Origin of the sequence: Verrucomicrobium spinosum DSM 4136 = JCM 18804 (genome assembly GCF_000172155.1) — a bacterium.
Taxonomy (GTDB): Bacteria; Verrucomicrobiota; Verrucomicrobiia; order Verrucomicrobiales; family Verrucomicrobiaceae; genus Verrucomicrobium; species Verrucomicrobium spinosum.
Map to the genome: position 1 here is coordinate 5,644,693 of NZ_ABIZ01000001.1, position 115,343 is coordinate 5,760,035.

Here is a 115,343-nt window from a genome sequence, read left to right on the forward strand (position 1 = left end):
CCGGCGGCTCCCAAGTCCGCCACGATACCGTCTGGCAGCACCTCCCACTCGTGAATCTGACGCCACCCGCCGGCCACGGTGTACTCCAGCACCGTGAAGGCGCGCCCGTCCACCTCGGTCCCGAGGGACTTCACCAGCACCACCGCGTTCAGGGTATTTTTGGTGATCGCCTGTTGCCGGGCCATCTCCATGAGCCAGATGACCTTGTTCCCTGCGTTGGTCAGCGTCATGGCACGCAAAGTCCGGCCCACGCCCAATCCTCCAATCACCAGGAAGGAAGCCATGACGGCAATCACCATGAGCATCTCCACCAAAGTGAAGCCCTCACAACACCTTGATTGATGCATACTGCATTCTGTACGTTTCCCTGCCGTCATGACACCACGCCTTATACAGGAGATGTCCGGCGAGCCCGGTTGGTTATGCTGAAAGAGAACGTCAGGACTGTTCCCGGCGGAGAGTCAGGAAGCATAGAGATCCACAAGACTCTCCATAAACTCCTCCAGTTCCTCGCCCGGGTCCAGCACCAGGGCTTCGACGCTGCTTCGAGTCAGCGCCACACCGGCTTTACCAAGCAACGAATGCAACTGGCAGGGATCCACCATGCGCACCCGCTCCTCAGCCTGATCATAGAGATAAATATCCCCCCCGGAGAGGGTGGCCAGCGTCCAAAATCCCAGACCGGACACGCGACTGCCCGGATCCTGCAACGTATTGGCATCGAGAAAGGCTTCGCTGCCGAGGATCATCATCTCTCCCAGATCAAGACTCGAAGAAGGAATGACTCGCTCTACATAGTCCCGCAACTGACCTCTTAGCTGTCGTCCCAGGCCATCGAGGCGTTTCACGAGATGAGGATCCCCGAGTACCACCTCGGAGAAACCCATCCGCCGGATCAGACGCCGCAGGGATCGTTTCATGGTTTTTTCCCGAATTTCTGGCCGGAAGCACGGAACCACCTCCTTCTGCGCGTCCCCAGCGCACCGAGGGCGAGAAGAAGGAGCACCGCCCTGGAGGGCTCTGGCACTGCTGACAAGGTGATGGCACCGGTCGTATAAAGATTGCTGTAGTCCCAGGACAACCCGGTCCCTGAGAGAGCTGAATCGAGCTCCGTGGTGACGAACGTTCCCGTCCGTGAGGTGAGCCCCGTCCAGTCGATGAGCTGCCAGGTGTCTCCTATCGCCCAGGTGGTCATGTTGTTCGTCTCGACCTGGAGAGACACATCCGCCCCAATCACCAACACGCCAGAGATGACCAGCAAATCAGACTCCCCGCCTCCGGTGCCCGCGCCATTCACCAGATCCAATGTGATCACACTGCCCGTCTGGAAGGTCAGTGTTCCCGAGCCGCTTGCCAGCGTCAGCGTGCTGGCCACGGCAGAGCTGAGCGACTCATCCCCTACCGCAAGAGTCCCGCCAATCGTCATGCCGGCAACACTCGTCACGGTTCCGCTGCCCTCCAACCGCGCGCCCGCAGCCAGGGTCAGCGAGTTCACGGTCGTGGTACCGCCAAAGTAAGTCGTACCCGCATTCAGCAGCACACTGCCGGAGAAGGACTGAGTGCCAGATACCGCCAGGCGGCCAGATCCCGTCTTCGTGAGCCCGTTACCCGTGACGGTGCCCTGCAGGTTCAGCACCCCGGCGGCATTGGCCACATTCACCGTCGCCTGGGAGTTGGCCAGGACCAGGTTCGTGTTCAGAGTCACGGCCCCGGTGCTGGTCACCGACACCGCACTGGCACCGTTTACAGTCAGTTTGTTGTCCAGGTCGTTCAGAGCTGCGACCGCGGTGTTGTTAAACTCCAGACTGCCCACCGCCATATCCGCCCCCAGCGTCATGTCGGTCTGGTTGCTCGCGCCAGTGGCGGAGAAGATCACCTTGGTGTTCGCCCCCGCCACCTGTCCCGTCGCGCTCGTGCCCGCGCTGTCAGTGGTCCAGTTGCTGGTTGAACTGCCATCGGAAATGGCCCAGACATTGGCCCCACCGCTGTAGCCGCCCTTCCAGTAGGCCTCCGTGAGCGCGGTGGCCGTGGCCACATTGAGCCAGACCTCCGTGCTGCTCGATCCCACACCGGTCACGGTGTAGCCAGACAGGTTGTAGTAGTTCCCCAGCACATAGCTGGCCCCACTGAGCCCGCTCGTGGCTGAGATCACCGTGTATTGCCCGGCCGCGTACGTCGCGCCCGCGACGCCAAAGACATCGAGCGTGACGGAACCGGTCGTGCTGGCCGCACTCTGGACGATGATGCGGTTGCCCAACTCCACACCGACAGTGGAGCCACTTTCCAGAGTCAAAGTCGCACCGGAATTCAGCGTGAGATTGTTTCCAATAACACCCGAGGTGTACCGGAAGGATGCTCCGGATTTGACCGTGAGCGAGGCCGTCCCCTGGAGGGCTGTTTGGCTGCGAGCCCAGAGCGTTCCCGCACTGGCCACCGTCGCCCCTGAGTAGCTGTTGGTTCCGGCCAGGTAGAGGGTGCCGGCACCAGTCTTGGTCAGGGCGGTGGCTCCGCCATTGATCTGGGCCACGTTCTTGAGCGTGCCCGCCAGCAGGTTCACCGCATCAATGTTGTTGGTCGCATCGCCAATGTTGTGCCCGGTCATGTCCAGAGTGCCACCGTTGAGGTTGATGGTGGAGGTGGCCGCACCGCCGCCGTCTTTGATGTCCACATTGGACACCAGCTTGCCACCGGTGATGTTCAGCGTGCCGCTCGCAGTTCCGGATCCCGACTGGGAGGCCAGGGTGAATGATCCTCCTGAGTTCACAGTGAAGACACCGTTGCTGATGTTCAGCGTGGCCGTCGCCGCCCCCGTTCCCGCATTGGTCTTGGCCGCCATCACCACAGAGTTCGCCGTGAACGTACCGCCGTCAAAGTACACCGTGCCCGTCGCACCGCCGGCATCCGTGCCATCGCGTTTTCCAATGGTCAGGACACCTGCGGTGACCGTGGCCGTCATGCCCCGCAGATCGAGGATGCCGGTCGGGGTGGCGGCAGTGCCTGTGCCCGCAGTGCTGCCTACGGTGATGGCGGTGGTGCCGCCCGTCTTCCCGCCAATGGTGACGCGACCGCCGCTGGCGGAAGCGACCACGGTGCCCAGCGCCTTCGACACGCCAATGTTGAGCGTGTCCGTCTTCAGGATGTTGGTTCCTGTGCCGAAGTAGAGGGTGCTCACCGTGCCCGCGTTGGATCCCGCACTGTTGCCCACATGGGTGGTGGTGACCGTGATGGCGTTGTACGTGTTGGACAGCGTCAGAGTCCCAGTCGTAAGTGACCCGTAGCCCAGCCGCAGTTCGTTCACATTCGCCACAAACGATCCCAGTGCCGCGAGATTGAGCGCGGCCGCATGGGTGGAGCCGGAGTTGATTGTGGCATAGGCAATGCCCAGCTCCAGATTGGCGCTCGTGTTGCTGACGACCAGGGCACCACCGCCGGAGAAGGTGGCATTGGTCGTCATGGCTGCATTGGACGCGCCCGTGCCGAGGTCCAGCCCCGTGGTGCCGGTGATGGAGAGTTTTTGCCCTTTGCCAATCACGACCTCATTGGCCGTGGCGGTGTTGCTGGTGAAGACGAGGCTGTCCACTGTCTGGCTGTAGCTGTTGAGCTCCAGGCGGCCCACGGTGGTCCCTGATCCGATCGTCACGGCCCCAGTGGTAGGGAGGGCGTTCGTGGTGCCGATGATCACCGTTCCCTGGTTGATGGCAGTGGTGCCAGTGTAGGTATTGTTCCCCGAAAGCGTCTGCGTCCCGGTTCCCGTCTTCACCAGTGAGAGGACAGATCCGGACGTTCCATTTTTCAACACCCCGCTGAAAACCGCACTGGCATCATTGCCGGAGCCCAACGTCAGGGTGGCCGCGGCGCTGTTGCTGGTCACCACCCCGGAGCCGTAGAGGCCGTCAATCGTTTCATTGAACCCGTAGAGATCCAGCGTTCCCCCGCTGTTCACCGTGACGTCGGAGGTATTGGCGATTTGCTCCGAGGCGGAGAGCTGCACCAGGGCCGTGGAGCCCGAGGTATCCCCCACCTCCAAGTTGCCCGACACAGCGGCCAGACCCGCCGTCTTGGCCAGGTACACCGTGCCGCCATACACCTTGAGCGTACCAGTGAAGTCATTGGCCAGGTTCCCGGAGAGGGTCAGCGTGCCGCTCCCGGTCTTGGTGAAGGCGTTGCCCCGCACACGCGTCAGGTAGAGCTGACCGCCAGAGGCCACACTCACAACGGCCGCCGCGTTGTTGAAGATCACACTCGTATCGAGAGTGACCTGCCCTGCCCCCGCATTGACGGTGATGGCGTCCGCCCGGTTCAGCGTCAGGGAGTCATTCAGATCCTGGAGCCACACCGCATCACTGGTGTTGAAGGTCAGCGAGCCGACCTTCATGCTGAACCCGAGCGTCATTGGAGCCGCCTGCTGCACCGCGCCAGTGGCCGAGAAGATAAGCTGCGTATCCGCCCCAGGGGTCAGCGAGGTGTCGGTGCCAGCGGCATCCGAGGCCCAGTTGCTCTTGGTGCTGCCATCCGTGATAGCCCAGACCGCTCCATCGGAGGCGCTGAAGCCCCCCTTCCAATACGCCACGGAAAGCTCTGCCGCAGCCGTCACATCCAGATAGACGGCCGTACTGGTGACCCCAAGGCTGTTGATCTTGAAGTTGGTGATGTTGTAGAGCTTGCCAAGCGTGTAAGTCGCATTATTCAACCCGCTGGCCGCCGTGATCACGTTGTACTGCTGCGTCAGGTAGGTGAAGCCAGACACCCCGTTCACGTCCAGGGTGATCGAACCAGTCGTCGCCGCCGCCCCTGTGGAGGCGATCGCGCTGCCCAACTCAACTCCCAGCTTGCTTCCGGTGGCGAGACTCAAAGTTCCGACCGTGAGGGTGTTGCCCGTCGCCCCCGTCTGATACTGGAAGGTGGCTCCGTTCGCCACACTCAGTGACGAGGTACTGCCCAGTGCATTCTTGTTGGTTGCCCGCAGTATGCCCGCATTCACCGCAGTGGTACCGGTGTAGCTGTTCACTCCAGAAAGCGTCCAGGTCCCGGCACCAGACTTCACCACATTCACAGAGGCACCACCGGTGCCATTGATGATGGAACCGCTGATGATGCCCTCGCTGGCACCGAAGAGCTGCAAATACCTGCCAGTGCCCGTGGTGGCGCCGCCGGAGATCTGCCCGGTGATGGTGAGTGTGCCAGACTCTGAAGCGAGGTTGTAGTAGCTGCCGCCCGTGGTGAACGTGATGGTGCCTGCCCAGACGTTGTTGCCGCTGTAGTTGCTGATGGCGGCTGCGGCAATCCCGTCACTCTGCCGGGCCTCCAAGGTGACGTTCTCATTCACCACAATGTCACCGGCCAGTTCCAGCCGGGAGAGCTGTCCCGTGTTGCCGGAGATCGTGGTCGTGCCCGCAGTGCTGCCCAGCGCCGTACCGTTGGTGATACGCAGGATGCTGTTCACCCCGCCGCTTACCACCGTGGCCCCGGTGTAGGTGTTGCTTCCAGATAGAATGACCAGGCCGTCGGTGGACTTGGTAAGGCCAGCGGTGCCAGCCAGCACCACGCTGACCGTTCCGCTCTGCATGAGATAGGTGGAGGTGCTGGTGATGGAGGACCCACTGCCAATGATCTGCCCCCCACCCGCAACGGTCACCTGCCCCACCGTGTCCGAATATCCGTTCAGATCCCAGACAGCCGTGGAGCCATTCACAGTGACCGCCCCGGTGTTGATGACGTTGCTCGCACCGTAGAGCAGTGTTCCCTGCAGGATGCTGGTGAGACCGGTGAAAGTGTTCGTTCCGCTCAATGTCAGCGTACCTGCTCCAGTCTTGGTCAATGCAGTGATCATCGTCCCGGTGGTGGTGCCGTTCGAGATCACACCGCTGAAGGTGAAACTCTCCCCCCCAGATCCCACCGTCAGAGTCCCAGTGCCCACCGCATTGCTGGTGACCGAGCCCGCGCCAGCGAGAGCCCCGATGGTTTCGTTGCGCCCATTGAGGTCCAGCTTGCTGCCAGTGTAGATGGTGACATCCACTCCATCCGCAATCTGCTGATCCGCATTCAGCACGACCGAGGCGTACAGCCCCGTTGCGGAGAGCGTGGATTCACCAATGAACAAATCCGATCCCGACACCGCTGTGAGTCCAGCGGTTTTGCCCAAGATCAAGGTCCCTTGCTCGATCTTGGTGGTGCCGACAAATGTGTTCGCCGTGGTGCCGGAAAGAGTCAGCGTGCCCGCGCCGCGTTTGGTGAATGCGTTGCCGCTCAATTCGCCAGAGATGGTCAAGGTGCCGAGCCCCAGCTGGGTGCCATCGGTCATCCCCACCGTTAGAAGCGGGAGCGCTGACTCCAGGATGACATCGTTATTGAGCGTGAGGCCGCCTGTGAGATAGCTCACGTAGATCGTGGGCGTGGAGGTGCTCGAGTCCCCACCCGTGAGCGTCAGGGAATAGACCGAGTCATTCACCACGACGGCGCTGGTCCCCGCGCTACCACTGGCCTGCCCGTCCACCGACAGCGTCTTGATGCGCATGTCATAGCCCAGCGTGGTACTTTGCATGTAGGTGGTGTTCGCCCCATTGGCCGCAAAGATCACGTCCGTGGTCTCCCCCGGCACGATACCATAGACGTACTGCCCCCCACGGTCGAAGGACCAGTTGCTCTGCCCGCCGGTTAGCAGACCGTTCGATACCGCCCACACGGCCTCTTCACCCGACATGCCCCCCACCCAGTACATGGTCGTGAGGTTCTCCGCCCCCACGCTCATGAAGGTGCCCGTGATGGAAGTGCTGGTGGTCGTCACCGAGGTGAGAAGCGCATTGGAGAGGCCGTAAAACTTGAGATCATAGGTCGCATTGGTAATCCCACCCGAACTGGAGGTGAGGAAGGTGTAGGTGCCATCCGGCGACAAGCCCGTCTTCGCAAACACGTTCAGACGGACCAACCCGGAGGCAGTGAGCGCGCTGGTTGCCAAGGTATCACCGATCCCCACCCCAATCTTGCTTCCAGACACGAGGGTGAGGCTGGCGGCAGTGTTCAGCGTGGCTCCCGTGGTGCCGGGAGTGATGAAATAGAGCCCGGCTCCCGAGGCCACGCTGATGGCGGGACTGGTGCCGAGGCCGGCCGCATTGGTGACCACCAGAGTACCCTCACTGACCTCTACAGTCGTGCCGCTGAGAGTATTGGTCCCGGTGATAAAAGTCCTCCCGGAGCCAGACTTCTTCACATTGCCTGAGCCCTCGAGCAGATTGGCCACGGTGTAGTCGTCACTTCGGTTGAAAGTGAGGGTCCCGGAGGCACCGATCGTCACCTTCCCGGCACCCAGTGTCCCTGTCGTCCCGCCAGTCCCCACCTGAAGCACCCCGGCAGAAATCAACGTCGCCGCCGAGAACGTGTTGGAGCCATCCAGAATGAGTGTGCCCGTGCCTGACTTCGTCCAGGCACCCACGGTGAGCGCGCCGTTGTAGATCTCCAGCACGTTTTTCAAGGTGCCGCTCTGGGCGGTGAAAGTGTCCACATTGATGTAGCCAGCGGTCAGGTCGAGCGTTCCGCCATTAAGGACCAGCGTGCTGACGTTATTTCCTGTAGCACCTTCCGTCAGATTGCCTCCCACGGTGAGGGACCCGCCGGTGATATTGAGAGTCGCGTCCGCATAGCCTGAGCCCGGTGTGGCGGAGGTGTGGGTCCCCAGCACGACGTCACCCGTGACAGTCGCCGCCCCACCAGAGAGGTTGAAGACCCCTTTGCTGTTGGGATTGCGGGTGTAGGTGCCGCTGGTGCTGGTGTTGTTGGCGCTGCTGTCCTGGTTCTCAGCGATCACAATCGTCCCCGCCAACAACGTCCCCCCCTGCATATTGAGCGTGGCATGGGTGGCCGTCGCATTGGTCCCAGCAGTGTTGGAAGTTGCGGAAGTGGAGCTTATGTCCATGATCCTCCCGAGCACCACGTTGGTCGCATCGATCGTTCCTGAATTGAACGTCATCGTCCCCAGGCCATAGCCAACCCCGTTGCCGATGTCGGCTGTCTGGGCAAGGCCCAACACCAGATCGTTGAGCAGGAAGTCCACCGTGCCGCCCGTGAGATCCAACACTCCCGACGGAGACGATGAGCCGCCCTGGACGGAGGCATACACGGTGGTGGCAGCATTGCTCCCAATGATCAGGTTGGCCCGGCCCGTGCCCGCCTGGTCACGAATTTTCAATGTGGGTGACGTGAGTCCGGTTTGGAACTTCATGGTCGCGCTCGTACGACCAGTCGCCAGCATGATGGTGCCGGCATTGATGACCGTGGTCTGTCCCAGCAACAAATTGCTCCCCGTGGTCGTGCCCGTTCCAGCAGCACCCCCGATGCGCAGGGTGGCGGCCGTAATGGTGCTGGACTTGGCCAGCGAAACCTGGAAAGGCCCCTGATCGTTGCCGGTGCCCAAGTTGAACTGGCTCACCGTCGCGGAGAAGGTGGACAGGCCCGACATGTCCAATGTCAGCGTATTGGTCGTCGAGCCAACCGAGCTGCTGGTATTGGCCACGGTGAAGTTGCTGCTCGCCGCATTGATCACCCACGAGCCCGCTCCGGTCACTGTGAGCTTGGTCGTCCCCGTGCCTGCGTAACCCAAGGTAAAGGTGCCCGTCTCGGTCAATGTCACGCCAGAATTGATCTGGAGGGTGTGTTGCGTCGTGGTGCTGATGTAGTTGAACGTGAGCGAGGTGATGCTCAGGCTCGTGTCCACAATGCTCGACGTCGTGCCCGCCGCCAACAGGCCTGCGGAACCAAAGGTCACCGCCACGCCTGAGACGCTGGCATCCGTGCTCCAGTTTAGCAGCGTGCTCCAGTTCAAGTTCGTGGCCGATCCCCCGGCGTCCCAGGTGGCCTGGGCGCGCAGCGCACTCACGCCGCAACTGAGAAGGCAGGCTGTGACAACAGGACACAGCAGTCGATGGATGAGGGGGCGCAACTTCATGTGAACAGGGGGGAGTCGATGAAACTAGCTGGATCGGCGGATGGATGTACGGGCTGGCGCGCAGGCTATCGGGTAAAGCGACGCACATGCCGGATGCGCCAGGTGTAGAGGGAGTCCAGGGACTTGGCGGTGCTCAGGCTGCCCGCCACCGCCTTGCCGATGTAGTCGTATTCGGTCTTCTTAAGCGCGGCATCGTTGGGGTCGATAGCCCGTTCGACCAGCGCATCCCCCTGTTTCTCCCCAGTGACCAGATCCTTGTCGGGATCGAAGGTGTCCGCCTCACTGGAGCGCGCCTTCGTGATGGTCTGAACGAGGAAGTGCACCCGGTAGGTGTTGGAGCGGGTGGTGACCCGTGGGTAGATGTTGGCATACGGCCGCTCCATCGTGTTGTCCCCCGTGAGCTGACGCGTGCCCCAGTAGCTCGACATGGCCGAGCGGATGGCGCTGCCGGTGCTGCCGCCCACCCCATCATCCTTGGGCACCAGGAACTGCTCGCAGACTTCCCCTGCGTTCATGAAGTACTGACCGGCATCAAACTGGCTCTCCCACTGGAGGAGCGTCTTGTCGGCATCGATGTAGTGCCGCCAGTTGCTGTTCAGCGAGATCTTGGTGTAGTCCTTGTAAGTCTTGCCCGCACTCGTGGGGATGGCCAGCATCTCCTCGGACTTGAACACTGCGTGCAACCCGGTGGCCCGCTTGATGTTGGTGAAGGGAACAATGCGGTAGTTGAGGTTCACCTTGCCCGCGGTCGAGAACGGTTCGCTGATCGGATAGGGCTGCACCACTGGCATCCAGAACCAGTCCAGCAGCGCATGATCTGGCGGAGCACCGGCCATCGCTCCCTTGGTGCTGTGATCCTTCGCTCCCAGGTGCCCGCCAGAGGTGATGTCGGGCCGGAAGAGATAGGTGGTCCACTGGATGCCGGTGGACGGTGCCGATGGCAGAGAGCCAAACATCACCGCTGACGGGAGGAGCTGGTTGGGGGCCGTGGTCTGGTTGGCCGGACGGCTGTTGACGTTGACCCCATCCCATGGATTCTGGCTGAAGTACGGAGGAATCGTGCCGTCATACACGCGGGCCCCGTCATCCGGCTTGTTCCAGTAGGCGCCATCCGGGGCGATGCCTGTGCCATTGTCCCAGTCACGGGTCTCCCAAGGTTTGACGGTGTAGGGGTAGTTCGAGGGAATATTCGCCCGGAACACGGTCGAGTTTCCGTTCACCGGGAAATCCGGACGGTAGTCGCTCGTGGTGGCGGTGAGGTTGTTGTAGTCCGCATCCGGCACCAGCTTGGCTTCTGTGGTACCGTCTCCCCACGTGGGAGAGTACTCCACGCCCGGGAGGAAAAGGGTTCCGGCCTTGCCCGTCTTGTGAGGTTTGCCACCTGCTTTCACAAACGAATGAATCTGCCCCTTCAGCTGAGACGCGGCGAGCTGGGAGGAGCCGATGTTGACTGGATCCCACGCTGGGTGCGGCACAAAAAGCCGCTTGCTGGCATCCACCCCATTCGCCCCCGCCCCTTCACGCAACCGCTGGTAGGCCAGGCGATAGTCTCCATGCCGCACCACCCAGGTGCGGACCACGTCGCTTGCGTCGATGAGTTCCGGCTTGGCAAAGCGGTTGCCACTGTACTCCCGCGCATTCTTGTACCGCTTGCTGAAGGTGTACGCCAGCTCCAGCGGTTTTGTGGGCACTGGCACCACCATGTTGGCAGGCACCTCAGCCAGCAGCCGCCGGCTGGAGTAGTCTCCGTTCCGCTGGTTGCCCACCCTGATCTCCAGACACCGCTCCGCCAGGGACGTGGTGCGCACGCTGGACACCGTCATGGAGGTGGCCGCAGAGGGCACGAGGAAATAGCCCCGGCTGTACATGGCCGGGGAGGTCAGACTGTCAGAGGCCACGTCCAGATCTGCCACCGCAGTCGCATCGGATCCGCCATTGGCGTTGCTGTCCGCGTACATCCAGTAGCCACCCGACCCGCCCCAGCCCGCCCACCAGTCCCCTGTGGTGTTCCGGCCCGCAAGCGGCGTTTCCACGGGTTTGATTTTGCTGAGATACTGCAGGTGGGACACATTGTGCAGCAGCGTGCCCCACAGGCTGCGATAGCCGGTGGACACGTCCCCGTCCCCGTCCTTCTGCACGAGCGGCGGCGTGATGACAGCTCCACCGGGACCACGGGTGCCGAAGCCCGTGGTCGTGATGCGGAGGTTCTCCAGGGAGGAGACATTGAACGAGGTGCTGGGAGCAATCATTGTATAGCCCTGCCCGGCGCAGAAGCCTTCAGCCACAATGCCCACCTGGATGGCCTTCTGCCCCGGCTGCAGGTTCAAGAGCGTCACAAGATCCGGGTTGGTCTTGGCAGCCGTCGAACTGGAGGGATTCTCCGCAGCGAGAATGAAAACCAGACCGAACTCCGACACCGTGAACTCGCGACCGATTCCGGTCGTCCAGACGCGGTCATTGCCATCGTCATTGGTGTTGCGTTTGAGGATTTTGTTGTCGGTATTGAGCGGTGCGCTGTAGTAGGTCATGTCCACCGCGGCCACCTGCCCCAGCGTATCGGTGCCGATCCAGTTGGCCGAGGCCTGGGAATAGGCGTCCACCGGCACCCGTGGTGTCACACTCTTGGTGGAGTGGGTGGAATCATTGGCGTTGGTCCCGCGGATGTACTCCAGCATGGAGACGATCCCGGACCCCACATTGTAGGGGCTGCTGGAGGGGGAACCAGTCCGGTCGTCGTACTTCTGGGCGAATGACTTTGAATACCCCTGATTGGGGAGCTTGGCCAGTTCGATGAGATACTGTGCCAGCGAGTTGTTGTGAATCATGCCATAGCCAAAGGAGTCCGTGCTCTCAGCATTGTAGTAGTTCGAGAAGTCATCCATGTTCGACGCCGCACTGCTGCGGCGGAAGTGGTAGGGATGGTTGCCCAACGTGCTGGCAAATGCTGAGACGTTGTCGAAAGAGGTCCGTTTGTTGTTGGCCGGTTCCGGCCGATAACTCACCGGCCAGATCGACACCCTGGGGAACCCGGCGGCAGTGGTCTCCGGAGCGCGGCTTTCAGCCGTCAGCAGGAAGCGCAGCTTCTTGAGCCTGTCCGCATTGCCTCCCAGCACCCCCTGCATCATCCGGGTGCTGAAGCTCTGCGCCGTGCTCGTCGTATCCGAGGGGTCATCCAGCAGGAACTCATCCACCGAGGCATAGAGGCGGTCCGTGTCAAAATCCACCGGGCTGGTGCTGGAGGTCAGCAGACCCGCATTGGCATTCACCCGGGGCGTCACCGCATAAAGGTTCTGAAGCTTGGCCGCAGAAGCGGAGTTGGACGGCAGCAGCCGCTCGCCCGGGTAGAAGATGGTGCTCAAACACGTGGTGGCCGGGTGCCCGCCAAAACGCTGCACCTCATTGCGCACCGGCGGACTCTTGGCGAACTCCAGCTCCCGGCTCGTCACGCACCGTGGGGTGTCCCAGAACATGCCTTCTGAGGCGGTGTTGATGTTCACCTTCCCCGATTCATCATCCGTCCAAAAGGCCAGGCGCCCCACGATGGGATTGGAGGTGCTCACGGCCTTCTGCCCGCTGAAGGGGACAAACTTCGGGCTCGCGGACTGGCTCATCACCCCGAGGCTGCCGTCTTGCAGCACATAGACCCAGCGCACCGGCATGGGCAGACGCTGGGAGGACGCGGTGCCGCCAGGAGCACGGACTCCGTTGATGGTACTCTTGCTCACCGCCAGCTTCGAGTCATAGGAAAAACCCTCCGGTGTCGTGCTTCCAGGATAGGACGGGGTGGCCATGTCCATCGCCCGGGGATCCACGATGGGAAACATCAGGTTGCCAGCGACATCCGGCGCCGGCTCATTGAGATCGGCATAGACGCCCGGCAGAGTGTCCCAGGTGGAGGGCACATCGGATTCCAGGTTCAACGCCGAGCCATCGGTGAGACCAGCCGCAGACACCACCATCTCCTGGGCGCTGTAGAGCTTGTAGATGCGGGAGGCCGTGCCTGTGCTTTTGCCATAGGTGCGGATGGCCCCTGGTTGGGAAATCCAGAGCGCATTGGTTTCCGTGGTCCCCTGTCGCATCTGGCCGATGGCGGCATTCACCGCCATGTCCTGAAGCGTGTTCAGATCATGCACCGCCGCGTGGCTGGAGGATGACCGCAGCTGCACCGTGGACATGTTAAAGAACAGCACCACCACCAGCGTGACCATGCCGACGATGAGCAGCGCAGGCAGCAACGCGGTGCCACTGGCACCACGGCGGGCGAAATGCAGGGAAGAGGAAACTTTCATGACGATGATCTTGCGAGGTCGGGAAGGTGGTGTCAGGGCCTGAAGAAACGCACCCGGGCGGTGGCAGGCTCCAGCTGCATGGTGGCAAAGTTGGCAGGCAAACCGCCCCCGCTGACTTCAGCTTCTTTCACGAGGGTGAGCGTCCATTTCTGGGAGGCACCCAGGCTGCAACGGCCATCCGGCAGGAACCGGAAGCTCACGTAGCTCCGCGTCGCGCCACTGGTGGCCGTCTCCGTCCCCTTCACGAGATCCGCCTGGTTCTCGGAAAGCAACGTGGAATACGTTGCCGAGGGGTGGAAGACCAGGCCCTCCGGCAACGTCTCCGGGGCCCCGCTCGGGTTGAACGGCGGCTCATAGTCGGCCGCAGTGGGATCTTTGTAACCAGCATCATCCGGATTGATCACCACATCCACCGTCCCGTACTCCACAGTACGCCAGGACTCCTCGCCCATGTCATTGCTTACTTTGTAGATACGAAACACCACCTCACGATTCGAGGTCATGGCCACCTGACGTGCGTGATCCATGGCATTTCCAACGGTCTGCACCGCCTCCTTCATCCGCAGCGTGGTCATGAGACTGCCGGCCCCCGTACCCGCCATGGCCAGCATGAGCCCCATCACGGAAACGACGATGAGCAGTTCCACCAGTGTGAAGGCACGCAACTGGCGGTCGCGGAAACAACTGAGCATGGCAGCTTGACGGGAGTTCACAGTGAAGAGGAGTGAAGGCACAAGGTTACCCGGGGTCCGGTCAGTAGGTGCCGTTCCAGCGGGCATTACGGAGGCGCACCGTGGTGGAGAAGACCCGGTAGTTCAGCTTCTGCCCCACCAGCGTGTCCTCCAGCGCGCGGATGTCGGCGTCGTACTTGGAGGCATCTAGGAACAACCCATCCAACCCCAGAGATGGCATGGCTGAGCCGTTCGTGTCCTGGAGCCTCGTGGCGGACACATCATCCACCGCCACCAGGGTGAGACGCAGCAGCGGCGGCAGCCGGTGCCGGGTCACCTCCGCCAGGCCCGACGTGCTGGAGGTGTACTGGTAGCTGCGCGTGTCATACCCGTACGCGGGTGCGAGTGCTTCTGGCTTGAGCGTGCCCCCCGTTGAAGTAGTGCTGCCATCCGGCACCATGGGGAAGATCACGCACGCCACGATGTTCTCCGCCACGGTATGCACATTGGAGCTGTCCGCCAGGGCCGTGGTGTACCACTCCTGCACCTTCGCCCTCGTCGTCTGCGTATTCAGCTTGAGGGCGTAGGTCCTCATCATCTCCGCAGGCACCTGCAGCTCCTTCAGCCGGAACCGGTGGCGCGATGCCACCGGCGCACTGCTGCTGTTCAGGAAAGTGGGTCTGAGGGTGTCATCACTGCCGAACTCCAGAAAGTATCCCCAGCTGTTTAGCAGGGTGTCCAGTCCCTTCCACTCCTTCTGCTCGCTCAGACCATAGGTTCCATGAAAGAACACAGCATGCCCGGTCCGGTTGCCGCTTCCTATAACCGGTGCCGTGCCGGCATTCGCCGGCCCGCTCACAAAGTGCAGGTCTGACTGTAGCTTGTATCCTGTGGGGACCGTGTTCGTGTCATTGTTCGCATAGACGTAGTCGTAGTAGGGATTGATCTCGCAGGCCTCCAGGCGCCGGCACATGGTCTCGAAGGCAGCCTGCACTTCACGGAACTGGCCGTTGCGCGCCTCAGCGATGCGCAACTGGCCCAGCGAGGCATTGAGCATGGACGTCGTGGTCATGAGCACCACAGAGAGGATCGTCACGCTGAGCAGAAGCTCAATGAGGGTGAATCCCCTGCCCTCAGTGCCACGACATGAAGCAACCGGGCGTGCCCGCAGATGATTGACGTACGCAGTCATGGCTTACAGGGTCTTTTCAAGATTGACCAACAAGCTGCGGCTCACCCGCACGCTGCCCGGAAGAGACTTTCCGTTGTCCAGCGCTGCCTCCGCCTGATCCAGCGCCATTTTGCCCTGGCCTCCCGGGCGGGATGCCACCATCACCACCACCTGTCTCTGCCAGGTGTTTGCTGGCAGCCCCGCCACGGTTCCCAGCGTCACGCCCGCGGCGGAGCTCAGCCGCACCCGTGCAGTGTACACGCACTTCTCCTGGGGTGATCCCGTCGTCAGTTCCATCCCTTGATCGTCCAGGTAGGTATCCTTCTCCTGCCAGTTCTGGAGGAGGGACCAGTCGGCCTGTTGCACTTCACCAATGAGACGCGAGGCGATCCGGGCGGACACAGTGGTACTGGCAGCCCGTCCGCTGGTTTCGATGGAGGCGGAAAGCAACCCCACCAGCGGCACCATGACCGTGACGAGGATGCCAATGGTGATCACTACCTCCACCAGCGTCGCACCGGCGGCAGATCGGGCTTGGGGGTGACGTGTTCTTGTGGTCATGGTCAGCCTGTTGGGATATTCAGAACGGGCACAGGTCACCGGACTAATCCCGGGACCTGGTGAGGGCTCGTTCTAGTTCTATGAAATATTGATGATTGCCAAAGCCCTCCGCATGCGGAGAATTTCGGGTGATTTTACGCGGTCATCAGGAGTCCGGCTCCACGGCGCAGATCGCTCGCCGGCTCCTCCTGGTTGCGGCGGGCCTTCCTGCGGGGCATTCTGGCGGCCCCCTCCTCGACGAACGGACTGGCAAAATTGTCCGCCTCCCGCAGGCCACCGATCATCCGCCCTTCCAGATGCGCCTGCATGGCATAAATGGATCTTCGGAAAATATAGCTCTGATTGGCTCCCCCGCGCGGCATGGAGTGCAGCAATGACTCACCCATGAGCAGCTTGCGCAGACGCAGCGCCGGGTGATCCAGCGCCAGCCCCGCTCCCGTACGAATGGCGGCCAGGAACTCACGACACTTGTCGGAATCCACTTCATGGTAGAGCACGGCCGCCGCCAGGAAGGACGCCTGGGAGATGCCCTTGACGCTCTTTTCACCCATCTGGTCCGTCACCGCCTCAATGGCCTCGCGATGAGTTTCCAACGCCAGTTTGACCACGCTGTCAGGAGGGGCCGTGCCACTGTTGCTCGCCACCACCCGGCGGGCCAGACAGGTCGCAATCTCCACCCATTTGCGGTTGCGCACCTGGCCGGAGAGGTAGAGCGCGTCAAAGAGACTGCGACGTCTTTGACGGTCCACTTTCTCCTGAGCGGCGGCAGGCAATCCGGTGGTGACAATCATGGGCACGGTGCGTCGGGACTTCACAATGGCTGTCAGCCGGTGCTGGCCATCCACCAGCCTCCCTTCGCAGTCAAACCCCACCGCTGCCGGGGTCAGGCGCCACTCGTCATTGCGAATCTCCTCCACATACTTGTCCACCACCTGCTCAGACAGCTTTCTGTTTCTCAGGTTTCGCTCCAGCATGCGGCGGGCCATCTCCGGAGTGAGTTGCACCGCCACGGACGAGATGCCGGGAATCGTCTCCAGGCAGTCTAGACCTGTGAGCGCACCGGGAAGGTTGGTGCGGGTGGGCAGCTGGGCAGGGTGGATGGTTGCGGTCTGCATGACGGTCCTGGGGTTCCTGTTATGGGTTGAAACTCGTGCGACTCAGGCCCCAGTTTCCGGGGCTCGCAGCGCCTCGCGAACACCCTGCACATACAAGGCAACTAATGCCGTGTTCTGGTACAAAAGAGTCGTGAGCATGTCGTATCCAACCTTTCTTTCAGGAAAAGTTGCGCAGAATCGTGCTCACCGGGAAATTTAGTTTTCCGTAAAAACAAAACCGGCAGCAACGGCATAGCGGCCATGCCAGGGGTCGCCAAAGGTTCTTTTTACCTAGAACTTTCCATGAAACAACCCGAACACCTCCAACAAGCCCACCTGACCCTGCACACAGCCCTTACCCCCCCACCCCACCCCCCGGCCCCATTCATGGTAAAATGCTTAGCGGGCCTCCCACCGCTGTGATAGGAGACCCGCCCGCGAACAAAAAGTGAATCACCAGCCGCAGACACCACCTCCGCCGGACTCGTGATGCACTCAGATCAGATGAAGAAAGTGAGGAACGCAAGCCCCTTGACCAGGAGGGCCCAGATGATCCAAAGCTGCGCCTTGCTATACACCCGTTCTCCGCTCGTCTCCCGGGGAAGTTCCGGGTCGTGGCCGTAGAGTCTCTGATGGTTCTTGATCATGTACACTCCCGCCGCCAGGGTGAAAAACAGGCCCATACCTGCGATGATCTTGACGGGGAGTAAGGACAAGGCTGCTATCATGGCGGAAAGTGCCATACACCCGGGTGTCTGGCCAGATACAGAAGCCCCAGATTGCGGGGAATACAGAAGCGCGCCCCCTCCCCCAGCGGGAGCAGCCCCCATTCCCGGACGACCAAACGTCGCCATCCACACGTATTGCTCCATGGAGATCCCCTCCCCCACCCCATGGCCCAATTTCCTAACGAACAATCTGATGATGGCGAATTCGAGCGGCAGGATGATGCCTTCCGCTCCAAGGTGAGCACAGATGGCTCCACGCCCCACCCGGTGGCCCGCGGTCGCTACCACCTGTATGTCTCACTGGCCTGCCCTTGGGCGCACCGGACGCTCATCGTGAGACACCTGCTGGGGCTGGAGGACGCCGTGGGCGTCACCGTCGTGGACCCCGTACGGGATGAGCGCGGCTGGGCTTTCCGGGAGGGTCCCGGCCACACCGCCGATCCTGTGAACGACTTCCAGTTCCTTTCCCAGGCCTATACCGCCACCGATCCGGGTTTCCAGGGACGTGTCACCGTGCCCGTCCTGTGGGACCGGGAGCTCCGTCAGATCGTGAACAATTCAGAAGACGACATCTGCCGGATGTTCGCCACAGAGTTCAGGGAGTTCCAGCACACGGGGGCGGACCTTTTTCCGGTTGCCCTGGCGGAGGAGCAGAAGGCCCTGTCTGAGTTCATTTACCAAAACGTCAACAACGGCGTCTATGGCGCCGGCTTTGCCACCACCCAGAGCGCCTACGAAAAGGCCTTCCGGGAGCTGTTCGCTGCGCTCGACCAGCTTGACAGGCACCTGGGCGCACAGAGGTTCCTCTTCGGACCCAAGTTCGTGGAAACTGACTGGCGGCTCTTCTGCACCCTCATCCGCTTTGACCCCGTTTACCACGGGCACTTCAAGTGCAATCTGCGCCTCATCCAGAACTACCGCCACCTGTCTTGCTATCTCCGGGACCTGTACCAACAGCCCGGCATCTCTGACACCGTCAACTTTGATCACATCAAGCGGCACTACTACATCACTCACGACGACATCAATCCCACCCGCATCGTACCACGTGGCCCGGACCTGGCGTGGCTCGATGAGCCGCCCGGCCGCGCCTGAAAAGTTCAAGGCAACAACAGCACTCTCAGTGTAGAAAGTGCTGCGTGACCGACTCGTGGACCTCACTCTCTGCGTCTGTCTTCACCGTCGTGGCCATGGAGCCCAGCACAGCCAGGAAGAGGAAGACCGGGGTCATGATCAAAAAGAGTGGCAGCAGCAGGAGCGCAATGAACGGAGCCAGGATCACCAGCAGCACCGTGATGATGGAGTTCGTGGGCTGGGCCAGCCATTGGCAGCAAGGGGCGGCCACCTTCCAGAACGGCTCGTAGAAGGGAGACTGTGAAAGCCAGCTCTCGATCGCGGAGCGCCGTCGTTTGCGCGCCAGTTCGGCGGAGTTTATGGTCGTGACGGGCCCGGGCTCGGGCCCAGAATCTGCCCCTTCTTTGAGGGTTGCACTCATAGGATTCCTTCGGTTGTCCCTTAGTTTACCAGAATCCCCCAACCTCTGGCAAGCCCCGTGATTGGGGCAAAAACTCACCCACGACACCGCATAAAGAGGACCAACACCCCCGGCTTCCGCGAAGTGCGGTTATGGGTCCTCTCGCATTTCTGTCCCTTCTTCGCACCGCAGCACGGGAGTGGATCGATGACGACGCCTCCCGTCTGAGTGCGGCCCTGGCTTACTATGCCACCTTTTCCACCGCTCCGCTCCTGATCATCTGCATCTCTCTGGCCAGCTTTGTCTTCGGCGAACAGGCGGCTCGCGGCCAGATTGTGGCAGAGATTTCCTCCCTGGCGGGGGAGGATGCCGGCCACTCCATCCAGGCGTTCATTCTGGATGCGTCGCAGAATGATCACAACGGTTGGAAGGCCCTGCTCGGAGTGGCGGTGCTGCTCTTCGGTGCCACCAGGGTGTTTGCTGAACTCAAAGGCGCACTCAATGCCATCTGGGGAGTGGTTCCGCGTCCGGGCCAGCAAGTACTGACCCTTCTGCGGGACCAGTTCCTGTCCTTCTCCATGGTCCTCGTCATTGGCTTCCTGCTGCTTTCCTCCCTGCTGGTGAGCACAGCAGTTGCGGCAGCCACACGCTACTTTGGCCAGTGGGTTCCGATGCACCCGGAACTCCTGGGCTGGGGGGACATGGGCCTGTCGCTCGTGGTCATCAGCGTGCTCTTTGCGTTGATTCTCAAACTCCTGCCAGATGTGCACGTCGGCTGGGGGGACGTGTGGCTGGGAGCTGTGGTCACTGCCGGCCTCTTCAATATTGGCAAGCACGCCATCAGCGTCTATCTCGGGACTACCGGTGTCGCTTCCAGCTATGGGGCAGCAGGGTCGATCGTCGTCCTCCTGCTCTGGGTTTACTACTCCTCCTGCATCCTGTTTTACGGTGCGGAGTTCACCAAATGCTATGCACGCAAGTTTGGTTCGGGGATTGTGCCCAAATCTCGTGCCATGACCATAGCGGCTTCCGTGCTGGATGAGATGAAGGCACAGGGCCTGCATCTCCCCCATCCCGCGCACCGGACTCCTTCAGCGTCGGTCAATCAATGATGGCGTCAGTGTGCAGGCAGTCATGAACAGGCAGACCTCATCCATCTTCAGGGAAATCCACCCCTGGCACCCCTCGGGTGCTTTGCACCAGCGTCACCGCTTCTCGGGGATGCTCAGACTCCGCACGATGCTGTAATGCGGTGGCAATGTGATACCCCTCCTTTTTCAACTGGCTCAATCCGAGTGAGATGGCCAGCCGACAGACGTTCTGCCGGGTAAGGCCAGTCCGGCCGGCGACAAAATCGAGCGTACGCACGGTGTTCTGAGGGATGCGGAGATTGAATGTTGTCTGGTTTTTCATGGAACCTTTCTCCTTTCGAGCTTCATCTTGAAATCGTTGCCGCGCACCCCGGCGGTTGCCCGCAAAAGTCTTTTCCACCAGTGCAATGCAACCAAACAGTCGTCACCGCCCGATCTTCGGAGAAACCCTGCCCCCACATCACCATGTACAACTCAAACCCAGAACCGCAGACTCCCCAGCCGATGCCCTCAGACCCCACGCCTGCGGAGCCGCTGCCGGCCCCTGAGCCCCCTGCCCCGCTCCCTGCCCCGCAGCCCGGAGATCCTTCCCCGTCCCAGCCGCCATCCATTCCGCCCATCGTTGCCTGAACCTCCGTCCTCCCATGGACTCCGGCTCCAGTTCATCCCTCCCAGCGCCCGCCTCCCCCAAGAAGCTGGCTTACTTGAGCTACATGGGGGCCACCCTGCGCAGCTCTCTCTCAGAGGTGGAGGCTGACAACGCAATCGCCCGCCTTGAATCTGTTTCCAACTACGAGCAATGGCGACAGCTCGTGGAGAAGAAGAACGAATGGCATACGGATCGTTTTCTTCTGCACCCCCAGCTTTTCGCAGTTGAATTTGAAGCGTACTACCACAGCGAGCTGCCGGAGATCCTGTCCAACTATGTGCGCAGCCAGGAGCCAGGCGCTGCCGCAATGCTGACACCGTCCAACATCCGACTCACCATGGAGTCCCTCTCCAAGGCCAACCCCTCTTGGTGGCGCAGCCCCCGGCGTCAGCGGCTCTTCCTCACCGAGCTCCTGGAGAAGCGATCCACGCTTTTCCCCTCACCCACTCTCTGCGCCTCGCTGCGCGAGGGACTGCATCAACTCACAGCCAGCGTCGCCGAGATCCTGCGATCTTGGCGGTCCAAGGGTTCAGGTGGAGCAGCGTGACCCGCTCCACAGGAATTGACACGCAACTGGAGAGTCCTTGCGATTCAGAAGAAAGCTGACACTCACGTGAAATCCAAACCCTCCTCCCATTCCTCCGATCAGACCGAGCTCCCTCTTCCCTACGGAGACGAGTCGCCAGATCCCATCGAACGTTTGGTAGAGGATCTGGCTCAGCAGGACATCATGCCCCCTGAGGAAGAGACCATCCTGGAGGAGTATCCGGAGGTGTCACAAAACGCCCTGCTCATGGGGCACGCCTGGGACCAGGCCGGAGTGGAAAATGGTGACCGCGTCGCCCGCATCCCACTGGAGGACGAGGTCAAATGCAGCGAGCTCCTCGTCAAAGGCGGCCTCGACGAAGCCGATGAAGAACTGCGCGAGCTGGAAGAGGCCGAGGAAATTGACCGCGAGCTCGAGTGATCCGGGAAGTCAGGCCAGCCCGGGCTCTTTCAGGGCAGGATTGAAGTACGTGCCCCCGCTCCGGATGGTGTTGATGGCATGGAGCAGCTCCTCAGGCGAGGTGTTCTTGTTCACATACCCACGCGCCCCCGCCTTGTGGGCCTGCTCGGCATAGGCCCGTCCCTCGTTCGTTGAAACAACCAGCACCTTCAGATTCCGGTGTTCCTGCAGCGCCTGACGTGCCAGATCATAACCGCTTCCATCCGGCAGATTCACATCCACCACCAGGATGTCTGGCAGTTCCCGTTGCAGGGAAGCCGCGCCCTGGCGCACATCCGGCGCACTCCAGGCAAAAGCCAGACCTGGACTGTCCTCGGCAATGCTGCGAAATACAGCGCAAATAATGGAGTGGTCGTCCACCACGGCAATGGAAACAACGTGCTGGTCTAACGGTGGAGACGGTGTGACGGGCATGTTCAAGTTCGTGAGGGGGGGGACGGTGACAGATGAGAAAGACCCGAAACTGGTGAGCAGAGGATTTCCCCCCTGAAATTGCGTTCCCATCTGCCTTATTCGTTCCGAATACGTCTGTGGGCACAGGTCCGCGTGCGAAAATCACGATGCGACGAAGCCCCAAGCAAGGCAAAAAGACCCCTCACAACTGGGACTTCTCCTCAGCCGGGAAGGGTCGATGCATCGGGAACCCACGCGCACAGCAACCACTCGTTACGCAGCCTCCTGGCAGATGTACGAGCGGCCCAACTTGCGCACGGCGAGCTCAATCCTCGTTTTCACCGTGCCAAGTGGCAGGGAAAGTCTCGCGGCGATTTCCCGCTGGCTCAGACCCTTGAAGAACGTGAGCCTCACCGCCACCCCCTGCTCCTTGGGCAGATCCTGAATCAGACGGTTAAGCACGTCTTGCAGTTCGTTCTGACGCACCTCCTGATCCACCACTGAGGTGGACTCCAGACGGTGCACCTCCGGCCGCGAGGCGGCTTCATAGCGGCTGGTCGCACGTTGATAGGCCGAGAGCTGCCGGACACGGTCGAGTGCACGGCGACGGGCAATGGTAATCAGCCACCCCAACAGCTTACCCTTGTGGGAGGAGAACGTACCTGCGTGCTTCCAAACCTGGATGAAGACATCCTGCAGGACGTCATCGGAATCCGCTTCCACGCCCAGCACCCGCGTGATCACCCCGCGCAGCACACCTCGATGACGGCGATACAGCTCTTCCAGAGCACGCTGAGACTCCCCACTGACAATCCGGTCCATAAGTTCCTCATCAGTCAGCGCAACGAGATTCTCTGCCAGCGGGGAGGGGAAAAGGATGGTGTTCATGAGTGGTAGGGAGAGTTTTTTTGAGAGCTTCGCGGCAGGGCTGGATGTGCCCCGCCATCGTTACCCTCCTCCCTTGCATTCTGCATACCACCCACCCCACCAAAAGCCTAACACACTCACCATGAATCATTTACAGAACACACACCTCAACTGCAATCCGGTTTTCCGGCCCTGAAATCATGCAAAAAGCACGCATTCACCTGTCTCACCATGCAAGATGCACGGCATGGGACTTGGGCGTGAGGCTCGGCTGCTCCTTTGGGGGGGACAAATCAAGATCGCAGGCCACCCGCCAGTTGCGTGGGGGCAATTGCACTCACCGCCGTCAATGCGGGATCTTTCTTCCGCACACGGGGCCGCCGCACCACCGGTGCCGGAGGCGGAGCTTCTGCGGGAGGACGCAGGCTCATCTGGGCTCCCGCAAGGTGGATCTCCACCACGGGTGATCCCGTGCGCAGATGCTGGAGCAGACGTGACGCGACCGCCAGGGCCTGCGTAGCAGTCAGCACCACCATCAGGGTATCATGTCCCGCCTGGGTCGCATCGAACCGATGGATGCTTCTCTTTCTCATGCAAAACCGCTTGTTGATAGGGTCCTCTTTCCTATGAGTTCGCCCGACACTCCCCGGATGGATGCTTTTCCCGGCTGGGCAGAGGTCCTTCCGGCCAACTGAATGCCTTCATGAGCCTGACTCATCTCCCCTTACTGGCCGCCCTTGGCCTTGGCCTTCTCCACGCGATCGCCATCGGCGCGGAGCCTGGCAAGGTTCCCCCAACCGCTGCAGCACCTGGGAAAGGCAACACCTCAGAACTTGCGGCAACGAACGCGCAGCGCGCCGTCCTGGAGACGCCGGGGATCGCGGCCTTCTGGGACTTTCGTGAGGATCCAGGAAACAAACGCATCTCCCTGGCTCCCGGTGCTCACGCCATGGAGGAGATGGCCGGGCCCGTGGCAAGGGAGGCGGACGGCCCCTTCGGCACCGCGCTTCACATCAAGTCCGGCCAGTGGCTGCGCATCCCGAGGGACCAGCTTGGTTCGTTGAACATACATGGTCCCAGGGCGCAGGTCACGGTCATGGCATGGGTAAGGCGGGAGCGACCTCACGCCTGGCAGGCCATCGCTGGCGTGTGGGACGAGTCTCGCAAGAAGCGGCAGTACTGCCTCTTTCTCAATGCCGCCTCCCGTACTGACCACCGCACCATGAAACGCAAACCGAGCAAAGACCTCTTCCAGGGCCATGTGTCCAGCGTGGGCGGCCCTACGCCCGGCGAGGAGTTCTGCATCACCTACGCTTCCAGCGGGTCTGTGGTCGCCATGGAGGGGTGGCACTGCCTCACCCTCACCTATGACGCCAGAGAGGTACGCCTGTACCTGGACGGCAGGTTTGACGCCTCTGAAGGCAGCAACCCCTTCCCCTATGCGGAAGGTCTCTTTGACGGCGGGGAGGGCGGTGCCGAGTTCACCGTCGGCAGCGTGTCGGTGCGCGGCAGGCCGGGGAACTTCTTCGGCGGTCGGCTGGGAGGCCTCGCCGTCTTCCAGCGTGCCCTCAGCGCAGAGGAAATCGCCGCCCTCCACACCGCCACCGCGCTCACAAAAGCACCAGAGTAAGGGACATTTTCATCGTCAGCACCGCCCGACCACCCCGTAAGTATCCAGCCTCTCATTCCGACACCATCATGAGCCCTATTACTTCCTCGAACCGCCGCCAGTTTCTCTGCCACACTGCTGCCCTCGCGGGAGCCGCTGCGCTGCCCGCCTGGGGTCAGGCCGTCCCTGCCGCAGGCACCCCAGACGCCCTGGCGGGCAGGCTCTACAAGACGCTCAAGATCGGCATGATCAAGGCGGATGGAATCCTCACGGACAAGTTCAAGACGGCCCTTGCCGCAGGCTTCAAGGGTGTGGAAATGAATGCCCCCGGCATGGACGTGGCCGAGACCAAAAAGGCCATCGCGGAATCCGGTCTGGTTGTGGACGGCACCGTTTGCGGCAGCCACTGGTCCATCCGCCACACCAGCGCAGATGCCGCCACACGCTCGAAGGCCTTGGAGGACCTCAAAACCGCCCTCCGCGACACCCGCGCCGTGGGCGGCCACTCCGTACTGCTCGTCGCAGGCAAAGGCGAGGACGGCCCCGAGAATGAAATCTGGGCCCGCTCGGTCGAAAACATCGCCAAAGCCATTCCCGTTGCCGCAGAGGAAGGCGTCACCATCGTCCTGGAAAACGTCTGGAACCAGTTCCTCTATGACCACAATGGCGGGTCCGATCAGACCGCCGACAAGTGGGCCAAGTATGTCGATGCCTTCAACTCACCCTGGGTGGGCATGCAGTTCGACATCGGCAACCACTGGAAATACGGCAGCATGGGCGGCTGGCTCCGCACCCTGGGCAAGCGGGTTTACAAACTCGATGTCAAAGGCTTCTCCCGCGCCCAAAACAAATTCACCCCCATCGGCCAGGGCGATATCGACTACGCGGACGTGCGCAAGGCCCTTATCGAGATCAACTTCTACGGCTGGCTCGCCGCCGAAGTGGCGGGTGGAGATCAAGCCTACCTCAAAGGCGTGTCCGATGAGATGGACACAGCGTTCGGGCTGCGGGCCTGACGAAGCCTGGTCGCAGCGCCATCGCGTCGTCGTCACCGTCCCGATGGAGATTCCGCAGCCTGAACACATCTCCCCCATGGACATCGATCACGACTCCGCATCCCACCGGTTCTCCTTGGAAGAATCCGGCCATACCTCCGTGCTGGACTATGAGCTGGATGGCCGCCAGATGACCATCACCCACACCTACGTCCCCGGTGAGCTGCGTGGCCGGGGCATCGCCGCCGAGCTGGTGCAGGAGGCCCTGGAGCATGCCCGCGAGCAGGGGTGGACCGTGGTGCCGCAGTGCAGCTACGTCGCGGCCTACATGGCCCGGCACAAGGAGTACAGCGACCTTCTGTGAGTCAGAAAGGATACCGCCCCCCGAAAAGTCGGGGGTCAGCCGGGTCTGGCCCTTTGCACAATTGTGGCGGCGCAGTCCGTATCGGGGATTCTGCCCTGATTCGTTGCTCCATCTTCCATGCGCTCCCCGTTGCTCCCAGCCGTCCTGCTCGCCTCACTCTCCCCCGCCCTGCTGCCTGGGCCAGTCCACGCGGCCCCGCCCGACTACCGGTTCAAAGTGGAGACCCTTTTTGAAGACATTGCCCAGCCCATGGAGATCGAACTGGCCCCGGACGGCAGGCTGTTCTTCAACGAGTACAAGGGCACGCTCAAGATCTACTCACCCGCCACCCGACAGCTCACTCAGGCCGGCACCCTCCAGGTCTTCAATGGCCAGGAGAACGGCTTTCTGGGATTCGCGCTGGACCCCAAGTTCGCCGAAAACGGCTGGATCTACTGCCTGTACTCGCCCAAGGACTTTGACGGCCAGCAGCTCAGCCGCTTCACCATCACGGGTGACGTCCTCGACCTCGCGAGTGAAAAGGTCATCCTCCGGTTCACGGAACAACGCAAAGAGTGCTGCCACCACGCCGGCACCGTCGAGTTCGGCCCGGATGGCTGCCTCTATTTCTCCACGGGGGACAACACCCATCCCCATGGGGACTCCCAGGGCTACGCCCCGCTGGATGAGCGGCCCGACCGCTCTCCGTGGGATGCCCAGAAGTCCGCAGCAAACACGAACGTGCTCAATGGCAAGATCAACCGCATTCGCCTGAAGCCGGACGGCACCTACGAGATCCCGCAGGGCAATCTCTTCCCGCCCGGCACACCCAACACCCGCCCGGAAATCTATGTCATGGGGTGTCGCAATCCCTGGCGCATGTCGATTGATGACAAGTCAGGCATTGTTTACTGGGGAGAAGTGGGCCCAGACGCAGGCAACGACGGCCCACGCGGCCCACGCGGGTACGATGAAATCAACCAGGCCCGCCGGGCGGGAAACTTCGGCTGGCCCTACTTCATCGCCAACAACCTCCCCTACCATCACTACGACTACACCACCAAGGCAGTGGGCGCGCCCTTCGATCCCGCCCACCCGGTGAATGCGGGCGTGAACAACACCGGTCTGCGAGATCTCCCCCCCGCCCAGCCAGCCATGATCTACTGGCCGTATCGGGAACCACGAGACTTTGTCGAGATGGAAGAAGGTGGCCGCACCGCCTGCGCCGGGCCCGTCTTCCACTGGCGGCCGGAGTTCGAGAAGACCGCTGGTTTCCCCAGGGACTTCGACGGGTGGCTGCTCTTCTGGGACTGGGAGCGCCCCACCATCCGCTGGGCGAAATTGGACAAGGACTCCAACTTCCTCGGGATCGAGCCCTTCACCGGAGCCGTCGTCACCGCCAACAAGCCTGAGGCCATTGAGAAAGTGCAGCCGCAGATCGCTGGCGGCGCCACGCTCATGAAGCGCCCCGTGGATGCCGTCTTCGGTGCCGATGGCTGCCTCTACATCATGGACTATGGTGAGACCTGGGGGCCAAACAAGGACTCCCGCATGCTCAAGATCAGCTACCTGCGAGGCAACCTGCCCCCGCTCGCCCGGGCCAGCGCCGCCCCCACCTCGGGAAGAGAGCCTCTTACCGTCCGGCTGACCAGCGCCGGCTCCAAAGACCACGAAGGGGACGCCCTGAAGCATGAATGGCGGCTGCTCCCGGAAGGGCGGGTGATTTCATCCAACCCCGATGCGGAAGTCCGCATCGACCTGCCCGGCAACTATCAGGCCGGGCTGCGCGTGACCGATTCACACGGTGCCTCGGGATCGGCCACCGTCTCCTTCCTCGTCGGGAACACCCAGCCCACCGTGCAGTTCGACTCCCCGCAGTCGGGTGATTTCTTCGATCCCGGTAAGCCCGTCAGCTACCAGGTCAGCGCCTCAGATGTCGAGGACGGCACCTCTTCTGCCAAGCCAGACGAGTTTGGAATCCGCACGCTGGTCAGCAGCCTGTTTCTGGACGCCTCGGGCAAGGAGCAGGCTTCCGATCCCGGCCTGGCTCTCATGAAGAGCAGCGACTGCTTCAACTGCCACGGCGTGGAACAGAAGATCGTTGGCCCTGGGTTGTTGGAAATAGCAGAAAGGTATCGCGGCCAGCCTGCCGCGCTGGAGACCGCGGTCAATCGCGTCCGGCAGGGCAGCACGGGCGTCTGGGGCCCGCTGCCCATGCTGCCCCACCCTCAGCACACCACAGATGAGGTCACGATCATGCTCCGCTGGGTCTTTGGCCTGGAGAAGGGCAAGGGCGGCCCCACCCTCACCCGTGGCTTGAGCGGCACCGCCACTGCGCCCCAGGCAGGCACGCCGGGCCAGTTCGTCCTGGAGGCCGCTTATACGGACGCGGGCCGGTCCCCGGCCGGTACGCTCACCGGCAAGGCCAGCGTGGCCCTCCGCACCCGCCGCTGGGAGGCGGAGGACGGTGAGGTCAACGGCCCCCGGATCAGCGGCAACGGCAGCGCCAGTGGCAAGAAGGTGCTGGGATCTATCAACGACAAGCACACCATCCGCTTTGAGCACGTCAATCTCGCCCAGGTCGGTGGATTTACCGTTCGCGCCTCGTCGGGGAATGTGGGCGGCGTGGTGGAACTCCGCGCCGGCAGCGCAGACGGGCAGCTTTTGGGCAGGGTGGAGGTGCCCAACACAGGCGGCTGGGACAAGTGGATCGAGCCCGCCACCCGTTTTGCCAGCCCGCTGGAGGGCCGCACGGATGTGTTTGCCGTCTTCGTGAATCCCGGCAAGGGAGGCCTCATGAACTTGGACTGGGTCCAGTTTGATCCTCGCTGATTCACCCCGTACGTTGCGGCCATGCCCCTCAACACAGGTCATGGCCGCACCCCTGCCACCCCCGCCCAGGGAGACTCCGTCCCCGCGCCTTCCCCCTTCAAGCCTGTGTGTGTTGATCTCTGGTGGGCTGTGCCTGACCTCCTGGCCGGCATGTCGATGCCGTATGTCCACCCCTTTCGCTATGATGTGGAGACCGCCGCACTCACAGATTTCGACGACGAGCTCCCCGTCCTCTGGCACTCCGGCATTCGCGCCGTCGTCGGCCTGTTAAACATTCCCAGCGCCCCTGAGACGTTTCGGAGCGCCGGTTTCGACTACTGCTGGCTCCCCATGGTGGATGGCGGCATCTCCACCCGTGAGCAATTCGAGGAGTTCCTCCGCTTCATGCACAAGCAGGCCGCGTCCCGCAATCCGGTCGTCGCCCACTGCGTGGCAGGCCTGGGGCGCACGGGTGTCCTTCTCGCCGCCTATCTCGTTGCCCACGGTCACAATCCGCAATCCGCCGTGCTCGCCGTGCGCAGTGTCCGCCCCGGCGCGGTCGAAACCCGACGTCAGGTGGAGTTTCTTTTCGAGGTAGAGCGCAGGCGGGATGCAGGTGAGTTGCCGTCCCTCACCTAGCCAGCCCCCTTTTTTCCATCTGGACGCCTTAAGGCATTTCTGGCAACGTCCCCATCAGCAGACAAGCCCCTCCCTTGCCGATGTTGCTCACCAGACCCGCCGTCCAGTTCCTGATGGCGCTCATGCTCGGAGGGTTCGCCTGGTTGGGCTACTTCTACCTTACCGAGGCCGAAAGGATCCACCGGGAGCAGATTCAGCACCAAGAAGCCGCAGCGGCTGACGCTGCGGCCGCCGTCAAACGCCACCTTCAAGACGTGCAACGCTTCTGGAAGGACAAGGAGTTGTTGCTACAGGCCCTTCAGATCGGTGCCCGCATGGAGCCCGCCCACCTGGACGCTCAATGGGAGGCTCTCCAGACCCAGTTGGGGTCATCTCCTGCAGACAAACGGCTTGAACAACTTGCCCGCGAAGCCCGGGAAGTTCTTCACGGCGCAGGCCAACTCAGGCAGAAGATCCACACTTACGAAAAGCGGTTGGCCACTGAACCCGACTTGCGCGAAGTGCTTCAAGAACGTCTGGCCTCATTTCGCCAAGACATCGCCCACGCCCTCGCTTCCAGCCGCCCCCGCTGCCTGTCGCTTGCCACCCGAGTGGCCGAGCTCGATCCCCCAACTCTCCCCGCCCGCGATCCAAAGCTGTAGGGCAAGCGCTCCGCTTGCCGCGAGCCACCCCTGACTGAGGCAACCGGAGCGGTCGCCCTACAACCCAGATGGTAGATGGCTGGGGAGCGAGGAAGTGGCCAACAGGTACAAGGTCATCCTCCTCGCCCCTGACCCCACCTCATCGGGAAGTTGGCTTGTCAACTTTGACGATCTGATGGTGTCCCAGCCCTGATTGCCCGATGCCGGAGGCATCAAAGCCATTAGCCGGACGGTTGAAGGAGCGTAGCGACTGATACCTCCGGAACATCAGATTCAGTATTGCATCCCGGAGCGGATGCCAGCGACGTCGCCTCCGGCATCTCAACTTCCCTAAAACACTGTTCCGATTTTAATCGGTTATTGACGCTGTAGGGCAAGCGCACCGCTTGCCACGCGCCACCCCTGACTGAGGCAACCGAGGCGGTCACCCTACAACCCAGGGTGGTTGGATCCGGGGTCGGGAACAGAGCACCCAGAGACCTTCGCTCACCCAACCCACCCCTGACGCTGTAGGGCAAGCGCTCCGCTTGCCGCGAGCCAACCCAGACCCGGCAACCGGAGCGGTCGCCCTACAACCCAGATGGTAGATGGCTGGGGAGCGAGGAAGTGGCCAACAGGTACAAGGTCATCCTCCTCGCCCCTGACCCCACCTCATCGGGAAGTTGGCTTGTCGACTTTGATGATCTGATGGTGTCCCAGCCCGGTTTGCCCGATGCCGGAGGCATCAAAGCCATTAGACGGACGGTTGAAGGAGCGTAGCGACTGATACCTCCGGAACATCAGATTCAGTATTGCATCCCGGAGCGGATGCCAGCGACGTCGCCTCCGGCATCTCAACTTCCCTGGATCACTGTTCCGATTTTAATCGGTTATTGACGCTGTAGGGCAAGCGCACCGCTTGCCTCACTCGCATTCAACGAAGCCGCACCCTTTCGAGTGCGGAGACCCGTGTGTGTGCTCAAGAAATCCGACTTTTCCCGTGCTTCAACGAAGCCGCACCCTTTCGAGTGCGGAGACCAATAAGGGTTTTTCCATTGCATCTCCTATTCTCAAGCTTCAACGAAGCCGCACCCTTTCGAGTGCGGAGACTCCCATATTGATTACTATACCGCAAACTGCTTTGAACAGCTTCAACGAAGCCGCACCCTTTCGAGTGCGGAGACGATAGATCTTGTTAACGCTGTCGCTCAGAGTGGACAAGCTTCAACGAAGCCGCACCCTTTCGAGTGCGGAGACGTTGGTGAACCGATCCTTGGCCCCGTCTGATGGTTCCAGGCTTCAACGAAGCCGCACCCTTTCGAGTGCGGAGACAACCGTTTTCGTCCCAAAATCCCGCCCCAACGGAATCATGCTTCAACGAAGCCGCACCCTTTCGAGTGCGGAGACCGATTTTGTGAACGGTCACAATGCCGCGGTCATAATCGCTTCAACGAAGCCGCACCCTTTCGAGTGCGGAGACCCTTGCCGTTAGCTGGCGGTCGTGGTTTCTGTGTCAAGCTTCAACGAAGCCGCACCCTTTCGAGTGCGGAGACGATATGTGGACTTGTATTTTCCGACCCTGCCAGAGCAGGCTTCAACGAAGCCGCACCCTTTCGAGTGCGGAGACTCCTCTTCCGTGTACTCGTCTGTGAGCTGCTCTTTGGCTTCAACGAAGCCGCACCCTTTCGAGTGCGGAGACTCAGCTCCAGCAGTTGCAGAAGGTCCGACTAAGGAGCGCTTCAACGAAGCCGCACCCTTTCGAGTGCGGAGACCTTGCTGGAGCGTCAGGTATCCGGGGCCGCGATCAACCGCGCTTCAACGAAGCCGCACCCTTTCGAGTGCGGAGACGACCTAAAGGACGCTAAAGAGGCAGCGCTCGCCATTGCGCTTCAACGAAGCCGCACCCTTTCGAGTGCGGAGACCGGCTCCCCCGGCCAAACCTGCCAAGCCCGTGAAAGTGGAGCTTCAACGAAGCCGCACCCTTTCGAGTGCGGAGACGAGCACGAGCACTCTCCCTGAACTTCGGAGATGTCACAACGCTTCAACGAAGCCGCACCCTTTCGAGTGCGGAGACAGGCAACGCGCCGGTCAAGCGGTGCCCGTGAACGGAATGCTTCAACGAAGCCGCACCCTTTCGAGTGCGGAGACCCGGGTGCCCCTGGCGCTTGACCTTGCACACGGCAACGCTTCAACGAAGCCGCACCCTTTCGAGTGCGGAGACACGGAACAAGTTGACAATGCTCAACTTGCCATGGAGCAGCTTCAACGAAGCCGCACCCTTTCGAGTGCGGAGACAACCCATAACTTTCCTTCCCTTCTATGGCTACCGTCAGCTTCAACGAAGCCGCACCCTTTCGAGTGCGGAGACCTCCCACCTGCGCCCCACTGGTGGGCCCTAGGTGCAGGCTTCAACGAAGCCGCACCCTTTCGAGTGCGGAGACTCGAGGATCATCCCCTCACTCCACCACACAGCGCCCAGCTTCAACGAAGCCGCACCCTTTCGAGTGCGGAGACATGCCGCGGCGCTGGGGGAGAAGGAAATAACAAGCCGTGCTTCAACGAAGCCGCACCCTTTCGAGTGCGGAGACCAGCGCCGGATCGACTTTTGCCCTTAGCTCCATGGCGCGCTTCAACGAAGCCGCACCCTTTCGAGTGCGGAGACTGATAATGGCAAGGTATGTCCGGTTCCTAACCTCGGCTTCAACGAAGCCGCACCCTTTCGAGTGCGGAGACAAAACTCACGAACGTCTCCAACATCTCCGCACCCATTGCTTCAACGAAGCCGCACCCTTTCGAGTGCGGAGACCGTGATTTCGCCCTGAGCGTGGGTATGCGTCGAGGGTGGCTTCAACGAAGCCGCACCCTTTCGAGTGCGGAGACAGCTTCAGGTGCTGCCTACCTCCGTTGCGGATGCCGCAGAGCTTCAACGAAGCCGCACCCTTTCGAGTGCGGAGACGCCACCTCTGTAGGCCATTCAGCATCAAATTGCAAGAAGCTCATCTGCGAGCGGCACCCTGAATCAAACCGGGAATCGGCGAACCCTCGCCGCTTTTCTGCTGCAAACCCCTCATCCACAACGCGCGAGCGCCTCCCGGTTGGCGCGCAGCACCTGACCGCTCGCGAGTCAGCGCGGGCGCTCCTGCTCTGAATGTTTTGGTGAATGTCAAAGATCGCCTCCTTCCCTGTTCCCCTTTCCCCTGCGGTGCTTCACACCACATAGCAGGGGGCGTCAAAGCGTGCGTAGGGCAGCCCCACGGACGCAATGACACGGTCTCCCCGGCCCTCACTGGGGCCCAGAGAGACAAACAAAACCTGGTCCTCATCGTGTTTGATCACATCCCTCAGTTCGCGCTCCAGCCGGGTTCTCTCTCTCGGGTTCAGATCACACTCGAACACCGAGTACTGCAAATGAGTACCATGGTTTTTGCAGACCTTAAACACCTTTCTCAACCGCTTGTCGTCCGCAATGTCGTAGCACACCAAATACGTGATCCGGCTGGAGATCACCGAGGAGGAATGGCGGGACATGGGGAGGAGGGAGTTAGGGGTTGGAAGTTAAATGTTAAATGTTAAACGTTATGTGCCGTGAGCCTGAACCTCTTAACCCTCTTAACCCTCTTAACCCTCTTCCCTCCCCCTAGCGCGTCACCATCGGGATGTACTCTTTGATTTCGCCCGTCAGATACCGGGCCAAAATCCGCGCCTGTAGTTCCAGCACCCGCCGGTAGCTGACCTTGTAGTCGAACACCGGATGCGTGATGATGCTCCCCATGCGTTGCTCGTACGCCTGGAAGAACACCTTGCGTCCCGCAGACGTCAGGTTCACGCCCTCCCCGGCTCTCACAAAGTGATCCGGCACCAGCATGCGATTGTTGATGGCGGTGAGCACCACGCTCTCCGCCACCAGGGGCCGGAATTCCTCCATCAGATCCAGCGCCAGCGCCGGGCGACCGTAGCGCGGCTGGTGGTAGAAGCCCACGTAGGGGTCGAACCCCACCGCATGCGCCGCGATCGTGCAGTCCTTGGCCAGCAGACTGTAGGCCAGGGAGAGCAGCGCATTCACCGGGTCAGTGGGTGGCCGCCGACTGCGCTTGGTAAAGTCAAACGTGAAGACACTCTCCTCCGGCACACGCGTAGCGGAGGCGGACTCCAGCCCCGGGATCTCATCATCGTCATCCGCCGCCCCCACCTTGATCATCCCGGCAAAGTGCTGCAAGTACAATGCCGCCGCTGCCCCTTCAATGCCCAACAGCGTTTCCAGAGACCTCGCGCCCAGCGCGTCCTGACTCGCCTGCTTCAGCCTGGCCAGCACGGCTGCGGGCGGCTCCACATGCAGCCGCATCAGCAGGGTCCGGTGATTGCGGATCTTGCCCGCCACAAACCTCCGCGACAACGCCAGGCACCGCATCGGGTCATCCGCGGCGCGGAACTGCTCGATCCGCGTGAACACGTTTTTGGTCACATGACCCCGTGTTAACCCATAGAACCACCCCCCGGTGGAAAAGTACGCCAGGGGAATCTCCTTTTCGCACAGCACCTGCACCGCCTGGGTGGTGATCTGCACATTGCCAAAGACCGCCACGTTCGTCAGATCATTGATGCGGAACTCCTCCACCAGGGAAGCCCCATCCTTCACCACAAGCAGTTCCCCGCTGCGCCCCACGTGATAACCGGGAGTGGACAGATACAAGGCCCGGGCATCATCCCGGGCGGCCATCAGCCTGCGGGGCGCACCGTTGACCGCCGCAGGCGATCCTGATCCCGGCTCGGCGGCGAGATCCTCCTCTGGCGATCCCACCGCCCCCTCCGTCCTCCGTCCCGCCAGCATCCACGTTTCATCTGGCAGGCAGACGGGTGCCAGCGAGCATCGCACACACTTGGGTGAGCCCACCAGCGGCGGCGGCATCTGGCCCCGGGCCGTCTCTCTTGCCTTCGCGATCTGGGCAATGATCCACCGCTCCAGCCCTTCGGTCATCGGCAGACGCACGCGCTGCTTCGTCGCCCGGTAGTAGATCACCCCTTCTTCACACTGGTAGCCATTGTCCCTCAGGATCAGGATCTGTAGCCCCAGTTGCATCTTGTCAGCGTCCCAGAGCTCGTTGGCATCCGCCCCCTTTTTCGGGGCCCCCGCCTTGTAGTCCACTGGCGTCACCGTCTTGATCTCCCGGGCCCGACCTCCGTTCTCACCCGCCACCATCCCCATTCGGACCTCGATCAAGTCCATCTTTGCCAGCACGCCCAGCCGCTCTGAACTCAGGGTGGCCGAGCGCGAGTGAATGATGCGGTCCGCCTCCCTCTCCCCTCCAACCGCCGCCTCGTCATCCTGCGCCACTCCTGCATCCTCCGGGGAAATCGCCCGCCCATCATCCGGCACCTCGTCAGGATCCGCCGCCGCCTTGGCCCCTTCAGAGAACCAATCTCCGTCATCCCCGTCCCTCTGCGCGTTTGACGCCCCCTTCTTCCCGCCCGGATTTTTTTTCGCCTGGGGCAGATCCCCCTTGCCCTTGTCCACCTTGGCATGCAGCGCACTGCCCCGCTCCGTGTCCGCATTCGCCACGAACACGCCCTCCACATATTCGTAGTAGAAGAGCCGGGGGCAATAGACAAACTCGTTGAGCATCCGGGAGGGCAGCACTTCCTGCTGCGGCAGGGCCTCCGGCTCCAGGCCCGGGGCGGCCTTTGCGACGATCTCAGGCGAGGACTCCAGCCCCGGCTCCCAGTCACCTGGCATCTCAGGCGGGGCCTTGTCGGCCCGTGCCTCCAGGCCCAGCTCGCCCGCCCCTTTCTCCTCAGCCTCAGGAGTCAGGGCCGGGCCACCCCAGTCCAGCTCCGGCTGCACCACCGGCAACCGTCGCGGAGCCGCCCGCAGAGGGGCCTGCGCCCCGGGCACCGCGACGCTCTCTGGAAGCGGAGCAGATCCTATCTCGGCCTTCCCAGCAAAGCTTTCCTGCCCGGCAGGCGACGGTGCCGAGATCGGCACTGATTCCGATTCCTCCTCGTCTGGCGCACTCGGTGCCGGTGCGACCTTCCCCTGCGTCTCAGCGAACAGTTCCAGCTCAGGATGCCCGGCCGGAGGTTTCAGGCCGGGAAACGGCAGGAGCACCTCTCCGCCCGCCTCCCCCGTCGTCAGCGGAGCCGGCGCACGAGCAGTGCGAATACGGGGTGGCGTGGGTGAGTCCATCGCAACAGGTCAGCGGGGCTGCCAATATGCGCCCTTATTCGCAATAGCAAAGCAAAAAACATGCACCCCCCTGCAACAAACGCCAGGCACCGGGGCCACAGGCTCAAGGGAGGCATCACATCCACCTCCACACAGCATGAGCTGGTGCCACCGGCAAGCCTCGTTCACGGGGGCATGGTCGTTTGCGCCTCAGCGAGCTGTATCCGCCTCAGCAGGTCACTGCGCATGAAGTTCATGAGGAAGGAGTTCAGGGAGCAGCACATCAGCGCAAGGTTGTGCGCCGGCAGTCGATACGGATTCGCCGTCAGATGCCCATGCACAAAGATGTGGCGGATGCAGGCCCCCAGCGTGAGCACGGAGAAATCATGCCCTTCCCGGTAACGCTTCAGGAACTCCTCATGCACCGGCAGGATCGACTGGGTGATGAGGAACTCCGTGAGCTTGTGCTCCGGGTCCTGCGCCCGGCACTCACTGGCCAGATCGTGCACCAGCTTCCGCGGATGATGGGCAAAGAGATTCCGGTACGGCGGCCGGTCATTGGCCAGGTCAGCGTATCGCTCGAAGACCGACCACGTGAAGAAGATCTGCGTCAACGCATCATACCCCGTCGCTGTTTCTTCCGTGAACCCCTTCAGGTGCAGCCCACCGAAGCACGCCGCCAGCCGCAACCGGTTGGCAAACCGGTAGAACTCCTGCTTCTCCCCCACCAACCCCAGCACCTGCAACCGATCCCCCGCCCCCTTGATGAGCCCCCGGGCCCGGTGAAAGCCGGGGAGAACCTCTTCGAGATAAGGGTAGGCCAGGGATGGCATTTCGTCCATGCGCTTTGGGGCAGATATGACCGATGACGCTACGGGTCCTCCACAGGAACAAACAACCCCAACCCGAAATGGGAACCATACCCGAAGGCGAGCGGGCCTTGAACTGGCTCGTCGAACGTAAGCGTGAAAGCGCCAGACTCGTTGCCACGACTCCCACCATCGCCATCCGGGCGACGGCTTTGATATTGGAGGCAGCGAAGGGTTCTGCGACTGGGCAGCGTGATATGCCTTTCCTGATGTGAGTGGGCATGGGCGAATTGCGCATCAAGCTGAAGGAGTCGTTCCAAGTCTTGGACTACTCCGCCTATTGGGCGACCTTGCTCGTCAAGTTTCAGCCTTCCGTCTCGGAAAGTTTTCGTGTGCCGTGTTGAAACCACAGGGGTCAGTGAATGCCAGACTTTAGACGCGGCGAACAACTTGCAATCTGGAAATGTTTGGGCGTCGCCGAGGCCGACGAGCACCAAGCGAATATCATGTCCGCCATAGCCCCAGACTTTGTTAAGGCGACGCAAAGCGATGCGGGCTTCGTCATCAAAACCTGTCTCAGCGAACACAGTAATGTGGGTAATTTCATCGCGTTTCCCATTGGCTTCGCAGAAAATGAAAGCGTGATTCTGGCCGGAAAGAGGCTCCCCTGTCACAGCATTCTTACCGCTGAAAACGATGACGCTGGCCGGATGATCCGCCATAAAGCTGCACAATGACTTATGTACGCGATCCGCTACTGACACGGCTTGCGTGATTCGTGGGGACACGTTGCTCACCACTTGATAGCGGGCCACGGTGGGCAGACTCTTGCTGCTGGCGCGGCTTTCGCGTGGGGCGGCCGCGAATACGTCCACAGGTCGGGTGTAGTTTGTGAACACTGCTCCTGGCGGCAAGTTCCAGCCTGCAGCTTGCAGGACACTTGTATCGGCGTGTAAGGCCGCGAAGACATCGGAGGGCAATTTGGCTTGTGAGCGTGCCGCTTTCTTTGATGCAGCCTTCTTAGCAGCAGTTTTCTTGGAGGCAGGAGCCTTGGAGGTTTGCCAACCAGCGTAAAATTCAGAAGACATAGGGAGTAGCAGCCGCACAAGTTCCTGCCTTTCTCCCATGGTCTCATCGTCACGTAGGGGCCTAGTATTGCTGGGCCGGAGCAAAGTACTGTTCACCCTTGCTACGACGAGGCTTTCCGCACGGCCAAGGTAGCCAATGCGGGCAGCCAAAAGATTTAGCGTGTCGAGCTGATCCACCGGGAGCTTCACATCCCAAGCAACGAGAACAGGTTCACTTGAGGCGATTTGAACAAAGGCATCGAAGATTTTCGGCTTTTTGTTGGGATCCAGAGAGTTGATGGGCATGTAGTGCCGCGTATGCCCCAGAGTAGCACGAGGGAGGTGGAAGACGGGCTGTACAGCAGCGAGGCTGTGAATGAGGATGCGCACTTGCTGCTCCTCCAATTCTTTGGTCTCGCGTGCTTTCCAATACCATGTTGCCACCAAAGCGCGTAGTATCCGCCATGGGGAAGGCGGCCACTCAACTGCACCCTCATTGACGTGACGCCCCCACGGCGTCGCATGATAGCGCCCGGCGGGAAACTCAAGTTCGAGAACGGTCATGGCTCAATCTTGGAAGATAACCGTGGTAAAGCGATCGCCAGAATCACTCCCAAAGGCTTGCTTGATGAGGCCCGGTAGAGAATCCTCCAATTCAGCGAGGCCCGGCATGATGAAGTCATCTTTTGGACGCGTAACTCGAACTTCTCCCACCAGATCAAGGTCGCAGGCTGTACGTAGGCGCAGGCCATCACGGAGGAATCGCTGAATTTTGAACAGGGCAATGGCAATAAGCAGGAACTCCACCTCCTCACCGAGACCGAAGCCCCGGATCAATGCCAAGTCGAGATTGAAGTACGCCGTGATCTCGCCCGTAAACTCCTCTCGATGAAAGGGAACGTTTCCGAAGCCTTCCTTGGCAGTTTTGCCTTCTTCTTTGGTCGCTTTCACACGGTCGTTTTTCACACCACCACTGGCTACAGTCGCGACATCCTTGGCCTCGATAAACCCCGTCAAGGCACGCGGCAAGCGAATCACCCCAGCGACCTTTTCCAGGAAAATGCCATGCAGCAAGGAGTTGGGATCATACTTGAGCAGAGCTTTAACAAGTGAGGCAAGGTTTAGAGGCCGACTAGCGTCGAAAGCGATGGCCTGCTTGATTTCGCCGAATCCTTCAGTCGTGGTAATGTAGGGGCTATTGAGCCGATGCGCCTCCAATACGGAGTTAGTAAGAGGCTTCCCGTCTTTGTCGTTGACAAGCACTGCAGGCAATCCCTTGAGCGGTGCGACCCAGTTGTTGTTCCCGGTGTCCCAGCAGACGGCTTCCAATCGGTTGGCCACGCTCTGAGCGGATTCAACAAGGAGCATCTTGGTGCGCTCAGGTCCATCGAACGTGGCAGCTCCAAGGTCGGGGAATCCAGTAGGTTGAAACCGACTGCCTTGTACCGGCTTGAGAGCGGCTTCAAGCAAGAGGCGAGGATGATTTTTGAGAGCTGCGAGGTTCATGCGGTAAGTTCTTCAGTTTGGTGTTGGATGGTGAATTTAAGAAGCTTGATGTCACGAGGACTGATAGGGAAAAGGAGCGCGGCGGCGGTACGGCGGGCAATTTTCGTACTGACAGAAAGTTCCCGCACAAGCGGGACTTCGCCGGAGGCTAGCAGTCTCCTCGCAGCAAGGCGTGAGGCGGCAAGGCCATCGCCCATACGAGCACGCTGATGAATGGCTGAGACAATAGGGACTACCTTGCCGTCCCTATCCTTGCGGCGGAAGCAAAGCTTTAGCAAGGCGTAGAAGGACGAGGGAACCACCTGATGGCGCACCTCCTCGTCACTGCGCCAATCGAAGTCTGGAACTTGATCAATCTCCTGCCTGGGAGGTTCCTCTTCCAGTTCCAAGGAAGTGTTGGCAGGTTGTTCCACCGTTTCCGCCGCGAGGCGCGCCATTCTTTCGCGTTGAGCGATTGATTGCCAGTCAAGCAGACAAAGCCCCCATATGAGATCTGCTAGAAGAAGGTCATCAGTGCGCTGCTCGATGAAGGCGGTGATGTCTGCCAAACTCGCGTAGCGGGGAGACCAGTCGGGCCAGCCTTCCGCACCTGCGTTTTCAACCCTCTGGATACGACGTGTGAGAATTGCATTGAGGCTATCGGCTAAATCGCCTTCGTGCCAAGTGACGTCGTTTTCACTGCTCAACTCACTCCACATTGGATTGAACCATCCTCTCTTTTCGGAGCGCTTCAACGGCTCCAAGTGCTGGCGGAACCAAAGTGTCTCCCTTCCTTTGCCAAAGGAAACACGAGCACCTGCTAGAGAGGCGGCCAGCCTAGTCTCCGCCGAATCGCCGATTTTTTCCAACCAATCTTGGCGCAGTCCACGCAGAGGACTGATGTTCTCGCGTTGGAACTTGTCCTTTTCGCTGGCCCAGTTGAAACTACGCGCCACGGCCCTCTCGGTTGATCCCAACGCAGCAAGCAATGATTGTAAGTGATCGGGCGAGTCTTTCTGGCAAAGCTCCATGATCCGCCGCTCCACTACGTTGAAAGCAGACCTCACTCCGTTAGGAGCCTTTGGCTTGGACTGCGAATCAGTCTTAATGCGCAATCGGCTCATCCACTTTTGCACGTCCGCAAGCAAGTCAACACGAGCGTTGCGGCGCGCCGCAAACCTCCCGAGCGGGGTGGCGAAATTGGACTGCCCGTTGCGCTCAAGAATTGCATACCGCTGGAACTCGGAGATACCGCGATCAACACCAAGTGTCACTGCGGCTTGTGCGAAGTCCACACCATTCTGAACCCGACCGCCTCGTAGCTGCGCACGCCCTTCGCTAAACACTGCTTTCAATTCACCGAAGGTGGCAGGTCTCTCCCACAAAGGAGCCCAAATTTCGCATCCAGCTTTCGCTTCATCACTTCGTGAAGAACTACCAAAGCCTATCCCATTGTGCCCGACACAGAATGGACAAACGAGAAAGGCGTCACCATCGCTTTCAAATCTTTTTGCAGCGGATCCGGCAAACATCATCCCTCCATCCATCATGAAAATAAAATCCCATGGGTTGACTGTAGACCCACCTCCAAAACCTGATTTGGAGTTTGCCCCTCCCGCTGCACCCGGGAAGAACTGCCCTATGGGTGCTTCACTCAGTGGCCCCGAAGTCGTTTCTTGAAACAGTGATGTCTCCAGCCAAGTAGCAGCATCTACCGTGGGAAGCCCTGTCTTTGGATCAATGACTTCACAAAGACATTGCAGATACTTATTGGTGAACTCCAGGCGTCCGTCAGTCCCACCACTACCAAAAAGCGGTGGGTAAGCAACTTGGCCTTCGTTTAGTAGAGGAACCATTGCGTCAATTCCGCTAAGGGCGACATCGGAAAGAGAGGATCGAGCGAGCAATATGATTTCCTCCTTGCCGGAGGCGCGATGCAGTTGCTTGAATTTGGTGCGAACTTTCTTCGCCGCTTTAATCAAGTTGCTTTTTGCCTTCTTGGTAGTTTGATTTGAGCCAACGTCGAATCCCTCAGCTTGCTCGATGTGCCAGGCCAAGACGAGGTCTTCAGTAATGCCAACTTCGGAAATAAAATCGGCGAGAGAGTGATAAAAATCCGACACGAGATCGCCGATATCCTTCGCCGCTTTGCCGTCCAACTTAGCTTCCACTTCCTTTAATCTGGCGACCATGATCGAGAATGCCTGCTTGGTCGGGCCCAGTTGCGACCACTGTAGGATAGTTGCAATGTCTCGTTTCAGTTCGCCGAAACGTGGAGAAGTGCTGTTCTGGATAGACTCAACAGCCGATTGCTCATCGCCCTCGTAAAACCCACTTCCGCCGTTCCAAGGAGCTACAATCGGTGTAGGCTGATAGTTGTTGAGAAAAAACCGCAAAAGATCCTCTCGATCAAATCGTGACGTGATTTGCAAGCTGTCATTCTTCCATGAAGCAGTGGCAAAAGCATCACCATCAGCCGAGTCGGAGACGAGACGAAAGACACCAAGCGCTTTCAGATAGTGCGCGAGGGGGACTGGAGCACAACCGGTAAGGGTGAGGACGGGCATGGCGGTTCAAGCGGCTTGAGAGTTGGTGCAACCTAGCGATCTGGCTTCTGAAGCAGAGGCACGCATGTCGGCTGCGCGAAGAAGAGTTTCGAAAAATGCCAAAGCGAATGGTCCGAAGGCGTCACGCAGAGCGACTGTTCGAGCAAGCCAGGATGGCCCCTTGATTCCTTCACCGAGATGCATGAAGCTCAGATCAAGAACGGTTGGGTGAGTGGTAAGGCCTGGGATCGCAGGTAATTCGTCGCGATCCCACACACCCCTAGCGAAGAGGCGCTCGGGTTCGCTTCCGTCGCCTTTCTCATCAGGCAGCGAGCGAATGGAGAGGCGTACCTTTCCATGATGCGCAGCAATGATATAGGCAATGAAATCGCAATACTCAACTTTGGGATTGCTGGCGAGCCAGGCGAGAGCGGAGGCAAGTTCATGACGGAAGCCAATGCGACCTTCAGGGAGACGGCGCGATTTATCCTCAGACTTCGCCTGGAATGTGCCATCAAGCCCCGATGCATCGCCGCAGAGGAGGGTTTGGAAGATTTCATGCGTCTTTCCCACATCGTGCCAGAAAGCGGCAATGTGGAAAGCTGCGGCGAGCGGGGCATCGAGGCCCAACGCCGCGACGAGAGCATCTGTTTGGGTGACGACATTCTTCACATGCGCGTCATAGGAGAGCCAGTAGCCTTTGCGGGAAAGAGGATCATCCTTGTAGGATTCCTCGCTATTTGTGTTGGGGAGTAGCGGTTTGAGGCGGTCCTTCGCATCACCAGTCCAACCGAGCTCGTCATGATAACCGCCGCAGTCTGTGGCTATGAGATATATGGCACCAGAGCGGGCGTAGTCAGCAGCCTCCCAGCGTTCTTCCAAAGCATTCCAGGTCCAGACGCGGCCTTTATTGTTCTTAATGAACTTGGCGGCCTCCTGTCGTGGCACGCGACAGAGTTCGTGCCGTGCGGGTGCAGGCTCTTTCTCGGTGGGCACCGCTTTTTCCGAGATATCCCGCCAGAAGAATTGCACGTCATTGTCCTCTCCGTCTCGAATGTACCGCGAGATGTCGAGATCCTGACCACAAAGGTCTGGGGTTGTGTCAAACAGGTCCAGCAAGTCGCGACGACGGATAACGGGGCGGATCACAGGCACTTCTGCCACGCTCACACCCGAAAGCGACTGCGGCCCCACGTCATTGAGCTTCTGGAGCGCTGCTCGGGACCGCGCCAACTCCTCGATAGAATACGGCAGCACGAGTTCGTCCTTTTCATCCTTAGGAGCGACATCCACCCAGATGAATTCGGCATCTGCAATGTCGCCATAGCGATTGCAGCGACCGATGCGCTGCACGATCGAAGACCAAGGAGCCAACTCGGAGATCAACAGCCTGGCCGAGACATCCACTCCGGCCTCCACAGCTTGGGTCGCGATGACAATGCGATCCCCTTTGCCAAAGAGCACCTTGGAATGACGTTCCCGGTCCACTGGCCGGAATCTGGAGTGGATCAGTGCGATATTTTCCGATTTGACCCCAAGCCGCTTGTCCCGAAGCGCAGCATAAAGTTTCCTCGCCCGGATCACCCTGTTGACAACGACCAGAGTGAGGGTGCCCTCAACATGCTTGTCTTTGATCAAACTGGCCAGCTCTTTGGCATGCGCGTCTTTGGTCTTCGATTCGAGGACATATCTGGACTTAGTGACAGGCTTCCTAGCTTCGACTTTTTGCCGAACGGCGTCAGATTGGAGCTCCTCGATTGAAAGCTCAACTTTGGGCCAGCCTTCCGCAGGCACGGGATGATCTACGGTAGCCAGACGCCCATTTTCCAAAGTAGCACTCATCCACCAAGTAGGGCAGCGCCCTTCCTTTTTCCACTGAGCCAGGTGTCGAAAGCCGTCGAGTTGCGCACTCGTCTCCACACCTACCCCCATCAACTGCGTCTCATCAAGCCCCCAGAGGCAGTCATTGTTCAGCAAGCCGAAGTGCATGGGCCAGCGGTAGCGGCTCATGCCGTAGCCGCGGTTCAAGGCACGACTGAGGAGCATGTCCTGCGTGCCGATGAGAATGGCGTTCTCCTCTGGGTACAGGTCCCAATCCACGGTTTCCTCGCCCCCCATCAAGATATGGAGGCCGACTTTGCCTGTGTGACCTTTGTCCGCCTTCGGGTCCCATTCCCTGTTTCCCATCTCCTTGAGCCAGTGCCGGCAACAATCTCTTGTCTGCTCTACGAGCGTCCTCATAGGCAGGCAGTACACCAGGCGGCGCGGCCACTTGGGATCCTGCAGGTGCACGCGGTTGTAGAGCCACGCCATCACGACGGCAGCGGTTTTACCCAAGCCCGTGGGCACGGAAATGAGGCGGGACTCGCACTCGCTCTCCGCCAGGCGTTGCTGGTAGTCATAGGGGGAGCGCCCCGAATTGAGCTGAGCAAAAAAGTCTGGAAATGATTGGCTCATAAATCTTCTGAAATCGGTCTAAATCACTTCTCCATCACGCGAACGCTCCCCAAGTGGAACGGCCATTGTTCCCCACAATGTCTCCGGTGAATCGCCAGCTTCGGTGATCTCGACCTCTCTGGAGGAGGGAGAAATGCCGCGTGGCAGCACCACCGGAATCAACTCGCTTTGGCCACCGACCGTGAGAGTCACCATCCCCCGCCCAGATGGCCAGAGAGAGGGCTCGGCAAGGATCAGAAAGTCCGGCCCCATCTGGGAAACGAGCCAGTGTGAGCTCTCCACCTGTAGAGTCATATGGACCACCGTTGAACAACCCGGGGAAGGAGGAACGCTCATTCTGAAGAAACCGGCATGGCAGAGAGTTGCGCACAATACGCTCAATCCCGGAGCTCATCCAATATAGAAGCCTCAAAGTCACGAAATTACTCCACACAAATTCATTGTGGAGAAAAGGGCAGCGAACTGTCAATGCATTCATGATGTCTTGCGCATTCAAGTCGGCTCAGGGATCGCAAGACACCCGTTGCCAACATTAATTAAGACATGTAAACTATCTTCACTCCCTCGTAAAAGAGGTCGTGAGTCGTGCTCTTTTATTCCACACAGTTTCACGTGTCAATCGTTTTTTACGATGGGTAACAACACCAACCCTTCCCAGTGGGCCGCTTTGGAGCGCCTCCGGTTCATCGAGCGCAGCGCCTGGTGGCGGGGCATGGTGAACCGGAATGACCTACAGCAAGTGTATGGCGTCTCCCAGGCCCAAGCCTCGGCGGATCTCCAAAAGTACCTGGAACTCAATCCCACGGCGCTCAACTACAGCCTGAAACGCAAGCGCTACGAAGGCACGCCAACCATGAAATGCGTGCTGCACCGGCCCCAGCTTGAGGAAGCGCTCAGTCAGTTCCTCGAACCCGCCTCGTCGGGAGGCGCTGGTGGATGGGGCGGCTCCCTATTGGGAGGAGCACTCGAATCCCCAGCCTCTGAGGCCACAAGCCACGCCGGGACGCGGGTGGCAGGAGTGGGCCTGCCCCAGCGGACCGCGCTACCGGCCGTGCATCGCGCCATCTTTCTGGCCACCTTGCAGGAACTGCGAGTGCGGATCCACTACCTCTCGCTCACTCAACGCCGACCCGGCTGGCGCTGGATCACCCCTCACGCCTTTGCCCATGATGGCTACCGCTGGCACGTCCGCGCCTGGTGCGAGGAAAACAAGGCCTACCGCGATTTTGTGCTGGGCCGGATCAAGGAAACCGAGTGGCCCACCCTGCCGGCGGGACGACTGGAGCCGGATGCCGAGTGGCACGCATGGCTCACTCTGAATCTGGTGCCCAACCCGGCGCTCTCCCAGGAACAGCAGGAGGCAGTGAAGGCGGACTACGATCTCAAATCCGGGCGGATGAGCCTGCAGGTGCGCCAGGCCATGCTGGAGTACACCCTGGCCCACCTGCGGCTCCCCTCCCAGCATGGGAAGAAACCCACTCCATTCCTGGTGCTGGATGAGCGGGAGAAATGAGGAAACCACTGATAGGCACTGATGGCACACTCATTTGAAAACCACCCCGGGGCCGGATCTGGTTTTTGCGTGTTTCAGCCGTAGATTCATTCCGATGACATCACCGGGCCACCTCCGGCATCTGGCCGTTGCAGGGCGGGCTCCGCGCCAACGATGGGACAGGCGATGGCATTTGCAGGCAAGCAGACCTTTTCATCCTGCGGTAAGCGAGACCCGTTCACCCCTCTCTGTCCGCTCACCATGTCTGAACGCATCCTCATCCTCTACGGCACCGTCACTGGGAACTCTGAATACTGCGCTGAGAAGGCCGCCAAACAGGCCCGGGCCCTGGGCTTCGACGTGAGGCTGGAGAGCATGCTGGACGCTCACCCGGAGGTGCTCACCGAGCACAAGACCGCCCTCCTGGTGGTGAGCACCTACGGGGATGGCGAGCCGCCCGATGGCACCGAGGACTTCTTTGAAGCGGTGGTCACCAATCAACGCTTGTCCCTCCCAGCTCTCCGCTTCTCCGTGCTCGCGCTGGGGGATACGTCCTACGACCAGTTCTGCAAATGCGGCAAAGACTATGACGCCGCCCTGGAGGCCGTGGGCGGCACCCGGCTCCATCCGCTGGTGGAGTGCGACACCGACTACGACGAGCCCTGTGACGCCTGGATCGCCGGCGTTTTCAAAGCACTCGCTGAGCCCCGGCAGGCTCTCGCCGCCTAGGCGCGAGGAAACTCTGGACGAATCAGGCCCGCATGCCCGGACAGACACTCCGTCCGCTCTGGCTCACCTCCCAATCCCCTTCCAACCAGACTCCCAACCATGGATGCTGAGGCTGAGCGCAGCGGCCGGGTGGCCTACAGCTTTCCCGCCGGCACCTTCGATCTTCAACAGACCCAGGGCAACCTGTGCCTGGCCAGTGAGGACGGCAGCACCACCTACGTGGGCCTGCGCCTCCAGTGGGTGCGGTTGTTCGAGATGGTGCGGCACTTGCATGTCGTGCTAGGAGCCGCCGCCTCGGGCCCGATCAGCCTGGCCGACACCTGGGAGCGCCCGGATTTCACCTTGTTTCCCGGAACCGGATGCCTGTACGATCTGGAGTCAGCCGCAGAGATCAAATGGCACCACCTCGCCTCCGCCATCGCCGTAGTGGATGATCACGGTCACCAGCAAACGGCCAGCATCCAGTTCTTTGACCGCCAGGGCCGGGGCTGCCTCAAGCTCATGCTCACCAACTTCTCGGATCTGGACGCGTTCGACCGGCTCGTGAAGAAGCACGCCGTGCCATTTGATTCCGGCATGGAACCGGAAGCCCCCCGCGGATCAGACTGCAAGCCGGCTGCAAAGGTGGCAGATGCCGATCTCGTCCGCCGGCTCTGGCGCGACGCCGCCCGCTCCCGCCCCGATGACCTTCTTCCCGGATTGTCCCGCTTCCAGCGCCGGGAAGCCCTCCCGCTCTTGGGCGACGATCTGGCCTGGGACTGCCAAGGCATGGTCGTCATGCGCGCCCTGGAGATAGCGACCGCCCAGAGCATCCCCCTACGCTGCGCCGTGAACAATCAGGGCGTCTTCCTGCCCGCCCCCTTCACTCCCACGCACGGGCATCCCTGTGAAGCTGGACTCACATTCTTCAGCCCCTTTTCCCAACTCACGCTGCGGCACAACCGCGAGCCCTGGGAGGCCTGGGCCACCCGTCATAGTTCCTGGCCCATCCAGTCCCCGCTCACGCTGGAGATCTACGATGACGCCGGACAGCTCTGCAGCACCCTCAGGCCGGCAGCGGAAGCCAGCGACATCCAGGTACACGCCTGGAACTCGGTATTGAAGAGTCATCGCCAGATGTAGGCCCTATTCTCACACGAAACTGTGAGGCGAGATATCGTGGCTGCGTTTGTAAAAACGCGGTCAGGAGCGGGTGGCTTGGAGGAAGCGTGACCTTCTGCATGCCACACGGCCGCTTGGACCATCCGCATGGTCACCCATGCAGCCACGACTGATCTGTGGCGGCAGTCATTTGTGGCTGCGTTTGTAAAAACGCGGTCAAGCCCGCTGAGAAGCCGACAACGCCAGCAAACCCTCCCTCGGCCACAGCACCCAACACATTCTCACGAATGCATCCACGAGCATCGGTCCGGCCGACAAGCTCCTCACCACGCCAAAGCCCAGACAGCTCGTAGCTGCGCTTGTAAAAGCGCGGTCAGGAGCGGGTGGCTTGGACGAATCGTGACCTCCTGCATGCCACACGACCACTTGGCCCCTCCGCATGGTCACCCATGCAGCCACGACTGATCTGTGGCGGCAGGCATTTGTGGCTGCGTTTGTAAAAACGCGGTCAAGCCCGCTGAGAAGCCGACAACGCCAGCAAACCCTCCCTCGGCCACAGCACCCAACGCATTCTCACGAATGCATCCACGAGCATCGATCCGGCCTGCAAGCTCCTCACCACGCCAAAGCCCAGACAGCTCGTGGCTGCGTTTGTAAAAACGCGGTCAGGAGAAGCCCCCTCTTTCCGCCTCCCCCACCACAAAACAAAAAAGCACGGCGGTGAGGCCGTGCTTCTTTGAAAGGGAGGAAGTGAGTTCTCTCGAACTCAAATCGACTAGCGGGAGTAGAGTTCCACCACCAGCTGCTCGTTCACGAACACGTCGATCTCTTCACGCTCGGGGGAGCGGTTGACGGTGCCCGTGAGCTTGTCGCGATCCACGGTCATCCAGTCCGGGGAATTCACGCCCTGGGTGAGATCGAGGAAACGGTTGGCCAGCTGCTGGGAGCGAGCGGTGCTCTTGACGGCGACCACGTCGCCAGCCTTGATCTGGGCGCTTGCGATGTTGCAGCGCTTGCCGTTCACGGTCACGTGACCATGACCCACCATCTGACGGGCGGCGAAGCGGCTGTTGGCGAAGCCCATGCGGTACACCACGTTGTCCAGACGCTGCTCGAGCATCTGAAGAAGGATGGTACCGGTCACGCCTTTACGGCGGGAGGCTTCGGCGAAGAAGCGGCGGAACTGCTTTTCAAGAACACCGTAGGTGTGGCGGAGCTTCTGCTTCTCAGCAAGAGCGATGCCGTAGTCGGAGAGCTTGCGGCGGGTGTTGCGCGCGCCGTGCTGACCAGGCGGGAAGTTGCGCAACTCAAGGGCCTTGGAAGGGCCGAAGAGGGCCACGCCAAAACGGCGGGCAATTTTTTCTTTGGGACCAGTGTAACGAGCCATGACAGATAAGGTGGGTGCAGCAACGGGCTGAGTTTAGACGCGGCGCGCCTTGGGAGGACGGCAACCGTTGTGCGGCACCGGGGTCACGTCTTTGATGACGGTGATTTCAATGTTCAGAGCCTGGACGGCACGCACAGCGGACTCACGGCCGGAGCCAGGTCCCTTGAGGCGCACTTCCACTTCACGAAGACCGTGACCCATGGCCTGACGGCAGGCATCTTGGGACACCACCTGGCCGGCGTAGGCCGTGCCTTTGCGGGAGCCCTTGAAGCCCATCTTGCCGGAGCTGGACCAACCAATAAGGTTGCCATTGCGGTCGGTGACGGACACCTGCGTGTTGTTGAACGTCGCGGTGACGTGAACAATGCCGCTGGAGACGTTTTTGCTGCCCTTGGCCTTGATGATTTTGGGCGCTTCGGGAGCACCGCCTTCAAGGCTCAGGAAGACATCATTGATGGTCTTCGGCTTTTCCTTCTCCTTCTCAGCAGGAGCGGCGGCGGCTGCCGGCGCTGCGGCTGCAACGGGAGCCGCAGCTTCAGGAGCAGCGGGTGCGGGGGTCACAGGCTCAACAGCGGGCTCTGCGGGTGTCACATTTTCTTCGGACATGGTATGCAATGAAATTTGAAATCAGCCCGAGGGTTACACCTTGCCGGACTTGGCATTCGGGTTGCGCTGGATGCCCACGGTCTTGCGCTTGCCCTTGCGGGTGCGGGAGTTGGTCTTGGTGCGCTGGCCACGAACCGGCAGCCCACGACGATGGCGGGTGGCGCGGTAGCAGTTGATGCTCGTCAGGCGCTTCATGTGTGCACCCAACTCACGACGAAGGTCGCCTTCCACCACAATGCCTTTGGCGGCAACGATGCGGCTGATCTCAGCAAGCTGTTCGTCAGAAAGTTCGCCCGCACGAATGTTCGGGTCGATACCAGTTTCAGCAAGGATCTTCCTCGTCAGAGAGGGACCAATGCCATAAATGTAAGGAAGCGATGCTTCGATGCGCTTCTCGTTAGGGATTTCTACTCCAAGCAAACGTGCCATATTCGTACGTGTTGTGTCAGTGAATGAGATTAACCTTGCCGCTGCTTGTGCCGCGGGTTCTTGCAGACAACGCGCACGGTGCCCTTGCGCCGAATGACACGGCAAGACTCACAAAGGCGTTTGACGGAGGGACGGACTCGCATGTTGAGGGGTGGTGGAAACAGTCCCGCACCAAGTGTTAGCGGGGCGGGGAGTCGGCATGTCTAGCATGAGAATCAACGCGTGCAAGCAGGATTTTGCTTTTCTTGACCGATTTCGCCGTGTAAAGGCGATGGTTAACGTGCGTTAAACAACTGGACACAGGGGGGTATTTTACCTCGCTTTAGAACGAGTTACAGCAAATATCTGCTTGCTTCGCAGGGTGGAGACCGACATCCCTCACGCACTTGAACGACCGGTTCCGCCTCCCCATTCCCCACTGCGATTGAAGCCCCGCGGAGGTAGCCCCAGAGGGCCCCAATCCCGACTTTTGAGCCTCCGCTCCGTCCTCGTTCTCACAAAAAATCCCGCCCCCAGGAAGGGAGGCGGGATCAACTCTCAGGGTCAGCCCCTCGTTTTCAGGGGCCCATCGTCAGACCTACTTGCTCACCGATCCGGCAGCAGCAGCCTTGCCAGCCCCTTCAGGAGCTTTTTCCAGCTCAGGCAGCAGACCCATGGTGATGCTCTTGGCACCTCCAAGGTAGGTCTTGGCCAAGTCATTGAGCTCCTCCTTTTTGATGCCTGTAAAGTCGTCCACGAGGGAGCGGCACCATTCCAGACGGTAAGGTTGGGACTGGCAGTTGGGCAGTACCCGGGTGAGCCAGTAGCGATTGTCACGACGCATCTGTACCAACTGCTGGAGTTGAGGCTCACGCGCACGCTGGAACTCATCATCAGAGATCCCCTCCTTGATGATGCCTTCGGCGATCTCCAGGAACATGGGTTTCACCTGCTCCACCTGCTCTGGCTTCAGGGTGGCCATGGCGGTCATGTACCCGTAGCCAGGGAACGTGTCACTGGCCACATGGTAGCTGGTCGGGCTGTAGGTTTCCCCCAACTCTTCACGGATCTTGAGACGCAGACGGTCATCCAGGATCTGCCCCAACAGGATCAGGCGGCGGGTACGCTTCACATCCAGCATGTCATCCGTGGGCCAGTAGGCCAGCGCATAGGCTCGCGGGATCTCCGTGGTGAACTTGATGTCCTTCGTGCGGGGCCCCTCCGGGAAGGTCATCTTGCGGGCCTCATCGTAGTTGGGGCGCTTGTCTGCCCGCTTGGGCAGGGTGCCGAATGTGGCCGCGACCAGCTCGATGGTCTTCTCGACTTCAATGTCCCCCAGGACGGTGATCTCCATATACCCGTCCTTGAGCATCGGCGTGAGCCATGCCTTGAGCTCTGTCAGGGTCCGACGCCCCATTTCCTCCCGGGGCGGAAAGACAAACCGGAAGTCATCGCTGTGGATGAAGCCCACCACCTTGTTCTGCATCACGCCTTCGGCGGTGTGCTCCAGTTCCTGATAGACAGCCTCAAGGTTCATCTTGAACTGGCGGTCCGCTTCTTCGCGGTAGCCCGGAGCGGACAGGGTCGCACACAGCAGTTGAAGCTGGGCGTCCAGATCCTGGGGATTGGTCTTGCCCGCAAGGGTGAAGGTGTCATCCCCGATGGCGAACTCTGTGGAGACCGTCTTGCTGGCGAAGATGCGCCGGAGGTCGTCCATGCTGTGCTTCTCCAGCCCGCCCTGACGGAAGACGCTCTGGGCGTAAGGCACCATGCCTGGCTTGTCAGCCGGTGCATCGAGCTTGCCGCCACCGAAGTTCACCGCCACCCGGATGCTGTTCTTTTCGAAGTCGGTCTTCTTCAGATTCAGGCGCACCTGGTTGGCAAAGACCACCTGGATGATTTCCAGGTCCTTCACGTCATTGCGGGCCACCACTTTCCCCGGCTCGCCGAAGTTTGAGTACGCAAAGACCGCCTCTGCCCCTTGGGCCGGTGCTGCGACAGGCTTCGCGGCGCTCGCCTTGTAGGCGGCCAGGATGGTCTCGCTGGCGTTGTCGAGCTTGAGATTCCCACCAATGAAAATCTGGATGTCATTCCCCTTCCAGGCATCGCGCAGGGAGGTCAGGCAGTCTTCCGCTGTGACGGTCACCAACTCCTTCTCAACGCGCTTCAGATCATCTTCCGGATCAGTGAAGACCAGTTCTGATCCCAGGGCCCGGACGAAGCCGTCCGCCAGCTCGGCGTTTTTGCGGGTGTCTTTGCCTTCAGCCCGGAGCCGGATGCCCTTCAAATACGTGGCCTTGGCCTCGGCAAATTCCGCAGGGGTGAAGCCGTGCTGCAAAGCGCGGCGAAGCTCCTGCTCGGCGAGGTTCAACGCCGGCTCCCAGTTCTCCGGCTTGCACTTGGCGTACACCCCGCTGTTGGCGACGAACTTGAACATGTCGAAGTTGTAGGCCTCAGCTTCGATCACCGGGGAGTTCTCCTTCTTCGCCAGTTCGGACAGGCGCTGGTTCACCATGCCATCCGCCAGATTGCGGATCATCTTCTCCCGACGGCGGCTGACAGAGTCCCCTTCCTTGTCGGCGGGCTTCACCACCTCGATGCTGATCTCAGTGGCAGGGGCCTCGAGCTCGGTGTGGAGCTTGGCGACCAGTCCACGGCCTTCCGTGATTTTGCCGAGGCTCTGGTCAGGCGAGTCGCCCACCTGGGCCTTGGCATCTGAGAAGTTCTCTTTGATGAGCCTTTCCACGAGAGGGATGTCCACATCCCCTGCGACGATCACCACCGCGCGCTTGGGGGTGTACCACTTCTGGTAGAAGTCCACAAAGCGCTGCCGCTTCATGCCCTTGATGGTCTCTTCCTTGCCAATCGGGAATCGTTTTGGCAGGAGGGAGTCCGGCATGGCAAACTCATACCCCGCCTCCATGACCCGGGTTTCCACGGAGTCCCGCGCCAGCTTCTCACTCAGGATCACACCCCGCTCCTTGTCGATCTCTTCCTCGCCCAGCAGCATGCCGTCGAGGTCATCACGGAACAGGTGCAGGCCCTCCGTGAGCATTTTTTCATCCACCTTGGGCAGCTCCAGCTTGTACACCGTCTCCCGGAAGGATGTGTGGGCATTGGTGTCTGCGCCAAACCCCATCCCGAGACGCTGAAAGCGCTCCACCATGGTGCCGGCCGCGAAGTTCTTGGACCCGTTGAAGGCCATGTGCTCCAGGAAGTGGGCCATCCCCTGCTGGTCATCCTCCTCCATCAGGGAACCCGCATCCACAAAAAGGCGGATGCTCGCACGCCCCTCCACCGGGAACTTGTTGGGATAGATGACATAACGCAACCCGTTCTCCAGCCGGCCGAAGACCGCCTTGCCATCGGGTTTGAGGTCGCTTTCCTCGTGCGTCCAGGGTTCCGCAGACAGGCGGGGGGGTGAAAACGGCACTGCTGCAAGGAGCAGCGCCACGAGACTCAGAGAGAGTTTGCGTGTCGTCATGATGATTCGGGAAATACAGACCAGCCTGAACCGGCAGGTCCATGAAAGGGCTGCGGGAACGTAATCGTCAGACAAGGCTGACGCTCAAGTGTTAGCCACGAGAACGTTCCAAAAGCACAAACATGAGCAGAGAAAGCACGATTCCCAGCTCGTCATGGGGCGGGACCGGCTCCACTTGTTCGACGTCAAACCGCCCCTCAAAAAAGGCGCGTCGCTTGGTCATCCGCAGCAGCGTCCGCCCTTCCTGGCGGACCGCATAGCGGGGATGGGCAAAAAATCCCGTCAGCAGCCCCACCACCGGGATCTCTCCCAGCACGGTGTCCAGCACCTTGGCGAAGGGGTTCTCCTCGTGAATCTCAAAGGTCGGCTGCCCCTGGGCATCGAGGATTTCGTACGACGCGCGCCAGAGGGACCGCAGCCCCCGGCGACGTACCGCGCCCATCACCTGGCCATCCGGACTCCGGAACGTGTAAGACGCGCTGAAGTCAATCATCCGGTCCGCAGAAATGGTGCAGAGCAGCTCGCGGCGGGACGAGTCAGTGAAAACCTCCACCTTCTCCTTCAGACGCAGGAGCTTCTGCTTCACATAGCAGACTTCTGCGCCTGAGGCGTCTTCTACAAAGCACTGCGGCGCGAGCGCCAGGATCTTGAAACGGAGCCTTAGAGGGTATTGCATGGCTGGAGTGTCAGAAAACGATGACGGAGCGGGGTAGGATACGCCTGGCACTGTCAGACCGGTTTGCCTCACACCTGCGCCATCACATCAAATCCACCTGCATGTCGGGATCGTGCTCAATGAAGGCCTGGGTGACCAGGAAGTCGTCCAGCGCGTTCAGCGTCCCTTGATAGAGGTCAAAGGAAACGTTGAAGTTGAAGAAGCCATGCCCCTGCCCCTCATACACCATGAGTTCGCAGACGTTTTTCTTCTTCTTCATTTTGCGGACAAACTCCTCTGAGATCTCGAAAGGCACCACCCGGTCATGCGTGCCGTGAAAAATCAAGGTCGGCGGGAGATGTGGCGCAATAGCCGCCATCAGGTTGGCCTTTTTGGCCTCATCAGGATGAAGGAAACGGTCGTGACCAAAACCCTTCTTGGAGGTGTCCAGCACAGGGTTGAAGAGCGCCAGGGCATTGGGGGCACAGGAGATGCTCGCGTCCTCGCCAGGTTCATCAAACCCCTGGACCATGGCCGCAGCAGCGATCATGTGAGCTCCGCCACTCCCGCCAGCCCCGACAATCTTGCCCGGATTGATGCCCAACTCCACCGCATTCAGCCGCAGCCAGCGCATCGCAGAGCGCACGTCCGCCATGGAATCCACCGGGGTGGAGCCATGTTTGGCCGAAACGCGGTAGTCAAAAGCCATCGCTGTCATGCCGCGGGAGGCGAAGTACAAACAATGGGGGGCGAACTGGCTCACTTGACCGTTGTCCCAGCCGCTGCTGAAAAAGAACGCGATCACGCTCTTGGGGTACGGTGGAGCCTTTTCGGCCGTCGGTTCCCAAAAGTAAACAGGCAGATCGTGCCCCCCCACTGTCTTGTAAACTTCTTCCCGGGCAGTCTTCAAAAGCTCGCGATTGCGATCAATCGGAGGGAGTTTGGTGAGACTGTCTTCGTGAGGCAGCATAAAAAGCAGGCGGCGATCTTCCAGAGAATATCAGGCTCGGCAAATACTTTTACGAATCCGACACAAACCCGGGCTGAGAAGGTGGATAAAGAGCATTTGGCCTGCCAGAATTCAGAAGAAACCTTCTCTCCATAAAGGATGCTTTCCCGCTGTCCAGAAGATCCTTGGTTTTGCGTTGGGCAGCCAATGTTGCTAGTCTTCCAGAAAATGACCCGATTTGTGCCAGTCCCCCTTGTCGTTGCTGTTTTGACCCTCTGCACTCTCCTCCCCCAAGCCCAGGGTCAGGACGCTGCTGCCCGTCGGCAGATGGAGCAGGCCTACTCCCGCTGGCGGGAGGCCATGGTCACCCGCAGTCTTGCCTCCTGGCAGCAGGCCACCGCCACCTCACGGCAGTTGATGACGCGCAATCTCATCGTCAGCCAGAAGCAGGCCTTTCCCGCCGCCCTGTTCGACCTGCCCGTCCGCCCGCCGGAAACCGCCACTTTGCGCTTTCTCAAAATGGACATTAACGGCGTCACCGGGCAGCTCGCCTACTTTGGCAAGGTGGATATCGGCCTGTTGGACTCCTCTGAAGTGCCGGAGAATCTCCTCATCCTGAAATTCATCCTGGAAAACACCGGGTGGAAGTTCGACACCACCCGCCTGGTCAATCTTGCCAGCGCGCCCGACGTCCGGGCCACGCTCAAGAACGGCGGCAGCTCGGCCTTTCTCAAAGAGCCTGAGTTTGCCCCCACCGGCGTCGTGCCGCCTGTGCCCAAGGCCTGCCCGGTGCCGGACCGCATCGGCGTCCTTCAGATTGCCTCCTTTGGCTACCAGACCACCGCGGTGGTGAATGGCTTCGATGCCGCCACCGTGGAAAACAACGCGGAAGAGCACATCATCATTGGTGGTCTGCGCGACGGCGAAAACCCTCTGCAGCTGGCCGTAAAACAGCTCCCCATCCCGGAGGGGGAAAAGCGCGTGCTGCAGATCAATGCCCTGGTGCTGACTGGAAATGAAACGCGCCCGACCATCAAGGTGTACAGCTGGAAGCCGGAGACCCACCCGGTGCCAGAAGCCGTGAGCCAGATCATTCACGTCAATCGCCTCACCTTGCGCCCTTGATCGAGGCTCCAGGACGATCTGGAACATTCTGCGTAACCAGACAGAACCCTGGGGCGTCTTCGCAGGGGTAACCAATGAAGCCCCTCCCCTCTTCCCCCCATCTTACGACGTTCCCGCTGCGATTCCTGCACCGGGCCCTGCTCCCTGCACTGCTTATCCCAGGTGGTCTTTGCCTGCTGCAACCCTACAACCTGCTGGCGGACCCCCGACCACGCCCCGCTACAGCGCCATCGGCATCGACCGCCTCCCCAGCCACACCTGCCAGCGCACCTCTTAAGCTGGACTGGGTGGACGCTTCCCGGAAGCGATCGGTACCCGTCCTGATCTATCTCCCACCCACCAGCCCCGCCACCAAGGGAGAGCCCGTCCCGGTGATCATCTTCTCCCATGGCCTGGGCGGCTCCCGCGAAGGGTACTCCTACCTGGGGCAGCACTGGTCCCAGGCAGGCTACGCCAGTGTGCATGTCCAGCACCTGGGCAGTGACGATACCGTGTGGAGGGAGACCCGCCCTGCTGAGCGCATGCAGGCAGTGAAAAAAGCTGCCGCCACTCCTGCCAATGCCCTGGCCCGCCCTGCTGACCTGACGTTTGTGATCGATGAACTGACCCGGCAGAACCAGGATCCCAAGTCTCCCCTTCATGGTCGGCTGGATCTGAGCCGCATTGGAGCAGCGGGGCACTCCTTTGGTGGCTTCACCGTCATGGCCATTGCAGGGCAGTCATTTCGTGGCGGTGCCTCGCCTCTGGCGGATGCCCGGGTAAAGGCGGTCATCCAGATGAGTGCACCAGTCATCGGTGGGCAGCGGGTTCCACAAGAGAATTTCGACAACATCCGCATCCCGGTCTTCCACATGACGGGAACGCTTGATGACAGCCCGGTGGGCGAGACCTCCGCCGCTGACCGCCGCATTCCCTATGATCGTATGCAGCACTCCTCCACCTGCCTGGTGATCTTCAAAGACGGCGATCACATGATCTTCTCCGGCCGCATGCAAAGGGACCCCGAGCGTGAAGCCTCCGACGAAGCTTTTCAAAAACTCATCACGAAAAGCACCACCGCCTTTTGGGACGCTCATCTGAAGAACAAGGCGGAGTCCCGGAAGTGGCTCTACGAAGGTGGCTTCACCACCGCGCTGGGCAGCTCCGGCACCTTTGAGCAAAAGGCACCGGCCGAATAGAATGTCTGACCCGTGCCTCGGGAATCAGCGGAGACTACTTCTCAAGCAATCCCTTTAGGAATCCGGCCGCCGAGTCCTTCACCATGTCTTTCAGGTCGCCAAAGATGTTGTCAAAACCGAAGTCAGGCTTTGCCAGGCTCCCCTTGGACTTGAAGGGCAGGGAGAGGCGGTTCTGAGAGTCAATCAATGTTCCCACAGCCAGCGGAAACAGCGCCTCGGTGATGTCCTTGCCGAATCTCTCTGACAGGGTCTTTTTCACCTCCTCCAGCTTTTTGGCGGTGAGATCCGCATTAAGCACCAGCCGGGCCTTCACGTTGTGCAGGTCCTGCGAGGCATTCACCCAGCTGCCATCATTGAGGATGATCTCATACTGGGGAAACACGAGGCGGGTCTCCCCTTTCATGATCACCTTGCCACGCACCTGGTGGACCTTGACGAGGGAGTCTTCCAGGAGAGCACCACCCAGCAACACGCCCTCGAGATTGAGCCCGTACTCTGCGATCTTCTCGCGATCCTTCTTTTTCAACTGGTCACCCAGATCCATGCCGCCGAGAAGACTTCCCTTGGCCAGTGTCACCTCCAGATTCAGGTCTGGCATCCACTCCCCAGTGCCCACATCAAAGGGCTCCATCGTGCCCTTGGAGTTCACCTTGATATCCGCCACCTGCTGTTTCTTCTCCAGGTTCTCAACGCGGATTCCTCCGGCAAGCTCAAAGCCGCAGTGATTGTGCGCGGCCAGATCTGCCGCATTCACATCGATCTCCTTGAGCTTCAGGTTCACGTCGCTGAGCTGGATCTTCGACGCATTCTTCTGGTTGGTGATTTCCACGCTACCCCGTTCCAGGCTGGCCTCGTCCACACGCACCGCCACCTTCATATCGCTGGCGCGGAAGACGCTCTTGGGTTTCGCTTCCTTGGTGGCCGCCACTGGCGTCGCAGCGGGTTCGGTCTTTAATTCCGTGACCTGCACCCCCTTCGCCGTCGTCGTCCCAGCATCGCCCGTAACGGCTTGCTCCGTCGGCGCGGCAGGGGTCTTGGGAGCATCCACCGTCCCCGGAGACTTGAAGAGAGCCTGCAGGCTGCTTCTCCCGTCCTCGTCCACCTCAGTCTTTACAGACACTCCACCGATGTGGAGTTCTTTGACATTGATCTTGCCATTCACCAGGTCCTTGAGTTCCACCTCCAGCACCGCGAGTTCCGTGGAGAGGAGGACTCTATCAGGGGAGAGGGCCTGCCGTTGCGAGGCGGGCAGAGCCGACTGATCGTCCCTGGGGGCCAGCTTCAGGCCATGCAGTTCCAGCCTCGCTGGTGAGGAAAGAATCTTCACCTGGGTGGAATCAAGCTGCGCACGACAGCTCCATGAGGCCTCCATCTGGGCAATGATCGCGTCCTTGTCGAACCGCCCCAACAACCACTGGTATCCTCCCACGCCGAGTCCTGCGAGGAGGAGGACGAAAGCCGATCCCGCGATAAGCACCTTCTTCTTCATGGCAGAGACCATACGGTGGGATACAAGCCCCTCAAGCGACAAACCTCGTCGAGCCCAAGGGGATTGACGCTTGAGAAGCCCGTCAATCCCCTCTACATCGTTGGATGTCCATTCGCGTTCGCTTCGCCCCCTCACCCACTGGCTACCTCCACGTTGGAGGCGCCCGCACGGCCTTGTTCAACTGGTTGCTCGCCCGGAAAAGCGGCGGCACCTTCATTCTGCGCATTGAAGACACGGACGAGGCGCGGAACACCGAGGCGGCCATGAACGCCATTTTCGAGGGACTGAGCTGGTTGGGAATCGACTGGGACGAAGGTCCCCAGAAAGGTGGGGACTACGGCCCCTACTTCCAGAGCCAGCGCCAGGGCATCTACGACGCCCACTTCAAAAAGCTGGAAGAAGCTGGTCGCGTGTACTTTGAAGACAACGGAGCCGCCCGTTTTAAGTTCAGCCGTGAGGCCATCACCATCCCGGACATGGTCTGCGGAGACATTCGCTTCGCCCCCACGGAAGAGCCCGACATGACGGTGCGCCGCCCGGACGGCAGCTACATCTTCCACTTCTGCAATGTGGTGGACGACATCGAGATGGGCATGACCCATGTCATCCGCGGGGAAGACCACATCTCCAACACTTGGAAACACATCGACCTCTTCAACGCCTTTGGCGCGAAGGCTCCGATCTATGGGCACATCCCCCTCCTCCTCAATCCCGGCGGCTCCAAGATGAGCAAGCGGGACGAAGGAGCCAGCATCGACAGCTACCTGCAGGCTGGCTTCCTTCCCCAGGCGGTGTTCAACTACCTTTGCCTGCTGGGCTGGACCCCCAAGCTTGAAGGTGAAACCTTCTCTGCGCAGCAAGCCGTCGAACTGTTCGACATCAGCGATGTTCATCACAGCAATGCCCGGTTCGACATGACCAAATGCACCTGGGTGAACCAGCAGCACCTCCGTCTGCTGGACGACGCTGCCCTCGTTGCCTATGCCCGCCCCTGGCTGGAAAAGGCCGGCATCACCCCGGGCAGCGACGAGGCTTACATTGCCCGCACCCTGAACAGCGTGAAGGAAAAGGTGAGCTTGGCCTCGGAGTTCCCCTCCTGGGTGCATTTCTTCTTCACGGAAGACTTCGCGTTCGAGGACGAAGTGATGACCAAGCTGAAGGCCAACGCCCAGGCCCCCAAACTGCTGGCCGCCCTTCAGTCCGGACTCCGGGCCACCAGCGAATGGAGCGAAGCGGGTCTCAGCGAGGCCCTGACCCAAGTCGCCGCCACCGAAGGGGTGAAGCCCGGAGCCCTCATGCCACTGCTGCGATTCTCTCTGAGCGGTCAGACCCGCGGTCCAGATGTGAAGGTGATGATGGTTGTGCTCGGGCAGGAGCGGTCCATCGCCCGCCTCGGCCGCGCCGCCGCCCTTCTGGCGTGAATTCATAACGATCCCTATGATGTTCCGCCAAACCATCCTGGCCCGTCGTCGGTTGCTCCCCGCCTTCGTGCTGGGGATGGTGCTGGGCATGAACCTGGCCATCAGCCCTTCCGGGCACGCTGGGGAGGAAGCACCTCGGCTCATTCTCCTCAATGGACCCGCAGGGCCCTACTCGCTGGCCCAGTGGAAGAAAGACTGGCCCGGCTGCAGGTTTGAAGGCGGCATCCGCGAAGGCAGAGTTGCTCTGACAGAGGCCGACCACCAGCGCTGGTTGCGTGTTTCCTATACCCCGGGTCAGATCGGCCCGGAGAAAGGCGGCGCAGGATGGAGATTCCCCTTTGGCGCGCATGAGTTCGCGGAGCTCACGTACACGTTGCGCTTCAGCCCGGACTTTGACTGGGTGAAAGGCGGCAAGCTGCCCGGCCTTTGTGGAGGGCCGGAAAACGTGAGCGGAGGCCGCCCGGCCAACGGCAACAACGGATTCTCCGCACGGCTCATGTGGCGGAAGGACGGCCGGGGACAGGCTTACGTGTACCACAAGCACCAGCAGACAAACTACGGCGACCAATTCAACTTTCCCGATGATTTCCGATTCCCCACCGGATCCCCCTTTCAGGTGAGAATTCAGGTGGGCATGAATACACCCGGGCAACGTAATGGCACCCTGCGCGTCTGGATCACCGCGGCATCCACCCCAGCCCGCCTCATGGTGGATCGCGAAGATCTGCAATGGCGGGACAACCCCAGTTTTGGCGTGGACTCACTCTATTTTGAAACCTTTCACGGCGGCAGTGATGACACCTGGGCCCCCACGCGGCCCTGCTGGGCGGAGTTCGGCGGGTTCAAGCTCGACTTCACCCCAGCCACTCCAGATTCCAAGAAATAACCCGATACATGTCCAAGGCCTGCTACACCCTGGAGGACCTGCGAAACTGGTCCTCCGTTTCTGCTGAGATCAATCCACCCGCCCGGCTCGCCGTCATCGGCGATCCCATCGCCCACTCGCGCTCACCTCAGATGCACAACCCCGCCCTCAAGGCCAGGGGTATTGATGCGCAATACATTCGTGTGCACGTTCCTCCGGGATCGGTGGCGGAGGCACTCAATCTGTTTGCTCTGCATGGGTTCGTGGGGGTGAACTGCACCATTCCCCACAAGTTCGAGGCACTGGAGGCCATGGACGAACTCAACGGTCTGGCCGTCGCGTTGGGCGCGGTGAATACTGTCCATCTCCTTGGCGGTCAAAAGATCGGCTACAACAGCGACGGTCCCGGATTTCTCCGGTCCGTCGAAGAAGCCTTTGGCTCATCAGTGAAGGATCTCCGGGTGCTCATTATTGGAGCGGGCGGCGGTGCCGGGCAGGCGGTGGCCATTCAAAGTGCGCTGGAGGGCTGCCCCAGTCTGCGCCTTGCCAATCGCACCGTCACCAAGCTCGCGCCCCTCGTAAAAAACTGCCAGCAACTCTCCTCCACCACCCGGGTGACGGCGCTCACCTGGTCCGACGAGGAGATTTCCTCGATCCTTGATGACGTGGATCTCATCGTCAATGCCACGCCTGTGGGCATGAAGGATGGCGATGGACCTCTCTTCGGCTACCAGCGCATCCAGCCCCGGCACCTCGCGTATGACATGGTCTATCGTACAGCGTCCCCCACTCCATTTATCAGTGCCGCCAAAGCAAGCGGAGCCCGTACCTGCGATGGACTTCAGCTTCTTCTGCACCAGGGAGCCATCTCGTTTGGACACTGGTTTGGAGAACCCGTGCCACTTGAGGCCATGCGCGCTGGGTTGATGCAAAGCTAGTCGTCAGCGAGCCCACTAAAGCCATGAATTCCAGGCTTTTAATCAATCGTGGAGATTGATTGATCCTTCTGTCACCCCTCCGCATCTCTTTTGCACTCGCTGAGGGGGGGGGAATCCGTTTTGGTGGCATGGGGACTCACAATGACAAAGGTTCCAGTGATGAAAACGTTTCCCAAGCCAAGCCTTCGCTGGGAAGAACCCTCCGACAATTCTGGATCATCGCGAAGGCGTTCCTCGGGTCCAAAAGCAAGCGCAAGGCCCGCAGCTTCTTGGCTGTCCTTCTGCCCCTCTCGCTGGCCGTCGGCGGCGTCCAGGTGCCGCTGAGCTATGCCGGCAGGGACTTCATGAATGACATCGCCCTCACAAGGATGGTGTAGCCTACTGGCGCAGTCTCGGGTGGTATCTTGCCACCTTTGCCCTGGCGGTGCCGATTGGCACCTACTACCGCTGGACCGAGGAGCGACTCGCCCTGCTCTGGCGGGAATGGCTCACTCAACACCTCATCAAGCGCTACTTCAACAATCGGGCATACTACCGTCTCCGGAGCTCCCCCAATGGGGACAACCCGGACCAGCGTATCAGTGCAGACGTGCGCAACTTCACCGTCAGCACGCTGAGCTTCCTGCTAATCCTCCTGAACTCGCTCGTCACGCTGATTGCCTAAAAAACGGGGCACCACAGCATGTGAGGCCCCGTTCATTTTCAGTTGATCTCGAAAATCACTTCCGATCGAAGATCGAAGAGCTTTCGCGGTCAGCCACCTTGAGGTAGCGATAATACACTTCCAGCATCAGGATGCAGAGAGAGGTGGGATAGATGTTGTCCCCACCGGCACTGGCGTTGTGGAAATTGGTGGGCGACTTCCAACTCCCGTCCGGCTGTTGGTTCTTGAGGATCTCTTTCAGCACGGCTGCATTCCAGTAGTTCCATTCTTCCCCACCATATTGGAAGAATGCCTGCTGGTAATAATACCAGGAGTAGAGGTTGGCATGATCCCAAGACGGAGGCTCTTTTTTGAAGAGTTCATGGGCAAAGCTGATGGCCTTTTTGATCTCCGTCTTCCGGCCATTGGCCAGAGTCTGCAGCCCCAGCGCACCGGCTCCCGTAAGTTCCCACTGGTTGTAGCTGGTCTCGCGATTGGTACCGCCAATGCCGCCATCCTTGGTCTGTTTGTTCTCGAGGTATTTAACAGTGTTGTCGATGGCGCCGTGCAGACCATTGATCTTCAAGTTCGTGAGCTTGGCCGCCTTCAGTGCCTGGTACTGCCAGCCCGTGACTGAGAGGTCCTCGCGGCCCTGAAGATAGGTGCCTTTGTCCGTGTCATACACCCAGCTGCCACTCTTCTGCTGGTTGTCGATGATCACCCCCACACCGGTCTCGAATGCCTCACGCATGCCCGGCAGTGACTTGCTGCCCATACGAGCGAGGGTGTACATCTCCCCCAGAGCGTAGGTGGCGATCCCGTGCTCATACACCGGTGCATTGCCAGAGGTGGCCTGAGAGAACAACTTGTTGGGATTCTTCTTCTGGGTCTCCACCAAGAACATGATGCCCTTCATGACGTTCTCCCCATAGAAAGGAGAGTCCGGAGTCTCACAACGGCCCAAGTAAGCGAGAAGAGCAAAACCTGTCATGGCCCCCTTGTACTGAGTGCCCCAGGATCCGTCCGCCTTTTGCTTGCTCTTGAGGTATTCCAGAGCAGTGCTCACCGCTTTTTCACACTCGGCCACGCCGCCGCTCTCCTTGAGTTTCTGAAGCCGCTCGGCCGTGCTGCAACGGCTTTTCAACGTCGGTGGCAGGCTCACAAAACCGGACTGCCCCCCCATGCCAATCCCCTTGCCAAATCCCCCACCCGCACCGCCAGAACCAAACCCACCGCTGCCCATGGAGCCCCCCATCAGACTGCCCACTTCCGGCATGTCGATGGATTCCATCGGCACGTCATTGAGCGCTATCGCCGCATTGGCACTCGTGCTCACCACCTTTTTCATGGGGGTGCTCTTGTTCAGGGAGCTACGCTTCTTATTTTGAACCGTCTGCGCCAGCTGTTGGTTGGCCTCAGCCCCCTGCTTGCTGCCACCGCCCGGGAGGAAGTCCACTTTGTTCTCCGTGACGATCGTCTCCACCAGGAAGTAGGCCCCGACCAGCAAACCCGCATGGATGAGCAGACTGATCATAAAGGAGCCGCCGCCTGCCTTGCGCCAATACTGGGCAAAGATGTTCTTCTTTACCGGAGGGGCGATAGGCGCATGAAAGTGCGGAGCCTCAAAGTGCTCGATCTGCTGGGGAACGTCATGCTGGTGCGCAGGAACTGCCTGTTCGTATTGAGGGATCTGCACCGGCTGGGATCCGGTGGGAGCCGTGGGGTCCAAAGATTGAATCTGTACCAACGGCACGGAGGCGCTGCCCGTCGTGGGCGGCAGCACGGGAACAGGATTGGAGGAAGGCTGGTGCTCGGAGTCGGAAGGATTCATAGCGGAGGAGGCGGCGTTGCCAGTCACAAGTGATGACGGGCAAGTCGGGCAGATCTTGGTCTTTCGCAGAAGAAAGCTGCGCAATTCCTATCCCACCCAAAGGGTTAACCCTTCGATCCGACCATTTCTTAGACTCAAAGACAAGTAATATCTCGCCATCCGGTCAAAATCCACCCATCCACTTTGATGCCTACTTGCGGTCAAAGAGGGAGGATGATTCGCGATCTCCCACCTTCAAATAACGGTAGTAAACCTCCAGCATCAGAGTGCACAGCGCAGTGGCATAGACGTTATCCCCGCCCGCAGTCGCACTCCTGTGCGTCCAGCTGCCATCCTTGTTTTGATTTTGAAGGAGTTGCGGCAAGACAGCCTTGTTCCAGTAGTCCCATTCTTCTCCGCCAGCCTGGAAGAACGCCTGCTGATAGTAGTACCAGGTGTAGAGGAGCTGGCTATTTCCATCTGACCAGAGGGGGGGCTCCTTTTTGTAGAGTTCGTACGAAAAGTCGATGGCTTTCTTGATCTGGGATTTCTTCCCGTTGCCCAGCGTCTGCAAGCCGAGGGCTCCAGCGCCGGTCAGGTTCCACTGATTGTAATGAGCCTCCCGGTTGGTACCTCCAATGCCGCCATCCTTGGTCTGCTTGCCTTCCAGATACTCCACTGTCTTGTCGATGGAGGAATGCAATCCGTTGATTTTCAAATTGGTCAACTTGGCCGCCTTGAGTGCCTGGTATTGCCACCCTGTTACCGAGAGGTCCTCACGGCTCGGGGAATAAAAACCCGTGGACTGGTCATACACCCAGCTCCCGCCCTTCTGCTGATTGTCGATGATTACCCTTACCCCTTCCTCGAAGGCTTCACGCATGCCCGGCAGCGATTTGCTGCCCATACGAGCGAGGGTGTACATCTCCCCCAAAGCGTAGGTCGCAATGCCGTGTTCATACACCGGGCCGTTGCCAGCCGTGGCTTGGGAGAACAGTTTCTGTGGATGTTTCTTCTGCGTCTCGATGAGGAACATGATGCCCTTCATGACGTTGTCCCCGTAGAAAGGGGAATCCGGAGTTTCGCAGCGCCCCAGGAAGCAAAGCAAGGCAAAACCGGTCATGGCTCCCTTGTTGTTTGTGCCCCAGGAACCATCCGCCTTTTGCTTGCTCTTGAGATATTCCAGAGCAGTGCTCACCGCTTTTTCACACTCGGCCACGCCGCCGCTCTCCTTGAGTTTCTGAAGCCGCTCGGCCGTGCTGCAACGGCTTTTCAACGTCGGTGGCAGGCTCACAAAACCGGACTGCCCCCCCATGCCAATCCCCTTGCCAAATCCCCCACCCGCACCGCCAGAACCAAATCCACCGCTGCCCATGGAGCCCCCCATCAGACTGCCCACTTCCGGCATGTCGATGGATTCCATCGGCACGTCATTGAGCGCTATCGCCGCATTGGCACTCGTGCTCACCACCTTTTTCATGGGGGTGCTCTTGTTTAGGGAGCTACGCTTCTTATTTTGAACCGTCTGCGCCAGCTGTTGGTTGGCCTCAGCCCCCTGCTTGCTGCCACCGCCAGGGAGGAAGTCCACTTTGTTCTCCGTGACGATCGTCTCCACCAGGAAGTAGGCCCCGACCAGCAATCCCGCATGGATGAGGAGACTCACCATGAAAGACCCGCCCCCGGCCTTGCGCCAGTACTCGACAAAGATGTTCTTTTTTACGGGCGGAGTGGTCGGCGCATGAAAGTGCGGAGCATCGATCGGGTGTACCACAGGTGGAGATGCCGCATAGGATGGAGAGGCGTCCATCAAAACGGGAGCCGCCACCGAATGCCCCCCGGAGGGAGCAGTAGGTTCCAAAGATTGAATCTGCACCAGCGGCACTGAGGCACTTCCCGTCGTGGGAGATAGCGGAGGTGCGGGTGAATCAATTTCGAGCGCAGGCAACGGGTGGGATGCGGATGCAGGATTCATGAGGATCTCGATTAGGCCTGCCGCGGCACCTATTTCACCCATCCACACGCAGGAACGACTCTCATTAGATCAATTTTCATCCACCTCCGCAAGATTCAATAACCTCAATGGACAAGCATTATCCCTAAACATCTGGCTACAATCATGTGGATCGCACCCAAAACAACACCTCAGCGCTCAACTCGGGGCACTACAGCCCATTCTGAAGCAAGACAAAAAGACCCACCCTGATCAACACAGGGTGGGTCTAACTTGAACAAAATTGGGAGCCGACGCTCCGCGAAAACTTCTTTAGAACTCTTCAGAGCCGACAGTGAAGGTCACGTTGGCAATTTTGGCCGCAGCCAGTGCGTTCATCACTTGAATGATGCGCTCATACTTGGTCTGCTCTTCCGTTTGCAAGGTGACGAGCACCTTGTTGTTCCGGAGGTCAGCATCCTTGCGAAGTCTGATCAGGCTATCTGTCAGAGAGGGGAGCTTGGGATCCGTAGGGGAATCAAACTCCTCATCATTCATGGCGACCGCACCATCTTCCGAGATAGCAATCAAGATCTCGTCCGGAGGGGTTTCTGCTACGACAGGGTTGGCCGTCACAGCCCCCGGCAGGGCGGTTTTCAACTCATGTTCGACCTTCACACTGTTGGCCATGACCATGAAAAACAGCATGATCACAAACACCACGTCGATCATCGGAGCGATCTGGAACCCTGTCCCGATCTGCTCCACTTCAATTTGTTTTCGGCCTTTGCTGCTACCGCTCATAATGGATGGGTGAGATTGGCTCTTTAAAATTTACTGGTTCAAGGCCGAGAAGGCCAGATCATCCATGCCTGCTTCACCCAACACACTCATGGTGCGCTGGATTTCCACCGCAGGAAGACGTCTGTCACCACGAATGATGACTCGATAGTCCGGTGCTTTGGCCTTCTTCCCCTTGAGCACCTCCACCAGCGCGCTGACATCATCATAGGTATTCCCCTCGAAGTTCAACTCACCCTTCTGGGTCTTGGGATTCCACTTCACATTCAGAGCGCCTTCCGACATCTTGCTTTTCTCCTTCTTCTTGGCCTCGGGTGCCGCTGGCAACTGGATGTCTTTGTCCAGTTGGAGCACCTCCGCCGTGGTGATGCTCATGAAGAAAATGAGCAAGACAAGAAGACAGTCGATCATCGGAGCAATTTGAAACTCCGGTTCGCCGCTCTCCATACTGCCGCCGCCGCCGCCCATAGTGTTAAAAAGGTAAGGGTTAACTGACTGACTGACTCAAAATAATATGCAGGGGCTACGCCCCTGCTGGAACTGACCTGCTCTAGAATCCATTACGCAGGAAGTGCTGTAGCAGCAGCATCTTCATCGGACACCCAGTTTGGCCGGGCCGCGAAGAACTCTTCTTCACCCACATGGCAATCCTTGAGGTCTTCGTAAGGCATCTTGCGGAAGAGGCTCACCACGATGTCCTGGCAATAGTGGATCGAACCCTGAAGACGGTTACGAAGCACATAGAACATCATGAAGGCCGGAATGGCGATGGCCAGACCGGAGGCCGTCGCGATCAACACTTCACCGATGGCTGCCGAAAGGCCGGAGGGGTCACCCACGCCGGATGCACCAAGGTGTTCGAAAGCGGTCACCATGCCCGTCACGGTACCGAGCAGCCCCACCATCGGAGTGCACACACCGATAACGGAGAGGTAGTTGATCCGGGTGGTGGTAGCGGCGTTGAACTTGTTGAGTTCGCCCATCATGGCGTCTTCGGTGGCATGCTGGCCGTCTCCAATGAAACTCAGGGACACGCGCACCGTGTCGCTGAAGGCAGAGGGGTTGTTCTTGCAGTGCTGATAGGCACCTACATAGTCCCCCATACGGAAGAGATCCTTCGCCCCGTTCACATGGGCGTCAGGAGCAAGCTTCTTCTTGCCGGTGCGGATCCAGAGGTCGGTGGAAAGCCAGATGGTCAACACGGAAAAGCCGAGAATGGGGTACATGACCCAGCCGCCTTCCTTGAACTTGTCGAGCATGGACTTCTTATGCACGATCGGGGCCGTTGAAGCGCCTTCCGCCGGAGCCGGGGCCTCCTCTGCATGAAGTGCCGAGATACCAAACTGCAAACCACCGAACGCGAGGGTGGCGCAGACCAACAGGCGGCCAAGCCTAAGTTTCAAGCGGGAGCGTGTGATGTGCATGGGCAGATTATACATGGTTTGACGTTGCATTACTTGGATTCAGTTTTCGTTGGGGAATCTTTGCCACCAGCCGCTGCCGGCCGGTCTGGCTTGTTTTCACGACCGTTGTAAATGACCATTTCTTTTTTGGCCGTTTCAGCGGTTTCGGAACCGGGGTAAGCTTCGGCAATGCGCTGGTAGAACCCCACGGCATCCTTAAAACGCTCCATCTTTGTGAGCGTACGGGCGGCGGCAAGCTCCGCCTGAGGCACCAGTGCTGCCTGGCTGCCGTAAAACACGGGCACATGCAGATAGGCCATCAACGCGGGTTCCCAACGCTCTTTCCGGGTGTGAATCTCTGCAACGGTCATCCAGAGACGGGCGGAGATTTCTGCATCCAGAGTGTCCTTCAAAAGATCTTCCGCCTGACTCAGAATGGCATCCTGGTCGCTCGAGGTGCGACGGGCCATGTTGAGCTTCAGAATCCGCACCTTGAGCTTCTTCTGTTCGTCCCATTTCATGGCTTCCACTTCAGGGAGCACACGAATCAAGGCATCAAAGTCACCTGCCTGATCCAACGCTTCCACGTGAGCGAGCGAGATGTCATTGTAGGGGCTGCCAGGAATAGACTTGAAGGGCTTGAAGAACTCTTTGGATTTGGCGAGCACCTCAATGGCCTCCTTGGCCTTGCCTTCACCCAGCATGGCCTGGGCTTCGAGCACCTCGCGAACTTCCGGCCACTCCAGTCGGGCGATGTCGGTGAGATTGATGCTGGCCTTGGCCTCAGCACCATTGCTCATCTTGATCGTGCGGCTGACCTTGCCTCCTTCGACGCTAAAGCTACCAAAGGGAATGCGGTCGTTGTTCTTGAGCACGAGCGCCTGGGCGTGAAGCGCCGGCGCACTGAGAGCCAAACAAGCCAGCGGAAACAACAGTGATTTGAAAGAAAGCATGGATCGAGAGGAAAATTAGTTGCTGGTCTTGCTCAGGAGGGCCTTGCCTTCATTGAATTCGGGGAACTCCGTGATGTCCTTCTGGGCAAGCATTTGCTGGAGGACCGTCCGGGCGCTTTCTTTGTCGCTGAGTTCGATGAAGCACTTGGCCGCACGGAGATAGGCTTGGGCAAGCACGGCCTTGTCGCGACGATAGGCAAGGATGATGCGCTGATAAAAGCTCACCGCCTTCTTGAGATCTTTCTTCGCCTCAGAGGCTTCGCCCAACCCCAACAGGGCGGCGGGATGGGCACCGCGCCATTCCTTGGTGGCCTGGATGGTGGTGAAGACCTTCTCAGCTTCGTCATACTTTTTCAAGGCCAGGAGAGCCTTGGCCTTGCCCAGTGTTGCCTCAAGGATGCTGGAGCTGGAGGCATACTTCTCAATGGCCTCGTTGTAGAGGTCGAGAGCCTTCTGGTACTCCTTGTTGTTGAACTCGATGTCCCCCAGACCCACTGGAGCTTTGTCACCAAATTCACTGTTGGGATACTTGGCACGCAACTGCTGGAAGCAGGCTGCGGCCTTTTCTGCATCCCCCTTCTTGGTCAGCATTTCACCCAGGCCAGCGAGAAGCAGGGGGCTGAGTTCCTCAATCTTTGCGGCATCGGGAATGATGCTCATGAGGTTCTCATACTTGGCCACATCACGGAAACCACGGGCGATCAGCGCGCGACCATAGAGGATGCGGGCTGCCGCCGTGCCATTCAGGAGCCCATTATCGCCTTGCGGTGTCATGAGCGTTTTGAACTCGGTCTCCACTTCCTCAAAAGTTGGGCCAGGGGCGGGAGTTGGTGCCGCCGCAACGGCCGTATCAGTTGCCTTGCTGGCATCCGCCGCCTCGCCTTCCTTCTTGGTGGCGTCGGCAGGCGTCACGGCCGCTGGTTTGGTCGCAGGAGCTGCGGCGCGGGGACGTTTCTTGGGCACCATCATGGTGACAAGCTGCTGAATGAGGACTTCCACCTGCTCATTGGCTGGATTGCCAAGGTGAGGCGCCATCGCACCAGCCACCAGCTTGCGACCTTCATTCAGTTTCTCCTTGGCCTTGTCCGGCATGCCTTCGCTCTCCAGAGACTTGGCTTCGCGCTCTACTCCCCGTGTAATCCAGTAAATGGCCTTTAGGGCAGAGGGCTTGTCCTTGTTCGCCTGATAGTAGCTGGACCACATCTGGGTCAGCTCTTTCCACATGTTCTTGTCCACCATCAGGTTGGTGGCTGCGTCGATTGCGTAGTTGAGCACGTCTTCGGTCTTGGCCTTGTCCACCGCATTCCGGTAGGCCTCGAGGCACTTGGCGGTGTAGTCGATCTTGCCACTCTCGTCCACCATCTGGCTGTAAATGTCGCCCAGAAGCGACCAGACTTGACCCACGTTCTGATCGTTCGGGGCTTCCACCACCAGCTTCTCGAGCTGCTCCATGGCGTCTTTTTTGTCGCCGCCCTGGAAGTCGATGAAGGCAAGACGGTATTTGGCGTCCACCAAGTACTGCCCCTTGGGGTTCCCAGCGATGTACTCACGCAGGGCCTTCCGGGTCTTCTGCGAATCGTTCTGGAAGAAGTAGCTCAGCGCGATGCGGTACTCAGCCTCGTCTTTGTAGGCGGAAGTCTTGTTAAGGCTGATCAGTTCTTGGAAAGCGAGACGACAGTCGTCGAAGCGTTGGGATTCGAAGAGCACCACCCCGAGTAGATAGTTGAGACGCTCTTTGTCGGCATCTTTGGCGAGCTTGGCCCGCTCGAACGCTTTGATGGCAGCCTCGATATTGCCACTTTCAAAGGCCAGCGAACCGAACATGTCGGTCACCTGTCCGATGTTTGCCCCCTCAGGGAACTCGTTCATGTACTTCTCACAGAGAAGATAGGCACGACCGGCACGTTGCAGGCCGGCGTTGCACACGATCATGCCGAAGAGACAGCGATCACGATCTTTGTTGTCTTTGAAATCTTCGTAGATGGTCTGAAAGGCCAGAAGGGACTCATACAAGCGGCCCATCTCATAAAAGCACTGGCCAAGACGATAGATGATGGAGGCATCGTAGTCCTTCACCCCTTCGATATCTGCGAGGATCTTCTTGTTGGTGTCCAGCAGGCCAGCCGCTTCTTCCTTGCTGAGCAGTTTGCCCATGAACTGAACCCGACCACCTGCGGCAATCTGGGTCTGCCACTGCTCAATTTTTGAAATACGAGCCTTCTGAATGGCCACCAGTTCGCCCTGGCGACGCATGCTTTGATAGGCACGGAGGGCCTCCCCATAACGCTTCTGCTCCAGCATGGCATCCCCCACCTGCTGGGAGAGCACATTCAACTGAACGACGCTTTCATCTGCAGAAGCCCCTGCACGGAGCTTTTCCATCATCTGGCCAGCCTTGTCAGTGTCGCCCTTGCCTACGTAGATTTCAGAAGCCATGAGGATGGCCTGCTGTTGCTCTGCGGTAGGCGTTCCCTGAAGGTCTTTCAGCACCACTTCAAGAATGCTGAGGGCCTCATCAGGCTGGCCGCCCTTCTTGTGATGATACGCGATCATCAAACCTGCGCGGTCCCGGAGTTCCGGCACGGCAGCGGCTTCCTTGAGGGAAGCGATCCCTTTGTCGGCATTGCCTGCGTTCAGGTAGGCCTCGCCAACGGCCATTTTCGCATCATTGAGACTGTTACTCTGGGGAAACTTCTTGATGAAGTCTTCGAAAAACTTAATGGCCTCCGCCCACTGCTTAAGATTGAAGTGCGCCGCACCTTCAAGGTACATCACAGCCTCGAAATCTTTGTTGCTGGTGGCGGTGTGAATGGCACCAATTTTTTGCAACGCCACGTCAAAGCGGCCCTGGCCAAACGCCGCCTGGGCCTCGGAGAAAAGCGCCTCCATTTCCTGCTCCTTGTTCATCGGCGCAGTTGCCGGTGCAGCAGGAGGGGTCGCAGGAGGTGCTTGACCGCAGACAAGAGAGGCGGAACCAACGGATAGAAGAGCGAACAGGAAAAACGGTCTCATAAGCACACGGCCGCTAGGGCGAACATCACAAATGGTAGTTTGCAAGATAGGTCGGGACATGGGCAAGGCTATTTTTCCTGAAAGAAAGCGATTTTCTCACGCGCCCCTTCAGAGGACTTGAGCATTCCAAAACGGGTGGCCCGCTATTTCATTAGAAAGGTTTTAGACTCCGAATGAGAAAAGTCACTCATTCTCCCTCTGCTTGCAAAGCGAGCCGGTCTCGCCCATGCTGCGGATTCCAAAAAATCAGTCATGAGCGGCAGACGAGTCATTCTCAAGTTCGGCAGTGGCATCCTCACCCGTACGGATCGTGCGGAGATGGATGAGGAACAGTTGTGCAAACTGGTGCAGGCCATTGCTGAGCTCAAGCGCCGCGGCCATGCCGTGGTCGTCGTGAGCAGCGGTGCCGTGGCCTCCGGCCTCAAGGCCATGGGGTTCCGGGAACGGCCGCAGGAAATCACCACCCTGCAGGCGTGTGCGGCCGTCGGCCAGACTTACCTCATGCACACGTACCAGAGCTATTTGCGTGGTCACGGCCTTTACGTTGCGCAACTCCTGCTCACCCACGCCGACCTGGAGAGCAAAGAACGCGCAGAGAAGGTGAAGAATACCCTGCTGCGCCTGTTGGAGAACCCCAATGTGGTTCCCATCATCAACGAGAATGACTCGGTGGCGGTGGAAGAATTGCGTTTCGGCGACAACGACAAGCTCTCTTCCCGCGTGGCCCAGCTTTGGAGTGCGGATTTGCTGATCCTGCTGACGAGCGTGCCGGGCCTGATGGATCTCAAGAACGATGGGGCGGTCAACATCGTGCCGATGGTTGAAGACGTGAACTCGGTCCTGCACCTGGCGCAGGAGGACAAGGGTGCCTTTTCCGTGGGAGGAATGGCTTCCAAACTCCGCGCCGTAGCTGATGCCGTGGCGGGCAATGTGGAGTGCATCATCGCTTCTGGACGTCATCCGGAACAGATCGCCGATCTCGTGGAAGGGAAGGGCACGGGCACCCGCTTCCCCCTGCCCGCCTCCAAAGCCTGATCTCCCGCGTATCCCTCGCCGGAGCAATCTGCCCCCCCTCCTTGCTCCCTTTCCCGTCCCGTCAACTACCGATCAATGTCCCAACCGTCTGACATCGCCAACGCCATCCTCGCCATGGGGGCCAGAGCCCGGGCTGCCTCTCATGAGCTGGTCAAATTGACCACGGCCCAGAAGAATGACATCCTGCGGGCCATGGCGGTCGGCGTGAGAGAGCAGCGCGACAGCATCCTGGCCGCCAACGCCAAAGACGTGGCTGCTGCCGAGGAAAAAGGACTCAGCAAACCGATGGTGGACCGCCTGCGACTCGATCCAAAATCTCTGGAAGGTATCGCCGCAGCCATCGAGCAAGTCGCAGAGCTCCCCGACCCCGTGGGTGAAGTGCTCGGTAAATGGACACGTCCAAACGGTCTCGCTATGCAAAAGGTGCGGGTGCCAATCGGCGTCATCGGCATCATCTACGAATCCCGGCCCAATGTCACCAGCGACGCGGCCATACTTTGCTTTAAAACCGGCAATGCCACCATCCTGAGGGGCGGCTCGGAGGCTATTCACTCCAACACCGCCCTCGCGGCTGCCTTGCAGGCCGGGGGTGAAAAAGCAGGGCTACCCCAAGACAGCATTCAGCTCATCCCCTTCACCGACCGGGAGAGCGTGGATCATCTCGCCAAGATGGACCGCTACCTGGATCTGATCATCCCTCGGGGTGGGAAGGGACTGATCGAGCGCGTCGTGCAAGCCGCCCGCATGCCGGTGATCAAGCACTACGATGGCGTCTGCCACGTCTATGTGCACCACACGGCGAGCCACGAGATGGCCGCCAACCTGATTCTCAACGGCAAGTGCCAGAAGCCCAGTGCCTGCAATGCGGTGGAAACGGTGCTGGTGGACCGCGAAGGGGCTGAAGATTTCTATGCCACCCTCCGGGAGGTTCTGAGACCAAGTGGCGTGGAAGTCCGGGGCGATGCAGGGGTGCTAGCCGTCTGGCCCGGGGCGAAGCCCGCCACGGAAGAGGACTGGAGCACGGAGTACCTGGATCAGATTCTGTCCATCAAGACCGTTTCAGGCACTGACGAAGCCATCCAGCACATCAACACCTATGGCTCCCACCACACGGACGTCATCGTTTCCGAAGATGCCACCGTAGCCGCCCGGTTCCAGCATGAAGTGGACTCTGCCGTGGTGCTCTGGAATGCGAGCACCCGTTTTAACGACGGTGGCGAGTTCGGATTCGGTGCCGAGATTGGCATCAGCACCGACAAGCTGCACGCCCGCGGCCCGATGGGGCTGGCAGAACTTTGCAGCTACAAGTATCTGGTCAACGGCAACGGTCAGGTGCGACTTTGATCCCCAGGGCCTTGACTGTCCGGTCCAGGACAAATTTCCCAGAAACATCGCCACATGCCTTTCGTCTGGAAGGCATGAGTTTCTCTTTGTTGAAGCCCCCAACGGCCGCCCTGCTCCTGGCGGGCATCGTTTTCAGCCAGCTCTTGTCCCCTCTTCAGGCCCAGGATCCGACCGCCAAACGGCCCAATGTGCTGTTCATCGCCGTGGACGACCTCAATCATTGGGTGGGTTATCTGGGCCGCAACACGCAGAGCAAGACGCCCAATCTGGACCGTCTGGCCGAGATGGGAACCCGCTTCACCAGAAGCTACTGCGCCTCCCCCTCTTGCAATCCATCACGAGCTGCTCTCATGACGGGTCTTCGCCCCTCGACCTCCGGCATCTACGACAACGATGATGACTGGCGGCCAGTCATCCCGGAAGAAAAAACCCTCCCTACCACGTTCCGGAAAGCGGGCTATGAAGTGCTGGGTTCAGGGAAAATCTATCATGGGGGTTTCGACCGGAAGAGTGAGTGGAACGAATACCCTGCGGAGAAGAAGAGCGATCCCAAACCCACGGGCAATGATGGCGTAGGCGGGATCAAGTTCGCCCCTCTTGACTGCAAAGACGAAGATCTAAGCGACTGGCAGATCACTGACTACGCCATCGAGCAACTCAGCAAAAAACATGACCGACCTGTATTTATTGCCTGCGGTCTGCACAAGCCTCACATGCCGTGGAATGTGCCACAGAAGTACTACGACCTGCACCCGCTGGACAAAATAGAGCTGCCACCTCACATTCCGGGGGACCTCACCGATGTGCCCCCAGCCGGCGTGCGTATGGCAGGCCCCAACGGGGACCACGCCAAGATGCTGGCCAGCGGGCGATGGAAGGAGGCGGTCCAGGGTTATCTGGCGGCCATCAGCTACACGGACATGAACATCGGCCGTCTGCTGGACGCCTATGAAAAGTCGCCCCTGCGGGAAAACACCATCATCGTCCTCTGGGGAGACCACGGCTGGCATCTGGGGGAGAAAGAACATTGGCGGAAATTCGCCCTCTGGGAAGAGAGCACGCGCGCACCCCTCCTTTGGGTGGTGCCCGGTGTGACCAAGGCTGGCAGCGTATGCGAGCGCACGGTGGATTTTATGAGCCTCTACCCCACTCTGTGCGACCTGAGCGGCATCCCCGTACCTGCGCATGTCGAAGGAAAGAGCATCAAGGCCCTGCTGCAAAACCCTGCTGCTGAATGGACCACCCCGGCCCTGACGACCTACAAGTTTGGCAACCACACCGTGCGCAGTGAAGGCTGGCGCTATACCCGGTACGAGAACGGTGACGAAGAACTCTATGACGAAACCAAGGACCCGCTGGAGCATACCAACCTGGCGTCGGACACCCGTTTTGCGGAGCAAAAGGCGCAACTGGCGCAATGGTTGCCCAAAGCCAATCAGGCGGATGCCAATGGCCGCCCCGGCAATGGGGGCGGCGGAAAGGGCAGGAAGAAGGCAGCCCAATCCGGTAGGGACTGACTGCAGACGAGGGCTTATTGAGCCTGGCGGCCGGTTTTCCAGCCGGCCACCAGCCGGTTTCCTGTAGAACTGCGAGAGAGGCTGAGTTCTAGATGTCGTCCACCATCTGGTCTGACGTCGTGAGGTTGATCTCGAAGATGACTTCGATTTCGACTGCAATGTTGCCCGGGAGGGGGCCCATGCCGACAGCGCTGCGCGCGCCCACTCCGTTGTCCTTGCCCCAGATCTCTGCGAACAACTCGCTGCAGCCGTTGATCACCTTGGGATGGTCGTAGAAATCAGGAGCAGAATTCACCATGCCCAGCACCTTGACGACGCGCTTCACGGCATCCAATGAGCCCAAGTGCTTCCGAAGCGTGGCCAGGATGGCCAGCCCCACCTGACGGGCGGCAGCGTGCCCCTCCTCCAGCGTCAGATCAGCACCGACACGCCCCACGATCAGGGAACCATCCGCCTGGACCGGGCCGTGACCAGACACATAGGCCTTGTTCCCGGCGATAACGAGCGGCTTGTACACAGCTACCGGGGTGGGTGCGGGAGGGAGGGCGACGTTCAATTGCAATAAATTGGCTTCAGCTGACATGTCCGCAGAAAAGCAAAAATGCCAGGCTGAGTAAAGCATGGCGCGGAGCCAGGACGCGATTTCACTCCGCAACCGTCCTCGAACGGTCAGGAAACACGGCCCCGGGGGTGGATTCTTCATTTGCACCATGCCTTCCCCCGCCGTTCTTGGCAGATGCTCTCACGCCCCCTTCCCTGGTTCTGCGGTGTCGCCGCGTGGTTTGCCCTGTTGTTCTTCCTCTCTTCCCGACCCATGCCCCAAATGCCCGGTCCGGAAATCCCCCACATGGACAAGATCATGCATGCCACCTACTTCATGCTGGGCTCCACCATGCTCTACATGGGAGTGCGCCTTCAGAATCCAGACCGTTCTTGGTGGCAGGCTTCACTCATCGCCATCGGGTTCTGTGCCTTGGTCGGTTTGTCGGATGAATTTCATCAGAATTTTGTGCCCGGCCGTTCCGGGAATGACCCGTATGACTGGATGGCGGACGTCCTGGGTGGTTTCCTCGCGTCTGGCCTGGGTGGCTTGATATACAGTTGGGTGGGTGGAAAGAGGCTTGTCGCCGCTCCGATTCACCGCTAAAAATCCCGCCCATGCCCCCCGCTGCAGCCCTTGAAACCGCCTCCCTTCGTGTCGCCCACCTCCGCGAGGAGATCGAGCACCACAACCGGCTGTACTATCAGAATGCCGCCCCGGAGATCTCGGACCAGGCCTTCGATGCACTGCTGAGGGAGCTACAGGACCTGGAGAAGGCCCATCCCAGCCTGATCACCCCCGACTCCCCCACCCAGCGAGTGGGCGGAACCCCGCTGGACGGATTCAAACAAATAGCTCATCCCGTGCCCATGATGAGCCTGGACAACACCTACTCCGAGGAGGAGATGAGGGACTTCTTTCAGCGACTGGTGAAGGGCCTGGGACGCGAGAAGGTTCGTTGCACCATTGAACCCAAGGTGGATGGCGTGGCTGTGGCAGTGCGCTATGAGGCAGGGGCATTGAAATACGCAGCCACGCGCGGCGATGGCCGCATGGGCGATGACATCACCCAAAACCTCCGGACCATTCGCGCCCTCCCCCTGCGGCTTCCGGCGAAGGTGCCCCAGACCTTTGAAGTGCGCGGTGAGGTGTACATGACTCGCGCCGGCTTTGACAAGATGAACCAGGAACGGGAGGAGGCGGGAGAGCCACGCTTTGCCAATCCTCGCAACGCCACCGCCGGGTCCCTGAAGCAACTGGACCCACGACTGGTGGCCAAGCGCCCGCTACAAGTGATTTTCTACGGCGTGGGGGATGTGGGCGAAGCCCGTCTCACCAGTCAGGACGACATCCACAAGCTGCTGCACGATGCCGGCCTGCCCATGGCCGCGCACATCTGGCATGCGGAATCGGCCGACGAGGTGATTGCCGCCATCCACCAGCTGGACGAAAAGCGCAAGGCGCTGCCTTATGACACGGATGGTGCTGTCGTAAAGGTGGACGCCTTTGCCGAGCAGCGGGATCTGGGAGCGACCAGCAAGGCGCCCCGGTGGGCCATCGCGTACAAGTACCAGCCCGAGCAGGCGGAGACTCGCTTGCTGTCGGTGGACATTCAGGTCGGTCGTACGGGTGCCCTCACCCCGGTAGCTCGCCTGGTGCCGGTGTTCCTGAGTGGCAGCACAGTCTCCAACGCCACCCTTCACAACTTCGAGGAAATTGTCCGAAAAGACATCCGTGTAGGCGACTTTGTCATCATTGAAAAGGCCGGCGAGATCATCCCCGCAGTCGTCGCGGTGAACAAGGAAAAGCGAACCGGGGAAGAGAAGGAGGTCCCCGTGCCCGTCCACTGCCCGGTGTGCCAGAGCCCGGTAGTAAAGGACGAGGCCCAAGTGGCCATCCGCTGCACGAATCCGAACTGCCCGGAGCAGGTGAAACGGCGTCTGGAACATTTCACCCACCGCGGGGCCATGGACATCCGCGGCCTGGGCGAGCAAATGGTGGCACAACTCGTGGATGCCCACCTGGCCATCACCCCCGCCGACCTCTACGATCTGAACACCCACGCGCTCTCAAAACTGGAACGGCAGGGGGCCAAAAGCATCGAGAACCTGCTAAAAGGGTTGGAGGAAAGCAAGAAGCAGGCTCCATGGCGGCTGATCTTTGGCCTGGGAATTCTCCACGTCGGTGCCTCGTCCGCGAGATCATTGATGGACCATTTTGGAGCGGTTGATGCACTGGCCAGGGCGAGTGTGGAAGACTTGCTCAAGGTCCAGGACATTGGCGGCATTGTTGCCCAGAGCATTCACGGTTGGTTCCAAGTCCCTGCGAATCAGGCGCTACTTGACCGCCTGCGCAGCTCCGGACTCCAGTTTGACAACCCCAAGACGGAACAGGCGAGCGACACTTTTGCAGGCACCTCATGGGTGATCACCGGGACGCTGAGCGAATCACGTGAGGTGATTGCCGAACTGATCCGCACCCATGGCGGGAAGATGGTTTCCAGCGTGAGCAGCAAGACCACCTACCTGCTCGCAGGGGAAGAGGCAGGGAGCAAGCTGGAGAAGGCCGCCAAACTGGGAGTTAAGGTCCTGTCAGAAGCTGATTTTCGCGCGATGCTGCCCGGATAGTCTTTGCCCTCAGGGAGGGACGATACCACCTATGGACGAAAATGTTGCGGTGTTTCTCTTTTCTCCCGCACGATTCCTGCTCTTTTGGAGGTAGCATGAGATTGTTTTCAATTGGCAACATCACTAAGGGTGACTTGGACGGCTTTTTTGGTCTTTTTATAGACAACCTGCTTCAGCTACTTCTGATTTTTACCCTTTGCCCGCTGTTTTGCGGGATGTCTGCCGCTGATGTGACAACCAAGATCCTACCAGGGGCAGCGATCTCGATTCTGGTCGGAAACATCTTCTTCGCGGTCCAGGCGTGGCTGCTCGCGAAGAAGGAAAACCGGAGTGATGTGACAGCGATGCCCTACGGCATCAATACGGTGAGCCTGATTGCTTACATCATCTTCATCATGGCTCCCGTTTACCGGCAAACGCAAGACGCCAGCTTGGCCTGGAAGGCAGGCCTGCTGGCCTGTTTCGTGAGCGGGATCATGGAGTTGATGGCGGCGGCTTTCGGCGGCTGGTTGCGCCAACACACGCCGCGGGCAGCTTTGCTGTCCACCCTGGCAGGTATTGCCATCACCTTCATCGCCATGGGATTTGTCTTTCAAGCCTTCGCGAATCCGGCTCTGGGTATGCTCCCTTTGCTGATTATCCTTCTCGGGTATGCTGGCAAGGTAAAGCTGCCGCTGGGTCTGCCGGCTGGCTTTGTGGCAGTAGTGATCGGCACGGCACTGGCTTGGATTTTGCGTGGGTTTGGAGCTCTCCCCATGCCACCCTCTGCGGAGGGCGGCCTTCTCGGATTTCATCCCCCCCTCTGGTATGGGAACGAGCTTTTTGGGTTCCTGATGACGCCGGTCGGTTGGGGTTACCTCTCGGTGATCATCCCCATGGGCCTGTTCAATATCATCGGATCACTCCAGTGCCTGGAGAGCGCCGAAGCGGCGGGCGACCAATATTCGACCACCAATTCTCTCTGTGCCAATGGGATCGGCAGCATCGTGGCGGCCTGCCTGGGAAGTCCGTTCGCGACCACACTCTACATCGGCCACCCAGGCTGGAAGGCGATGGGTGCGCGCTGGAGCTACTCCTGGCTCAACGGGGTGGTCATCTGTGTCATCGCGCTGGTGGGTGCAGTGGGGGAAGTGCTCCGTTTTGTTCCGCTGGAGGTGACCCTGGGGATCCTGCTCTGGATCGGTCTGGTGATCACCGCTCAGGCCTTCCAGGCAAGCCCCAGCCACCATGCGGTGGCAGTGGCGGCGGGTCTCGCCCCCTCTCTTGCTGCCTGGTTGCTGGTGCAGGTCCAGGAGACTCTCCGCGTGGCGGGCAAGACACTCTATGAAACCGTAGATCAGTTCGGCTCCGCGCTGCACATCCGGGGAGTCATTGCTTTGAGCCAGGGCTTCATCGTGACATCCATCATTTACGCCGCCGTGATCGTCTTTGTCATCGACCGAAAGTACCGCCAGGCTGCCGCATGGATGCTGGCAGCAGCGGTGCTCTCCGCAATAGGCCTCATGCACGCCTACAAGCTGACTCCTGGCGGAGTGGAGAATAACTTCGGGTGGTTCGCAGCCCCGGAGTTTGCGATCGTTTACGCGGTGGTCGCAGGACTGCTGTGGCTGCTGGCCAGACGCCCGCAGGCCACAGGGTTCGTGGCGGTGACCGGTCCGGACAACAAGATCCGGATCACCACCCGCTCCAACTAGACTGGAGCTCCCTCACTCAGGGCACAGCGACGGTCTTGGCCCCGAGTGCCCAGAGGGAAGTGTCGGTGCGAACATACACCCGGCCATGCCCGATGGCTGGCGTGGCGTTGATTGGCCCGTCGAGCTTGTTGGTGGCCAGGATCTCAAACTGGGGCCCGGCCTTCACCACCACGACGTCTCCGGTTTGGGAGCTACAGTAGATTTTGCCGTCTGCTGCGACGGGGCTGGAGAAATACTTGGTGCTGCGGCCTTGGGTACCGATGACACGCTCGTTGTACACTTCCTCCCCCGTCTCCAGCTTGACGCACTTCAAGATGCCACCGTCGCCGAGAAGGTACATGAGGTCTCCAACCACCAAGGGGGTGGGCACATAGGGAATTCCCATGACAAGGCGGTACAGTTCCGTCGGCTTGTCAGCCCCGAGCTTGAGCACGGCCGATTCCTTGCCACCGCCCCCGGACCCCATCGTGCCGAAGATGATGTCCTTGGCATACGCAAACGACCCCACACTGCGCTGGGTAAAACCGGGATTGTGCTGCCAGGTCATCTTGCCAGTGGCAGCGTCCACGCCAAAGAATCCGCTGGTGGTGTCGGCCATGATGAATTCACTCCCTTTGGCGGTCTTCCGCACAAGAGGGGTGCTGTAGGGATTCTTGCTGTTGGGCAACGGCAGCTTCCACTTGGTGTTGCCTGTGGCGATATCCAGCCCCAGCAGGCAGCTGGTGCCCCCGCCTTCGCCTTCTGGAAGCTCTGATTCGCAACGGACCAGCATCACACCGTCAGCAACCACGGCGGAAGCCCCAGAGCCGTGCTCATGAACATAAGGTGCGAGATTCTCCTTTCTCCAGAGGAGCTTCCCCTGGTGATCCAGCGCGAGCGCCTCCACCGCATCACCATTCGTCCAGTTTACATAGATGCGCTCCGCATCCACAAACGGGGTGGAGGAGGCGAAAGCATTAAACTTGTGCTGTTTGTGGGGGTGGTAAGGAACCTCGAACTTCCAGGCCACGGAGCCATCCGAGGCATTGAGGCACTCGACTGCCCGCTTCCCTTCGCCAGTCTCGGCTGTGAGGATGACCTTGTCCTTCCACAACACGGGAGATGACCACCCCGGGCCCACCGCAACCTTCCAGGCCGTGTTGGCCCCCTCAAAGGTGGCGGGAAGGTTGCCCACATCGGCAACGCCGCTGCCGTTGGGACCGCGGAAACGGGACCATTCCTCGGCCCGAATCCCCACGGAGGAAAAGGTCACGGCAGAAAGGGTGATGAGCGGGAGCAGCAACGAGCGGTTCATGGCGACAAAGGGAAGGAAATGAAGGCAGGCCAGACTAAAGCAACGGTGGAGAGTTGATCACATCAAACGTCGGACGGGGGCGCAACCTTTAACCATTTACACTCTGGAGACATTTGCACACGCTGGAGAATCTCCGTTGCCTGAAGGAGCGCTCCCATTCACACGTACTCAATGGCTACCATGATCCTGAAGACTGCATTTTTCACCACTCTGCTCGCCTCACTGGCGTCGGTCTCCTGCGCCAAGGACAAGGAGCAGGAGAAGGCGGATGCCGCCGCCAAGGCCAGTTCGCAGAAGGAAAAAGCCCTGTTGACCGCCCGTATGGCATCTGGCTATGGGGATTGGGTCGAAGCGGACTTCCCGTTCTTTTCCACGGTGCTGGATGCAAGGGAGCTGGGCGAAGGCTGGCCGAATAACAATCTCACACCGCGCGGCATCGTGTTGAACCTCGGCGGCAACACCTGGGCTTGCTTCGATACGGACCTCCTACGCATGGCGCTGATCTGGCAGGGTGAAGAGGGCAAACCGCCGATGACCCAAAACGCCCTGTCCACCGGCTCCTACCATCTGGCAGGCCAGAAAACGAAGGACGGGCAGGAGGATCTGGTCAAGCCCATTGGCAAGCCCTGGGTGGCCAATGGCATCTACCCCGGATGGCAGGTGGGGAGCAAGGCAGACCTTAAGGATCCCCGATCCCCCACGAACTCTCCCGAAGAGGTGGGCCGCGGTCCGCTGGACAACTCAATGGGCCGGTTTCTGGGAATCGAACTGAGCGATCCCGGTCCGGTGTTGAAATACGTCGTAGGGGGCGTGGAGCTGAAGGAGTGGATCACCTCCCGACGCAGCGGTGACCAGACACAAGTGGAACGGCATTTCTATGTGCCAGCACACGATCAACCTTTGACGCTCGTAGCGGGTTGGGGGCGTGAGACCAGGCTCTCTGCCTCGGTGCAGGGAAATGGCAGCGTCCAACACTCGAACCAGGACGGCATCAACTTCATCACGCTGCCCGCAAGCCAGTCCCCGGTAAAGCTGCTCGTCCGCAACTGCTTGGGCGTAAAAATGACTGTGCCGGAGATGACGCCAGCGGGAACGCCTGATGTCACTTTCGAAATCCCAAAGGCAACCAGGTGGACCGAGGCCGTCACCACCTCCGGCAAAGTCGATCCCAACACCAAGGATGCCTATGCCATCGAGGACATCCCGCTTCCCAATCCCAATCCATGGAAGCGCAATGTCCGCGTGGCGGACCTGGCCTTCCTGGACGATCAAGGTAACGCGGCGGCGGTGACGATGGATGGCGATGTGTGGCTGGTCTCTGGCCTCAAGGGCGATCTCAAAACGGTGACCTGGAAGCGCTACGCCTCCGGCCTGCATGAGCCCATGAGCCTGGTCGTGCGCAAGGGCGAGCTTTTTGTCTTCGACCGCAACGGCATCTGGAAACTGCGCGACACGAATGGAGACAAGGTGGCAGACCAGTATGAGATGTTCTGCGATCTCTTCGGCCAGACTGCGGAGACTCGTGAGTTCCCCAACAGCATGAAACTGGCTCCAGATGGCTCCTTTGTGATCAGCAAGGGCGGCCAGGAGGGCACCACCTATGGCAAGCACAACGGGACGGTGATCCGCATCTCGCCGGATGGGAAGTCCTTCGAGATACTGGGCCATGGGCTGCGCCAGCCTTTCATTGGGGTGCATCCGAAGACGGGGCTTGTCACTGCCAGTGACCAACAGGGCAACTATGTGCCCTCCACCCCGCTTCAGATCATCAGGGATGACCAGTTCTATGGTCACCTGCCCACCATCGCTCCCAAGGAGCAGTACCCGGCAGCCATTGCTGATCCCCTGACGTGGATCCCCCACCCGGTCAATGCCAGTGCGGTGACGCAGACTTGGGTGGTAGATGCCAAGATGGGCACGCTGAATGATGAGATGATCCACATCGGCTACAATCGGCCGGAGCTTTTCCGCGTGCTGATGAATGACCGGGCTCCAAAGCCACAGGCCGCGGTGGTCCCCTTCACCCAGGACCTGGACTTCTCACCGCTAAACGGCGCAGTGAATCCGGCGGACGGCCAGCTCTATGTGACAGGCTTCCAGATCTGGGGCACCACCGCCAAGCGAATCAGCGGGCTGGCCCGCATCCATTACACGGGTGGTCGCCGGGTGCTGCTGACGGGCCTCGTGCCCATGGACAAAGGCGTGCTACTCAGGTTCAATGAAGCACTGGATCCGAAGTCGGCCACCGATCCTGCCAGCTACAGCGTGGAGCGTTGGAACTACAAACGCACCTTTGACTACGGGTCCCCCCACCTGAAGCTCGATGGCTCCCCTGGCCAGGAATGGATGGTGCCGAGCAGCGCCTATCTTTCCAAGGACGGTAAATCCGTGTTCGTCGGGATCCCTGACATGAAGCCGGTCATGCAGATGCGCACGGGCTGGGGCATCAAGGACAGTGAGGGTCTGGAGGCGCACAACAACGCCTACTACACCCCCTATGAGCTCACCAAGTTTGAGCCCGAGAAAGAAGGGTTCGAGCCGCTCACGGTGGACCTCACTCCGCGGAAGGCTGTAGTGGTGGAAGCTGCCAAGCCCACGGTGGAGGAAGGCTTCAAACTGTACCAAATGATCGGCTGCATGGCCTGTCACTCGACGGATGGCAGCGTGGTGGGCAAGGTTGGTCCTAGCTGGAAGGGGCTCTTCGGCAGCGACCGGATGCTCAAGGATGGCAACAAAACCCTCGCCGATGAAGCCTATCTCCGTGAGTCTATCCTCAACCCCAGCGCCAAGGTGGTGAAGGGCTTTGAGAAATTCGACGCCGGGATGCCCATTTATGCGGGGATCTTGAACGATTCACAGATCGAATCGCTCGTCCTCTACATCAAGACGCTGAAGTAAGAGCCCAGTTGGTCATCGGCGGGCGGGGCGGAAAACGCCCCGGTCCTGTCACGCTCTCACAACTGCCCCGTTGTCATCCGGAGAAGCGATGGTCGCGGCCTTGCGGGGTTGTTTCCTGAAAAGCCCCAGCAGATCATCCACCGCCAGGTAGCTCAGAGGCACCAAGTAGAGGGTAATCACCGTGGCGAAGAGGCTGCCATAGCCCATCGCTACCGACACCGGCAGAAGGAACTGATTGTGGGTGCTCTGCGGGCTGTTGTCGAAAATGAGCGGGACAAGCCCGAAGAAGGTGGTGATCTGAGTAAGCAGGATGGCGCGGAATCGTGCTGCGCCACCTTCCCGGGCGGCCATTTCGAGGTCCCCTGTCTCGTCGCGCTGGGAGTTGATTTCATCCACCAGCACCAGCGTGTCATTCACGATCACACCGGACACTGCGAGCATGCCAAAGAGACTCATCATGCTGACCGGCATGCCATGGAACAAGTGCCCCAGCACGGCCCCTACTACGCCAAAGGGGATGACCAACAAGACAATGAGTGGCTGGGTATAGGACTTGAACGGGATGGCCATCATCGCATAAAGCCCCAGTCCTACCGTGATGAGAGCCATCCAGCCCGCGGAAGCGGATTCCCGCTCAGACCTCGCCTCCCCCTCAAAACTCCAGTGCACGTGCGGATGTGCGGCCATGAGCTCGTTGAGATACTCGGAAAGCCCCGCCCGCACGACAGCCACGTCCGTGCTGGACTTGTCCACATCCGCCGTCACATTCAGCGCCCTGCGGCGGTCCACCCGGCGGATGCTCGTAAAACTCTTGTCCACCTTGATCTCGGCCACACTGGAGAATGGCAGCTCCAGCCCATCCGCAAGACGGACCCGCATGGTATCGAGCGTGGCCAGATTACGACGCTCGTTCCGTGGAGAGCGGACCATGACTTTCACTTCATTGCGTCCCCTCTGGATACGCTGCACCTCGAACCCGTAAAACGCCTGCCGCACCTGACGAGCCAGATCGTTGACCGTCACCCCAAACTGGCGGGCCTCGGGCTTGAGGCGGAGCTGGATTTCATTGCGACCGGAATCAAGGGAGTCGGCAATGTCAAAAACTCCGCGATACTGCCCCAGCTTGTCTTTGATCTGGCTGGACAGGGCGAGAAGCTCCTGGGGATTGGTGCCGGAAAGCTGGACGTCGATGGGGTCACCGCTGCGCAGAATTTCCGCCCTGAAGTTGAGCTCTTCTGCCCCGACAATCTGGCCGATGCGCCGACGCCACTCGTTGGCGATATCGGGCGTCCGGATCTTGAGACTGCGTTCTTCGGGGCCATAGCACTCCATGTTCACCTCACCCAGATGCGACACTCCGCCACTGCCTCCGGTGCTGCCGGTCAGCCGTGTGGTTCCGGTGGTGGCAAGGATGTGGCGGATGACCGGCCTGCCATCCGGCCCCACGTATTCCCGGCGGAGCTGTTCGCCAATTTCATAGATCCTCGCAATGTGGCGGTCGGTCACCTCGAAGGGCGTGCCATCGAGCATGGTGAGCCGGGCCTCGATGCGCTCGCTATCGATCCTGGGAAACTTGACGAAAAGGATGCGTCCGCCGAAGAAGAAGCCACATAGGAGCAACAGACCCCCAAAGAAGATGGCCAGCACTGTGTAGCGGTGGTCCAGGCTCCACCGAATGGAAGGCCGGTAGAGACGGGTGATGACCCACTGCAAACAGCCGTCGGTGAAGTTGTAAAACGGAGCCAGATGCTTCATCACCGGTTCCATGAAGGGATGAGCCAGGTGAGCCGGCAGAATGATCTTGGTCTCCACCAGTGCGATCAGCATGACGGTGACGAAGACGAGCGCAATGGGCTGAAACATGCGGGCCCAGTCCCCTTTCTCGAACACCATGGGCAGGAAGGCCATCACGGTGGTGAGCACCCCAAAGGTGATGGGAACGGCCATCCTTCGGGTCCCCTCAATGGCGGCCTGGAGAGGCGGCAGCCCCTGTCGCTGCAGCTTGTCCACGTGCTCGCTGATGACAATGGCGTCATCGACGACAATCCCGAGCACGAGGATGAACCCGAACAGCGTGGCGGTGTTGATGGTGATCCCTAGCCAAGGCATGAGGGCGAAGGCCCCCAGGAAGGCAACCGGAAGCCCCAACGCCACCCAGATGACCGAGTCCAGCCGCAGAAAAAGACCAATGCAAAGGAACACCAGGATCAGTGAGCTCTGGGCGTTGCCCAGCAGGAGGTCGATGCGTCCTTTGACGATTTTGGATCTGTCGTTCCAGTACTCGATGGTGACGCCATCTGGCAACTTGCTGCGGGCGGCTTCAATGTAGCCTTTGACATCATCGGCGATCTTGATCGCGTTCTGCGACCCTTCCCGCATGACATTGACGACGACGCACTTCTTGCCGTTCAAGCGGGCGATCAGCGGGTTTTCATTGAACCCATCTTCGATCATGGCGATGTCCCCAAGCGTCAGTTTGGTGCCGTCCTCCCGCGTCAACACGACCACCTTCGCATAGTCGTCACCGCTGTAGGCTCGCCCTCGCGTGCGAATGGCCACGTCGCCAGACTCGGTCTGGACCACTCCAGCCGGCAAGTCGATAGCGGCACTCTGAATGGCCCGGCTGATGGACTCCAGGGTCAGCCCGTACTTCCGTAGGGTTGCCTCGGGGATCTCCATGCTGATTTCCAAGGGCCGGATCCCGCCCAAGGAGACGTGTGAGATGCCTGGTAGAGCCCCTACTTCATCCCGCACCTGTTCCCCCAATCTGCGGAGGTCCCGATCCGCCATCTCCGCTGAGATGACCACCGTGATGACAGACATAAACCAGTCATCGAGCTGCACGACGGGCTTTTCAGCCTCCTCTGGAAACTGAGGCACCGCATCCACCCGAATCTTCACATCCTCCAGCACTTGCCGGGGATCGCTCCCCTCCTCCACCTCAATGCTGATATTCGCCCCGCTGGAACTCGCCGTGGAGTTGATATGCTTGATGCCCTGAACCTGCTGGATCGCTTCCTCGATCTTCAGTACGATCATTTCCTCCACCTCCTCCGGAGTGGAGCCCGGATAGGGCACGCTTACGGAGAGCATCCGGGACGGCACGTCCGGAAACACCTCCAACGGGATCTTCCCGGAAAACAACGTCCAAGCCCCCGCCGCCACCACCGCGAGCATGAGGAGGTTGGCAGCGACGTGATTGCGGGCAAACCAGGAGATCATCGGCCGTGAAAGGCCTTCATCAAATCACAGGAGGAGGCCGGGGGCAACAGTCTCCCTCGCGAACCAATATCTGAAGCGCTCCCAAAATGCAAGTCACCCGTTCCGGATGAGCATCAGAATCCCGGGCGGTAGGATCGTGACTTTCCAGTGAACGGATCGGTTTGGATAATGTAGAAGTTGTCCGGCAGTGCTGCTGCCGCGGTATTGGTGTCCTCTACGAGGGTAAAGAAGCTATTGGGCAACGTCTGGTACTGGAGCGCAGCAATTCCTCCAGCCGCGCTGGCGACCGCTTTACATGTTCCATCTGGGAGAAACCGCATCGCACTATAGCTCGCTCCAGTAACTCCAGAGTTGGCGTCCGAATCTGCAAATGTACCACCAACCAAAGTAGGAGACATCGAGGGAGCTGCCGAAATATAGACTCCATCAGGAAGCTTGACCGTTTCACTGATCTTTGTGATCTGTTCAGTGTTGGCACCGTCCGGGCTGCTCACTTTGAAAAACTGGTAACCTCTGAACCCTACCACTCCTGTACTGGGATCAGTGTACTGGTAAAATCTAACCTCAACAGGATAGCCCTGGCTGAACGCTGTTTGCTGAGCCTCAGACATGGCACCTAGCAGGCTTTCACCAGCTCCCGTCATTCTATTTCCCCGGAGAGCGCCAAAAATCGAGGGTCCAGCAAAGGCGAGCAGGATCGCGATGATGGTAACGACCAGCAACATCTCAATCAGCGTAAACGCTGGAGAACCTGCCTTCCGGGGGTGCCTCCCCGGCAATGAAAAGAAAGGTGACATCTTCATAGTACCCGTACCTGCAAAGTTTTAGAGGCTCCACTTTGCCTGCTTCAACGAAACCACAGTGGTAAAAACGCGGAAGTTATAATGCTTGGAGGTTAAGAAAGTCTTCAGGGTTTCCAGATCGGCTTCGTAAGAACCCGCCATGGAAAACCCTGCACCCGACGAACCGAGAAGATTGGGGGAGGTGCCACCTGCCGCACCCTCTGCCAGGATTTCAGCGGTCTGCTGATCTATGGCGACCAGCGTGAGTTTCAACGCGGGAGGCAATTGATGCTGCGTGCCTTGCGGCCCAAGTCCAGCTCCAGTATTGGCGACCGCAGTAGAATCGAACTCATAGTTGGGAGCAATCCAGGTCGGAGCCCTGTTGCCAGCATTGTTTCCTTCCACTATTGGAGAGATGATCAGGGCGATGACATTGTCGGCCACAGGCCGGGTATAACCATGCCCTGTTGCAGCGTCACCCGTGGTGGCAGTATTAGAAATGGCATCCTGGAACCATTCTTTTGAGTGGTTGACCGAAGCGGCCGTGGTGTCGCCGAAGTCAGGAACGATCGGGCGAAGGTCCGCATCATAAATTCTATTCGCTTCAGCCGGTGGAGCGTACTCCATCAGACGATAGCGGAAGCGGGGTCTGACCGTCGTCACCCCTGCCAGGATCGCTGGACGAAACGCACTGTCGTCTCCCCAACTGACAAAGTACCCACGACCACAAAGGAGGTTCACCATGTTCGCCGTGTCCGCCTGGGTCACCCCATCGGCAGTTGGATTGAAGTTGGTCACTCCCAGGGGCGCCTGAAAAAAGACCCCAAAACCAGGATAGTTGGATGCAGTGGCACCGGTGTTAAACAAGCCGTCAGTGCGTCCACAAACAAATTGCAACTCGGACTTGCGGACATAGGAAACCGCCTCCCGACGGGCTTCACCAATGATATCGCTGGTCAACTGGTTGAAGCCGTTCTGCCAGTACGCATTTAAAGTGGCCTGCCCCAAATTCCTCGACATTGTATCGAAGGCTGCCCGGGCTTCGCGAAATTGCGACACGCGCGAACTAGTCCGCACCCAGGTCTTCTGCACCATGGAGAGCACATTGGCCACCAAGGTCATCAAAATGGCCAGGATGGTCATCGACACCAGCAACTCGACCAGGGTGAAACCTGGCAGCCGCCTCCTGAAGATCCGCCTTCCTCCACTGGATGGAATAGAATGTAATTGGCACATCGTCATCATGTTCTATCTCCCCTTTGCGATGTATTGCACAAACGTCCGATAGTTACGGCTGTTGGGCTCAGAGAAATCGAAATTGCGCTGCTGAGAACTGGTCACCTTGATGGTCACCTTTTTAAGTGCGGTTTCGTCCGTCTTGGCACCAGGCATCCGGAGGTTGGTAGAAGCAACCTCGATCTTGGCGGAGAAAGTGCGACCAAGCTCATTGGCACTCTCCATCTCCACACCCTGATCGTCGTAATATTTCATTGAATCCCCAACGGTGACGAGATTCCAGGATGTCTGTTCCAAGTTCCGGATGATTTGCTCGACCAAGTGACGTTCAGAGACGATCTGACCGGTCTTTCTCGACATCTCCAACCCCTGAGGCATGAGCCCCAGGATCGTAAGAAGTCCAAGGGAAGCGATCCCCATGGCGAGCGTCACCTCGACCAAGGAGAAACCCAACCATTTTTTAGGGAGTTTGACAGAAGATTTCATGGCAGTATGTCTGAAGATTCGGGGGGGGGTCACACTTAAGGAGCAAAACGCTTCGATTCGAGCGCACGGAACTGGTAGAACGTATCCAACGGGAGCTCATTCAGAGGATCACTGGATGCAGCGTAGTCCGGAAGAGGCTTACTCGTGTCGGTCGGATCAATGAACCGTTCGATCAAAGTCGATCCACGATATTCGCTTAGGACAGCGTCTCTTTCGACATCAAACGTACCCGGTGCCGTGGAACGAGCCTTCTTAATGACTTGAGACCGCACATGAACCCGGAACGTATTGCTGCGCGTGGTGATGCGAGCGTACAGGTTCGAATAGGGACCCTCGCGAACATTTTCGCCAGTGGCAGCATGCGATTGCCAGAAGGCCTGCATCAAGGTCTTGCGCTGGGATTCCGAAGTCGCTCCCGTGAAGTAACCAGCAGCAAGGGGATCGTTTGCCGCAAGCCCCGTCTTGGGAATGAGGAACACTTCGCAAATCTGGCTGGCAGCGCGGAAGAGCCCCTTCTGGTTGGTGGCAGCCGATTGTCCTTTGAAACGCTCCTGGAATTGGAGAAGCGTCTTCTCCACATCAATGGGGCGGTGCCAGTATTTGCCGTCGGAGTCTGCCCAGTAGATGTCCCCAGCCGTATTGGTGAAGTTGCTGGTCTTGAAGCCCTTGGCCAGATAGTTGTTATTAATTTCCGTATTCGGGATTGCCGTGAGGAACTCGCCCTTCATCAGAGCATGCAATCCGGTGGCACGTTTGATGTGGGTAAACGGAAGAATCTGGTAGTTCAAATTGATCCTGCCAGCCTGAGAGAGCGGTTCACTGATGGCATACGGCTCCACCACTGGCATGAAGAACAGATCAAGCAGGTAATGGTCCCGTGGATTGCGTGCCCCAGGATGGATGTCTTTGGCTGTGGTGACGTTCTTCACGTAGGGGCGGAACAGCAGCGTCTGCCACGGATGGGGCACCGCTGGATCAAGCCCCTTGCTTCCAGGCACCGTCATTCCGGGCCACACCGCTGTCGGCAGAGAGCCAAACATGACGGGGGACGAGATCATCCGGTTTGGCGTCATGAAGATTCCCGTACGCCAGTCATCGGTCTGGCGCCAGGATTCGTAAAAGTAGCCCGAACGGTAGAATTTTGTGATGTTGTTGCGATTAAAACTCCCGGCGAAATAGTTACCTTCATCAGGTTTGTTGATGTACGCGCCTTCACGGGCGTTGCCTATTCCAGCATCAAAATCAGCAAAGCTGTTGGCAACCGTTGCCGAAGCCGCCGAGCCGGGAATGTCCGGCTGCATGCCATCAGCATAGTTGATGCCGGCCACTAGTTGTAGAGCAAGCGACCTAGTGTTGTAGGTTGGAGTCCCATCAGTCGCTAATGGCTGCGGATTCGCAGGATCCTTGGCCACTTTATAACCCGCCTCATAAGTGCCATGGAAACTCGTGAAATTGTGAGCAACCCTAAGGTCAGTGCGATCCCACATGGGGTGTGGCTGCCAGAGATTCATGGTGGGTTCTTTCCGTGCCGCCACGATTCGATAGTCCCCATCGGCAGGAATCATGGTCCTCTGAACGTCCGAGTTATTGTATGGCGCCGGAGGGGCAAGTCCCAAGCCCGTTGAATAAGAATTCGCAGGGGGAGAACTGACATCGCCATTCGTATCCAATCGGCCACGAACGATCTGATGTTGGGCTGACTTCAAATAGTCATTGGTCTGAAGGGACGGTGTCTGCGCGTTTTCCCAGAAGGGGCCGTTCGGATACTCTTCTGATGGCTTGAGTCTCTGATAGCGATCCACCACGCCCGCATAGTTGAAAGCCCACCAATGGGGGCCCTGTTGGGCACGTGAATAGACCCACCGCCCACTTCCATCCTGGGACAATTTATAAAAGAGGTTTTGAGATTGGCCTCCATCTGCACACGCCAGATCGGGAACAGGAGTGGTCAGCGGCGCATTGGGAAATCCGATTTTGATCTTTTGGATCGCTGACTTTTGTGGATTTTGAAGGTCATGCGTATTCCAAACTTCGACAACAAGCGGGGTAACGTTGGGATCAGGGAATGTGATCGTAAGTGGCGTATTACGCTTCACCGTGATGAAGTCGCTCACAAAGTTCATGTTCGAAAGATTGGTGTGGTAGCGGGAAACGCTATCCGGATCCGAGGAAAAATCAGGGTCGCTTGGCATTTGCGTTCCCGCAGCCGTGATGGCTCTGATCCTCCGTCCACCCGAAATCACCCGCGGCGGGGCATGCCCCCCAACAGAGTAGGTGTTGTCCTGCTCGTAAATGTTCCCGTTCGACTTCAGCGAAAAGTTTGACGTGTTCTGGAACAGGGATTGACCGTTGATCTTGATGCCGCGAATGAAAGCAGAGTCAATCACGAAGGTGAACTCCGGGTAGAACTTCGTCCAACCCAATGCTGGACAGAAGGCCTCTAATGTCAACATTGCCTGAATCCGTTTTTCATCCGTTGCCAATGGAGTATTGGGAGCCAGCGAGAGGTTCCAAAATTCAGGGCGGAAACCTGGGTGCCGAATAGGATGGAAGTCGGTACTGGCTGGATTCACCCCATACTTGGCAAAGATTGTTCCAAACGGAGGCGCACCTCGCAGGGGAGGAAAGTTGGAATACCACCGCAACTGATTGCTATAAGTGCCAGCGTTGTTGGGAACATTCAATTCATTGTACCCGTTGGACCGCAATCCGATGTGAGTGTTCTGGGCATTGGGCATGACGCCATCTTCGATTTTCATGGCCGACTTGCCACCGCTGATGACCCCGTTGTAGTTCACCGAGAAATCATCATTTTCACCGTCAGCAGTGCAGATGATATGAAGCCCAGCTTCAGAAAGCGTGAACATGCGGCCCATACCCATGTACTCCTTGCCACCTTTAACCCAAACCGCAGGAGCAACTTGCCCGTGCCCAGGCAATACAGAAGTGTCATCTGATCGGGTTTGATTTCCTCCTGAAACAGCCGCCGGTTGAACGCGAGTTTCGGTGTAAGTATTGTACCCTCCAGCAGCATTTCCTAAAGCAGCCCGCCTAGCAGTATCAGCAACCGTATACAAAGCTTCGCCAGTGAGAACACTCCCGTTCACAACGGCAGCCATACCATCATTGGAACGCGCCAAAATGCCATCGTACAAATTGGTCATCCGCACATAGTCGAAGAACTGAATTGCCAACTGACGAACGTTGTCGACGCCGTATTTGGCGACAAAGTTTCCCATCGTGCTGTTAGTCTCACTCGTTCTCGGATAGCTAAGGGAGGTCATTTGTTTCTCAAGATAGTTGAGAAGTTCAGTGTTCCTAGCTAGTCCAGTAGACGACGGCAGGCCAGCTACGCTGCCTTTTACATCGTAGTACTGGTGGGATGAGTTTGCCCTTCGGAAGAAGTAGCTGTTGGCAACTGACGTCCCAGATTGGGCATTGCGAAGCGTTGCACAGAGAGCGATCAGATTGTCAAAGTTTGTACGACGCTCTTTGCCCCTTGACTCATCTGCGATTGGCCACACTGCAATACGAGGGAGGCCATGAATGCTGAATTCCGGTGCACGACTTTGCGCGGTAAGGAAGAATCGGGAACGCTCAAGGGTTTCGCGATCAAAGATCTTTTTCCCCCCGGTGCCAGGAAGAGTTAATTCACTGGCGGGACGTTGTTTGGTAACGGAATTGTAGCCCTCGCGAAACAGCATTTCATCGACGCTGGCATACAAGCGTTCAGAACCTGTACCGGCGATGTCAATGGGAGTGGCGACGATGTTTGCAGGATCGAAGTCATCCTTCACGTACGACTTCGTCCCCCCCATCGATCCCCCAGCGCTGATCTTGGGAGCCAACCCGTAAATCTGTTCCTTGATGGATACGACATCATTGATGTTCATTCCATCAAGATTGACCGTTCCACCAGAGGCGGTCGGAATCGGATCCAATAGATAGCCTGGAGCCAAGACGGCACTCAATGCGACCGTGGCCGGGTGCCCAGGATACCGCTGGTACTCGCCAGCAAGCGCGGGATAGTGAGCCCATTTCCTGTTGCGCTCGTGATAGTAGTAAATGGGACCGGTGAAGGTAGGCTCCGATGCGGTGTTAACGTTGATCTTGCTGGACTCGTCATCCGTCCAGAAAGCAATTCGACCTACGATGGGATTGTCCGCTGTAGGGTTGTTGTTTGCAATGGCCGGCACGAAATTGTTGGAGGCATCGAGCGTGCCAAAGCTGCCGTCTTGAAGCATGTAAATCCACTCAACGGGCATCGGTAGGCGCATGAGGTCAGGATCCGTGCCACCGGGCATTACCACACCATTGATCGTGCCAGCCCCAGACGCGGTCAGCGGGCCATTCGAGTAAGAAAACCCCTCCACTTCTGTCGTGGGACGAGCCCCAGCCGCCCCCATGTAATTGTGAGCCGCACGGGGATCAATGATTGGGAAATAGATGGATGGCCGCCCTCCCGGAGTTGCCGCCAAAGGAGCGCGCACCACTGGGGCATTCATGTCCACATATCGTGCCGCATTGGCGGCACTGTCCCACGCAGCGGGTGGCAACGCATTGTTTGCCACTGCTGTTTCGTCGGTGTCCGAGGAGGTTTCCACCATTCTCGAGCTGGAGTACAATTTCAACAACTTGGAGAAAGCTCCCGTTGCACTGTACACACGAACCGCTCCTGGCTGAGTTGCATGAGTGGTCCGGGCCGATCCCGTGGCGGTGTTCTGCCCATTCTGGATTTGGGCCTGCACAATGGCGACCGCAGCGTCAGAAAGCTGCTTGGCCGACTGGGCCGAGTTGTATTTTTGAGTGGATCTAAACTCCGTTTCCGACGTCGAAAACATCGCCAACATCAGGATGGTGATGAGCGCCAACACCCCCAAGACGGTGATCAACGCCACGCCTTTCCGGCGGTGTTTTAGAGCGGCGAATAGTCCGATTTTCATAAATCCTAGCGTGTGAAATTTTCTGCGCAACGCGCGCTATTTAATCAATGACGCAAATAGTCGTCAATCAAATTACCATGTAATCACTACGTATTTTCTTTGCCATGAGGGAGAAATTCCCCCCTTGGACACGGCTCGGTGATTTCTTACTTGCGGCGTCTACGCAGGACGGTGAGACCGAACGCCATGGCGATCAGAGCGAGACGGCCGGGTTCCGGAATTGCCACCACACTGATGGTGCCATTGGTGTAGAGGCTGGAGAAGTCCCACTGTAGATTAAGGGAAGAGAGATCAGGCACACCCGCAAAGTTCCCTTGGGTTGCAAGAATATTGCTGAAGGTGCCACTTGCCATTGTGGTCCAGTCGATCAAGTCCCAAGTCCGACCGGCCGTATAGTTGCTGGCATTCACAGCGAACGTGCTATTCACCTGCAAGACCGATGTCGGAGTATTCAGAACGGTGTTCAACGAACCTGTGAGGACCAGACGGTCGTTTGCCGTCGTTGGGTTCAGCCCGCCTTGGGTGGTGAACAGATCGAATTGAATTGTGCCTGCAAGGGTAATAACGCCAGTGCCACTCGTCGTAATATGGAAGTCCTCGGCCGCAAGCGCCCCAGCGTTGCCAATAGTGAGCGTGGAGCCCGAATTGAGCGTCACGGAGTTGTTGAGGCCGGCAACAATTGCCCCCCCCCCTCCCAAGAAGGTGCCGCTGGCAAACGTCACGGATCCGGTACCCGTGCCGGAACCGGTGGCATTGTTTACCAACAATCTGCCGGCACTCACGCTAGTAGTGCCCTGGTAGGTGTTGGCCCCAGTCAGTTCCAAGGTGCCCGCTCCTTGCTTGGTGAGAGCAAATGCCCCCTGCACCGTGTTGGCAAACTTCAGAGCCGCGCTGGTTACGACGTTGACCGTGGTGTCTGAGGTCATGGTGACGGCACCATTCCAAGTGTTGCTGCCACCCGTGACTTTCACCGCGCCACCAGCAGACACACCGGTGCCACCCACGCTCAGGTTTTCATTTCCAACCGTAACAGCACCGCTGGTCCCATCGATCTCCAATGTGGCTCCAGAAGCGATCGTGGTCCCTGTTCCCGCGGTTCCATCGGCAGCCCCCAAGGCATTGCTGTTGGTGATACGAAGAGTGCCAACGTCCACGCTAGTGGAGCCGTGAAAGGTGTTGTTCCCGCTCAGGGTCGCCACACCGGCCCCCTTCTTGCTCAGAGACAAGATGTCCGCATTGACACCAACCCCGGTTGCTTCACTGAAGATGCCGCTGAACAGGACTCCCTGCCCACTGGTCACCGCGTCTGCAGATGACAGCGCGAGTGTCTTGAGTTCCGCCACACCTGTAGCACCGTCCTGGAGCACGACGTTTCCACTGAAGGAGACGTTGTCCGCCACACCGCTTCCGACCAGGTCAGTCTCGGTGCCAAGCACCATGCTGCCGGCACCGTTAGCATTGATATCAATGGCATTTGAGATCGATACGCCTGAAGCATTGGCCAACAGTTTGACCGTGGGGTTCAGGCCGTCTTCCTTCCAGTACAATGGATCAGTGGCACCGTTGGGAGTGGCAACATTGGGAGCTGCCATGAAGTACGTCTTCCCTATATTGCTCACCCCCGCAGTAACGGCGACCTGCGTACCATAGTTCATCTCGCCTGCCGCATCGAACTCCGATACGCGAGCGATGTTCATGCTGCCATCCGCATTGATTTGGACGACACGATAAATGCCGTTCCTCTCCGGATACTCCACCTCGTCTTTCACCACAATCCAGACTCCGATATCCGCATTGGTGAATTGATGCCCGTCAATGGTTGCGCTGATGTCGTAGAACGCCCCGTTGCCCGCCCCCACACTGGCCGGAGTGTCAGTAGTGCCAGAGCCATCCGCCGTCGCAAGAAACGCTCCACCGTAGGCACTGAGATTGTCAGCGTTGATTTTGTAGTTGTTTTCCACTCCCAGAACAGAGCGCCCGGCAGTAGCATAGACAGCAACTCCTGGAGTCAGACGCTTGGTCGCATCCCCTAGCTCCACAGTGACGGTGCCCAGCGATTGACTGTTATCCACCAGCAGGGTCGCATCGCGGATCGTCATCCCGCCATTGACCGCCGCAGTGTTTCCGCTGGCACCCGAGTTGAAATTAAAACCTGCATTGGCCCCCGTCAACCGCACGACCCCCCCACCAACCAAGGTCGATCTTCCACCATTGGATGCGGCAGAGATGAGAGACGAGTATCTCGCAGTGGTGCCCGCATCGACCGAAAGAAAGGCATTCCGATTCAAGGTCACTGGCCCCGAAATCTGGGTGTTGGCTGTAGTATGAATCGTAGAGATCCCTTCATAGTTCCCAGTCGCCGGCGTCACTTCTGACTTCCCGATAGTAATGGAGTTCGCCAGCGAAGATCCATTGAACCGCAACTCCAATGCATCTACAGCGCGACTGTCGTTGGTCCCCCCTACAAGTACTGCCCCGCTGCCAAACGAATCATTCTGCACGCCGATGAGCAAGCCTTGAGCGAGTTGAGTGCCCGCGGAATACGAGTTTGACGCTTCCAACTCCAACCCACCAAAGCCGGATTTCACCAGAGCACCAAACTCTTTGCCAGAGATGACGCCACTGATTCGTCCATCAACCTCAGCAGATCCGTCGTCCGCACGCACCATGCGATCTTTAAAGCCAAGCTCAATGTTGTTTCTGAAAATCAACGTTCCCGTGGAGTCGTGAGCACCAAAAATGAGCGACGTGTTGTCCAGAACAAACCCACCTTTACCCCAGACTAGAGTCGAGGGTGAGGCTAGCCCTCCCAAATTGACGGTTTGATCCCCGCCATACGCGGCAAACCCGCCACTGCCCACCCAGTCAACCTGGTTGTTTCCGGTCCCAACGCTCCACTCAAAAAGGGGATAGTTGGAACTCAAGCCCAAAACACCGCCGTGAAACTGGACATGGCTCGTCGTCGGAAGGGCACTAGCATGATCCAATCTCAGAACACCTCCGTGCAGATACGTCCACCCTGAATAGGTGTTCGCTCTCGACACGGACGTGGTCCCATTGCCAGTATGAACTAGGTTGACGCTTTTACCTCCCACGAAATAGTCGACAATCGCAACGTCAATCTCAAGAGCTCTCAGTGGATTCCAATTGTGAATCAAGAGATCGGTGGTGTCGTCTTGGGAATTGCCCAAGGCACTCGTCAGTTCTCCATCACCGGTGATTTTCTTCAGCGTGTTCCCGGAGTGAGTCGCTTGCAGGATGGCACCCTGCCGTAAAATAAGACCGGCACCCGCATCAATCTGAATAACGCTGTCAAGATCCTGGTTGTTGAAGAATCGAAGGGTGTCAATAGGAGTATCGAGGGTCGTTATCGCCCCAAAGAAACCTTCACTTGCCGATTCACCATCACTAAAGTGCATAGTCTCTGTTCTAAGTCTAAGAGACCAATTGCTCACATTCGGCGAGTCGTTGATATGGCCATCGAAATCTTCGACTGAGTTGTTGGCGGCACCATTGGCGTTCACAAACGCAAAAAAGTTGATCCCGGCGTCCTGATTTTCGTTGGGATCGTAGTAGAGAGCCCGCGGAAGCAGTACCTGTTGGTCCACCCCGGTAATCCCATTCAGGATGATTCGAGGGAAGCCCCCACCCTGGTTATCCTCCACGAAGCGGATGCTGCTTCCTCGCTGCCATACGACCTCAACTGGGTTAGATTCTCTTTGAAGCACCAACTGCGCAGTTTGATTTGTTGTCGAACGCACAACCAGTGTTGACGCCCCTGTCCCCACAGTGAACTGCCCCTGGAGGAACTGGGAGCGAGTGGCATCTGTCCCGCCGCCCAACACTTCCAACGTCCCCCCCATCATGGTCAATTTGCCATCTTCTGAGTGCGCGAATTTGTTGTCCGTGTTGCCAGTAACCCAGCGAACAGTTCCATCCGCAATCTGCCACTCGGTGATTCCATAACCGGTGTTGCGCGTGCCGCTAAGCTGGAGGATGCCTGCCCCCACCTTTTTCACAATATAGTCAGCCTCGGTACCGCCGGTGGCATACTGACCATTCAAGACCAAAGTGGTGTTCTCATTACCAATGTCCCAGACAGCGAGGTTGTTTACCGTATAGCCGCGACCACTGGTGCTCACCCCACCGGCACCGTTCAGTTGAAGCGTGCCACCATTGAAAACCAAACGGTCGATGGCATTTGAGGCGGAGCCGACGCCACTGGCGACATTCACGTCGCCAAATGATCTGATGCCTGTAACTCCCTCGTTGATCAAGGTGACCCCTGTGTAGTTGTTCTGACCATACAAGAGCAATTCCCCAGGCCCAAGCTTGTCAATGCCGACCCCGCCCGTAAGAACTGAAGAGATGATCAACGGGGCATCAGGGTTGTTCTGGTAGATGAGGAAGTCGGCTGCACTGGTCGTCAAACTCCCTCCGCTAATCACCGCTGCACTATTGCCCATATTGGACGTAACAAGAATGCCGCCTCCACTGGATAGGTTTGAAGCACCAGAGAGGATGATGGTCATCATGTCATCCCCACCGTCAGGAGTATTGAAGCGGAGGGTGTACGCCGAGGCGTTCACGGCCTGCGTGTTATCCTTCTGCACGTCCATGTTGCCTGTGGCCACCCAAGCATTCACGTCGTCGTTGATCGTGTAGCCTGTGTAGCGGACGATCAGGAGGTCGTTGGTTCCTGTCCCACCCGGGGTGTCATACTGTGTGGTGCTCTTTGTGGCCCAGTCGGTGCCGGAGATCAACGCCCAAGGCCCAAGAATCCCATTGGTGAGTCCGTTGTCAGTGCTTGCAATGCCCTCGTCGCTGAAATCAATCGTCGCCCCAGAGTTTCGCGTAATAGTGTTCAACCGAATGATCGCATTGTTGACCCCAGTGGTATCGCGGATGATTTTGTTCTCACCTGCATTCAGGGTAAGACTCTTGACGATTTCCACGTTGTCGCTACCGCGCTCCCCGCTGAGGATCAAAGCACCCCCGAAACGACTTCCCCCGAGCACCAATGCTGCCGTATTAGAGAGTTTACTTCCGTCCACACCTGTCCCGTAAGCCCCCCCGTAGTTCAGCACCAAGGTGCCGGAGACGACTGTATAGACTGCAGCATCATTCGAAGGTCCAAGCGAATCCCTGTAAGTAGTGAGCCCGCCACTGAGGATCACCATCCCATCACCGTATTGCGTGAGGCTCCCGGCACCGCCCAATGTTCCCTTCAGGTTCAGAACACCACCAGCGGCAACGAACAGGTTGGAATTCGCCCCTACCGCGACACTACCCGCCCAAGAACTATTCCCCCTCGCCGCCAGCGTTCCGCCATTGAGATTCAGTTCCTGGACGCGATTGTACTGCACATCGCGCAACTCCACCGTGGCATTGATCCAGTTTGGAGCGCTCTGACCGCCCGTGCCGCCGCTCACAATCACCTTCCCAAAGCCGAATGCGCCATCCATCATCGCCACCAAGGAACCGGAAAGCACCTCCGTAATACCCGTGTAGGTGTTTGCCTGATTGGTCCCTGTAAAGACAGGGTCGCCCAAAATCCAGTTACCTGTCCCAATTTTTCTGAGGGATGTCGCACCACCTGTACCATCCCCAAGAATCAAGTTGAAGATGTTGTCACCACGGTTGCTGCCCCCAAGAGTAAGCGAGCGGGCTCCAGAACCTTCAAATGCGATGGTATTATTCGCAGTCGCATTGCCACGCCCCATCTGGAAGATTGAACCTCGTCCGATCCCGTCTGCAATCAAGGCACCCGCGTCAGCACCAACACCAAGAGTAAAAGTACGGTTCGTCCCACCAAATTGCCCTTGCGCGGCATTGCCAATATAGCGCAACGCACCTCCTGCCAGTACAAGGTCCGCGGGATTGACCGGGCTGAGCACCAACGTACTTCCGGCCCCAAGGCTGCTGGCGCTTCCAGCGTTAGCCAACCGAACGACGTTTATCGTGCCACCCTCGATTCTTGTCGGCCCGGTGTACGTGCTATCGATCGCGGTCAATGTTAAGTTACCGGATCCCTGCTTGATCAACCCAAAGGTCCCTGTACTGCCGGTATTTTTGAGAATCCTCCCGGAATAAGTGGTAAAAGATGCCTGATTGACCGTAAGGCTGCTCGGAGCGGCTGAGGCGGCACCGCCGGTGATTGTCGTAGATATCGAGCCCGATGTCAGACTTGAGATCGTCAAATTGTAGCCATTGGTATCCAACCTCGCCCCCCCGGTCATTGTCAGATCGAAACCTTTGGACGGAACCGCAGTTGTGAGCGCTGTACTGGACTGCAGCGTGGTGATGCCAGAATCCAGCGTCATTGTTCCCGAGAAGGTGTTGGTGCCACCAATATCAAGATTCCCACCCTGGACTAGAATGTTGCCGGTAATATTGTTGGTTCCTTGAACAATCAGATTGCGGGTAAACATGCGAATCCCCCCAATCGTTCCCGTACCAACGGTGTTATTGAGGGTCATGGTGCCGGTCGCGCTCGCGGTGCCGAAGCTCTCCACCCCTCCAGCCAAGTTCAGCGTCCCAGTCAGCACCACATTTCCACCCCAGCTGCCTACGGAACCGTCAAACAACAACCGTCCTCCATTTTGTGAGGTTACACCCGTGGTGATGTTCATCGTCGTTCCATCCCTTGCCGCCATTGCCCCGTCACCCGCACCTAGAATAATGCTGCGTCCTGCGTCATCAATTGTCAGGCTCGTGAGTCCTGAGTTTACCAAGTTCGAGTGTCCTCGAAGGGTGCCGCCATTCAAAATCACTGAAGAAGACCCGGAAACCACCCCTAGGCCCCTCTCATCCACAATGGTAACAATGCCTTCGTTTACGATGGTATCACCGGTAAATGTATTGAGGCCTCCAAGAACCACAGCGCCACTTCCGCCTTTGATGAAAGACATGCGGGCAGTTGTATTTCCAATGACCGCATTTATCGTTGTGGTGATTCCACTAGAGCTGTAATAAAACAACTCGTTGGTCGCCGACGTCAGGCCAATAGCACCGGTTCCGTTGATCGTGGAGTTCCGGTTTGCAAGGATGCCTCCCGAGTTGAGCGTCAATTTAAACGTGCCCATGTTCAACGTAGAGTCGTTGGTAACAAATTTGAGCGAGTTGATGGTCACGTTACCCGTGGGTGCTCCTTGGCTCGACGAGATTGCTACGTTGCCGTTATTGGTGGTCGTATTCCATGCAGAGATTGCGCCCGTGTTGTAGCTTGTGTAAGCAACTACCCCGTTCGCCGTGTACTCGGCCCAATCCGTGGGCGAACCCGCAGTCCCGACGGTTGCCCACCCACCCATAATTCCGCTAACATTGGCAACTCCTGCTGTGAACATGACTTTATTGGCCGCAGTCCCCAACCCTGTGCCAATAAAGCTCACCATCCCACCAGCATTACGAGCGAAGTTACCGAAGGTAAGAGTGCTGGTGGTTGCCGTGTTGTTCGTTTCAATCAGGTTCAACCCACCCTGAAGGGTAAGGGTTCCAAATGTCTGCGACACGGTGCTGCCACCTGCTTGGGCCAGGAAAGCAACTTTTCCGCCGTTCATGTTCACAGCCGGGGCGGAGGTTCCAGTGACCCTGTTTACAGCACCCGCTTGGGCCAGGATGCGCAGCTCACCCACGTTGTCGGAAATATTGATCGCGCCTCCAGTGAGATTCAGCGTGCCGTTCTGAACAACGAACAGCCCTCCTTCTAGATCAAGGTTCCCACTGGTGATGGTTGCCGCACCGTTGGCGGTGATCGAGGGGGTAACCGATGTTCCATTAACCCCGCTGCCAAAATTGTAGCCGGTGATCTTCACCCCCCCTGCCACGCTCATCGTGCTGCTCCATGTGACTTGGGTCGCGTTCGATTGAACGGAAAGCAACCCGTCCACATTGAATCCACCGGCACTGACCACAGTCGCGCGGTTGAAGATGGTTCGGCCGCCGAAAATGTTGACTCCAGATCCGCCAAAAGTAACGGCACCACCACCGGAGCCAACCGAGTCAATACGGAGCACACCGTTGCCATAGCGGGTGAAACCGCCACTCCCTAGAATTTGTTTATTGAAGGTCTGGTCCAGACCGTTGTTCACCACACGAATGCCCAACGTACCGTCATTCTGAACCGAGGTTCCTGAACTGTTAAACCCGGAGTTAAAGCCGCCATTTGTCGTACCGGTACTTGTGGTTTCAAAAATCAAGGTTGCCCCTGAGCCGATTGTAGTGGAGCCAGTGTATTGAATACGATCACCGGACAAGGTTTGCGTTCCGGCACCGGTCACGGCGACATTCATCACCCCAGAGCCGCCCGCGTTGTTCCTCAAATAGGCTGCATAATAGAAATTATCCCCTGCTAGGGTCGCCATCGTCAGGGTGGAGTTCCCAGTCCCCGTCTGGGTGTTGGTAACCTGAATGACCCCTTCACGGGTGTAGTCCACGATGCCTCGCACCGTTTCATTGAAGCCCATCATTTGGAAGTAGGCGTTGTTGCCAGATACCGAGTCAAACGAGATGATGGAGTTGTTGTTGATCTGGTTGCTGGCACCGAGATAGACCAAGGCGCGCCCGTTACCCCCCATGTTGGCGTTTCCGATCTGGAGATTGCCCTTGATTGCATCAACACCATCCGTCTTTTGCAGGACCAAGGTCGGGGTGCCGCTGTCGTCCACCCCACGACCGTAAACCGTTGTCAGACCATCATAGGTATTCGCGGTCGATCCTGTGAAGGTCACGCCGCTGTAGCCCATAATGTTCACTTTGTAGCCATTGCCAGTGATGGCCCCGCTAATATTCAAACGAACACCATTCGTCCCCACATTGGTGTTGATGTTGAGATTGCTGGCCAGCGTGATTGGTGCGCTGATGACATCGGTCTGGGTGCCATTGGTTTTGCTCAACAATGCGTAGCCATACGCGCTGTTGTCGAATACCAAACTTCCTCCGCTGCCAGCGGCGACGGTGAAGACGTGCGACGAAGTAGGGTCCCCAATGAAGAGCATTCCAACCGTCCGCGCACCGTCCAAATTGACGGTCGTGGCGGCGGTGATGTTGGAGGTGATGTTGGCAATCACCCCGGCTGCATTGGGCACGGTGGCTGGATTCCAGTTTACTGTGGAATTCCAGGTAGGAGTCCCGGTGATGGGAACAAAATCATAAACCGCCTGAGCCTGAAGTCGTGAGACTCCCTGACACGCCAAGAGGGTTCCGAATGCTAGAAGTTGGAGGAAAAAGCGGGTGAAGTGAAGGGGGGGCTTCATTGTAAATACTTCGTGAACTCCCTCTTATCTCAGGTTGAGCCTACCCTGACAAGAAAAATGCTTCGGCTTTTTGCGGCTAATTGCTTAGTCAACCTGAAGAACCTGATACTGCCAGGCCCAGAAGCGAGGAGGAGGCTGGTTGCGCTAAATGCGAATGGTGATCCACCTTTTAGCGGACCCCCACTCCATGGAATCTGACTCAGTTCGCTCTACGGCGACGGCGGAAGCCAAGGCACAGGAAGCCAAGCAGCAAGAGCATCATGCGGCCGGGTTCAGGCACAACACCGACCACGATGAGGACACCGTAGTCCTTGAAGTAGCCGACATCCCACATGCGGTCAGCCCCGAGCGTTGGGAGCAGAAGGTCACCAGCCAGACCACCCGAGACGTACCGGGAGCCACCCGTGTTGAAGGTGCCGCCCATGGTCCCCGACCAGTCGAGAAGCAGGAAGACATCCCCACCACGCCCGCCCCCAGTAAGGTAACCATTGTCCAGGATGGCCACACTGCCCGTGGCAGTTGAGCCAATCGTCAACGTTCCATCCACCTGTATGAAGTCGTGACTTGCAGAGTTGACTGGCGACGAGGCGTAGCCGCTGATTGTCCCAGCCACGTAGGTTTCGTAGGTGGAAACCGATGTGAGGTAGCTCGTAGAAATATTCACATCGCTGGTCGTTGCATTGCTGATCTGCAACTGCATCTGGGAATTGTTGCTAATCGTCAAAGCGCCCCCGAACTCCAGGCGGCCGTTCACGCCACCCGCTGAATCCCCAGGTGCAAGAATCCCAACCGTCGACCCAGAGCCAATCGTGGTGGCGCCAGCAATCCGGCCGGAACCCGCCAGGGTGGCGACATTGGCGGTGGCCAGTGTCGCACTCGCTGTGCCAACGGTGACAGTGCCGGTGCCCTTGAGACTACCGTTGCCGCCCAAACCAACTTGCAGAGCTCCGCGATCCACCACGGTGGTGCCGGTGTAGGTGTTGGCCCATGCGAGCACTTGGGTGGTCTGACCGGTTTTCACCAAGTTCAAGGCACCCGTTCCGTTGGTAATCGACCCAGCAAACACGGTGGAAGTCGTATCCGTGCCGCCATCCACAGTCAGAGTCTTGGCCGAGGCCCCAGAGTTGGTGATCAAACCGCCGCTGGTGTTCGATTCACTAGAGAGAGCCTTAACCTTCTCGTCAAAGTTGTTCATATCGAACGTCCCGCCATTTCGAACCTCCAGCTCGGAACCATCGGGGACGGCCCCAGCAACTCCGATCTTGACCAACCCACCTGCGACCACGGTTTTGCCACCATAGTCATTGGTGTTGTTGCCCAAGGTCAAAGTACCCGCCCCAGCTTTGATGAAGCCAGTGCCACCCGAGACTTTGCCATTGATGGTCGCCGCGACCTGAGGGCTGCTGACCGTGACGGTGTGGTTAATGCCAGCACTGAGAGACATTGCACCACTCAGGGTCAGGTTCTGGGTGCTCGCGGTCCCGCCAAATGTAAAGTCTCCGTTGACGGTGAAGGCATTGGTAATGGTGCGAACAGCGGTGCCCGCCTGGATCGTTGTCTCATCTTCCAAGGTGATGGCTCCCGTTCCGTAAGCATTGGTCGCAGCGCTGTTGTCAAGAATCAACGTTCCTGCAGCCACCTTCAGCCCGCCCGTCAGGATATGCGCCGTGCTACCAGAGAGGACCAAGGACCCATCGCCAGTCTTGGTGATCTGCCCGCCAGTCCCGGTGTAGTTCAATGGGGCACTGATGACCAACCCCATGGGAGAATCCCCTGTGATATTGATCACAGGATTGTTGTTCGACAACTCAATGGAGGACCCAGAAATGGTCGGAGTGGTGGCAATGTTGTCATTGTCCACGGTGATTGCATTCGCGGCCGAGAGGATGAGCTTGGTGGCCGTGGTCACCTGTGTCGTGCCGGATCCACCTCGGTTGTTGAATGTCAGGCTGGCCAATGTGTTGGTACCAAACATGGTCAGAACACTGCTTCCATTGAGGGTAACATTGGAGGCCGAGGCGATTTGACCCTCGAATGCGGTCATAGTGACGGTTGCCCCGTTGATCGTGAGATCTCCCGGGATCACCACTGTTCCCGCCACGTTCGTCGTCAGAGTCAGCGTCCCTTGGTTGACGATCGTACCCCCCGTATAGGTGTTGGCACCCGTGAGCGTCAGACCACCCGCACCTGACTTGACCAACGTCACCACACCCGTTCCACCCACCGACGTATCTTTGGTGTCTTTGATGAGTGAGTGGATGGTGGTCGTGTTCTGACCGATGTAAGCGATCAACTCCGTTGCGGAGGTTGCGTTTGTTCCAGCCGTCAATACACCGCGAAGAGCAAGCGTCCCAATATCCGTGTTCGCCGCGCCGCTCCTGAGCAAGCCGCCCGACTCAAGGACGAGGAGATCAGTTGCGGCCGAGTAGGTCAGGTTAATGGCGGATGCGCCCGCAAGACGCAGGGCGGTCGTGGTATTGGACGCACCAAGAGCAGTTGTGCCCGTCAGGTTGGTAGTATTTCCGGAAGCCAGGGTGCTGGCATACGTCGGAAAACCGGATGCTCCGATGACTCCTACACCAGTACTCGTGCTGTAAGCCATATAGTCATAGGTGTTGGAGGCATTGGTTCCAATCGCCCATGCGCCCATGAAGGCCATGTCCGTGGTCGCCACTCCATTGATCTGCTCCAGGAAGTACCAAGGCTGAAGCTGCGCATTGGCTCCAAGAGCGCCGCCGGAAGCAACAAAGTTGATGGTCGCGCCGCTGCTGGACGAACGGACCAAGTTGCCGATCGTAAACACCGTCGAACTGCTGCTATTGGTCGCCGTCATCGAGTTCGCACCTTCGCCCAAGGTGACCGTTCCCACACGTTCGACAGCCCCAAGACCTGACAGGGCGCTGAAATTGAGGGCACCTCCCCTCATGGAAATCGAGGCATTGTCTGCAATGCGGTTCAGCTTGTTGCTGATTCCAACTTCATTTGTCCCAGCATCAGAAAGCGCCAGCGTTCCATAGTGGATGTTGATGCTCGTGCTGGCCAGGCTTGCCTGGTCCGAGAGCGTCAAGGTACCACCGATGACATTGGTTGCACCCGTGTAGGTTTGCGCGGCCGTGATCGTCAGATTCCCTGACCCTGCTTTGGTCACCGTGACCGCATCACTGATCACGCCCGCATAGGTCGTGTTCGAGGTGGTGCTGGTGGTGAAAGTCGCGGCCGTGCTGCTGGTGATGTTTCCACCCGCTCCCGCCACAGTGTCGGAGGAACTGAGCGCTCCCACCGCCTGACTGTTCCCATTGAGGTTCAGAAGGCCACTGTTCAGGCGCAGGTCTCGCACAGTCGCAGTCGTGGCAGTCTGAGCCACCAGGAGAGTGTTATTCCCCGCATTCAGTACCAGAGTGCCCGCATTGATGTTCACCGAACCTCCCAGATAGCTCTGGGCACTGAGAGTCAGGGTGCCACTGTCAGCTTTCACAAGGCCCACTGTGGCTGAGGCACCGGTGAGGTAGCTGGAGACATTCAGATCTCCAAACGTGTGGAAATACATGAATGAGGCCGCAGTGGTGATGGCACCGCCGCTAATGGAGGAATTTCCATTCTCAGCCACAATGCCGCCGCTGGTCAGCGTAAGAGTATTGAGCGCTCCGAGGGCGTTGAATAGTGTTCCAGATTGATTGCCACCAGCGGAAGTCAGAGAACTGCCACCCGCAAGCGTCAGGCTGTTCACCGTTGTGCCCGTGGTCATGAGTTCAGCGCTGGCCACCCTGGAATTAGCCGTGGCGACCGTTACATTTCCGAACCCGGGATCCGTCGGCTGACCGGGAAGAGAAGTGAAGTCTGCCCCGGTGAGAACTCGAATGCCATTGGTGGGATCATAGGTAACAAAGCCGACATTTACCCCATCGTTGCCAACCATTTCCGCACGAATGCCATTCGTGAAGGTCGGTACCGTGCCTCCAAATTTCACGTTCACCGTCGTGTCCGAAGGAGCAGCCCCCAGGCCATTGCCTGTGAACAGGACTGTCCCGCCAGTCGCTCCCAGAGTATAAGCCGTTCCGCTGGAAGCAATCTGAAGGATGTTACTGCCGCTCCCCGTACCACCAGCGGTAACAGAGATGACGTTCTGGCCAGAGTTGACGGTCAGCGCACCGGTGATCTCGGAGAGAGCGGTGCCACCGCCCCCCACGACTGACAAGGTTCCCCCATTCAGAGTGAGTGCCTTGCCACCGAGTCGGTTGGTGACATTAGTGGCCGCGTTGTTAAGCTCCAAAGTGCCACCATTGACAGTGAATGATGAAGCACTCGCCAAGGCCCCGGACTGGCCAAGGATCAATTTACCCTGGTTAACCGTCACCGCACCCGTGATGCCGTTGTTACCATTCAGAGTCCAGGTGCCTGCACCATTCTTGATGATGGCGGTGGCGTTGGAAGAAGTGGTCGAGAGGTTATTGAAGGCCGCAGCGATCACCCCATCTCCCGAACCACGAAGGTACAGAGTCTTGGCCCCGGCACCAGTGGCGGCAAATGCTGACGTGTAGGTCAGACTCCCGGCGCCTGCCACTTCAAGAGCAACGCTGCCGGTCGTGCCAGCGAAAGTTACAACACGATCGGTGGTTGCATTGGTACTGCCGATATAACGAAACCCGGCAAAATTCGCTGAACTGCCGAGCACGAGCGTCGAATTAGAGGTAGCCGTTGCAGCCCCCAACGAGCCCGCGCCAGCCCCAATGTTCCCGATCGAATTGAATGCCAAGGTGCCGCGAGTCACCGTAGTGGCTCCCGTGTAGTAGCTGACACCAGTGACCGACCAGATGCCGGCACCATCTTTGTTCAGGCGGACGATGCCGTTGTTTTCCATGAGGCTACCGGAGAACACGTTGCTTCCAGTTGAAATGCCTTGCAGGGTGAACGCCTTGGTCGTCACCGCCGCACCCAACGTGTCACCGTCGCTCATTCCCTGGACGTTGCCGCTGAGGGTCAATGCAGCTCCATATTGGCTTGCGTTATCAATGACGCCTGCCCCGCCGGTACCCACCAACTGGAACAAACGGTTCGTAGAGGCATTGGCATTGCCCAGATACTGCAATGTGCCTGCATTGCCAGCTGATCCCAGACGAATCGCCCCGTCTTCGTAGGTGCCCGTACCGATGGAGCTGGCATTGCCTCGATCAGCCAGACTGGTCACGATCAGTGTTCCCGCCTGGATCTCGGTCACCCCACCGTATGTACTATTGGCCGAGGTCAGCGTGACCGTTCCGGCTGTCGTTTTCACAAGCCGGGCTGGGATCGAGTTCCCGGAGGTCCCAACATCCGCCAGGCTGGCGCGAATGGTCCCCGCCTGAACCGAGATGGTGTCAAAGGTGGTCGTCAACGTACCTGTGCCGTTGATGATACCGTTGATCAGATTGATCCGTCCCACTGTGTCGTTGAAGGCCCCGAGATTCAGTGTGGCCGTGGCTGCATTAAGAATAAGGCCACCTGATGAGAGGGCATTATTGATTCCATAAGTCAGCGATCCCTGGAGAATTGTGGTATCACCGGTGTAGGTATTTGCGGCGTTAAGCGTGATGTCGCCCGATCCAGTCTTGGTAAGGCCGCCATTTCCACCGCCGCCCACAGCATTCCCGAATACGACGTTATTGCCATTGGTATCGAAGGTGCCTCCCGCCGTCTGGTAGTCGGCATAGGCAATCCCGGGTGCATCTGTCACACCGAGCGTAATCACCCTGCCACCTGACGTGAGATCGAAGCTTGCTCCGTACTTGAAGGTGCCGCCGTTCATGACCAGGGAGGTGCCCGTACCAATCTGGTTCACAGCACTGATCTGCAATACACCTTGGTTGATGGTGACTGCGCCAGTGAAGGTGCTGCCCGTGGCAGAAGAGAGAATGAGCGTGCCCGCACCGGACTTGGTGAAGGCAGCCGTCGTTGTAGTGAAGGGCGAGTCAACCGTCAGTGTACCGGTGTTGGTTACATAGACGATGTATTCATTGGCAGCGCCAGTGGTGATACCAGAGTAGCCGTCAATTCGACCACTCAGGTTCGAGGTTCCGGAGACGTTCGCCTGCATGATGGCACCGCTCGTGATCGCAAGCACCCCAGTGCCAGACATCGTCACATCCGTCGTGCCAGTATCGATCCTAAGACTGTTCGCGGTAGCAGCTCCCAAGCCCGTGGTGGTCGCGGAAATCGCGAAGTTGGAGGTTGGAGTCCCCGTCAGGTTGGCATAGGCAGTTTCGTACTCAGCGGTGGTCAATGGACGGTAGCCCGTGGTGGCGGCATAGGTCACGAAGCTGTTCCCCACACCGTGAGTGGTGCTTCCAGCGGCCGTATTGTCACCAATGATCCAAGGTGTGATGCTGATGGTTTTGCTCCCCGCAGCACCACCGCCACCAATAAAGTTATTGCCCGTAGGAGTGACGGCATTGGTGAGGCGCCCTGTGTTCAGGTTGCTGCCAGAGATGTCACCAAGGTTGTTCCCGCGAACGAGGAGGGTGGAACGGTTGTTGCGCTGGATGTCGTTTGCAGCAACCCCCATGGTGCGGATGGCCGATCCGTTCGAAGCGTTGGCCTGAAGCGTGATGGTATTGGCACCACCGAGCAGGTTCAGCACCCCGATAAATTCCGTCTTGCTGGAGTCGTTGCGATCACTGTTGGCACGCAGACCGTCTTTGCCGCCAGTATTGATCAAGGTGACCATCGCGGTGTCACGGATTTTGCTGAAAGCTTCCGTACCGGAGTTGAAGTCCAGCAATATCGTGCCTGCATTCAAGAAGTATGAATTTGCGCCGTTGACGTTCGAAACGTTGCGAGAGGAGAACGTGATTTGACCACCTTCCACGACAATATTGCCAGCGAAGGTATTCGCGATGCCGTTGAAGTTCAGCACACCGGTGCTGTTGGACTGGTAGACCAGCGTCCCAGTTCCGGTGAGGTTTCCATTCCAGTTCTGGTTATTGGTCCCGGTGACACTGTTGATACGGAGAGTGACGTTCGCGGCAATGTTCACGCCCGTGTTGGCCGCCGTGGAGCTTGAACCATTGACCAGGCCTCCAATGGTTTCATTGCTCTGGACATCGAGGTAAGCGCCAACACGGTGAGCCAGCACCACCACGGAACTGTCGCCAATAGCCCGGCCACCAGAAGCCTGCACTCCGCCTTCGTAGATGGAAAGATTTCCAGCGAACGTATTGTCGCCGTTGAGGACAAGGAGTCCGGAGCCAAGTTTGGTGACCCCCTGGTCGCTTCTAATATTCGCCGCCACTGTGGTGGTGCCCGTGTTGTAAAGGGCAAAGATCAGGTCACGCGCTTCGTTCTCAGACTCCAGGATGCTTCCTTCGGTGCCAATTGTCACGGCGCTTGCACCAGCAGTGCTCGTCACCATGATATTGCCAGTGGTCACGCCCAGTGTCTTGCCGGCGGCAACGCTGAAATTGGCGGCTGCATTGGCGTCGTAGCGAAGGCTGTTGATCACCACATCATTCGCTACACTACCGGCAGGCCCGGCAGAGAGGTCAATGTTGCTCCCGGCGGCCCATGATGCAAGATTAGTCACATTGACACCCGTGAGGCGGCTCACATTGCCTGCCGCATCGGTCACGCCAAAGCCCATCACCCCTGAAGCATCCTTCACGAAAAGGCCGCCAAAGGTAGTGCCAGCAGCATAAACTGCCGTGTTGGCACTGTCAGCAAAACGGAAGACACCGTTCCCGCCAGACATGTCGTAGGTGAGCACCCCGGTCAGCGGACCAGAGAAGGAGTTGTTATTATTCCGCTGATAGGTCACGGCGCGAAGCATGGTCGAAGACCCGGCGATCACCAAGTCCGCAGCCCCCGTGCCAAGCTGTAGACCCGTGACATCCTCCACAATTGCCACCGTGTTGGAACCCTTGAGCACCAGTGACCCGGCACCGATCTGAGCGCTATAGTCGTTGGCGTTGATGGCCAACGTGCCAAATCCGAGGAGAGCAGTAGAGGAGAGCTTGGTTCCTGTGTTCAGTCCGTAGTCGAGCACCAACGAACCGCCCCTCAGTGTCGTGCTACCTGTATAGGTATTGTCACCCGCCAACACCAATGTACCCGCATAACGCTTCACGAGTGCGGCACTGGTTCCTGTACCGATGATGCCTGCGTTAATGGTCACATCTGCCGCAGCACCCGCTGAGTCATTGATATCGAAGTTCCTGGACGCGTTGAGCAAACTCACAAAGCCGGAAATGGCACCCACGTCACCAACCGTTGCCCCGAGACCCGTAGTAGAGCCCTGGTAGTAAAAGCTGCTGTTAACCGCCAGAGTATTGCCGCCCAAAAGAATGGTCTGAGTTGCCGCATTGGGTGCCCCAGTACCAAGGCCCTGACCACCTGTCATCACCACGGTAAGCGTGGCTGGGCCTGCGGATGTCTGCATCTGAGAGATATCCAGCACACCCGAACCGAATCTGAAGTCGTTTGCGATGTTCATGTCGCCAACATTTTCAAACTTCAGCACCCCAGCAGCATTGGTGGAACTGTTCCCCATGTACAGATAGTTCAACCGTACATAGTTGGAGCCCGATACGCCGTTGCCCACGAGTGTCAGAGTGCCATTGCCTATCTTGGTGATGGCGTGCGCCCGCGTGGTGAAGTCCACACCACCCGTGAAGGTAGCGGTTTGGCCTGCAGCAACGTTTACAGTCACATCCTGGCCGTCCAAAGCAGCCGTACCGCTGGTGAACGCGCCGGTGAAAGTGGTATCCCCCGTCACCAGAACGGTAACGCCGCCGGTGCCGTGTGAAATCACCTTGTTGGCAATCGTCAATCCACCCACTTCAAGCACTGCGCCCGACTGTCTCAAGATGATGTCACCCGTGCCTGCTGCCGTGTTCGAACCAAGCACCAAGGTGCCGGCGTCAATGATGGTACGGCCGGAGTAGGTATTTGCCCCATCCAAGATCCAGCGACCTGCGCCGGCCTTGACAACTTCGGTGATTCCACCTGTTCCGTCTCCAATAATGGACGAGAATCGGTTGTCCGCGGTGTTGCTACCTGTCAGCAGGAACTGGCGCGCACCCGAGCCAGCAAAGGCAATCGCGCCCGCATTGCTGAAGATGAGCGCACCAGTGGTACCCGAAGAATCAATCCCGCCGGTCACCGAATGGATGTTCAAGGTCGAGTTGCCGTTGGCATTCGCGCGGAAAGCAACCGCGGTCGTACCCAGGGTGAACAAACGGTCTGTCGTTGCGCCTGCTCCGGTATACTGAAGCACCCCGCCATCAAGGACCAAGCTCGCCGCATTGGTGGTTGCGCTGGTCGAATCACCGCGTCCGATCGAGCTGTTTTGCCCAATGTTTGCCAACGACGATACGGACAGAACGCTCGTGCTGAACGCAGACCCGGAGTTGGCACCACCGCCCGTGACAGTCGTCACGCCCGTGTAACTGCTGTTCACGTTGGTAAGAACCAGCGTACCGCCCCCTGTCGTGGTATTTGCGGTGGTCTTGGTGAAGCTCAGTTTCCCTGTTCCGTCCTGGAGAAGACCGGCAAACGTGGACGAAACCACCGTTCCGATGGCACTGTCGGTGTTGATGGAGCTGAACGTTGAACCGGACAACAATGAGGAATTGATGACAGCATTCGCAT

73 protein-coding genes and 1 CRISPR repeat array (2 of these 74 only partly in view) are annotated in these 115,343 nt (G+C 58.9%); of the genes, 28 read left to right on the forward strand and 45 right to left on the reverse strand.

The window, feature by feature from the left end:
* The 9 genes from VSP_RS23045 to VSP_RS23085 form a co-directional block, all read right to left on the reverse strand.
* Nucleotides 1-377, reverse strand: partial view of a prepilin-type N-terminal cleavage/methylation domain-containing protein gene (locus VSP_RS23045; protein ID WP_081452675.1) — the 5' portion only. It extends 304 nt beyond the left edge of the window; only the first 377 of its 681 coding nucleotides appear in the window; the start codon lies at nucleotides 375-377; its stop codon lies beyond the left edge, outside the window.
* Between the two features lie 84 nt (nucleotides 378-461).
* Entirely contained in the window at nucleotides 462-920 is a 459-nt protein-coding gene (locus VSP_RS23050; RefSeq protein WP_009963655.1) for a hypothetical protein, read from the reverse strand.
* Complete coding sequence (locus VSP_RS23055) at nucleotides 917-8,938, reverse strand: beta strand repeat-containing protein (protein WP_009963657.1); 8,022 nt, start codon at nucleotides 8,936-8,938, stop codon at nucleotides 917-919. Before VSP_RS23055 ends, VSP_RS23050 begins: the two co-directional genes overlap by 4 nt.
* 65 nt (nucleotides 8,939-9,003) lie before the next feature.
* Entirely contained in the window at nucleotides 9,004-13,227 is a 4,224-nt protein-coding gene (vccA, locus tag VSP_RS23060; RefSeq protein ID WP_009963658.1) for a Verru_Chthon cassette protein A, read from the reverse strand.
* A gap of 32 nt (nucleotides 13,228-13,259) precedes the next feature.
* Nucleotides 13,260-13,940, reverse strand: coding sequence for a Verru_Chthon cassette protein D (gene vccD, locus VSP_RS23065; protein WP_009963659.1), 681 nt, complete (start codon nucleotides 13,938-13,940; stop codon nucleotides 13,260-13,262).
* Between the two features lie 40 nt (nucleotides 13,941-13,980).
* Nucleotides 13,981-15,090, reverse strand: a complete 1,110-nt coding sequence (gene vccC / locus VSP_RS23070; RefSeq protein WP_009963660.1) for a Verru_Chthon cassette protein C — start codon at nucleotides 15,088-15,090, stop codon at nucleotides 13,981-13,983.
* 3 nt (nucleotides 15,091-15,093) lie between these two features.
* Nucleotides 15,094-15,630: a Verru_Chthon cassette protein B gene (vccB, locus tag VSP_RS39885; protein WP_009963661.1), complete on the reverse strand. Its 537-nt coding sequence runs from the start codon at nucleotides 15,628-15,630 to the stop codon at nucleotides 15,094-15,096.
* Between the two features lie 134 nt (nucleotides 15,631-15,764).
* On the reverse strand, nucleotides 15,765-16,745 hold the full coding sequence (locus VSP_RS39890) for a ParB N-terminal domain-containing protein (RefSeq protein ID WP_009963662.1): 981 nt from the start codon (nucleotides 16,743-16,745) through the stop codon (nucleotides 15,765-15,767).
* Between the two features lie 479 nt (nucleotides 16,746-17,224).
* On the reverse strand, nucleotides 17,225-17,440 hold the full coding sequence (locus VSP_RS23085) for a hypothetical protein (protein WP_156345006.1): 216 nt from the start codon (nucleotides 17,438-17,440) through the stop codon (nucleotides 17,225-17,227).
* 177 nt (nucleotides 17,441-17,617) lie between these two features.
* On the opposite strand from VSP_RS23085, the gene VSP_RS23090 reads away from it, so the two are divergent.
* Nucleotides 17,618-18,547, forward strand: coding sequence for a glutathione S-transferase family protein (locus tag VSP_RS23090; protein WP_009963664.1), 930 nt, complete (start codon nucleotides 17,618-17,620; stop codon nucleotides 18,545-18,547).
* Nucleotides 18,548-18,572: 25 nt separating this feature from the next.
* Here the strand turns inward: VSP_RS23090 and VSP_RS23095 are convergent, their stop codons facing one another.
* The gene (locus VSP_RS23095; RefSeq protein WP_009963666.1) at nucleotides 18,573-18,947 is read right to left on the reverse strand and encodes a hypothetical protein; all 375 of its coding nucleotides are present in this window, start codon (nucleotides 18,945-18,947) and stop codon (nucleotides 18,573-18,575) included.
* A 131-nt stretch (nucleotides 18,948-19,078) separates the two neighbouring features.
* Here VSP_RS23095 and VSP_RS23100 point away from each other — a divergent pair, with 131 nt between their 5' ends.
* Nucleotides 19,079-20,038 carry a YihY/virulence factor BrkB family protein gene (locus VSP_RS23100; protein WP_009963668.1) on the forward strand — a complete coding sequence of 320 codons (960 nt, stop codon included), beginning with the start codon at nucleotides 19,079-19,081 and terminating at the stop codon, nucleotides 20,036-20,038.
* A gap of 37 nt (nucleotides 20,039-20,075) precedes the next feature.
* Here the strand turns inward: VSP_RS23100 and VSP_RS23105 are convergent, their stop codons facing one another.
* Nucleotides 20,076-20,339, reverse strand: coding sequence for a hypothetical protein (locus VSP_RS23105; protein ID WP_156345005.1), 264 nt, complete (start codon nucleotides 20,337-20,339; stop codon nucleotides 20,076-20,078).
* Nucleotides 20,340-20,661: 322 nt separating this feature from the next.
* On the opposite strand from VSP_RS23105, the gene VSP_RS23110 reads away from it, so the two are divergent.
* Both VSP_RS23110 and VSP_RS23115 read left to right on the forward strand, forming a co-directional pair.
* Complete coding sequence (locus VSP_RS23110) at nucleotides 20,662-21,213, forward strand: hypothetical protein (RefSeq protein ID WP_009963670.1); 552 nt, start codon at nucleotides 20,662-20,664, stop codon at nucleotides 21,211-21,213.
* Nucleotides 21,214-21,279: 66 nt separating this feature from the next.
* Nucleotides 21,280-21,633 (forward strand): hypothetical protein, encoded by a 354-nt coding sequence (locus VSP_RS23115; protein ID WP_009963671.1) that lies wholly within the window; start codon nucleotides 21,280-21,282, stop codon nucleotides 21,631-21,633.
* A 9-nt stretch (nucleotides 21,634-21,642) separates the two neighbouring features.
* Here VSP_RS23115 and VSP_RS23120 read toward each other — a convergent pair whose 3' ends face one another.
* The 3 genes from VSP_RS23120 to VSP_RS23130 all read right to left on the reverse strand — a co-directional run bounded on the left by VSP_RS23120 (nucleotide 21,643) and on the right by VSP_RS23130 (nucleotide 23,525).
* Complete coding sequence (locus VSP_RS23120) at nucleotides 21,643-22,086, reverse strand: response regulator (RefSeq protein ID WP_157211018.1); 444 nt, start codon at nucleotides 22,084-22,086, stop codon at nucleotides 21,643-21,645.
* A gap of 252 nt (nucleotides 22,087-22,338) precedes the next feature.
* Complete coding sequence (locus VSP_RS23125) at nucleotides 22,339-22,953, reverse strand: RNA polymerase sigma factor (RefSeq protein ID WP_009963674.1); 615 nt, start codon at nucleotides 22,951-22,953, stop codon at nucleotides 22,339-22,341.
* A 272-nt stretch (nucleotides 22,954-23,225) separates the two neighbouring features.
* Entirely contained in the window at nucleotides 23,226-23,525 is a 300-nt protein-coding gene (locus tag VSP_RS23130; RefSeq protein WP_009963675.1) for a hypothetical protein, read from the reverse strand.
* 110 nt (nucleotides 23,526-23,635) lie between these two features.
* On the opposite strand from VSP_RS23130, the gene VSP_RS23135 reads away from it, so the two are divergent.
* The 6 genes from VSP_RS23135 to VSP_RS23160 all read left to right on the forward strand — a co-directional run bounded on the left by VSP_RS23135 (nucleotide 23,636) and on the right by VSP_RS23160 (nucleotide 29,970).
* Nucleotides 23,636-24,562, forward strand: a complete 927-nt coding sequence (locus VSP_RS23135; RefSeq protein ID WP_009963676.1) for a LamG-like jellyroll fold domain-containing protein — start codon at nucleotides 23,636-23,638, stop codon at nucleotides 24,560-24,562.
* A gap of 68 nt (nucleotides 24,563-24,630) precedes the next feature.
* Complete coding sequence (locus VSP_RS23140) at nucleotides 24,631-25,557, forward strand: sugar phosphate isomerase/epimerase family protein (protein WP_009963677.1); 927 nt, start codon at nucleotides 24,631-24,633, stop codon at nucleotides 25,555-25,557.
* A 76-nt stretch (nucleotides 25,558-25,633) separates the two neighbouring features.
* Entirely contained in the window at nucleotides 25,634-25,900 is a 267-nt protein-coding gene (locus tag VSP_RS23145; RefSeq protein WP_050026749.1) for a GNAT family N-acetyltransferase, read from the forward strand.
* Nucleotides 25,901-26,017: 117 nt separating this feature from the next.
* Nucleotides 26,018-28,711, forward strand: coding sequence for a PQQ-dependent sugar dehydrogenase (locus tag VSP_RS23150; protein WP_009963679.1), 2,694 nt, complete (start codon nucleotides 26,018-26,020; stop codon nucleotides 28,709-28,711).
* Between the two features lie 21 nt (nucleotides 28,712-28,732).
* Nucleotides 28,733-29,329 carry a phosphatase domain-containing putative toxin gene (locus tag VSP_RS39895; RefSeq protein WP_009963680.1) on the forward strand — a complete coding sequence of 199 codons (597 nt, stop codon included), beginning with the start codon at nucleotides 28,733-28,735 and terminating at the stop codon, nucleotides 29,327-29,329.
* A gap of 80 nt (nucleotides 29,330-29,409) precedes the next feature.
* A complete protein-coding gene (locus tag VSP_RS23160) occupies nucleotides 29,410-29,970 on the forward strand; it encodes a hypothetical protein (RefSeq protein ID WP_009963682.1) in 561 nt (186 codons plus the stop codon).
* A 910-nt stretch (nucleotides 29,971-30,880) separates the two neighbouring features.
* Nucleotides 30,881-32,905: direct repeats of the CRISPR family, unit length 36 nt; unit sequence GCTTCAACGAAGCCGCACCCTTTCGAGTGCGGAGAC.
* A gap of 251 nt (nucleotides 32,906-33,156) precedes the next feature.
* Here the strand turns inward: VSP_RS23160 and cas2 are convergent.
* The 7 genes from cas2 to cas3g all read right to left on the reverse strand — a co-directional run bounded on the left by cas2 (nucleotide 33,157) and on the right by cas3g (nucleotide 44,473).
* Nucleotides 33,157-33,477, reverse strand: coding sequence for a CRISPR-associated endonuclease Cas2 (gene cas2, locus VSP_RS23165; protein WP_009963684.1), 321 nt, complete (start codon nucleotides 33,475-33,477; stop codon nucleotides 33,157-33,159).
* A 109-nt stretch (nucleotides 33,478-33,586) separates the two neighbouring features.
* Nucleotides 33,587-36,130, reverse strand: coding sequence for a CRISPR-associated endonuclease Cas4g/Cas1g (cas4g/cas1g, locus tag VSP_RS23170; protein ID WP_009963685.1), 2,544 nt, complete (start codon nucleotides 36,128-36,130; stop codon nucleotides 33,587-33,589).
* A gap of 164 nt (nucleotides 36,131-36,294) precedes the next feature.
* Nucleotides 36,295-36,951 (reverse strand): hypothetical protein, encoded by a 657-nt coding sequence (locus tag VSP_RS23175; RefSeq protein WP_009963686.1) that lies wholly within the window; start codon nucleotides 36,949-36,951, stop codon nucleotides 36,295-36,297.
* A gap of 29 nt (nucleotides 36,952-36,980) precedes the next feature.
* The gene (csb2, locus tag VSP_RS23180) at nucleotides 36,981-38,549 is read right to left on the reverse strand and encodes a type I-G CRISPR-associated protein Csb2 (RefSeq protein ID WP_009963687.1); all 1,569 of its coding nucleotides are present in this window, start codon (nucleotides 38,547-38,549) and stop codon (nucleotides 36,981-36,983) included.
* A 3-nt stretch (nucleotides 38,550-38,552) separates the two neighbouring features.
* A complete protein-coding gene (gene cas7g / locus VSP_RS23185; protein WP_009963688.1) occupies nucleotides 38,553-39,491 on the reverse strand; it encodes a type I-G CRISPR-associated RAMP protein Csb1/Cas7g in 939 nt (312 codons plus the stop codon).
* The gene (cas8g1, locus tag VSP_RS39900) at nucleotides 39,488-42,037 is read right to left on the reverse strand and encodes a type I-G CRISPR-associated protein Cas8g1/Csx17 (RefSeq protein ID WP_009963689.1); all 2,550 of its coding nucleotides are present in this window, start codon (nucleotides 42,035-42,037) and stop codon (nucleotides 39,488-39,490) included. The genes cas7g and cas8g1 overlap by 4 nt, the downstream gene beginning before the upstream one ends.
* A gap of 6 nt (nucleotides 42,038-42,043) precedes the next feature.
* Nucleotides 42,044-44,473, reverse strand: coding sequence for a type I-G CRISPR-associated helicase/endonuclease Cas3g (gene cas3g / locus VSP_RS23195; RefSeq protein ID WP_009963691.1), 2,430 nt, complete (start codon nucleotides 44,471-44,473; stop codon nucleotides 42,044-42,046).
* A gap of 631 nt (nucleotides 44,474-45,104) precedes the next feature.
* On the opposite strand from cas3g, the gene VSP_RS39905 reads away from it, so the two are divergent.
* The 3 genes from VSP_RS39905 (at nucleotide 45,105) to VSP_RS23215 (ending at nucleotide 47,816) form a co-directional block, all read left to right on the forward strand.
* Nucleotides 45,105-45,986: a BrxR family helix-turn-helix transcriptional regulator gene (locus tag VSP_RS39905; protein WP_009963695.1), complete on the forward strand. Its 882-nt coding sequence runs from the start codon at nucleotides 45,105-45,107 to the stop codon at nucleotides 45,984-45,986.
* A gap of 240 nt (nucleotides 45,987-46,226) precedes the next feature.
* A complete protein-coding gene (locus VSP_RS23210; protein ID WP_157211019.1) occupies nucleotides 46,227-46,694 on the forward strand; it encodes a flavodoxin domain-containing protein in 468 nt (155 codons plus the stop codon).
* Between the two features lie 99 nt (nucleotides 46,695-46,793).
* Nucleotides 46,794-47,816, forward strand: coding sequence for a ChuX/HutX family heme-like substrate-binding protein (locus VSP_RS23215; RefSeq protein WP_009963697.1), 1,023 nt, complete (start codon nucleotides 46,794-46,796; stop codon nucleotides 47,814-47,816).
* A gap of 754 nt (nucleotides 47,817-48,570) precedes the next feature.
* On the opposite strand, the gene rpsD is transcribed toward VSP_RS23215, so the two are convergent.
* The 7 genes from rpsD to VSP_RS37000 all read right to left on the reverse strand — a co-directional run bounded on the left by rpsD (nucleotide 48,571) and on the right by VSP_RS37000 (nucleotide 55,305).
* Nucleotides 48,571-49,182 carry a 30S ribosomal protein S4 gene (rpsD, locus tag VSP_RS23220; RefSeq protein ID WP_009963698.1) on the reverse strand — a complete coding sequence of 204 codons (612 nt, stop codon included), beginning with the start codon at nucleotides 49,180-49,182 and terminating at the stop codon, nucleotides 48,571-48,573.
* Between the two features lie 33 nt (nucleotides 49,183-49,215).
* Nucleotides 49,216-49,788 carry a 30S ribosomal protein S11 gene (gene rpsK, locus VSP_RS43445; protein WP_009963699.1) on the reverse strand — a complete coding sequence of 191 codons (573 nt, stop codon included), beginning with the start codon at nucleotides 49,786-49,788 and terminating at the stop codon, nucleotides 49,216-49,218.
* Between the two features lie 33 nt (nucleotides 49,789-49,821).
* Nucleotides 49,822-50,217: a 30S ribosomal protein S13 gene (gene rpsM, locus VSP_RS23230; protein ID WP_009963700.1), complete on the reverse strand. Its 396-nt coding sequence runs from the start codon at nucleotides 50,215-50,217 to the stop codon at nucleotides 49,822-49,824.
* Nucleotides 50,218-50,246: 29 nt separating this feature from the next.
* The gene (gene rpmJ / locus VSP_RS41250) at nucleotides 50,247-50,360 is read right to left on the reverse strand and encodes a 50S ribosomal protein L36 (protein WP_009963702.1); all 114 of its coding nucleotides are present in this window, start codon (nucleotides 50,358-50,360) and stop codon (nucleotides 50,247-50,249) included.
* A 434-nt stretch (nucleotides 50,361-50,794) separates the two neighbouring features.
* Nucleotides 50,795-53,680, reverse strand: a complete 2,886-nt coding sequence (locus VSP_RS36995) for a M16 family metallopeptidase (RefSeq protein WP_009963704.1) — start codon at nucleotides 53,678-53,680, stop codon at nucleotides 50,795-50,797.
* Nucleotides 53,681-53,771: 91 nt separating this feature from the next.
* Nucleotides 53,772-54,356: an LURP-one-related/scramblase family protein gene (locus VSP_RS23240; RefSeq protein WP_009963705.1), complete on the reverse strand. Its 585-nt coding sequence runs from the start codon at nucleotides 54,354-54,356 to the stop codon at nucleotides 53,772-53,774.
* An 82-nt stretch (nucleotides 54,357-54,438) separates the two neighbouring features.
* Nucleotides 54,439-55,305: an alpha/beta hydrolase gene (locus VSP_RS37000; protein WP_009963706.1), complete on the reverse strand. Its 867-nt coding sequence runs from the start codon at nucleotides 55,303-55,305 to the stop codon at nucleotides 54,439-54,441.
* Nucleotides 55,306-55,551: 246 nt separating this feature from the next.
* On the opposite strand from VSP_RS37000, the gene VSP_RS23250 reads away from it, so the two are divergent.
* Complete coding sequence (locus tag VSP_RS23250) at nucleotides 55,552-56,409, forward strand: hypothetical protein (RefSeq protein WP_198141220.1); 858 nt, start codon at nucleotides 55,552-55,554, stop codon at nucleotides 56,407-56,409.
* A gap of 74 nt (nucleotides 56,410-56,483) precedes the next feature.
* Nucleotides 56,484-57,587, forward strand: a complete 1,104-nt coding sequence (locus VSP_RS37005; RefSeq protein ID WP_009963708.1) for an alpha/beta hydrolase family protein — start codon at nucleotides 56,484-56,486, stop codon at nucleotides 57,585-57,587.
* Between the two features lie 34 nt (nucleotides 57,588-57,621).
* On the opposite strand, the gene VSP_RS23260 is transcribed toward VSP_RS37005, so the two are convergent.
* A complete protein-coding gene (locus VSP_RS23260) occupies nucleotides 57,622-59,076 on the reverse strand; it encodes an AsmA family protein (RefSeq protein ID WP_156346021.1) in 1,455 nt (484 codons plus the stop codon).
* Between the two features lie 104 nt (nucleotides 59,077-59,180).
* On the opposite strand from VSP_RS23260, the gene VSP_RS23265 reads away from it, so the two are divergent.
* The 5 genes from VSP_RS23265 (at nucleotide 59,181) to VSP_RS23285 (ending at nucleotide 62,964) form a co-directional block, all read left to right on the forward strand.
* Nucleotides 59,181-60,497 (forward strand): glutamate--tRNA ligase, encoded by a 1,317-nt coding sequence (locus VSP_RS23265; RefSeq protein WP_009963710.1) that lies wholly within the window; start codon nucleotides 59,181-59,183, stop codon nucleotides 60,495-60,497.
* 16 nt (nucleotides 60,498-60,513) lie between these two features.
* Entirely contained in the window at nucleotides 60,514-61,383 is an 870-nt protein-coding gene (locus VSP_RS39910) for a polysaccharide lyase (protein ID WP_009963711.1), read from the forward strand.
* A gap of 8 nt (nucleotides 61,384-61,391) precedes the next feature.
* Nucleotides 61,392-62,300 carry a shikimate dehydrogenase gene (gene aroE / locus VSP_RS23275; RefSeq protein ID WP_009963713.1) on the forward strand — a complete coding sequence of 303 codons (909 nt, stop codon included), beginning with the start codon at nucleotides 61,392-61,394 and terminating at the stop codon, nucleotides 62,298-62,300.
* Between the two features lie 128 nt (nucleotides 62,301-62,428).
* Complete coding sequence (locus tag VSP_RS23280) at nucleotides 62,429-62,677, forward strand: hypothetical protein (protein ID WP_029190696.1); 249 nt, start codon at nucleotides 62,429-62,431, stop codon at nucleotides 62,675-62,677.
* Between the two features lie 47 nt (nucleotides 62,678-62,724).
* Nucleotides 62,725-62,964: a hypothetical protein gene (locus VSP_RS23285; protein ID WP_009963716.1), complete on the forward strand. Its 240-nt coding sequence runs from the start codon at nucleotides 62,725-62,727 to the stop codon at nucleotides 62,962-62,964.
* Nucleotides 62,965-63,019: 55 nt separating this feature from the next.
* On the opposite strand, the gene VSP_RS23290 is transcribed toward VSP_RS23285, so the two are convergent.
* The 7 genes from VSP_RS23290 to VSP_RS23320 all read right to left on the reverse strand — a co-directional run bounded on the left by VSP_RS23290 (nucleotide 63,020) and on the right by VSP_RS23320 (nucleotide 72,747).
* Nucleotides 63,020-64,774, reverse strand: coding sequence for a prenyltransferase/squalene oxidase repeat-containing protein (locus VSP_RS23290; RefSeq protein ID WP_009963717.1), 1,755 nt, complete (start codon nucleotides 64,772-64,774; stop codon nucleotides 63,020-63,022).
* Nucleotides 64,775-64,964: 190 nt separating this feature from the next.
* Nucleotides 64,965-66,725 carry a prenyltransferase/squalene oxidase repeat-containing protein gene (locus tag VSP_RS23295; RefSeq protein WP_081452897.1) on the reverse strand — a complete coding sequence of 587 codons (1,761 nt, stop codon included), beginning with the start codon at nucleotides 66,723-66,725 and terminating at the stop codon, nucleotides 64,965-64,967.
* A 291-nt stretch (nucleotides 66,726-67,016) separates the two neighbouring features.
* The gene (locus VSP_RS23300; protein WP_009963719.1) at nucleotides 67,017-67,487 is read right to left on the reverse strand and encodes an ExbD/TolR family protein; all 471 of its coding nucleotides are present in this window, start codon (nucleotides 67,485-67,487) and stop codon (nucleotides 67,017-67,019) included.
* Between the two features lie 30 nt (nucleotides 67,488-67,517).
* The gene (locus VSP_RS23305) at nucleotides 67,518-67,952 is read right to left on the reverse strand and encodes an ExbD/TolR family protein (RefSeq protein ID WP_009963720.1); all 435 of its coding nucleotides are present in this window, start codon (nucleotides 67,950-67,952) and stop codon (nucleotides 67,518-67,520) included.
* A gap of 92 nt (nucleotides 67,953-68,044) precedes the next feature.
* On the reverse strand, nucleotides 68,045-68,908 hold the full coding sequence (locus VSP_RS37015; protein WP_156345470.1) for a MotA/TolQ/ExbB proton channel family protein: 864 nt from the start codon (nucleotides 68,906-68,908) through the stop codon (nucleotides 68,045-68,047).
* Between the two features lie 29 nt (nucleotides 68,909-68,937).
* Nucleotides 68,938-69,840 carry a tetratricopeptide repeat protein gene (locus VSP_RS23315; protein ID WP_009963723.1) on the reverse strand — a complete coding sequence of 301 codons (903 nt, stop codon included), beginning with the start codon at nucleotides 69,838-69,840 and terminating at the stop codon, nucleotides 68,938-68,940.
* A 15-nt stretch (nucleotides 69,841-69,855) separates the two neighbouring features.
* Nucleotides 69,856-72,747, reverse strand: a complete 2,892-nt coding sequence (locus VSP_RS23320) for a tetratricopeptide repeat protein (protein ID WP_009963724.1) — start codon at nucleotides 72,745-72,747, stop codon at nucleotides 69,856-69,858.
* 357 nt (nucleotides 72,748-73,104) lie between these two features.
* Between VSP_RS23320 and proB the strand changes: the two genes are divergently transcribed.
* The 3 genes from proB to VSP_RS23335 all read left to right on the forward strand — a co-directional run bounded on the left by proB (nucleotide 73,105) and on the right by VSP_RS23335 (nucleotide 76,748).
* Nucleotides 73,105-73,887 (forward strand): glutamate 5-kinase, encoded by a 783-nt coding sequence (gene proB / locus VSP_RS37020; protein ID WP_009963725.1) that lies wholly within the window; start codon nucleotides 73,105-73,107, stop codon nucleotides 73,885-73,887.
* Nucleotides 73,888-73,962: 75 nt separating this feature from the next.
* On the forward strand, nucleotides 73,963-75,231 hold the full coding sequence (locus VSP_RS23330; RefSeq protein ID WP_009963726.1) for a glutamate-5-semialdehyde dehydrogenase: 1,269 nt from the start codon (nucleotides 73,963-73,965) through the stop codon (nucleotides 75,229-75,231).
* Between the two features lie 74 nt (nucleotides 75,232-75,305).
* Nucleotides 75,306-76,748: a sulfatase gene (locus VSP_RS23335; RefSeq protein ID WP_009963728.1), complete on the forward strand. Its 1,443-nt coding sequence runs from the start codon at nucleotides 75,306-75,308 to the stop codon at nucleotides 76,746-76,748.
* A gap of 88 nt (nucleotides 76,749-76,836) precedes the next feature.
* On the opposite strand, the gene VSP_RS37025 is transcribed toward VSP_RS23335, so the two are convergent.
* Nucleotides 76,837-77,331 carry a RidA family protein gene (locus tag VSP_RS37025; protein ID WP_044133643.1) on the reverse strand — a complete coding sequence of 165 codons (495 nt, stop codon included), beginning with the start codon at nucleotides 77,329-77,331 and terminating at the stop codon, nucleotides 76,837-76,839.
* Between the two features lie 231 nt (nucleotides 77,332-77,562).
* On the opposite strand from VSP_RS37025, the gene VSP_RS37030 reads away from it, so the two are divergent.
* The 3 genes from VSP_RS37030 (at nucleotide 77,563) to VSP_RS37035 (ending at nucleotide 81,610) form a co-directional block, all read left to right on the forward strand.
* On the forward strand, nucleotides 77,563-77,895 hold the full coding sequence (locus tag VSP_RS37030; RefSeq protein ID WP_086010747.1) for a VanZ family protein: 333 nt from the start codon (nucleotides 77,563-77,565) through the stop codon (nucleotides 77,893-77,895).
* 11 nt (nucleotides 77,896-77,906) lie between these two features.
* A complete protein-coding gene (gene ligA / locus VSP_RS23350) occupies nucleotides 77,907-79,916 on the forward strand; it encodes an NAD-dependent DNA ligase LigA (protein WP_009963732.1) in 2,010 nt (669 codons plus the stop codon).
* A gap of 215 nt (nucleotides 79,917-80,131) precedes the next feature.
* Complete coding sequence (locus VSP_RS37035; protein ID WP_009963733.1) at nucleotides 80,132-81,610, forward strand: hypothetical protein; 1,479 nt, start codon at nucleotides 80,132-80,134, stop codon at nucleotides 81,608-81,610.
* Between the two features lie 16 nt (nucleotides 81,611-81,626).
* Here the strand turns inward: VSP_RS37035 and VSP_RS23360 are convergent, their stop codons facing one another.
* Nucleotides 81,627-82,904: an outer membrane protein assembly factor BamB family protein gene (locus VSP_RS23360; protein WP_009963734.1), complete on the reverse strand. Its 1,278-nt coding sequence runs from the start codon at nucleotides 82,902-82,904 to the stop codon at nucleotides 81,627-81,629.
* Nucleotides 82,905-83,084: 180 nt separating this feature from the next.
* On the opposite strand from VSP_RS23360, the gene VSP_RS43450 reads away from it, so the two are divergent.
* Nucleotides 83,085-85,802 (forward strand): DUF6797 domain-containing protein, encoded by a 2,718-nt coding sequence (locus VSP_RS43450; protein ID WP_009963735.1) that lies wholly within the window; start codon nucleotides 83,085-83,087, stop codon nucleotides 85,800-85,802.
* Between the two features lie 48 nt (nucleotides 85,803-85,850).
* Here VSP_RS43450 and VSP_RS37040 read toward each other — a convergent pair whose 3' ends face one another.
* From VSP_RS37040 to VSP_RS23395, 6 genes are all read right to left on the reverse strand, one after another.
* Nucleotides 85,851-89,024 (reverse strand): efflux RND transporter permease subunit, encoded by a 3,174-nt coding sequence (locus VSP_RS37040; RefSeq protein WP_009963736.1) that lies wholly within the window; start codon nucleotides 89,022-89,024, stop codon nucleotides 85,851-85,853.
* 113 nt (nucleotides 89,025-89,137) lie between these two features.
* A complete protein-coding gene (gene vccD, locus VSP_RS23375) occupies nucleotides 89,138-89,827 on the reverse strand; it encodes a Verru_Chthon cassette protein D (RefSeq protein ID WP_009963737.1) in 690 nt (229 codons plus the stop codon).
* A 21-nt stretch (nucleotides 89,828-89,848) separates the two neighbouring features.
* Entirely contained in the window at nucleotides 89,849-91,051 is a 1,203-nt protein-coding gene (gene vccC, locus VSP_RS23380; RefSeq protein ID WP_081452679.1) for a Verru_Chthon cassette protein C, read from the reverse strand.
* Nucleotides 91,052-91,054: 3 nt separating this feature from the next.
* A complete protein-coding gene (vccB, locus tag VSP_RS23385; protein ID WP_009963740.1) occupies nucleotides 91,055-91,528 on the reverse strand; it encodes a Verru_Chthon cassette protein B in 474 nt (157 codons plus the stop codon).
* Nucleotides 91,529-91,563: 35 nt separating this feature from the next.
* Nucleotides 91,564-96,471 (reverse strand): Verru_Chthon cassette protein A, encoded by a 4,908-nt coding sequence (gene vccA / locus VSP_RS23390; protein ID WP_009963741.1) that lies wholly within the window; start codon nucleotides 96,469-96,471, stop codon nucleotides 91,564-91,566.
* Between the two features lie 146 nt (nucleotides 96,472-96,617).
* Nucleotides 96,618-104,939: a beta strand repeat-containing protein gene (locus tag VSP_RS23395; RefSeq protein ID WP_198141221.1), complete on the reverse strand. Its 8,322-nt coding sequence runs from the start codon at nucleotides 104,937-104,939 to the stop codon at nucleotides 96,618-96,620.
* On the opposite strand from VSP_RS23395, the gene VSP_RS43175 reads away from it, so the two are divergent.
* Nucleotides 104,940-105,647 carry a hypothetical protein gene (locus VSP_RS43175; protein WP_198141222.1) on the forward strand — a complete coding sequence of 236 codons (708 nt, stop codon included), beginning with the start codon at nucleotides 104,940-104,942 and terminating at the stop codon, nucleotides 105,645-105,647.
* A 277-nt stretch (nucleotides 105,648-105,924) separates the two neighbouring features.
* On the opposite strand, the gene VSP_RS42530 is transcribed toward VSP_RS43175, so the two are convergent.
* Nucleotides 105,925-115,343, reverse strand: the 3' end of a protein-coding gene (locus tag VSP_RS42530; protein WP_009963743.1) for an autotransporter-associated beta strand repeat-containing protein. Its footprint extends 11,116 nt past the window's final position; only the last 9,419 of its 20,535 coding nucleotides appear in the window; its start codon lies off the right edge, out of view; the stop codon is at nucleotides 105,925-105,927.

What these genes read in the sequence shown, in the direction of transcription:
- VSP_RS43450 (WP_009963735.1), top strand. Translation starts at nt 83,085, where the DNA reads ATGATCCTGAAGACTGCATTTTTCACCACTCTGCTCGCCTCACTGGCG.
- VSP_RS23290 (WP_009963717.1), bottom strand. Translation starts at nt 64,774, where the DNA reads ATGAATCCTTCCGACTCCGAGCACCAGCCTTCCTCCAATCCTGTTCCC.
- vccD (WP_009963737.1), bottom strand. Translation starts at nt 89,827, where the DNA reads ATGAAGATGTCACCTTTCTTTTCATTGCCGGGGAGGCACCCCCGGAAG.
- VSP_RS37035 (WP_009963733.1), top strand. Translation starts at nt 80,132, where the DNA reads ATGTCTGCCGCTGATGTGACAACCAAGATCCTACCAGGGGCAGCGATC.
- cas7g (WP_009963688.1), bottom strand. Translation starts at nt 39,491, where the DNA reads ATGAACCTCGCAGCTCTCAAAAATCATCCTCGCCTCTTGCTTGAAGCC.
- VSP_RS23175 (WP_009963686.1), bottom strand. Translation starts at nt 36,951, where the DNA reads ATGGACGAAATGCCATCCCTGGCCTACCCTTATCTCGAAGAGGTTCTC.
- VSP_RS23130 (WP_009963675.1), bottom strand. Translation starts at nt 23,525, where the DNA reads ATGAGAAAGAGAAGCATCCATCGGTTCGATGCGACCCAGGCGGGACAT.
- cas3g (WP_009963691.1), bottom strand. Translation starts at nt 44,473, where the DNA reads ATGAGCCAATCATTTCCAGACTTTTTTGCTCAGCTCAATTCGGGGCGC.
- VSP_RS23335 (WP_009963728.1), top strand. Translation starts at nt 75,306, where the DNA reads ATGAGTTTCTCTTTGTTGAAGCCCCCAACGGCCGCCCTGCTCCTGGCG.
- VSP_RS37025 (WP_044133643.1), bottom strand. Translation starts at nt 77,331, where the DNA reads ATGTCAGCTGAAGCCAATTTATTGCAATTGAACGTCGCCCTCCCTCCC.
- VSP_RS23150 (WP_009963679.1), top strand. Translation starts at nt 26,018, where the DNA reads ATGCGCTCCCCGTTGCTCCCAGCCGTCCTGCTCGCCTCACTCTCCCCC.
- VSP_RS23240 (WP_009963705.1), bottom strand. Translation starts at nt 54,356, where the DNA reads ATGCAATACCCTCTAAGGCTCCGTTTCAAGATCCTGGCGCTCGCGCCG.
- VSP_RS37015 (WP_156345470.1), bottom strand. Translation starts at nt 68,908, where the DNA reads ATGCACATCACACGCTCCCGCTTGAAACTTAGGCTTGGCCGCCTGTTG.
- VSP_RS23210 (WP_157211019.1), top strand. Translation starts at nt 46,227, where the DNA reads ATGTCTGAACGCATCCTCATCCTCTACGGCACCGTCACTGGGAACTCT.
- VSP_RS23215 (WP_009963697.1), top strand. Translation starts at nt 46,794, where the DNA reads ATGGATGCTGAGGCTGAGCGCAGCGGCCGGGTGGCCTACAGCTTTCCC.
- vccB (WP_009963740.1), bottom strand. Translation starts at nt 91,528, where the DNA reads ATGAAATCTTCTGTCAAACTCCCTAAAAAATGGTTGGGTTTCTCCTTG.
- proB (WP_009963725.1), top strand. Translation starts at nt 73,105, where the DNA reads ATGAGCGGCAGACGAGTCATTCTCAAGTTCGGCAGTGGCATCCTCACC.
- csb2 (WP_009963687.1), bottom strand. Translation starts at nt 38,549, where the DNA reads ATGACCGTTCTCGAACTTGAGTTTCCCGCCGGGCGCTATCATGCGACG.
- VSP_RS37005 (WP_009963708.1), top strand. Translation starts at nt 56,484, where the DNA reads ATGAAGCCCCTCCCCTCTTCCCCCCATCTTACGACGTTCCCGCTGCGA.
- VSP_RS23280 (WP_029190696.1), top strand. Translation starts at nt 62,429, where the DNA reads ATGGGGACTCACAATGACAAAGGTTCCAGTGATGAAAACGTTTCCCAA.
- VSP_RS37030 (WP_086010747.1), top strand. Translation starts at nt 77,563, where the DNA reads ATGCCCCAAATGCCCGGTCCGGAAATCCCCCACATGGACAAGATCATG.
- VSP_RS23100 (WP_009963668.1), top strand. Translation starts at nt 19,079, where the DNA reads ATGGGTCCTCTCGCATTTCTGTCCCTTCTTCGCACCGCAGCACGGGAG.
- VSP_RS23090 (WP_009963664.1), top strand. Translation starts at nt 17,618, where the DNA reads ATGGCCCAATTTCCTAACGAACAATCTGATGATGGCGAATTCGAGCGG.
- vccA (WP_009963658.1), bottom strand. Translation starts at nt 13,227, where the DNA reads ATGAAAGTTTCCTCTTCCCTGCATTTCGCCCGCCGTGGTGCCAGTGGC.
- vccB (WP_009963661.1), bottom strand. Translation starts at nt 15,630, where the DNA reads ATGACCACAAGAACACGTCACCCCCAAGCCCGATCTGCCGCCGGTGCG.
- vccC (WP_009963660.1), bottom strand. Translation starts at nt 15,090, where the DNA reads ATGACTGCGTACGTCAATCATCTGCGGGCACGCCCGGTTGCTTCATGT.
- VSP_RS23330 (WP_009963726.1), top strand. Translation starts at nt 73,963, where the DNA reads ATGTCCCAACCGTCTGACATCGCCAACGCCATCCTCGCCATGGGGGCC.
- rpsM (WP_009963700.1), bottom strand. Translation starts at nt 50,217, where the DNA reads ATGGCACGTTTGCTTGGAGTAGAAATCCCTAACGAGAAGCGCATCGAA.
- VSP_RS23140 (WP_009963677.1), top strand. Translation starts at nt 24,631, where the DNA reads ATGAGCCCTATTACTTCCTCGAACCGCCGCCAGTTTCTCTGCCACACT.
- VSP_RS23145 (WP_050026749.1), top strand. Translation starts at nt 25,634, where the DNA reads ATGGACATCGATCACGACTCCGCATCCCACCGGTTCTCCTTGGAAGAA.
- vccC (WP_081452679.1), bottom strand. Translation starts at nt 91,051, where the DNA reads ATGATGACGATGTGCCAATTACATTCTATTCCATCCAGTGGAGGAAGG.
- rpsK (WP_009963699.1), bottom strand. Translation starts at nt 49,788, where the DNA reads ATGTCCGAAGAAAATGTGACACCCGCAGAGCCCGCTGTTGAGCCTGTG.
- VSP_RS37040 (WP_009963736.1), bottom strand. Translation starts at nt 89,024, where the DNA reads ATGATCTCCTGGTTTGCCCGCAATCACGTCGCTGCCAACCTCCTCATG.
- VSP_RS39895 (WP_009963680.1), top strand. Translation starts at nt 28,733, where the DNA reads ATGCCCCTCAACACAGGTCATGGCCGCACCCCTGCCACCCCCGCCCAG.
- VSP_RS36995 (WP_009963704.1), bottom strand. Translation starts at nt 53,680, where the DNA reads ATGACGACACGCAAACTCTCTCTGAGTCTCGTGGCGCTGCTCCTTGCA.
- VSP_RS23160 (WP_009963682.1), top strand. Translation starts at nt 29,410, where the DNA reads ATGTTGCTCACCAGACCCGCCGTCCAGTTCCTGATGGCGCTCATGCTC.
- VSP_RS23320 (WP_009963724.1), bottom strand. Translation starts at nt 72,747, where the DNA reads ATGAACAAGGAGCAGGAAATGGAGGCGCTTTTCTCCGAGGCCCAGGCG.
- vccA (WP_009963741.1), bottom strand. Translation starts at nt 96,471, where the DNA reads ATGAAAATCGGACTATTCGCCGCTCTAAAACACCGCCGGAAAGGCGTG.
- cas8g1 (WP_009963689.1), bottom strand. Translation starts at nt 42,037, where the DNA reads ATGCCCGTCCTCACCCTTACCGGTTGTGCTCCAGTCCCCCTCGCGCAC.
- VSP_RS23295 (WP_081452897.1), bottom strand. Translation starts at nt 66,725, where the DNA reads ATGAATCCTGCATCCGCATCCCACCCGTTGCCTGCGCTCGAAATTGAT.
- cas2 (WP_009963684.1), bottom strand. Translation starts at nt 33,477, where the DNA reads ATGTCCCGCCATTCCTCCTCGGTGATCTCCAGCCGGATCACGTATTTG.
- VSP_RS23095 (WP_009963666.1), bottom strand. Translation starts at nt 18,947, where the DNA reads ATGAGTGCAACCCTCAAAGAAGGGGCAGATTCTGGGCCCGAGCCCGGG.
- aroE (WP_009963713.1), top strand. Translation starts at nt 61,392, where the DNA reads ATGTCCAAGGCCTGCTACACCCTGGAGGACCTGCGAAACTGGTCCTCC.
- rpmJ (WP_009963702.1), bottom strand. Translation starts at nt 50,360, where the DNA reads ATGCGAGTCCGTCCCTCCGTCAAACGCCTTTGTGAGTCTTGCCGTGTC.
- ligA (WP_009963732.1), top strand. Translation starts at nt 77,907, where the DNA reads ATGCCCCCCGCTGCAGCCCTTGAAACCGCCTCCCTTCGTGTCGCCCAC.
- VSP_RS23395 (WP_198141221.1), bottom strand. Translation starts at nt 104,939, where the DNA reads ATGATGGGCTTCAATGAAACGGTGCGAGGCATCGTGGACTACACCCGT.
- cas4g/cas1g (WP_009963685.1), bottom strand. Translation starts at nt 36,130, where the DNA reads ATGGACTCACCCACGCCACCCCGTATTCGCACTGCTCGTGCGCCGGCT.
- VSP_RS39910 (WP_009963711.1), top strand. Translation starts at nt 60,514, where the DNA reads ATGATGTTCCGCCAAACCATCCTGGCCCGTCGTCGGTTGCTCCCCGCC.
- VSP_RS39890 (WP_009963662.1), bottom strand. Translation starts at nt 16,745, where the DNA reads ATGCAGACCGCAACCATCCACCCTGCCCAGCTGCCCACCCGCACCAAC.
- VSP_RS23135 (WP_009963676.1), top strand. Translation starts at nt 23,636, where the DNA reads ATGAGCCTGACTCATCTCCCCTTACTGGCCGCCCTTGGCCTTGGCCTT.
- VSP_RS23265 (WP_009963710.1), top strand. Translation starts at nt 59,181, where the DNA reads ATGTCCATTCGCGTTCGCTTCGCCCCCTCACCCACTGGCTACCTCCAC.
- VSP_RS23110 (WP_009963670.1), top strand. Translation starts at nt 20,662, where the DNA reads ATGGACTCCGGCTCCAGTTCATCCCTCCCAGCGCCCGCCTCCCCCAAG.
- VSP_RS23315 (WP_009963723.1), bottom strand. Translation starts at nt 69,840, where the DNA reads ATGCTTTCTTTCAAATCACTGTTGTTTCCGCTGGCTTGTTTGGCTCTC.
- VSP_RS23055 (WP_009963657.1), bottom strand. Translation starts at nt 8,938, where the DNA reads ATGAAGTTGCGCCCCCTCATCCATCGACTGCTGTGTCCTGTTGTCACA.
- VSP_RS23300 (WP_009963719.1), bottom strand. Translation starts at nt 67,487, where the DNA reads ATGAGCGGTAGCAGCAAAGGCCGAAAACAAATTGAAGTGGAGCAGATC.
- VSP_RS37000 (WP_009963706.1), bottom strand. Translation starts at nt 55,305, where the DNA reads ATGCTGCCTCACGAAGACAGTCTCACCAAACTCCCTCCGATTGATCGC.
- VSP_RS23305 (WP_009963720.1), bottom strand. Translation starts at nt 67,952, where the DNA reads ATGGGCGGCGGCGGCGGCAGTATGGAGAGCGGCGAACCGGAGTTTCAA.
- VSP_RS23105 (WP_156345005.1), bottom strand. Translation starts at nt 20,339, where the DNA reads ATGAAAAACCAGACAACATTCAATCTCCGCATCCCTCAGAACACCGTG.
- VSP_RS23050 (WP_009963655.1), bottom strand. Translation starts at nt 920, where the DNA reads ATGAAACGATCCCTGCGGCGTCTGATCCGGCGGATGGGTTTCTCCGAG.
- VSP_RS23360 (WP_009963734.1), bottom strand. Translation starts at nt 82,904, where the DNA reads ATGAACCGCTCGTTGCTGCTCCCGCTCATCACCCTTTCTGCCGTGACC.
- VSP_RS39905 (WP_009963695.1), top strand. Translation starts at nt 45,105, where the DNA reads ATGGGTAACAACACCAACCCTTCCCAGTGGGCCGCTTTGGAGCGCCTC.
- VSP_RS23120 (WP_157211018.1), bottom strand. Translation starts at nt 22,086, where the DNA reads ATGCCCGTCACACCGTCTCCACCGTTAGACCAGCACGTTGTTTCCATT.
- VSP_RS23260 (WP_156346021.1), bottom strand. Translation starts at nt 59,076, where the DNA reads ATGAAGAAGAAGGTGCTTATCGCGGGATCGGCTTTCGTCCTCCTCCTC.
- rpsD (WP_009963698.1), bottom strand. Translation starts at nt 49,182, where the DNA reads ATGGCTCGTTACACTGGTCCCAAAGAAAAAATTGCCCGCCGTTTTGGC.
- VSP_RS23125 (WP_009963674.1), bottom strand. Translation starts at nt 22,953, where the DNA reads ATGAACACCATCCTTTTCCCCTCCCCGCTGGCAGAGAATCTCGTTGCG.